This is a genomic window from Bradyrhizobium sp. SZCCHNS30572 (genome assembly GCF_032484415.1).
Classification (GTDB): domain Bacteria; phylum Pseudomonadota; class Alphaproteobacteria; order Rhizobiales; family Xanthobacteraceae; genus Bradyrhizobium.
The window spans coordinates 1-114,835 of sequence record NZ_JAUESY010000013.1; the positions used below are offsets into that span (position 1 = coordinate 1).

The window sequence follows — 114,835 nt, forward strand, 5'->3', positions numbered from 1 at the left end:
GCGAAGCTCGCCGCGGTGTTGCTGTGGCAGTTCGAGCACTGCAGCGTCCCGGTCGGGATGTGCGGCGGCGTCGTCATGCCCTGTGCGGTCTTGCCGTTGTGGCAGGTGGCGCAATTGGTGTCGGTCGCCGCGTGCTTGAACGCCGCGCCGCCGAAGCTCGCCGTGCTGGTGTGACAGGACTCGCACGGCAGATTGGTCTGGAGATGGTTGCTGGACTTGCCGCGCGCCGTCGTCCCGTTGTGGCAGTTGGCGCAACCGGCGACAATGCCGGCGTGGTCCATCTTCATTCTGATGCGAAAGCTCGCCGTCGACCTGTGGCACACATCGCATGGCGCCGTCGTCGTGATGTGATTCTTCGACTTGCCTCGTGCCATCACGCCGTTATGGCAGGTCGTACATGACGCCTTCGCCTGGGTATGATCGATCGCCCGAACGTCCTTCCATGTCGAGGTCTGGTGGCAGCTCTCACATCGCCTCGTGGACATCGGGTGGTTGACCGACATGCCCGCCGTCTGCGCGCCGTTGTGGCAACTGGCGCACTGCGTCTGCGTGCCCTTGAACCGCCCGCCGACGTGACAGGACGAGCACTCCACCCCGACATGGCTTCCGGTCAGCGGAAAACCTGTCGAGGCATGGTCGAATGAGCTCTGCGCGGCAGCATGCCCTGCCAACACGAGAGCGAGCAGCATACAGGCGAGCAGCCACTGCACCATACGGTGCGAGGCTCGCGCCACCAGCCCCAGCTTGCTGTAGCAGCTGCTCAACTCCAACTCCGCTCTTCACTCTCGACTCGATCGCCAGCCGGACATCCGACGGAGACCGGCCGACCCCAATCCAGCCGAGACCGTTGAGCGTCCGCTGCTCGGCGGTCGCCCCGACAAATCCAAGACACCCTTGCGGATTTCCCTACGGCCCGGCGGCACGTCTTCCCCAGCCACCGAATACTCGGAACGCTCCGTGCTCCCTTGATCGAGCGCTGCATCGATCGGGCGACGACGGAGTCATCGGCCAGATCACGCAGCCTTCGCTACGCCTACGACAGGGCTTCCAGAGACGCGCAAAGCTGGCCCAAAACTGGGCCAAGCTGAACTCAAGCTGAATGGAGGTTAAGGTTTCTGACGTCGCGCGCGCGCAATGGTCCCGCAAGCTCATCACGCAAGCCATTGATCTGCATGCGAACTGATAGCCGCTGCGAGCCGATGTCAGCTCGACACGATCTCAGACGCCGTGTGCGGCCAACGCAGCCGTTCGAATCAGTTCCTGATCTGAACGTTGCGCCATCCCGTTGCGACATGGCAGCGCTCGCACGTCTGACCGAAGGTGCCATTATGCACGTCCGAGCTGCGATGACAGCTGAAGCAATCCATCGGCAACTTCAGATCCGGCGGCGACTTGGCCTTGTGACAGGCCTCGCACGTGATCTTCTGGTGGACACCGACCAGCGGGAATCGTGTCTGCCGCGCGTGATCGAAACGCCAAAGCCGCCACCCATTCGGATTGTGACAGCTGGCGCACCGCCCTCCAAGCTTCCCCTGGTGGAAATCCTTGTGGCAGCTTTCGCAGGCCATCGGCGTATTCTTGTAGGTCGGCGTCCGGTGGCACTCCTCGCAAGGCACCGACTTGTGCAGACCTATCAACGGAAAACGCGTAATCTCGTGATCGAAGGTGAGCTTCTTCCGCCAGCCCGTATCGCTGTGGCACGTCTCGCAGCGTTCGCCGAGCTTGCCCTGATGCGGATCCTGCTTGCGGTGACAGGACACGCATGACGTCGCGAGTTTGTCCCGATAGAGATCACCCGTATGGCAGCTCTCACACTTCACCTTGGCATGAGCATTTCGCAGCGGGAAGCGGGTCTTGTCGTGATTGAAGCGGACCGTCTTCCATTTCTCCTGATCGTGACACGTCTCGCACTTGTCGCCGAAGCGGCCGCCGTGGACGTCCTGAAGACGGTGGCATGAGCCGCACGACGTCTGCAGATCCTTGTATTGCTCGCCGGAGTGGCACGTCGCACAAGCGACCGACTTGTGGGCGCCCACGAGGGGAAACCGGGTCTTCGTGTGGTCGAACTCCTTGGTCGCGCGCCATTTCACCGCCGTGTGGCAGTTCTCGCAGCGTTCACCAAGCCGGCCGCGATGCGGATCGAGCGCCTTGTGACACTCGAAGCAGGTCGAGGGCGTGTTGCGGAACTTCACCTTCGCGAAGTGACATCCCGCACAAGGCACGGTCTTGTGCGCATCGACCAGCCGGTAGTTCGTCATGTCGTGGTCGAAGGTTTCCTTGTCGAGTTGGACGATGTCGGTTCCACGCCCCTTGTGGTCGGTGTGACACTGCCTGCACTCCTGGCTCAGCGCCGCCTGGTCGCGTCCGTGCAGGCGCTCACGCTGCCTGCGATCGACGGCAATCTCCTTGTGGCAATCGAGGCAGAGGCCCGACTGTGCCTTCCGGGTATAGGCTTCGTGGCACTTTCCGCACTCGCTCTCGAGCTTGGCATGCTTCTCGGCCAGCGGGCCGGGCATGACCAGCTTTTCCAGCAACGTCTGTGCCCGAACTCCGGCCGATAGCATGGCAACGCCGGCCAGGACGGCGACAACGACCGCAACACGCCACCGCATCACGCAACTCCGTCAATAGTGATGGACGGCCCAGACATGAACGACGCCCGCCAGCAGCATGAGAAAAAACAGCGGCAGATGAAGCACATGCCACAGCGAAAACAATCGTTCGAAGAACGTCAGCTCAGCGGCCTTGCGCACTGCGGCGGCGTAACGCCGCACCACCTCCTCGATTCGCTTCTCGCGACGCCGTCGCTCGGACCACGACCATCGCGCGCGCTTGGCTTCGGCGCGAATGAGCCGGCGCGCTTCCGCAACCACATTGGCGCGCAGCCGTCTCGTCCGCGCTGCGATGACCGCGCCGGTCCGCAGGCTGCCCAGCGCAGTTCGCGGCACCTTGTTGTCGAGCCCCTTGCTGAAGGCAGCCAGCTCCCGCGACACGAACGAGACGGCCTGCATCTCCTCACCGAGCTCCGTTCGCATTGCCTCGGCCTCGGCGAGCAGCTCCTTGACACGCGCTCTCCCGCCATGGAGGCCCATATGGATCTTGCCATAGATGTAACGGCCGATCACGCCGCTGATCGCCACGATCAGCATGGTGAAGAATGCCACGTTGCTGTTGAGCGCCCCCAGTTGGAAATTCGCGTGGAATAGGATGAGCACGGGACCAACGACGCCGAGCAGCATGTGGGTCCTGAACCAGAACGGCACCGAGCCGATGCCGCGCAGCGACTTGAAGCGCTTACGCATCGAATAGGCCAGCAGCGACAGCATGGCGACGCTGCCGTAGATCCCGAGCCAGTATCCGGTGCCGGAGCCCGGCGTAATATACTCCTCCTCCTTCTGCAGCCACCCGACGGCAATCGCTCCGAGGACGATGACCGTGATGACGACCGGAATGGTTCCTCGAAGAGGATTGCCGCTCGCGCGAGCGACCGCTGCTCTGCTCATGACCTCGACGTTTCCTGTGAATCCCGAATGCCGGATCGGCGGAAGCCAGACCCGTTCGCGGAGCCCCGGATCTCAGTCGAGAGAGAACTTAGTGATAACCACTTGCAACAACCCTCTCCGTCTTCCGACACCGACGTCATTAGTCCGAAATCAGTGCGAGCCATATTTCCGCCGACGGCATCTGTTCAACGAATGATCCAATCCTGGTCTCCAAGACGTCAGATCATTCTGGAATTTCTATGTCGGCATCTCTTGAGAGGAATTTGCATCTAGCACCGCATCCAACCTTCTCACGCGGAGTTCGCGGGCGGCGACTCTCTATCTTCCGCTGTTAGTTCGTAAGAAAGAGAGAGAGACGACATGGCGATCGATCTCCTGATTGTCTACGCCGCGCCAATGCTCGGCGTCTGGGCCACTTACATGGCCGTGCGCAAGCGGAAGGAAATAAAGAGCGTCGCGAAGCTCTCGGCCGCCAAGGACGCCGGTCTTCTCGAGCCGGCATCGCTCCATCCCATCATCGATCCTGCCTTGTGCATCGGCTGTGGCTCATGCGTCAGGGCGTGTCCGGAGGGTGACATTCTCGGCCTGATCGGCGGCAAGGCGTCGCTGGTCGAGCCTTCGCATTGCATCGGACACGGCGCCTGCAAGGCGGTGTGCCCCGTGAACGCCATCACGCTGGTGTTCGGCACCGAAACGCGCGGCATCGACATTCCGAACGTGGACGAGGCGTTCCAGACCAACGTGCCCGGCATCTTCATCGCCGGAGAGCTCGGCGGGATGGGGCTGGTCCGCAACGCCATCGAGCAGGGACGCCAGGCGATCGACTCCGTCCGCAAGGTCAAGAACATCGGCAAGTCCGATATGCTCGACGTGGTGGTCGTCGGCTGCGGTCCGGCCGGTCTCTCCGCCAGTCTCGCCTGCCTGCAGCATCGGCTGCGCTTCGTCACGCTCGAGCAGGACTCGCTCGGCGGCACCGTCGCGCACTTTCCCCGCGGCAAGCTGGTGATGACGGCACCTTTCACGCTGCCGCTCGCGGGCAAGTTCAACTTCAGAGAGCTCAGCAAGGAGCAGTTGATCGCCTTCTTCATGAGCATCGTGCGCAAGTCCCGCCTCAAGGTGAACGTCGGCGAGCGCGTCGAGGCCGTCACCCGAGTCGGAGAAGGCTTCGACGTCAGGACGAACCGCGGCAGCTACAGAACGCATGCCGTGCTCCTGGCGATCGGGCGCCGCGGAACGCCGCGCAAGCTGGAGGCTCCAGGCGAAGAGCAGACCAAGGTCGTCTATCGACTGGTCGACCCCGAGCAGTATCGCGGCCAGCACGTGCTCGTCGTCGGCGGCGGCGACGCTGCATTGGAAGCCGCATGCTCCATCGCCGATGAGCCTGGAACGACGGTGACCCTGTCGCATCGCAGCGAGTCGTTCGGTCGCGCCAAGCTGAAGAACCGTCAACGGACGGAAGCAGCCGCCCAATCGGGCCGGCTCCGCGTCATCTACAATTCGTCAGTCAAGCGGATCGGCGGTGACGACGTCGAGATCGATGCCAATGGCAGCACGAGCACGATCCGAAACGATGCCGTCATCGTGTGCGTCGGCGGCATTCTGCCCACCGCATTCCTGAAGAGCATGGGTATCGAGGTCGAGACGAAATATGGCACGGCTTAAGTCCTCTCACGTCATCATCCCCCTGATCTGTCTCGTCGGCTCGACCGTGCCGTCGGTCGCCCCGGCCGGCGAAACGCCGGCCGGCGTGAGCTCCGAAGCATCCGCGAGCCAGGCGGCCGATGCCGCGATCCGCGCCGGACATCCCGAGGACGCACTGAAGCTGCTCGAGCGCGCCGCCAGCGCCGGCAATCCGGAGGCGCAGTACCGACTTGCATCACTTTACCGCGCCGGTCTCGGCACCAGAGCAGACGACACGCTGGCGTTCAAATGGATGGAGGCAAGCGCAAGGAAGGGACACGTCAAGGCGCAGTATAATGTCGCAGCGATGTGGCTTGCGGGCCGTGGAACGCCGGCCGATCCCGACCGGGCGCGGGACTGGCTACGCAAGTCGGCGGCGGCCGGCTATCAGCCCGCCGAGCAGTTGCTGGCCGACATGGTCAACCGAAATGCGCGCCCGCGCGCCGGGGAGCCGGCGCGCGAAGCTGCGCGCAGGCCGCCCCCGACGCTCGATGCGCAGGCCGCCATGCGAAACGGCCATCCGGCCATCATCGACGCCGCCCTGCGCGGCCAGTTCGATCCGATGCGCCAGCTCATCGCTGCGAAGGCTGACGTCAACGCGGTCAACGAGGACGGCGATACGCCTCTGGCGATCGCCGCGGCCGCCGGGCATCTTCGGCTGGTGGAGCTCCTGCTCGCCTCGGGAGCCAATCCGAACACCAGCAACCGGCGCGGCGACACGCCATTGATGCTGGCAGCGGACAAGGATCATGGAGACATCATCAGACTGCTGCTGACCAAGGCGGCCGACCCGTCTGCAGCGCGTGCAGATGGCGCGACCGCACTACTGATGGCGCTCAGCCGCTGCAACGGCGCCGCTATCGCCGCGCTCCTCGACGGCGCCTCCGGCAGTCTGCCCGCGTTGGCAGACGGCCGGACCCCACTCATGATCGCGGTCGCGTCGTGCCCAAATGGCCCGCTCGATCGGCAACTCGTTCAGAGATCCGACCTCAACGCCGCCGATGGGCAGGGCCGCACCGCACTCTGGCACGCGGCCGGCAATGGCAATACGCACGCGATCGGACAACTGATCCGCGCAGGTGCGGACGTCAACCGCGCGGACACCGACGACAAGACGCCGTTGCTGAATGCCATCGAGGGCCGCAGCGCCGCGGCCTCGCTGCTTCTGTTGGACCATGGGGCCGACCCGAAACGCGCGACAAGAGGCGGAAATACCGCTCTCATCCTCGCCGCGCGCGCCGGGCTTGCGGATGTCGTCAGTGAGCTTCTCAGGCGCAAGGCCGACCCGAACATGCGCAACGGCCAGGGCATGAGCGCGCTGATGATGGCGGCCCATGAGGGGAATATCGGCATTGCGCACAGCCTTCTCGCCGCCGGTGCCGAAAAGCAGTTGAGGAACAAGCGCCGCGAACGTGCCACCGACATCGCCGCTGCCAGCGGTCACGGCGATATCGCCAAGCTTCTGGAATAGCGGACGATTTCGTTTCGCCACCCTGCCTATCATGCGGTCGACGTCGCGTTCGCTGCTCGATGGCGCGGCAGATGATTCGCGCGCTATATCTCATTGAATATCACGCTAAGTACCAAGACGCCCCGATGATACCGTTCTCCGGCCGCGGGTGCGAATGAGTTGCAGTTACACTACGATGCACGTCGATGGATCATCATCATTCCGTACGAATGATGCCTCATTCGGCGCATTGATTGTCGGCGCATCACAGACACTTGATAGTTAGCTGCAGGAATATCCGCTGCAGTCGGAGATACCACATGACAGCGGAGGTCGGATCGTTTGCGCTCATTCTCGCGCTCCTCGTATCGCTGGTGCAGTCGATCGTTCCGTTCGCAGCGCTGCGCCGCCAATCCGCGATGATCGCCGGCTTCGTTCGTCACGCTGCCTTGACCCAGTTTCTGTTTGTCGCGATCGCATTCGCATGCCTGACGTCGCTGTTCGTCCACTCCGACTTTTCAGTCCAGGTCGTCGCAGCGAATTCGCACACGCTGAAGCCGCTGCTCTACAAGGTCTCCGGAGTCTGGGGAAACCATGAGGGATCCATGCTGCTGTGGGTCCTGATCCTCTCCTTGTTCGGCGCGGCAGTTGCATTGTTCGGAACGAACCTTCCGGAGCGGCTGCAGAGCAACGTTCTCGGCGTGCACGGCATGATTGGCCTCGGCTTTCTGGCGTTCATCGTCTCGACGTCGAATCCGTTCGCGCGGCTGGTCGATGCTCCCCTCGAAGGCAACGGACTGAATCCGATTTTGCAGGATCCTGGCCTCGCCTTTCATCCACCGTTTCTGTATCTGGGTTACGTCGGCTTCTCGATGGCGTTCTCGTTCTCGGTCGCCGCGCTGATCGAGGGAAAGGTCGATGCCAGCTGGGCCCGCTGGGTCCGACCGTGGGTGCTCGCGGCCTGGTGCTTTCTCACGATTGGAATCACGCTGGGCAGCGCATGGGCGTACTACACGCTCGGCTGGGGCGGCTGGTGGTTCTGGGACCCCGTCGAGAACGCCTCCTTCATGCCGTGGCTTGCGGGGACTGCGCTCCTGCATTCCGCCCTGGTGGTCGAACGTCGGAGCGCCCTCCAGAGCTGGACGATCCTGCTGGGGATCGTGACCTTCTCATTGAGCCTGATCGGGACTTTCCTGGTGAGGTCCGGCGTGCTCACCAGCGTTCATGCCTTCGCACAGGACCCGTCGCGTGGCGCATTCATCCTGGCGCTCATCCTGGTGGCGACCGGCGGGGCGTTGACGCTGTATGCGATCAGAGCCCCAAGCCTGAAGCACGGTGCGCTGTTCGCGGCCGTCAGCCGCGAGAGCGGCCTCGTCCTCAACAATGTGCTGCTCACGGCAGCCGTGGCCACCGTGTTTCTCGGCACGTTCTACCCGCTCCTCGTCGACATGCTCGGAAACGACAAGATCTCCGTCGGTCCTCCCTACTACAACTTGACGTTCGTTCCGATCATGGTTCCGCTGCTGCTTGCCATGGTGATCGGCCCGGTTCTGAAATGGAAGCGCGATCTCCTCGTTGCGGCCCTGCAACGACTCCGCCTGGCCGGGGGACTTGCGGCATTCATTGCCGTCGCGATCCTCGTCGCGACGTTCGGACAGCGTTTCCTGGTTGCGTTCTTCTTCGGCATCGCCGTCTGGCTCGTGATCGGCTCGCTGATGGTGCTGGCTCATCGCGTCCGCCTCGGCATGACGACCCCCTTGGCGACCTCGCTCAACCTCGCGCGCACCACCCCGCTCGCGGTCTACGGCCTGGTGCTGGCCCATGCGGGAATGGGCGTCACCGTCGCAGGCATTACCGGGATGACCGCGTGGGCCAGCGAGAAGGTGCAGATGCTGCGGCCGGGCCAGAGCCTGCAGCTCGCGGGCTACGACATTAAGCTGCGCTCGATCGGAAAATTTCCAGGCCCCAACTACGAAGCCGAGCGTGGCACGTTCGACATCACGCGGAACGGCAAGCCGTTCACGCAGCTCTCCAGCGAGCGCCGCTTCTATCCCGTCAGACAGCAGCAGACGACCGCCGCCGGTATTCGAACCAACCTGATCTGGAACGTCTACGTGACGCTCGGTGATCCCGACGACAAGGGAGCGTGGGCGGTGCGCTGCTACTATCACCCTCTGGTGCCGCTGGTGTGGATCGGCGCACTGATGATGGCTTGCGGCGGCTTCATCTCGCTGGCCGACCGGAGATTTCGTGTCGGTGCTCCGCGACGGGCGATGCGGGCCGTACCGACTGCCGTTCCTGCTGAATAGGACGAGATATGCCGCGCCTCCCCTATCTCATACCTCTCGTGGCTTTCGCCGCACTGGCCGCTGGACTGGCTTTCAGCCTGACCAACGATCCGCAGCGAATGCCCTCGACCCTGATCGACAAGCCGACGCCGCGTTTCCAGCTCGCGTCGCTCGACGGCAAGAGCGGCGGTCTTGCCAATACCGACCTGCAGGGCGACGTGGTCCTGCTCAACGTTTTCGCATCTTGGTGCCCCGGATGCCGCGTCGAGCATCCCATGCTGCTCAAGCTCGCAGAGAGCTCCGCGATCCCGATCTATGGGCTGAACTGGAAGGACGATCGGAACGACGGCAAACGTTGGCTTGCCAAGCATGGCAGTCCCTATGCCCGTGTCGGCTCCGATGAGTCCGGCCGGGCCGGCATCGATCTTGGCGTGACCGGCGTTCCCGAAACCTTCGTGATCGATCGGGCCGGCCGCATCCGCTTCCGCTATCCCGGCCCGCTGACCGAAGATGTATGGCGTGACGATTTCGAACCTCTGCTGAAGGCACTCAGGAGCGAGTCATGAACTGCCGGCGGATCAAGCGCGCGGCCGAAGCGCTGCTCGTCAGCTCGCTCGTGCTGACGGCGACATGGTCGCCATCTCGTGCGGTGCTTCCCGACGAAATGTTGCGCGACGAGGGACTGGAGGCGCGCGCGCGCGCGCTGGGCCAGGAGCTGCGCTGCGTCGTTTGTCAAAATCAGAGCATTGACGACTCGAACGCTCCATTGGCGCATGATCTGAGGGTGCTGCTGCGCGATCGCCTGCAGGCCGGCGACAGCGACCGGCAGGCGGTGGACTTCCTGGTCGCACGCTACGGCAACTTCGTCCTGCTCAAGCCTCCCTTGCAGTGGAATACCATCGCGCTGTGGATCGGTCCCCTGCTCGCCCTGCTCACGGCCATCGTCGGCTTCGGCCGCTACGTGCGCCGGGCGGCAGCCAATGCGAGTGCGCCCGAGGCGGAGCACGTCGCTCCGCTCAGCGCCGACGAACTCGAAGCCATCGAGGCGATCCTCGATCGACGGAGCCTTTCATGATGCTGTGGCTGATCCTGACGGCGATGATTTCCGTGGCCGCCGTGCTCATATCGACGCCATTCATCCGCAGCTACGAGCGGAGACGGTTGGCTTCGGCTCAGGGACTTGCCGTCCACCACGACCAGCTCCGCGAGATCGAGAACGAAACCGCACGCGGCCTGATCGACAAGTCGGATGGCGAGAACGCGGCCAGCGAGATCAAGCGGCGCATTCTCGCCGCAGCGGCCGCCGAACAGCCGCCGGCGCCCTCCCTCACCAGCTCCGAACGAAAATTTGCGCTCAGTGTCGTCACGCTGACGGTGGTGTTCGGCTCCGTCGGTCTGTATGCGGTTGTCGGAAATCCGGATGTCCCCGCGGCCGGACCGGGCCAGACCGCCAGCAGCACCACGGCGAGGTCGGTTGGCGAGGCGCGATCCGACGCCGGCACCCAGGCCATTGCCTCGCTGGAGCAGATGACCAGCCAGGACGGTCGCGCCCGACCGCAGCAGAGCAGCGGACTGCCGCCGGTCGAAGAGATGATCCAGCGTGTGCAGACCAGACTGGAGCGGAATCCCAAGGATGCCGACGGATGGCGGCTGCTGGGCTGGTCGCTGTTCAACATCGAGCGCTTTGCAGAGGCGGCACAGGCCTATGCGCGCGCAATGGAGCTGCGGCCAGGCTCGGCAGAATACCGCAGCGCACGCGGCGAAGCGCTGGTGCGGGCCGCGGACGGCACCGTCACGTCCGAAGCCCGCGCGGACTTCGACGAAGCACTCAAACTGGATCCCAAGGACGCGCGCGCCCGCTTCTTCATCGGCGTCGTGAAAGAACAGGAGGGAGACAAACGGGGTGCAATGGCCGACTGGACGGCGATCGTATCGGAGGCCGATCCGAACGAGCCGTGGCTGCCCGATCTCAAGCAGCGGCTCGGCGCGCTTCGTCGCGAGCTCGGAGAGGATGACGGCTCGCCATCGCCTGCCCGGCCGAACCTGTCCGCCGAGCGCATGCAGGAACTCCTGCGCTCCGGCAAGACCTCCGCGACCGAGCCGACGGAGCCGCGCGGCCCCCGCGCCGAGGACATCCGCAAGGCGGAAAGCATGTCCACACAGGACCGCAACCTCATGATCCGGGGCATGGTGGATGGCCTTGCGAGCCGACTCGAGCAATCACCGCGCGATGCAGAAGGCTGGATCAAGTTGATCCGCTCGCGGGTGGTACTGGGCGATGTCGAGGCGGCGAAACAGTCGCTGCAACGCGCACTGTCGGTCTTTGCGGAGGACGTCCCGGAGCGCACGCGCATCGCTGACGCAGCCAGAGAGCTCGGGATCAATCCATAGCGTTCGAGGCCCGATCAGCGTGTCCGCATCGTCGGAACCCGTTCGGCAACCGGAGGAATGGCAATGCGCATTCTGCTCATAGAGGACGAGCCCATCTACGCGGAGCGCATCAGGGAAAGCCTGGCCGATGCCGGTTTCGAGGCGGATCTCGCCACCGATGGCAAGCAGGGCTGGATGCTGGGCAACAGCCAGCCCTATGATGCCGCGGTCCTCGACCTCGGACTGCCGTGCATTTCGGGCCTCGACGTGCTGCAACGCTGGCGTCATACCGGGCACACGCTGCCGGTGCTGATCCTGTCCGCCCGCAGCGGCTGGGTCGAGCGTGTCAATGGCCTGAACGCAGGCGCGGACGACTATCTCGAAAAGCCCTTCAAGGCGCAGGAGCTCGTTGCGCGGGTCAAATCGCTGCTCCGTCGGGTCTCCAGCAGACCGGACGCCGTGCTCCGCCTCCGGCAGATCGAGTTCAACGCGGCGGCCGGCCTGGTCAAGAAGGACGGGGAGATCGTCGACCTGACTGCACTCGAGTTGCGCGTCCTCGAACTCCTCATGCGCCGCGCCGATCATATCGTGTCGCAGACCGAACTGCTGGAGCACATCTATCCGAGCAGCGACCATCGCGACTCCAATACGGTCGAAGTCTACATTGCCCGGCTCAGGAGAAAGCTGGGGCGTGACTGCATTCGCACCGTCAGAGGCATGGGATATCGCTTCGGGTAGAGCAATGTTCAGCCGCAACTTCCGAGCCCGGATGCTCGCGGTCGCCGCGATCTGGATTTCCATCGTCTTGTTCGCCAGCGGGCTCGGGCTCTCGATCGTCATTCGCCGTGTCGTCGAGGCCCACTTCGATCATGACCTGCTGGATCACGCCCGCGAGCTCGCCGATCTCGTGGAACTCGACGCCACGCAGCGGCTGTTCATCGCCCGCGATCTGAGCGATCCGCGTTTCTCCCCTGCCCGGTCCGGAATGTATTGGCAGGTCATCCTGCAGAACGGCGAAAGCGCGCGCTCGCCGTCGTTGCAGGATGACCTTTTCCTTTCATTCACGCCCGACCAGAGTCGCGAGGGTTCCCTGCCCTCCTCCACGGCGCTTAGTGTGGAGGGACCGACTGGGCCGATGCGCATGGTCCGAAACATCAGCGAGCCGTCTCGCCTCGGGCAACCCGTCGAAATCCGTGTCGGTGCAGACGAGCGACTGATTAGTGACGAGATGCAGCACCTCAATCTGACGCTGATAGCGACGCTTGGTATCATGGCCCTCGCCATGGTTGGCACCGCCTACGCTCAGGTCGTTTACGGCCTGCGGCCGCTCCAGCGCATGAGTCGCGCCATCGTGGACGTGCGTAGCGGCAAGACCTCAAGGCTGCCTGAGGACCTGCCGGAGGAAATCATGCCGCTCGTCACCGAGCTGAACGGAATGATTGCGGCAAATCTCAACATGGTCGATCGCGCTCGCGTACTCGCAGGAAGTTTTGCACACGCGCTGAAGACACCTCTGGCAATTCTCGACGAGGAGGCAGCACGGCTGAAAGCGTCCGGTCAGGAGATCCACGCTCAGATTTTGTCGGAGCAGTGCTCGCGAATGGCGCTGCTCATCGACTACCAGACGGCGCGCGCAAAGGCCTCCACGATCGCCAATGCAGGTGCGTTTGCGGTCGTCGCAGACGTCTTGAGGAGCGTCATCAATACCTATTCGCGATTCAGCCCGGGGCACGACCGGCGGTTCGAAGTCGAAGGAGCAACCGACGTCGTCGTTGCCTGCGATACCAACGATCTGACCGAACTCTTCGGCAACCTGCTCGACAATGCGGCAAAATGGGCACGTGACCGCGTCGTGATTTCGATCGAGGATCTCGACAGCACCGTCTTGATCACGGTTGAGGACGACGGGCCCGGCATTCCAGTCGAGCATCGAATGCGCGTGTTCGACGTGGGCACGAGACTTGACGACGCGAAGCCCGGCACTGGGCTCGGTCTGGCGATCGCCCGCGACCTGACCAGCCTCTATGATGGCCGACTATGGATCGAGGATTCGCGAATTGGAGGCGCCGCCCTGAAGCTTTCGCTTCGAAAGAAGGGTGATCCAAGCTCATCGTGACATGCCTGGTACCCGCAGCCTCGAAACCGCTTGCAGAAACGCCGGCCCGACACCCAACCCGCTCATAGCGATGATGCCCTGGGCCAGCGCGCCAACGATGCCAGTCGTAATCGGTGAGCGGCTCTTTTCCAACGGCGCGGCCTGCAGCGTCGGCAAAGTCGCCAGCTTCCCCGGCTACGCTATTTCAGAGTCGACAGATAGGCGACGACGTCGGCCCGCTCCTTCGCGTCCGCCAATCCTTTGAAATACATCTTGACGCCGTGAACGTCCCCGCGAGGATCGGCGATATAGGCATCCAGTGCCGTCGCGGTCCAAGGCGCATTGTTCTTTTTCATGCTCTCCGAATAGGCGTAGTCCGGCACAGCCGCTGGCTGCCGTCCAACGATGTTCCAGAGGCTCGGGCCGACCTTGTTGACGCCGATCTCGGCAGAGTGGCAGTTCTGGCAGATGCGCTGGAAGATGCTTTTCCCGGCGGCCGGATTTCCGTCGAGCGCGCGGGCGCTCGGTGCCAGGCAGGCGAGAACGGCGACAAGAGCGATGCGGCGGAGCATGCGAAATCTTTCCCTTTTCGATCCGGAGCGGGCGCGGGCCAGCCCCCCGGGCCAGGCGCGGTGAGCAGATCCGCGCGGATGATCGGACGACAGCCCGGCCCAAGTCCTTGTCCTGGATCAAGCCGCGCGGTTGCCGTTGCTGCTCAATTGGCTTAATCTTCTAAAAAAACGAACGATCGCCAACAAACCAAAGTGTCGTTCTGGGAGGTGCCCGATGGGAGACGCCGATCCTCGGCCCCCGCGTCCGTCTGGCGTGACTGCTGCAAAGTCCAAGGCTGCGACGGAGGCCGCTGCGGCGGCCGACATCTGCGGCCAGTTGCCGGCCGAGGGGTTGGCGATGGTGCTGATCTTCCTGTCGCCCCACTACGATCCAAACGAGTTCATGGTGGAGGTGACGACCCGTCTTGCGGACGTCCCCGTATACGGCTGTACGACGGCCGGAGAGCTGTCGCCCGATGGCTGGGACGACAACAGCGTCGTCGCTCTCGGATTTGCCGCCGAGGATTTCACGGTATTCGCACAGCCCATCTTCGGGTTGTCGGGCTTTCGCGTCGATGAAGGACGTCGCCTCGGCAACCAGATGAGGCAGGACCTGTCGCGGCACGGTGGTCGCGACGACGACGGCGTATTCGGGCTCGTCCTGATCGACGGCATGTGCCAGCGCGAAGAGGCGATCATGTCGGCGATCTACGCCTCGCTCGACAATATTCCCCTGGTTGGCGGGTCGGCCGGCGACGGTCTGCGGTTCGAGCGCACCTGGGTCTTTCACGACGGCAAGGCCCACACGGACATGGCCGTGCTGATCCTGATCAGGACGTCATTGCCGTTCCGGCTGTTCAAATGCGACAATTTCGAGCCGACCTCGACCAAGATGGTGGTGACGGAGGCCGATCTCGAGCAGCGTATCGTCAAGCAGCTCAATGCCGAGCCGGCGGCGGAGGAATATTGTCGCGCGATCGGAATAGCCGATTCCGAGCTCGACCCGTTCCTGTTTGCGGCCCATCCGGTCCTGGTGCGCGTGGGAGGCTCCTATTTCGCGCGCTCGATTCAGCGCGTCAGCCCTGACGGCTCGCTCCGGTTCTTCTGCGCGATCGACGAAGGAATGGTGCTGACGGCGGCGAGGTCACGCAACTCCGTGGCGGCCGCCCGCGAGATGCTGGCCGAGGTCCGCGACGAGATCGGCGAGGTCTCGATCTTCATCGGTTTCGAGTGCATCCTCAGGCGTCTTGACGCAGAGCAGCATCAGTTTGCGCGGGAAATGTCCGATCTCTATCGCGACAACCGGATCGTCGGATTCCATACCTATGGCGAGCAGTACGGTTCAATGCACGTCAATCAGACGCTGACCGGGGTCGCGATCGGCAAACGTGGAGCGGCGCAGCCATGACCGCCGCGGGGTCTCCGGAAGACCTGCAGCGCGAGGCGGCCAAGCTCAGGAAGATCAACGCCGCGCTGATGTCCCGGGTCGAACGCTCGATGGACCAGCAGTTCAATGCGTTCTCGCTGTTCGAAACGGCGATCGCGCTCGATCAGCAGGTGCGCGAGCGGACGCGCCAGCTGCGTGATGCGCTGCGTTCGATCGAAACCGCCAACAAGGACCTCTTTCGGGCCAAGCAGCAGGCTGAAGCGGCCAGCTCCCTGAAATCCTCGGTTCTCATCTCCGTTACGCATGATCTGCTTCAGCCGCTCAACGCCGCGCGGCTCACGCTCTCGACCTTGGCGGACGAAGTCTCGTCCGATCGCGGAACGGCCATGGTCGGCCAGGTCGACCATTCGCTGGCCATGCTCGAGGATCTGCTGCGATCCCTGCTGGAGATTGCCAAGCTCGATGCCGGAGCCCTGCGCCCCGATGTCAGGCCCGTTCTGCTTTCGACCCTGTTCGAGCCGCTCGAACGCGAATTCGCCCCGATCGCGGCCAAACGCGGGTTGTCCCTGCGCATTTGTCCGTGCTCGATCGCCGTGGTCTCGGATGCCATGATGTTGCGGCGCATCTTGCAGAACCTCCTCGCCAACTCTCTGCGCTACACGCGGCGAGGCGGCGTCGTCATGGGATGCCGGCCGGGGCCGGGAGCAGGCCGGGTTCGCATCGAGGTCCACGACACCGGCCCGGGCATTCCCAAACCGCAACAAGAAGCGATCTTTCTCGAATTCCAGCGCGGTCAGCCGAGCGCCGAGGATCAAGCCGGCTTCGGGCTGGGCCTGTCGATCGTCCGTCGCTTCGCCAAGGCATTGGACCATGAGGTCGGGCTGGCTTCGCGGGTTGGACATGGGTCCACATTCAAGCTCGAGCTCGACCGCGCCGACCCGGCAGCCGTACTGCCGGATCCGCATCCTGCGGATCACGTCGACCACGACTATGGCGGGCTCGAAGGCGCCAAGATCCTGCTGATCGAAAACGACCTGGCCACCGCCGAGGCCATGGTCAGTCTGTTGGAAAAATGGGGCTGCGACGTCGTGGCGACGGCGTCGCTGAATGACGCTTTGCAGCGTTTGAGTGCGCTCGGGGCGGTCCCCGAGACGATCATCGCGGATCTCCACCTGGATGGCGACGAGAGCGGGCTTGCCGCCATCCGGGACATCAGGCAATTCCTCGGCCGAGATGTTGCGGCCATGATCGTGACGGCCGACTATTCCGAAGACGCAGCCAGGGAAGCAAGCCAATACGGGCTCGAGATCTTGACCAAGCCGGTCAGGCCTGCGGAGCTTCGCGCGCTGTTGTCGTTCTTGCTGTCTTGAGCGCCTCAGCGCCGTTTGCCCGAGCCGGCGTGCGCGGCTCGCCGATGAGGTTCACGAAGTCGATCTTTTCCATCTCGATGATGGCCTTGGTCCTGCTCATGACGCGAAGCTTGCGCAGGATCTCCGAGACGTGGACCTTCACCGTCGTCTCGCAGATCCCGAGCTCATAGGCGATCTGCTTGTTCTGCAGTCCGCGGCGGATCAGGTCGAGCACGCGCAGTTGCTGCGGCGTCAGCTCGTGAAGACGCTTCAGGAGGTCCTGAGCAGGAAGTCGGCCACGGCGCGCACTGGCGCAGAGGGAGCCGCCTTCAACATGGACCTCGCCCCGCAGCACGGCCTTGATCGCGTCGGCAAGTTGCTGCTTCGAAGTCGATTTCGAGATGTAGCCGGAGACACCCAGCGCGAGAACATGGGCGACGAGGTCCGGGTCCCGATGCGCGGAAACCACCAGGATCGGTGTGCGCGGCGCGGTCTTGCGGATGCGGATGACGCCGGAGAGTCCGGTCGTTCCGGGTGTCGAGAGGTCGAGCAGGATCAGGTCGAATCTCGGCGGAGATGAAAGAAGCCCGACGGCCATGTCGACGGACGTCGCCTCGCGCATCTCGGCATCAGCCAGAGCGGCGCGGATCGCGCTCTCCAGCGCCTCCCGAAACAGCGGATGGTCCTCGACGATGAGCAATCGAGCCACGTGCCTGCCTCCCCCGGCCGGATCGAAGATCCGGATCATTCAGTGTCGCGGATCCGACATTCAACCAGCGTGCGGGCTGCGTCTTCGAAGGAACGTCAGAACCGGAGCATCAGCGATACCGCGTTGGTTGGCATCAATCAACGATCAAGACGCCATCGACGTCGCCACGCCTGCGGTGGCCGTGGAGTCGTGCGGCGCAACAATTCGCTACGGGTGCTTTCGACTCGAAGCGGTGCGCGATCCCTGCCGGTCGGCCGGCACGTTCAGCGCGATCTTGCCGATCTCGATGACGGCCTTGTTGCGGCTGAACAGACGGAGTTTTCTCAGGATCTCGGTGATGTGCGCCTTGACGGTCGACTCCGCAAGCTGAAGCTCGCTGGCGATTTCCCGGTTCTGATAGCCACGCCTGATCAGGTCGAGGACGCGAAGCTGTTGTGGCGTCAGCTCCTCGAGACGCGCCTGCAGCGCGCGAGATGACCCCTTCCCGTGGCGCTCGACGACGGGCACGAAGTCTTTCGGGACCGAGATCGAGCCGCTGAGCACGCGCTCGATCGCGGACGTCAGCTCACGCTTCGAGGTCGACTTCGGCAGATAGCCGGCCGCGCCGAGCGAAAGCGCCTCGCGCACGACGTTCTGGTCCTCTTCACTCGAGACGATCGCGACCGGAAGCCGCGGATACGCGGCGCGAAGCCGCTGGAATCCCGAGAAGCCCATGGCATCGGGCAGCGTCAGGTCGAGCAGCGCCAGGTCGATGTCGGGTTTCATTGCGAGGGTGGTGAGCGCATCGGCAATCGACAGCGCCTCGAAGATCTCGGCGTCGGGATGCGCCAGACGCACCGCATTGCCGAGAGCTTCGCGAAATAGCGGATGATCGTCGATGATCAGAAAGCGCGTCATGTCCGACCTTCACTCGCCGCCAGCACGTGCCGGGTGGATCCGGCAGATCGTGTCGGCCGGTGCCCCTCCTTCAATTTGCCGTTTCTGACGACTGCACGGTCAGCAGGAACGTATAGATGCTCTCGAACTGGTCGTCGGTAAAGACCTCCTTCCAGGCGGGCATGCCCTTGGAGGGACGGCCTTCATGCACGGTGGTCCAAAATTTGTCGCGCATGTCCTCGCCGTAGCGGGTCCGCAGCCGTCGCAGGTCGATGCGCCGTTCCGCCTGCACGGCGTCGGGTCCGTGACAATGCGCGCAGGTGCCGTTGAAGATCTCTTTGCCCAGCGTCACCGCCTCGGACTTCGACTCGCTCGCAGTCGAGTCCGAAACCCTCATCACGGCGGCCTCGGCGACCGGCTGGCGGAGAAGCTGAGCAGGGTCAGTCGTCGACGCCAGCCTGATCGGGCGCGGCACGGCGCCGAGCCTGATCGACGGCTCGCCCGGCAGCCCGTATTTGGCCGCCAGCTCGGCGATCCGCGGTGCGAGCTGCGGCAGGGCGGCGTCGATCTGATCGCGCAATTGCGTGGAGCTCTTGGCAAGGCCGATCGCGGCATCCCAGGACAGACCGTCGCCCTCGACCGGCTGGATCCGGAAGCTGCTCTGGTAGATCGTCTTGTTCAGCCAGCCTGCAACCGGACCCCAGATGAAGGCGATGTCGGCCTTGCCGTGGGCCAGCGCCGCCAAGCCTTCGTCCGGTGTCAGCACCGTCACCTTCTCGATGTCGTCGCGCTGGGCCAGCAGATTTTGCGGCGTGGTCTGGTATTGCACCGCGACGCGCTTGCCTCGGAGGTCGTCGATGCCATGGACGACCAACGTTCCGCGGCTGACGAGCGCGTAGGTCTCGGTCGCGATCTTCTTCGAGAAGATCACGGCCGGTCCCATGAAGTCCGCTGACAGCGGCAGACCGATCATCGCGTCGCACTGCTTGCCCAGCAGCGTCACGCGCACGGTTCGCTTGCCGAAATAGGATTTGTACCAATCATACGTCACGGGGCGGCCGAGCTCACGCGACAGCTCCTGGCCGACCTCGAGATAGAATCCCGGCTGCGTTGGATTGTCGCTCGAAAACGGAAGATTGGTCGGATCCGCACAAAGCCGCAGCGGCTCCGCCTCGTTGGCCAGGCCCGCCGCCGACGCGGCCAGCACGGTGGAGGCCACCAAGGCGACGAGAGCCGTCGCGCTTGCTGCCAGTTCGGCGGCGGCCCGCCAATTCGAGCCAGTCTGACGGCGATTCAGGCGCATCCTCGATCCCTCAGGTCTTGTTTATCTGTTTGTACGGCTCGGTCTCGCGGCCGGCCGTCTTCGTCCGCTTGATGCGGATCGGCTGAACGCCGCGCGTGTCCCCGCGGCCGGGGCCACGCGCAGCCGTCGCGAGCGTTGCGGTTATTGGACCGCGAACACGAACAGGGCGCCGCCCTCGGGAGCAGCGTTTGTCATCTTCTTGCCGATCTCGCCCAGGAACGCCGGGATCGAGGCGGTGCGGCCGACGACGACGGCGACGTACTGCTTGCCGTCGACCGAATAGGTCACCGGACCGGCGCCGATGCCGGAGCCGAGATTCCTCTTCCACAGGATCTTGCCGGTCTTGGCGTCGATGGCGCGGAAGTCGCCGTGAAGATTGCCGGAGAATACCAAGCCGCCGGCGGTGCTCAGCGTGCCGCCGTTGAACGGAAGGTCTTCCTGGATCGACCAGACCTTCTTGTTGTTCACGGGATCCCAGGCGATGAGCTCACCGAGGAACCCGCCGGGGCCTTCCTTGGTCGGGAATTCCGCACCGAGATAGAACACGCCGCGCTTGTACGAGACGTCGCTGACCGACCAGTCCATGCAGACATTGTTCGCCGGGATGTAGACCAGGCCGGTGTCCGGATTGTACGACATCGGCTGCCAGTTCTTGCCGCCGATCAGGTTCGGGCAGACGTCCTTGACGGGATGTCCGGGGCCCGGCCGTTTGTCCGGATCCTCGACCGCGCGCAACGTCGAGGTGTCCCATTTCTGCGCCCAGTTGGCGAAGACGTATTTCTCGGCCGAGATCACCTTGCCGGTCTCGCGGTTGGCCACGAAGAAGAAGCCATTGCGGTCGGCCTTCATCAGCGTCGGGACAGCCGCACCGCCAACCTTGAGATCGGCGAGAATAGCCTCGTTGACGCCGTCATAGTCCCAGGCATCGGCAGGCGTGGTCTGGATGTGCCACTTGATCTTGCCGGTGTTCGGATCGAGCGCCAGCGTGGATGCCGTATACAGATTGGTCAGCTTGCCGAAATCGCCATTGCCGGTCGAGCGCACGGCGGTGTTCCAGGGACCTGGATTGCTGGTGCCCCAATAGACCGTGTCGCTCTTCGGATCGTAGGAGCCGACCAGCCAGGCCGCGCCGCCACCATGCAGGCCGGTGTCACCCTTCCAGGTCTCGCTGCCGGGCTCGCCGGGCGCAGGCACCGTGTAGGTCTGCCAGACCATCTTGCCGGAGTTGATGTCGTAGGCCTGCAGCGAGCCGCGCACGCCGTACTCGCCGCCGCCGAAGCCGGTGATGACCTTGTCGCGCACGACCAGCGGCGGCGAGGTGATCACCGAGCCCTGCTTGTAGTCCACCACCTTGGACGTCCACAGCTCCTTGCCGGTGGCGGCATCGAGCGCGGTCAGCTTGCCGTCGAGCCGGCCGACGAACAGCTTGCCGTCGGCATACGAGATGCCGCGGCTGTTCACGTCGCAGCAGGCATATTGCAGCGTATCGTCCGGAATGTCCGGCTCATAGGTCCATTTGCGCGCGCCGGTCGCGGCATCCAGCGCATAGACGTATTTCGGCCCCCACGACGTCGAGACGTAGAGCGTGTTGCCGATCACGATCGGCGAGGCCTCGTTCGAGCGTAGCGAGGCCAGCGAGAACGAATAGACCAGCGACAGCTTGCCGGCGTTCTCGGTGTTGATCTCCTTGAGCGGGCTGAACCGGGTGTTGCCGTAGTCATGCCCGGCCATCGCCCAGGCGCCGGGCTCGCTGGCGGCCTTCAGCGCCGAGTCGTTGGCGCGGACGCCCAGCGTGCCGGCGACAAGGAAGGCAACCGTCGAGATGCCAGCCAAGAATCTCCTGCTCGTGAAGTTCATCAGTTCCCTCCGCTTATGTCTTTGTTGTGGTCGTATGGCGCGTGCGCCAGCCCCAAGATGAGCAGTCGCGCTGCAAGCAACGGGGCGATTACAGCATCAGCTCCGCCCGGCTCTCATAGGCGGAAGGTAGTAGGCGCAGGGGATCGGGGTTGAACGCCGATTATCGCGCCTTTTCAGCGACTTACCTGAATTCCGTGACCTGCGGGCGGAAGGATCGTTGTCGCCATGATGAACGAGGCGCGCTTCTACTGTGCGGTCTCGTGGCAGCCCGGCGTCCTCGCGGTCGCCACAGCGAGGGAAGCCGTCGCTCTCGAGATGACGCCTTGAACAACCCGGACCGAACGGCGGCATCGTTTAGTTCGGCGAACGCATCGCGGCACGCCCCCGCTCATCTGGCGATCATGGTTGAGCGATGACGCCACGCAGGCGCCGCAGGGCGGGCAAAGGCGCGCCAACAACGATGGTGTCGTGCACGATCTCGCACGAGCCGTGCCCACCGCCCGCCCGACTGGCGCCAATGGTGGCACGCGTCGCCTTCGGCGTCGCTTTGCCGTCCCATGGCAGCGTCACGTGCGGCGGAGTCGGGGTGCACGGCGCGACGGACTCCGTCAGCGTCATCAAGCTGATTTGGCCCCGTCCAGACCTTCTGAAGAAAATAATCTTGTTGCTATTTTTCCGAATACGTGTTTGTGTATCGCTATCCTGGACCCGCCGAGAGGGGCGCTTCGCGATCGTCACGAGACGTGGGGTCTGGGGATGCGGTGGCCGCAGGCGTGCTGCAGCGGGCTCACGGGCTCGCCGACGAACGGCAGGTTTGCGGACGTGAAGACGCGTGGTCCTGGCGCCCCGATGCTGGCGCCAAGTCGTCGGGCGATGATCCCGAGGGCGACGGTGGCTAAAGAGCCGGACACCGGGGAGATCGCGACATAAGCGTGAAAACCATCGCGCGGGGAATGCCGGGATGTCTCGGCTGAACCTGTGGTTCCTGCCGCCTGCATTTTTTTCGCAGGCGGGCCATGGGTGCGGCCAGCGCCCGGCATTCCCCGCGCCCTCTCATTCTCGAGGGCGGAACGATCGGCACAACTCGGACGCCATCGCGCCGCGGGACCGCAGCCCATCGCCCGAACGAAAGGCGCGAGGCCGGAACAAACCGCAAACAGATTTGAAGTCTGGGGAGAGAGGGATGGTGCGCTCGGAGAGAACCGAATCGACGACCTCCCCATTGATATATCGAGGTAATTTGTCTTTTTCCGGCCTAAAATAGCCCAAATTGATCCCATTTTGTATCACAGATGCACCACGAAATCTGAGGTCGCCAACGTCGCTGCATGCGGAGAACTCGCATTGCGCGCTGTTCGGTTGTCGCCCGGTGAACCTCGTTCATTCGCTATTCATTTACCTTGTTGTTCTATTTTTGTTCTCGCGTCAAGCTGTTGCTACCAAGAGAATCGCCCCGACGGGATAACGCGAAACACAGGGACAATTCGACCATGGCGCTGCACCTGCGTTGAATCGACACGCAAAGAAAATAGACTGTCAATCGGAATATCGGCAAAGCCGATTCGGAGAGAACGAGTGCTAACATACGTACGAACAAGCCTATTCGATTCACCTGCTCAAACGCTTGTGAATACGGTCAACCTCGTCGGCGTAATGGGAAAAGGCATCGCTCTTGAGTTCAAGCAGCGATATCCAGCGATGTTCAAGGCATATAAGAGCCTTTGCGATCGTAATGAGTTTGAAATCGGCAAGCTGCATCTGTGGCGATCGCAGGCACATTGGGTTCTAAATTTCCCAACTAAAACTACTTGGAAGAAACCCTCCAAGATTTCGTACATCGAGGATGGACTTAAAGTGTTCGCCGCGTCTTACCGCGATATGGGAATCACGTCTATCTCGTTCCCTCCCCTCGGTTGCGGAAACGGCAACCTAGATTGGGCCGAAGTTCGTCCAATCATGGAGCAATATCTTAGCAAGTTGGAAATCCCTGTCTATGTGCACGATCGACAAGTGACGAAGGGTTTCATCCCTGAACATAAGGAAGTGTCTTTCGAACGCATTCCAGTCTCGTTCGAGGATTTTCTGCAGGACATTCGCGAGCAGATGCATGCTCACTCTGGTACGTTTGCGACTCTGAAGGGGAGAACACTCTTCGGCGCCAAATGGCACGACGATGGCGGCATTTTGATCGAGAGTCCGGGTCGAGCCAGCCAGATACATCCGGAATATATCGAATGGGCTTGGAGCGCTCTGCAATCAGGGATCGTATCCGCCGATCAGTTCCCAGGCGATGATTCCCGGAAAGCGAAATCGTATTTGTTCGCCATTCTGGCAGAGTTACCTTACGTGCGCGTTACGGAAATAAGAAAGCCTGAATGGAGTGAGAATACCCCCGCTCATGGCCTTTACATCAAGCGCGAAGATCGCAACGCGGACATGAACTCGGTTGATGTTCCGCATGATCCGGGTAATCAGCTTTGTCTCTCACTATAGGCCGAGCAACGCTACATATAAAAGAGCAGGTTGAGCGGCTTGCGGCCACCAAGCAGCGTGAATTTTGGCCGCACTTTTTATTTCACACAACCCACGTCACGAACGCGGTCGGTATAGTTGAGCGTGGCGCTCTCGGCGCTCGCAACTTGATTAGCAATTTCCATGATGTTGCTAATCAAGGAGCGCTAGGTGCTTTTCAGGGGTCGCATGACTACGCGCGATTTTATTTCCGACCCAAGAACGGTTTTCATTTGAGAACTGAGGGCATCAAGTGCCTATGCGATCCTTTTCGACTCGCAAATCAGATGTCGGTCCCAGTGTGCTTCGTCTTCCCAATTCAGCGGATTCTTTGTCGCCCGGACGCGTGTTTCACGACGGGTAATGTCCAGCGCTCGCAAGAGTTTTTGACCGGCGATGCAGCGTTTGACACGTTGGATTTCAACGCAATTTATCACGATCACTGGCTCGACGCTTCGAACAAGGAATATATACTCGACCGTCGAATGGCCGAAGTCGCAGTTAAAGGCGAGCTCCCTCTAGCGAACAACTTGCACTCGATTGTTTTCCGCACGATCTGGGACGCATATACATTTCGTCACATGCTCGGTGAGAGAGGTATCTCTTGTCCCTATCCACTGGCTACCGAACAACCAAACGGTTCGCTTTTCATGAGTCAGGGAATGTACATCACCGACCTGAAATTTAGCGATGATCGAATTAACTTGTCGTTTCAGTTCCCTCTGCGAAATGGACCTAGCGATAACATCTACGATGTTTGTGTTGTTCAGGAATATGCTGGAGGGAGGATGATACTTGACCAAAAGTTGTTATTAGACAAGCCAACCCTATCGATCGGTCCTTACAAAGCCGACCCGAACTCGATTTGGACAATTCATCTGGAAAAAGTACTGGCATTCAAAGGACGACTACAACACGCAAAATCGCAGTTGTTTGGTTAGAGCGAGAGACGCTTTCGCGAGCAGCGTCTGTTCATTTAGAGCGGTCCAAGTCCAGCAACCAAGAGCGAATGCGCGACCACTCGACGGAACGGGCACACCCAAGTGGAGAGCCTCAAAGCCCAAATAGCGCCTTGAGCAAAAGGCCAATGACTATCGGGACAAATATCATCAGCGTGCAGCCGGTATTGTTGTGGGAATTGTCGCGGCCTCCCCAAGCATTGTCGTTCCCCAGCCCGACAAAGAACCAGATCATGCACCACAGGATAACCAACATCCCGATTAATGTTAGGAAGGCCATCCGCCCTCGCGCTGATCGTTATGGCACGATGCTGACCGGCAAATCGGAGCGCTCGATTATACCGCGCAATTGCTCGCGTCCGTCTGGCGCAATCACCAATTCGTAGACGGCGTATGATTCCCCAAGCGCTTCGGCGTGCTCTACCGCTTCCGATGCAGACACATACCGGTTGCGACTGTCAATTCGCGGCGCATTGCTGCGCTTGAATACGCCGAAACCCGAATGATGGAAGAGAGCCCTTCCGACTAAGAATGATTGCTTCAACGTCTTCGACATCGAGCGCCCCGCCGCTGCGAAGGCGTCATTCTGCCCCGACGATGCTATGTCGTCCAGACGGCAAGAGACCCACTCGGCGCACGTCCCGCGGGTCTCAAGCTGGTTGCCTCTTCTTCCATCCCACCGGCGGCGGAAGGGCATCGTTTGCCTGCGCCAAGGCCTCCAGCGACGCGTACTTTGCCGTCACAATCCCACGATGGCGTCATGCACGATCTTTCACGGGCCGTGCCCACCGCCCCCACTGGCGCCAATGGCGGGCACGCGTCGCCTTCGGCGTCGCTTTGCCGCCCCATGGCAGCGTCACGTGCGGCGGAGTCGGGGTGCACGGCGCGACGGACTCCGTCAGCGTCATCAAGCTGATTTGGCCCCGTCCAGACCTTCTGAAGAAAATAATCTTGTTGCTATTTTTCCGAATACGTGTTTGTGTATCGCTATCCTGGACCCGCCGAGAGGGGCGCTTCGCGATCGTCACGAGACGTGGGGTCTGGGGATGCGGTGGCCGCAGGCGTGCTGCAGCGGGCTCACGGGCTCGCCGACGAACGGCAGGTTTGCGGACGTGAAGACGCGTGGTCCTGGCGCCCCGATGCTGGCGCCAAGTCGTCGGGCGATGATCCCGAGGGCGACGGTGGCTAAAGAGCCGGACACCGGGGAGATCGCGACATAAGCGTGAAAACCATCGCGCGGGGAATGCCGGGATGTCTCGGCTGAACCTGTGGTTCCTGCCGCCTGCATTTTTTTCGCAGGCGGGCCATGGGTGCGGCCAGCGCCCGGCATTCCCTGCGCCCTCTCATTCTCGAGGGCGGAACGACCGGCACAACTCGGACGCCATCGCGCCGCGGGATCGCAGCCCATCGCCCGAACAAAGGGCGCGAGGACGGAACAAACCGCAAACAGATTTGAAGTTTTGGGGAGAGAGGGATGGTGCGCTCGGAGGGACTCGAACCCCCACGGTGTTACCCACTGCCACCTCAAGGCAGCGCGTCTACCAATTCCGCCACGAGCGCGAAGAAGAAGCCGGAGCCAGAGGAAGGGCGGCACCGGATCAGTGGCGCCCGTGTATCAAATCGATGTCGGGGGGACAAGGCCCGCCCTGCCCTAAAATACCGGATTGTGGACGGTTTTGGCTTGGCCGGGGCGCGCTATCGCGACGTCGGCGTCGGCGAGCGCGGCAGCATCTGCTTGACCTCGACCGCGATGCGGTTGCGGTCGACCAGCACCACCCCATTTGCGATCGGCAGATTGTTGGCGAGCACCTTGACGTCGTCGGCCTCGGTGGCGTCCAGCTCGATGATGGCGCCGCGGGACAGGCGCAGAACCTGGTGGATGGGCATGGAGCAGGTGCCGAGAACGACCATCAGGTCGACTGTCACTTTATCGAGGGTTGACACTGCAGGACCACCGAAGTCACGACTGGATTTTCGTTGCCCAGACATCACCATGTTGTGGTTAGCCAATGGTTAACAGCCGCGAAACACTCGACCTGACCACCTTTGCTGGCCCCCCCGGCAACGCCGTGGCGTGGCGCATCTCCGATTCGCTGATCGACTACGCCCAGGCCACCGAGTTCATGGAGGCGCGGGCGGCCGCGATCGCCGCTCACGAGGCCGCGGAGATGGTCTGGCTGCTCGAGCACCCGCCGGTCTACACCTCCGGTACGTCGGGCAAGGCCGAAGACCTGCGCGATCCGCGCTTTCCGCTGGTGCCGACCGGGCGCGGCGGCCAGGTCACCTATCATGGGCCCGGCCAGCGGGTGGCCTATGTCATGCTCGACCTCAAGCGGCGCCGGCCGGATGTGCGAGCCTATGTCGCGGCGCTCGAGGAGACCATCATCCGCACCCTCGATGCCTTCAACGTGCGCGGCGAGCGGCGCGAGGATCGCGTCGGCGTCTGGGTCAAACGGCCCGACAAGGGCGAGGGCCATGAGGACAAGATCGCCGCGATCGGCGTGCGGCTGAAGCGCTGGGTCACCTTTCACGGCATCGCCATCAATGTCGAGCCGGACCTGTCGCACTTTCAGGCCATCGTGCCCTGCGGCGTGACCGATCCGCGCTACGGCGTCACCAGCCTGGTTGATCTCGGCCTGCCGGTGACGCTCGCCGATGTCGACATCGCGTTCCGGCAGGCGTTCGAGAGCGTCTTCGGCGCCGTCAGCGTCGCGCAGCCGGAGACGGCATGAGCTCACGCGCCGCCCTGCTGCGGCGGCACGTCGAGCTTCGCCGCGACATAGCGGCGCTCCTGGCTCAAGCCACCGAAGCCGTAGGCATCCGCCTTGACCTCGTCGACATGAAGGTAGGTCTCGTGATGCAGCGGGCCGATCAGCTCGGCCATGCGCGCGAACACCGCGGCCAGATAGGCGGCCTTCTCGTCCTTGGTGTTGGTGCCCTCGCTGACGTGAACGTCGATCCAGTAGCTGGCAAGCCCCTGCTCCGCCAGCGAGGCGCCGCCGGCGAACCAGTCCGCGGCATCCGCTTCCGAGACGATGACGGCGGTGACCTTGGGATCCTTGCGCAGGATCCGCGCCGTCAATTCGGTGACGGCGTCCGCGATGGCCTTTTTCAGCGACGGCGAGCGGCGCTGGCTGGCATAGACGATGTTGATCAACGGCATGGTTGGCTCCCGGTATCCAGCGCGTGACTGCGCCTCGACAGCAAAGCTAGCCGCGCGCCTGTCATTTTGGTATCTTATCGGGATGGATATCAATGATAACGATCGCATATGACAGCCACGCTCGACATCGCGACCGTCCGCGCCTTTCTGCTGGTGAGCGAGCTGCACAGCTTCACCCGGGCGGCCGAGACGCTCGGCACCACGCAGGCCGCGGTCAGCCTGAAGCTGCAGCGCCTGGAAGCGCTGCTCGGAAAGCGGCTGGTCGAGCGTTCGCCGCGCGCGGTCCGGCTCACCGCCGACGGCGCGGCCTTCGCCGAGAACGCCCGCGCGCTGGTTGCCGCACATGACCTCGCGCTGACCGGCGCTCCTCGTGCCCGGCCGCTGTTGTCGCTGGGGATCAGCGATCACGTCGCCGGCCCCGAGCTGGTGCCGATGCTCGAGCAGTTGCATGCTGCCATGGCGGACCTCGTCCTGTCGGTCAGCATCGGCTTCTCGCGCGACCTGCTCGACCGCTACGATGCCGGCAAGCTCGACGCCGTGATCGTCCGCCAGGAGGCGAGCCGCCGCGGTGGCGAGGCGTTGATCACGGACGAGTTCGGCTGGTTCGCAGCTCCCAGATTTCGTCTGCCGGCGGCCGGCACGCTGCCGCTCGCCACGCTCGCGCCGCCCTGTGGCGTGCGCAGCATCGCGGTCCGCGCGCTCGAGCGCGCCCGAATCAGCTTCAGCGAGACGTTCGTCGGCGGCGGGGTGACGGCCGTTGCGGCCGCCGCGCGGGCCGGACTTGCGATTGCGCCGCTGGCCCGCCGGATCGCACCCAGCGGACTGATCGATGTCGGAACGGATCTCGGCCTGCCCAAGCTCGGCCGCTCCAAGGTGATGCTGCATGCGAAGGCGGGCGATGCGGCCAAGCGCGCGGCCTTGCGCACGCTGGCCGCAGCATTCCGAAGCGCCGCGATCTCGAAGTAATTGACGCCCGCGGAGCCTGATGTAGCATGGATTAATAATCGGAGTTCAGGAGCAGCGGCTTGAACCGTCTCTTGACCGCAGCTGACCTCGTCAGCGCCCCAGCAAAGCCGAGCCCGGCCTCGACCGGCGCGACCGGCCTCGAACCATTGCATCGCCACGCGCTGATCCGAACCTCGAACGCCGACGTGCTGCGCGACCTCGCGGGGCGCCGGCTCGGCGCCGAGCGCGTCGACTTCAGGAACGCCGAGCGCTTCGAGGCGATCGTCAACCTGATCGAGCTCGAGACCATCGGCCTCGCGTTCGGCACCACGACCTGCGACATGGTCTGCGACCATCGCGCCGCCGATTTCATGAGAGTGCAGATCGCCCTGAAGGGACGCGCGGTCAGTTGCGCCCGCGGCGAGGCGACCGACGTCAATGAGCATCAGTTCGCAGTCGCGCCGGCCGGCGTGCCATGGCAGATGGCGTGCCAGGGTGGCCATCGGCGACTGACTCTGCGGCTCGATCCGCAGGCGCTGCGACGGCGCCTGACGGCGCTGGTCGGCGTGCAGCCGCGCGCCGACTTTACGATCGACCCTGCCATTCCGGCCGCCGATCCGCAGGCCCGCAACCTGATGCGGCTGCTGGATTTCCTGACGACCCAGCTCAACGAGCAGGATGCGGCGTTCCCCGCCGCGGTCTATCGCGAGCTGGAGGATGCGGTGCATGTCGCCTTCCTCTGCGCCAGCCGTCATCGTTTCCGCGACACGCTCCTGGATCCCTCCCCGATGCCGGATTTCGGCCTGGTCAAGCGGCTCGAGGACTATATCGAGGCGAACTGGCGCGAGCCGATCACGATCGAGCGCCTGGCGCGCGAAGCCGGCGTCAGCGCCCGCTCGATCTTCCGTCTGTTTGAGCGCGTGCGCGGCTATTCGCCGATGGCCTTTGCCAAATCGGTGCGCCTGCGGCGCGCCCACGAGATGCTGCGCTCCGGCGATCCCGACATCACGGTGGCAGCGGCCGCTGCCGCCTGCAACTTTGCCAATGCCGGACACTTCGCCCGCTACTACCGCGCCACGTTCGGCGAGCTGCCATCGGCGACGATGGCACGCGCCGAGCAATCGTGACGCTTTTTTCGACCGCTCACAGGATGGCTTCGAGCGCGCTACGCAGGCTCTGATGCCGGAACACGAAGCCGCTCGACAGCGCCTTGTTCGGCACCACGCGCTGGCCGCCGAGCAAAAGCTCCTCGGCGAAGTCGCCGCCGATCCGGCGCAGCAGGCCGGCGGGGACGCGCAGCAGCGCCGGACGCCGCAGGCAGCGCGCGAGTTCGGCGGTGAAGGCGAGATTGCGCACCGGCAGCGGCGCCGTCGCATTGACCGGCCCGGTGATGGCCTCCGTCGCGATCACATGCGCGATCAGCCGAACGAGATCGTCGCGCTCGATCCAGGACATCCATTGCAGACCGGAGCCGAATGGCCCGCCGAGGCCGAATTCGAACGGCGTCAGCATCCGCGCCAGGAAGCCGCCGTCGCGGCCGACCACGAGCCCGATCCTCAGCAGTGCGACGCGGACGCCGTGCGCTTCGGCACCGCGAGCCGCTTGCTCCCAGGCGTCGCAGAGGTCATGGCTGAAGCAGCCATGCGACTTGGCCGATTCGGTCAGCGGCTGGTCCTGCCACAGGCCGTACCAGCCGATCGCCGAACCGTTGACCAAGACCTTCGGCTTACGGTCGAGCCGCGCAATCAGGGATAAGACGGCTTCCGTCGTAGCCAGCCGGGACTGCAGGATCGTCGCGCGCCTGGCCGCGGTCCACGGCGCATTGCCGATCGGTTCACCGGCAAGATTGACGATCGCGTCGACACGGGTGTCGGACGCGAGCTGATCGAGATTGGTGATCAAGGTCAGCGGCGCCGGCAACATTGCGGCCTTGGCCGGGTCGCGGACCAGGGCGACGACGTGATGACCGGCCGCGGCGAGACCGGCCGTCAGCCGCGCGCCGATGAAGCCGGTCGCGCCGGTGATGAGGATGGTCTGCGCCGGCGGCAGCGCCGCGACCAGCCCGGCCGCATCCGGCTGCGACATCCGCGCAAGGCGCCGTGCCGCGGTGAAGTCGCGCAGGCCGCACAGGGCAGCGCCAACCGCGGCGGCAGCCGCAATCCAGCTCAGCAAGCCGGCAAAGGCCAGCACGATCGCCGAGGGCTGCATCGCCCAGCCGATCAGCAGCGGCACCAGCAGCATGAGGATCGCGCCGTAGTTGATGGCGAGCAGCGTGTGATTCACGCGTTCGCTCGGCGGCAGCTTGCGCGTCAGATCCTCCTCGACGAAATCGGTCAGGGTGATGCCGATCTCGGCCACGAGCACCGCGAGCACGAGGATTGCGAACAATCCATGCACCTCGCACCAGCCGATGACGGCGAACAGCAGCGCATAGAGCATATTGCGGACGCCGTGCAGCTTGAGCTCGCCCAGCTGCGACGGGCGCCAGGCCAGGCGCTCGGTGAACTCATGGTGATAGACGGTGTCGAACACGCCCATCACGATCTGAAGCGCAATCAGGGACCAGAGCAGCGGCGTCATGGTGCGGACTCCCGGAACATTGCGCTCTGGCGGATGATGCGCCCGAAGCGCGGATGGATGATCTCGAGCGAGAAGCGAAAGACGCCGCTGCCGAGATCTGAATGGGTGACGGTGAGGTCGCCGGGCGTGAGCCATGCCGGCAGCGCCCAGCGCCGGCCCGCGAAGTCGAACGTGTAGCCGGCGCTATGGAAATGAAGCGCGCCATCGGCGACGCCGACGCGCAGGCTCATGCTAAGGCCCCAGCCGAGATATTCCTCGAGCCCCGTCGGACCGGCGAAGCGCTTGGCGGAATGGATCACCTGCGGGAAGCCATGCGGGCGTCCGCAGATGCGCGTCCAGATCTGGCCGCCTCTCGCCGCGTCCTCCGTCACCGCGACGATCATCGGCACACCGATGTCTGCGTGCGTCGGCAGCGGCCCGCCGATCAGCCGCGCCAGATGCGCGAACCAGAAGCCGGCACGACTGATCTCGGCCTGATCGACCTCGCCGACATAGACGACGGTCGCGCCGTCGGCGAGTTTCTTGGAGAAGCGGCGCCAGATCGACACCGGCAGCCGCCCCCAATCCTCGGCGGACAACAGCGCACGAAACCTGTGATCGTCATGAAGCCGGGCGTTGGAGGGCGTTGAAAGTCCGAGATGTCCCATGGTCACCATGACGCCCTCCGCTCATCTACGACCTTGATCTTCCCGACGGCAGCAGATTTGCGATCTTCTCGCCGAGCTTGATCAGCGCGACGAGACGCGGCCGCGGCACCTTCAGCATCTGCACGTACCAGCGGTCGACCAGCTCGGTGAACGCCAGCATGTCTTTCAGCCGCCTGGCTGCGACCGTGCTGATCGCGGGATCGCCGGTCGCTTCCGCGACGCAGGCGCGCAGCGCAGCGATCGCGGGATCGATCTCGCGCTCCTTGCGGCCGGCCGCGATCCGCTGTGCGACCTCCCAGATGTCGGTCTCGGCCTCGAAATGATCGCGGCGGTCGCCGAGGATCGGCACGCGCCGGATCAAGCCCCAGGCGAGCAGCTCCTTCAGCGAGTTCGAGACATTGGAGCGGGCCATGCCGAGCGTGTCGGCGATGTCCTCCGCCGTCATCGGCTTCTCGGCGAGGTACAGCAGCCCGTGGATCTGGCTCACCGAGCGGTTCACGCCCCACCGGTCGCCCATGTCGCCCCAGTTGAGGATGAAACGCTCGACGGCGGGCGGAAGTTTTCGATGACCTGTAAATTCTGTCATGACAGAAATATCTGACGTACGAGGATGAATGTCAAGAGACCCGCTCTTGAACCGGGCTGGGGGCTGGCCCGACGGATGTTACGGCGCCCATTTTGCGCCTGCCGACCGCCCGGTTCCCCGCCTGCCCCCTCTGCAACAGGAGCAAGCCATGACGGCATCCGACAAGGCGTTCACTGGATCGATCCCACAGATCTACGATCAACTGATGGTCCCCTTGATCTTCGTGCCCTATGCGCTGGACCTCGCGCGGCGCATCGCGGCGTACCTGCCGCGCGACGTGCTGGAGACGGCGGCGGGCACCGGCGTGGTTACGCGGGCCCTGCATGCTCAACTGCCGCCGGAGGTCCGGATCACCGCCACCGACCTCAACGAGCCGATGCTCGCGCAGGCGAAGACCCATCTCGCCGCTGCGGACCGCATCGCATTTCATCAAGCCGATGCGCTGGCCCTGCCCTTTGCCGACGCGAGCTTCGATGCCGTCGCATGTCAGTTCGGCGCGATGTTCTTCCCCGATCGCGTCAAGGGCTATGCGGAGGCCCGCCGCGTGCTCAGGCCCGGCGGACGTTTCGTCTTCAACGTCTGGGATCGGATCGAGGAGAATGAAATCCCTCACGTCGTTCACGAGACGTTGCAGCAGGTCTTCCCCGAAAGCCCGCCGCAGTTCTTCATCCGGACTCCGCACGGCTATTTCGATGCCGGGCGGATCGAGGCCGATCTGACCGCAGCGGGCTTCACCGACATCGCGATCGAGACGGTGACGCATCGCAGCCGCGCGGCATCGCCTCGGGACCCGGCCACGGCATTTTGCCAGGGCACACCGATGCGCGGCGAGATCGAAGCACGCGGCACGCCCGGCCTCGCCGCCGTGACGCAGGCGGCCGCCGACGCGCTGGCGCGCCGGTTCGGCAACGGACCGATCGAGGGCCGCATCCAGGCGCTGGTGATCTCGGCGGGGTGAGCGGCGGGCTCGCGCGCCGTGTCGTTAGAGCGTCGGCAACACGGAGAACGCCTCGCCCGGCCGGCGCGGTTTGAGCTGATCGGCCGTCGCCGGGTTTTCCATCACGGCATCGACATGCGCTGCTGGCGGTCCCTCGCGGCAGGCTGCCAACACGGCGGCAACGTCGTCCGAGGGACCCGCGAACAACGCCTCGACACTGCCATCGGTGCGGTTGCGGACCCAGCCTTCGAGGCCGTTCAGGATGGCCTGGTCCTCGACCCAGGCACGATAACCCACTCCCTGGACGCGGCCGCGCACCAAGACGTGGACGATGGCGCGATCGATCATGATCCGAGCCCCAGAAAATCGCGCAGGCGCTTCTTCACATCCGCCTCGCGCATCACGCGTGCCGTCAGCTCCGCCGACGGCAGCCCCTTGAGCTGCTTCGGCGAGGCGCCGTCGCGGAGCGCCTTCAGCGTCTCATAGACCGCCTGCGTCGCCGCGGCGATCGGCGCATGGCCCTGTAGCGCGACGCGGACACGGCGCGAGGCGAGATAGCCGAGATCGGACATCTCCTCCGGCGCGCCGCCGAGCACGATCGGCAGCGTCGTCGCCGCCGCGACCGCATCGAGTTGGTCGCGCGCGGTAATGCCGGTGAAGAACAGGCCGTCGACGCCGCAGGCCTCATACGCCCTGGCTCGCGCGATCGCGTCGTCGAGCGAGGTGATGGAAACGGCGCCCGTCCGTCCCAGGATGGCCAGCGCGGGATCGTCGCGGCGATCGAGCGCGGCCTTCACCTTGCCGACCCCTTCGGCAAGCGAGATCAGTTGCGGCTTCGCTTCGCCGAAAGCCTGCGGCAGCAGGGTATCCTCGATGGTGAGACCCGCGGCACCGGCCGCTTCCAGTTCCTGCACCGTGCGGCGCACGTTCATCGCGTTGCCGTAGCCATGATCGGCATCGACCAGCACCGGCAGCGCGGCAGCGCGCGACATTCGCCGCATCTGCTCGGCCAACTCCGTCAGCGTGATCAGCGCGATGTCGGGGTCGCCGAGCACGGCGAGCGAAGCAGCCGAGCCGCCGAACATGCCGAGCTCGAAGCCGAGGTCCTCGGCGATCCGGATCGAAATCGCGTCGTATACCGATCCCGGATGGATGCAGCGATCGCCGGCGAGGATCGCACGGAGCGCCTCTCGACGTGCACGGAAAGTCATCCTCGCCTCCTCTCTCCCGTCATTGCGAGGAGCCAACGGGTCCGCACAAAGCGCGGCCCGATGACAGGCTCCGCGACCAGGCAATCCGGAGTCGTCTCCCGAGCCCCGGATTGCTTCCGCCTTCGCCTACAGGCTTCGGCGGACAAAGTCGCTTCGTTCGCAACGACGTCGACTTCTGAGCTTACGCAAACTCCAGGATCAGCGCGTCCACCGCGAGCGTAGCGCCGGCTGTCGCGTGGATCTTCTTCACCGTACCGTCCTGCTCGGCGCGCAGCACGTTTTGCATCTTCATGGCTTCGACCACGGCGAGCGTCTCGCCGGCCTTGACCTCCTGCCCTTCGGTCACGGCGATCGAGACCACGAGGCCGGGCATCGGGCACAGGAGCTTCTTGCCGCTATCACCTGCGGTGACGACCGGCATCAGCCGCGCCGCGGTCGCCTCGGCTTCCGTGTAGACGTAGACCGGCGCTTCGACGCCCTGATGCGCGAGCCGCACACCGTTCGCAATGAGGCGCGTCTGCACGGCGATGGCCGCGCCATCGATGGTGCCGTGCCAGACCGCATCGCCCGGTTTCCAGTCCGACACCAACTGATGCGCCGGACCGACCTTGCCGTCGGCCCCGACGAAGCGGACCGTGATCGCGCCGTTCTCCCTGGTGATGTCGAGCAGGATCTCGTCACGCCCGAGCCACACCGCGCGGCGGCCCTGTCGCTTCACAGGCCGGCCGATCATCTGCTGCGAGATCTGCCGCTTGCGCTCGCCGAGCACGTGGTCGATCGCAGCACCCACCGCCGCCAGCCGGCGCGCGATCTCGCCTTCCGGCGCACGCGCGGCAAAGCCCTTGGGAAACTCCTCGGCGATGAAGCCGGTCGACAGCCGGCCCTCGCGCCAGCGCGGATGGTTCATCAGCGCCGACAGGAACGGGATGTTGTGGCGGATGCCATCGACATAGAACGCATCGAGCGCGGTCGACTGCGCCTCGATCGCGGCAGCCCGCGACTCCGCATGGGTGACGAGCTTGGCGATCATCGGATCGTAATAGATCGAGATCTCGCCGCCCTCCTGCACGCCGGTGTCGTTGCGCACGGTGATGCCGTCAGCCTTGCTCTCGGCCGGCGGGCGATACTTCACGAGGCGGCCGATCGACGGCAGGAAGCTGCGGAACGGATCTTCCGCATAGACGCGCGATTCCACCGCCCAGCCGGTCAGCGTCACGTCCTTCTGCGCAAGCGAAAGCTTCTCGCCGGCGGCGACGCGGATCATCTGCTCGACGAGATCGATACCGGTGACGAGCTCGGTCACGGGATGCTCGACCTGCAGGCGGGTGTTCATCTCGAGGAAGTAGAAGCTCTTGTCCTGGCCGGCGACGAACTCGACGGTGCCGGCGGAGTCGTAGTTCACGGCCTTGGCGAGCGCGACCGCCTGCTCGCCCATCTTGCGCCGCGTCTCCTCATCGAGCAGCGGCGACGGCGCCTCCTCGATGACCTTCTGGTTGCGGCGCTGGATCGAGCATTCGCGCTCGCCGAGATAGATCACGTTGCCATGCTTGTCGCCGAGCACCTGGATCTCGATGTGGCGGGGATCGACGATGAACTTCTCGATGAAGACGCGATCGTCGCCGAACGAAGCCTTGGCCTCGGCCTTGGCGAGATTGAAACCCTCGGCGACCTCGGCGGTCGAACGCGCGATGCGCATGCCCTTGCCGCCGCCGCCGGCGGAGGCCTTGATCATCACGGGGTAGCCGATCTCGTCGGCGATGCGCACGGCGTGCTTGTCGTCCTCGATGACGCCGAGGAAGCCGGGCACGGTCGAGACCTTGGCCTTGGCGGCCGCCTTCTTGGATTCGATCTTGTCGCCCATGGCGGCGATGGCGCCGGGATTGGGGCCGATGAAGACAGTGCCGGCCTCGGCCAATGCCCGCGGGAAAGCCTCGCGCTCGGACAGGAAGCCGTAGCCCGGATGCACCGCCTCGGCGCCGGTCTTGCGGCAGGCCTCGACGATGCGGTCGATCAGGAGATAGCTCTCGGCGGCGGCGGGCGGGCCGATCAGCACGGCGTCATCGGCCATCTCGACATGAAGCGCATCGCGGTCGGCTTCCGAATAGACCGCAACGGTTCGGATTCCCATGCGGCGGGCGGTCTTGATGACCCGGCAGGCGATCTCGCCGCGGTTCGCGATCAGAATGGTTTTGAACATTTCTTGCTTGATACCTTTGGGCGGGCTCCCCGCTCGTGGCACAGGCGTAACACCGCGAGCTTGACCGGTTCGTCTATACCAAAATCGCCCGCGCGCAACCCGCCTCTCGTTCCGCCCCTGCCGTCCGGCGAGGCATGCCAGCCGTGTCCCCTGCCGTCAGCCGGAATAGCTGTGGAAACGTCCGCGGGCATAGGCGTGCGACACCGCCTTCATCAGCTCGCCGACCTCGGTCTCGAGGAAATCGTTCGCAACGATCAGGGCACGAATGGCCGCCCGCGGATCGCCTTCGCAGGCAGCGATGGCCTCGTCCACGGCGGCCTCCAGCGCGAGGTCTTCGCTGTCCGCGGCTTGAGCATTGGTCTTGGATTGCGATCTGGGCTGCATGCGCGATGACGGTCCTCGCTCCGGTCACGCCTTCATGTTCACTTTATGTTCTCAAGAGTCAAGGCGGATCACGCCGCCCCGATCTCTTCCTGCTGCGGCTCGGCCTGTGGCTTTTCGGGAGCCAGAGCGACAGACTCTTGCTGTGCACCCTGCCGCACCAGGCGGTGGATGAAGCCCAGCTTGCCGATGACCGGCGGCGTCAGGATGAAAGGATAGAGATCCCGCGCGCCCATCGCTCGCGCGACGCTGTTCATCGCAAAGGTGAACGGCAGCCAGGCGTTGACGATGGTGTCGAAGTCCTCCGCGACGTACGGATCGAAGGTGACGCGCGCCGTCAGCCCGCCGATCTGGTCGGCGGGCGGATCGATCTCGATACCGAACTCGGAGGCCATCTCCAGCGTATCGACGATGTGGAGGTAGTGCGCCCAGGTCTCGGCAAAATCCTCCCACGGATGTGTGGTGGCGTAGGCCGAAACGAAATTGTCCTGCCAGTCCACCGGCGGCCCCTGATCGTAATGCCGCCTCAGCGCCGCGCCGTAGTCCTGGGTATCGTCGCCGAACATGGCCCGGCATTCCTCGAGCCTGCCGGCATCGCGCACCAGCACGTCCCAGAAGTAGTGCCCGACCTCGTGGCGAAAATGACCGAGCAAGGTCCGGTACGGCTCGCCCATTTCGAGCCGGCGCCGCTCGCGCTCGAAATCGTCGGCCTCGGCCAGAGCGATGGTGATGAGGCCGTTGTCGTGGCCGGTCAGGACCTTCTGCTGACCGGCGGGGTCATCGGCAAGGAAGTTGAAGATCAACCCGTGCCCGGGATCCTCGATCCGTGTCTTCACAGGGAGTTTCCAGCGGATCAGCGAATAGAACAGCCGGTGCTTGGCCACCTCCAGCTCTCGCCATCCGGCGAGTTGCGCGGGATCAGACAGATTGGGAATCGTACCGTTGTGCCGGCAGGCGCGGCAGAAGCCCGAAGTCTCGCCGATCTCGAGCAGCCAGTTGCAGGCGTCGTGCTCGGCATTGGCGCAGAAGAAGCGCCCCGTCCCGTGGTCGGCGAGCGTCCGAAAGCCCTCCTCCGCCGGCTCGATCGCCGACAGGATCTGGCGCTCCGGCATGAAGGCGAGCTGATGGCCGCAGCGCCCGCAGCTGCGATTCTCGAAATACAGGATGTTCTTGCAGGCCTGACAGACGAAGAGCTTCACAGCGTGGACCTTCGTGTTGCGGTGTTCAGGGCCTGACGACGCACGACAGTAACAGTCAGTTCCGGGAGCACGGAACTTTTTATCTGCCCTCACGTTCACGTCATGCCGGCGTTTGCCCGCCATAATCTCTGGTCAGTTTGCTTTCCTTGGTCCCAATGTCGCCACGCTTCCGAACACCCGCGATGGAATGCTCGGGCGACTGCTCGCCACATCAGTGCAGGTCAGCATGAACAGCGCGGATGCGCCCAGAGACGAAGTGAGGCCGGAGGCTGCCGCCGATGCGCTGCGCCAGCATATCGAGGAGATAGCGCGCGATCGCGATGAGGCCTATCGCGCGCTGCAGGAACGCGAGGCGGAGCTCGCGCGCATCCAGCGGATCGCCCGGGTCGGCGGCGTCGAGGTCGACCTGCGCGAAGGCTACCGCAACCGCCGCTCCCCCGAATACCTGATCATTCACGGCCTGCCGCCGGAGGCTGTCCACGAGACTCACGAAGACTGGGTCAGACGCGTGCATCCCGACGACCGCGTCAAGGCCGAGCAGGACTTCATTGCTGCAGTCAAGAGTAAGCAGGAGGACTACACCACCGAATACCGCATCATCCGTCCCAGCGACGGCGAGATCCGCTGGGTCCGCGTCATCGCCCGCATCGAGCGTGACTGGAACGGCCGCGCGATCCGTCTGGTCGGCGCGCATATCGATGTCACCGACCAGATGCTGGCGCAAGCCAAGCTGCGCGAGAGCGAGGAACGCTTCCGGCTGATCGCCGACAGCGCGCCGGTGCCGATCTGGGTGACGAAGCTCGACCGCACCCGCTCCTTCGTGAATCGCGCCTATATCGATTTCCTCGGCATGTCCCCTGACGAGGCGCTGGCCTTCGACTGGCGCAAGGTGCTGCATCCCGAGGACCTTCCGCGCATCCTCGAGCAGCAGCAGTCGGGAGAGCGCTCGCTGAAGCCGTTCTTCCTCGAGGCACGCTACCGGCGCGCCGACGGGGAATGGCGCTGGCTGCGATCGGAATCGCAGCCGCGCTGGGATGCGAACGGCAAACATGTCGGTTTCATCGGCGTAGCTCACGACGTCACGGCCGCCAAGCAGGCCGAGATCGAGCTGCGCCGCATCAACGAGACCCTCGAAGAGCGGATCAGGGAGCGCACCGCCCAGCTCGAGGCCAATGAAGCGCGCATGCGCGCGATCTTCGACACCAGCAATCAGTATCAGGCCATCCTCGACGTCGAGGGCCGCGTGATGCATGCCAACCGCATCGCGGTCGCCGGCATGCGCGCCGGTGAAGTGAACGTCATCGGCCAGCCGCTCTGGGATGCGCCCTGGTTCACCCATACGCCGGGCGTGACCGAGATGCTGCGCAAGGCGTTCGCCCGCGTTCTCGCCGGCGAGAGCTTTCGGACCGAGATGCGGCTCGACTTCGCCAGCGGCCAGCGGCATTTCGAGCTTTCGATGCGGCCGCTGTTCGACCAGCATGATGTCGTGACCGGCGCGGTCGCCGAGGCGATCGACGTGACCGAGCGCATCCAGGGTGAGGAGCTGTTGCGGCAGTCGCAGAAGATGGAGGCGATCGGCCAGCTCACCGGCGGCGTCGCACACGACTTCAACAACCTGCTCACCATCATCCGCTCGGCCACCGACTTCCTGCGCCGCCGCGATCTTCCCGAGGAGCGGCGCCGGCGCTATGTCGATGCGATCTCGGAGACGGTGGAGCGCGCCTCGAAGCTGACCGCGCAGCTCCTGGCCTTCGCGCGGCGACAACCCTTGACGCCGCAGGTGTTCAATGTTGGCGAGCAGGTCGAGAGCGTCGTGCAACTGATCCGTCCTCTCGTCGGCAGCCGCATCCAGATCGAGCTCGCGGTCACGGACAGCGGGCTGTTCACCCTCGCCGACGTCGCGCAATTCCAGACCGCGCTCATCAATCTCGCCGTCAATGCGCGCGACGCCATGAACGGTGAAGGACATCTGAAGATCGGCGTGCAGCGGACCGAGAGCATCCCGGCCTTGCGTGGCCAGAGCACCCGGCCCGGTGCCTTCATCGCGATTTCGGTCGCCGACACCGGGGGCGGCATCGCGCCTCAACATCTCAACGCAATCTTCGAACCCTTCTTCACCACCAAGGAGGTCGGCAAGGGCACGGGTCTCGGCCTCAGCCAGGCGTTCGGCTTCGCCAAGCAGTCCGAAGGCGACATCGCGGTCGACAGCCGCATCGGCGACGGCGCGACCTTCACGATCTATCTGCCGCAGGCCACGGCTCCGCAATCCGGCACGGAAGCCGGCTCCGCGCGCATCGAGCCGGCGACCATCGGGCGCGGCTACCGCGTGCTCGTGGTCGAGGACAATGACGAGGTGGGGCAGTTCTCGACCGAGCTGCTCGAGGATCTCGGCTATGTGACGCGCCGCGTCGCCAATGCCGCCGATGCGCTGGCAATCCTGGCGAACGACGAATTCGCGGTCGACCTCGTGTTCTCCGACGTCATCATGCCCGGCATCAACGGCCTGGAGCTCGCCGGCATCATCCGCGACCGCTATCCCGGCCTGCCGGTGGTGCTGACATCCGGCTACAGCCACGTGCTCGCGGAGAACGCCCATCACGGCTTCGAGCTGATCAAGAAGCCCTATTCGGTGGAGTCGCTGTCGCGCATCCTGCGCAAGGCGATGGCCGAGAAGGCGCCGCTGCCGCGCTGAGTAGGTAGTGCGCGCTTCGCGCGCCCCGGAATGCCACGTGGACGGAGTGGGTCACACCGAGGGCCCTGCGGAACCAAATGGCGTACACCGCTGTTGCGATGGATCACGCGCAACGAGGCGGCATGGCGGACTTCGATAGCGGCAAGGACCTGGCCCGCGCCGGCCATGCACTCGACACCATCAATTTCTTCCTGGCCGATGTGCGTGACGGGCTCGGCCCTTATCTCGCGATCTATCTCCTGACCGAGCAGAAATGGGACGAGGCCTCGATCGGCGTCGTGATGTCGCTCGCGACGATCGCGGGCATCGTCGCGCAGACGCCCGCCGGCGCGCTGGTCGACGCCACCAGGGCAAAACGGCTGGTCATGATATCAGCCGCGATCGTCGTCACGGCCGCTTCGCTGCTGTTACCTCTCATGACCAGCTTCTGGCCGGTCGCGATCTCGCAGAGCATCGCCAATGCCGCCGGCGTGATCTTCGCGCCGGCGATCGCGGCGGTGCCGCTCGGGATCGTCGGCGCCAAAGCCTTCACCGCGCGGGTCGGCCGCAACGAGACCTTCAACCATGCCGGCAACACGGTCGGCGCCGTCATCGCCGGCGCTGCCGCCTACGCGCTCGGACCGTCGGCGGTGTTCTATCTGATGGCGGTGACGTCGGCCGGCAGCCTCATCAGCGTGCTCGCCATCCCCGAGCGCGCCATCGACCATGACGTCGCGCGCGGACTGGCGCATCAGGCGGAGGGCAATCGCCCGAAGCGGGGCGAGCAGCCCTCGGGCCTCAGCATTCTCCTGACCTGCCGTCCGCTGCTGATCTTCGCGGTCTGCGTCGCGCTGTTTCACCTCGCCAACGCCGCCATGCTGCCGCTGGTCGGCCAGAAGCTGGCGCTGCAGGACAAGAATCTCGACACCAGCCTGATGTCGGCCTGCATCGCCGCGGCCCAGCTCGTGATGGTACCGATGGCGCTGCTGGTCGGCGCCCGCGCCGACCGCTGGGGCCACAAGCGGTTCTTCCTGGCGGCGCTGCTGATCCTGCCGCTGCGCGCGGTGCTCTATACGCTATCGGACGACAAGGCGTGGCTGGTCGGCGTGCAGCTGCTGGACGGCGTCGGCGCCGGCATCTTCGGCGCGATCATGCCGGTGATCGTCGCGGACCTGATGCGCGGTACCGGACGCTTCAACATCGCCCAGGGCGCTGTGATCACAGCGCAGAGCATTGGCGCGGCGCTGTCGACCGCGCTGGCGGGCCTGGTCGTCGTCCATAGCGGCTACAACGCCGCATTCCTGGTGCTCGGCGCGGCGGCCGCGCTCGCCGTGATCGTATGCTGGCTGCTGCTTCCCGAGACCGGTGGAGCAGAGGCCGCGCACCCGAATGCGGCGCCCTCGCCCGCTATCCCCGCCGAATGATTTGCTCTATCGATCCCTGATCATGTCCCTGCACGATACCTGGCTCGCCTACGCCATCATCATTCCCGCCACCGCTGGCGTCATCATCCGCCCCTTCCGGCTGCCCGAGGCCGTGTGGGCCGTCGCCGGCGCGATCCTGCTGGTCGCGCTCGGCCTGCTGCCTGTCGCTGAAGCGCTCACCGGCATCCGCAAGGGCGTCGACGTCTATCTGTTCCTGATCGGCATGATGCTGATTGCCGAGCTGGCGCGCCGCGAGGGCCTGTTCGACTATCTGGCCGCCTATGCGGTGGAGCATGCGCGCGGCTCGCCGCAACTCCTGTTCCTGCTGGTCTATGCGGTCGGCACCCTGGTCACCGTGCTGCTCTCCAACGATGCCACCGCGATCGTGCTGACGCCGGCCGTCTATGCCGCCACCCGCGCCGCCGGCGCCTCGCCGCTGCCCTATCTGTACGTCTGCGCCTTCATCGCCAATGCCGCGAGCTTCGTGCTGCCGATCTCCAATCCGGCCAATCTGGTCGTGTTCGGCGAACGCATGCCGCATCTCACCGAATGGCTGCGCCAGTTCACCCTGCCCTCGATGGCCGCGATCGCCCTGACCTATGTCGCGCTATGGCTGACCCAGCGCCGCGCGCTCCGTGAGGAGACGCTGCGCACCGATGTCGAGAAACCGCACCTGAGCCGCGAGGGCCGGCTCGCCGCGTTCGGGATCGGCGCCATCGCAGCGGTGCTTCTGACTGCCTCGGCGCTCGACGTGCAACTCGGCCTGCCGACCTTCGTCTGTGGCGTCGTCACGGCGACCGCGATCCTGCTGGTCAGCCGGCAATCGCCTTGGCCGACCATCAAAGGTGTGTCCTGGGGCGTGCTGCCCCTGGTCGCCGGCCTGTTCGTGATGGTCGAGGGTCTGAATCGCGCCGGAGCGATCGGCCAGCTCAGCGCCTGGCTGCATCAGGGCGTGGCCGGCTCGCCCGTCGGTACGGCCTGGGCGGCCGGCCTGATCACTGCGGTGGCCGACAACATTGCCAACAATCTTCCGGTGGGACTGGTCGCCGGCTCGGTCGCCGCCAGCGACCACCTGCCGCATGAGGTCATCCGGGCCATCCTGATCGGGGTCGATCTCGGCCCGAACATCTCGGTCACAGGCTCGCTTGCCACCATCCTTTGGCTGACCGCGTTGCGGCGCGAGAAGATCGAGGTGACCGCCTGGCAGTTCCTGAAGGTCGGACTCGTCGCAACGCCGCCGGCGCTGATCGCGGCGCTGGCGGCAGCGATCTGACATCGATTGATTCGCGATGGGCACGTTGATGAGTGTGGGAGCCCCTACCGCTCCAGGGCTCCGTTGAAGAAGTCGACGAGCCCGAATGGCGCGCTGTCGCCGAGGCAGAGTTTGAGGATCATGTGCGCGCCCGCGGCCGCCGATTCGCTGCGCGGGAATAACGCCTCTTCGTAGACGGTGAGTGCCGCTTCGATGTCGCCGGCGTGGGCGGCAATCGCCTTGCCGAGCTCGGCGCCGTCGAACATCGCCAGGTTCGCGCCCTCGCCCGCCGGCGGCGCCAGGTGCGCGGCATCGCCGAGAAGCGTCACTCCAGGCACACGATCCCATCGATGGTCGTTCGGAAGCGTGTGGATCATGCGCGGGACCGGCGGGGTTTCGCCGTCGGTGATCAGCGCGGTGAGCGCGGGCGCCCATCCGTCGAACTCGGCCGCGATCCGGGCGGTCGCAGCGGCAGCGTCCGTGAAGTCGATGCCGGCGATCCACGCGGCGGAGCGGTTCAGCGCGACGTAGGCGTGAAGAACGCTTCCCGTCTCACGGTGGGCGAAGATCCCCTGTCCCGGAGCGAGCGCGAACAATGCGCCGCCGCCGACCGCCTCGGCCGCCGCGGTGTGCCGCTGGTCGGCGTCATGCAGGTAGGTCTCAATGAACGTCGTGCCGACATATTCCGGCTTGGCGGCCGACAACAGCGGCCGAACCTTCGACCAGGCGCCGTCGGCGCCGACCAGGAGGCTCGTGACCACGCTCGACCCGTCCGCGAATCTCAGTTCATGCCTGTGGTCGCCGAGGGGCACGGCGCCGGTCAGCTTCTTGCCCCACCGGATCGTCTCATCTGGAAGGGAATCGAGCAGAAGCCGCCGCAGATCGCCGCGCAACACCTCGGGGCGTCGACCGTCATCGGCCTGTGCTAGCAGCACCGTGCCATGCGGGTCGAGCACGCGCGAAGCCGCGCCGCCGTCATGGATGATCGCACGGAACGCGTCGATGAGGCCGGCGTCTGCGAGGGCACGTTGCCCGTCGTGCTCGTGAATATCGAGCTGGCCGCCTTGCGTCCGAGCTTCCGCGGACGGCTCCGCCTCATAGATCGTCGCCGGGACGCCGTGGACATGGAGGACGCGTGCGAGCGTGAGGCCACCGAGGCCCGCACCGACGATCGTGACGGGTGTCGTCATCATCTGCCTTTCAATCGGCCTGGAACACCGTTCCACAAAACCGGATTGGAACAACGTTCCAATCATGTCAAGATGATGGTCATGGCGACCAGATCAATACGGACGGAACGGCGCGCGGACGCGCTCTCGAAGGAGAAGATCGTCGAGACGGCGATCGAGATCCTGGACGCCGGCGGCGAAAGCGCTCTGACCTTCCGCGCGCTCGCGGCTCGGCTGGCAACCGGGAGCGGGGCGATCTACTGGCACGTCGCCAACAAGAGCGACTTGCTCGCAGCGGCCACCGATGACGTCATTGCCCGCGTCATGACCGGTGTCGGCGGCGATGCCGAGCCGCGACAGGCAATCCGTGCCGTTGCGCTCGGGGTGTTCGATGCGATCGACGCCCACCCGTGGGTCGGCGCCCAGCTTTTCCGTGAACCGTGGCGGTCCGCGATGCTGCAGATCGTGGAAAGCGTCGGCGGACGGCTCCAGACGCTCGGTGTCCCCGAAAGAGCCCTGTTCGATGCCGCGTCTGCGCTGGTGAACTACATCCTCGGCGTGGCCGGGCAGAACGCCGCGAACGCCCGCCTGCTGCCGCGCGAGACGGACCGCGCGGCGTTCCTCGGATCGGTCGCCGCGCAATGGGCGCAGCTCGATTCCGCCAAGTACCCGTTCGCCCATCGCGTGGCGACGGACCTGCGCGAGCACGACGACCGCGAGCAGTTTCTTGCCGGCATCGACCTCATCCTGGCCGGGATCGGAACCATCCGATAGGCAGCGACCGACTTGCAGCCCCTGCTTCGTCAGAACGCAGGGAAAGACGCAACCGGCGGGAGAAGATCGAGGTCGGCACCTTGGCAGGCTCCAACCAGCCTCCAAAGGTGCGACTCGTGACGACGCCGCCGGCGCTGGTGGCACGCCGGCGGCGGCGTTGTGGTCACGACGATCGACCTGACGATCAGGCCGCAGCTTCGTAGTTGACCGCGGTCTCAGCGATCTTGGTCAGCGTCTCGTCGGTCTTCCGCTCTTCATTCAGCGTCTGGTCGAGCAGCTTGGCGGCTTTCGGCAGGTTGAGCTTGAGGGCCCAGGCCTTCAGGGTGCCATAGCGCGACATCTCGTAGTGCTCGACCGCCTGCGCTGCAGCAAGAAGGCCGGCGTCGAGCGCCTGTGTCCCCTTGTACTCGTCCATGATCTCCTTGCCCTCGTCGATGATGCCCTCGATCGCATCGCACTTCTTGCCGCGGGCGGGCTTGCCGATCAGCTCGAAAATCTGCTCGAGCCGCTCGATCTGGCCTTCGGTCTCGTCGTGGTGCTTCTCGAACGCCGCCGCCAGCTTCTCCGACTGCGCCGCCTTGGCCATTTTCGGCAGCGTCTTCAGGATCTGCTTCTCGGCGTAGTAGATGTCCTTGAGGGTATCGAGGAAGAGCTCGTTGAGGTCTTTGTCGGCAGGCATGGTGTGCTCCTGTTGATTGTGAGCCGACAACCAGAAAGCCATACCCTAGTTCCTGCCACCGACGAGCCCGCCGCAAGAAAATCCTGTCCTGAGCGCTGCCGGCGGCCTCCGAGCCTCTTGTAACAAAACTGTCACCCGGCAAAACTAAAGCTCTTCCCTGCGGCGAGACGCCGCGATTCCGCCGAATGCCTTCAGGAGTTTTCAATGCGCCGCCCGCTCGTGCTGCTGTGCGCCGGACTGACCTTGCTGTCGTCCGGAGCCGCATTTGCGCAGAACGCCACCCCCCATAATCTCATCCTGTTCATTCCCGACGGCCTGCGTGCGCTCAAGGTGACGCCGGAGACCGCCCCGGCCATGGCCGCCGTCCGCGACAAGGGCGTCAACTTCAAGAATTCGCACTCGCTGTTTCCGACCTTCACGATGGCCAACGGCTCGGCCATGGCGACCGGCCATTATCTCGGCGACACCGGCACATTCTCGAACACGATCTTCACGGGCTACACCTCGGCGCCGGCCGGCGATACCGTCGTGCCCTTCATCGAGAACGACGCCGTGCTCGGCGACGTCGACGAGCATTTCAACGGCGACTACCTCAACGAGGACACGATCCTGAAGCTTGCCCGCAAGGCCGGTTATTCGACCGCCGCGATCGGCAAGCTCGGCCCGACCTATCTGTTCGACCACACCGGCTGCCCTTGCAAGCCCGGCGCGACCTCCTCGATCGTGATCGACGACTCCACCGGCAACAAGAATGGCGTGCCGGTGACCGACGAGGTCAAGGACGCCATGACCAAGGCCGGCCTGCCGCTGGCGACGCCGTCGCGCGGCGACAACGGAAAGGCGGGCGACGCCAAGACGCCAGGCACGACCTCGGCCAACGTCGCGCAGCAGGCCTACATGGTCGACGTCGCCACCAAGGCGGTGCTGCCGATGTTCAAGGCCCGCAACAAGCCGTTCGTTCTGGTGTTCTGGTCGCGCGACCCGGACGGCAGCCAGCACAATCACGGCGACAGCCTCAACACCATCACGCCGGGCATCAACGGCCCGACCTCGATGGCCGGCATCAGGAATGCCGACGACAATCTGGCGGCGCTGCGCAAGGCGCTCGACGATCTCGGGCTTGCCGCCTCGACCAACATCATGGTCCAGGCCGACCACGGCTTCTCGACCATCTCCAAGGAGAGCAAGACGAGCCCGTCGGCCAAGGTCGGCTACGACGACACGCCGAAGGATTTCCTGCCGATGGGCTTCCTGGCGATCGACCTCGCCAAGGCGCTCGATCTGCCGCTGTTCGATCCCAACGACAAGAACGCGGCCGTATCTGAGGGCAAGCACCCGAAGGCCGGCAACGGCGTGCTCGGCAAGGATCCTGCCAAGCCCGACCTCGTCGTCGCCACGAATGGCGGCTCCGACCTGATCTATCTGCCCAACAACGACAGGAAGCTCGCCCGCCGTACCGTCAAGGCGCTGCTGGCGCAGGACTACGTCTCCGGCATCTTCGTCGACGACAAGCTCGGCGAGATTCCCGGCACGCTGCCGCTGTCGCGGATCAACCTGCAGGGCAAGGCGGTGACGCCGCACCCGGCGATCGTGGTCAATTTCCGCTCCTACGTCGCGCCGGACTGCGACCAGCCGTCCAACTGCCAGGTCGAGGTCGCCGACACCGTGCTGCGCCAGGGCCAGGGCATGCATGGCTCGTTCGGCCGCGGCGACACCTACAACTTCATGGCGGCCATCGGACCCGACTTCAAGGCTGGCTTCGTCGATCCCCTGCCCGTCAGCAATGCCGATGTCGGCATCACCGCGGCGAAGCTGCTCGACCTCAAGGTCGCGCCGAAGGGCAAGCTGATCGGCCGCATCATGACCGAGGCGATGCCGAACGGCACAACGCCCAAGGCGACGTCGGACGTCATCAAGTCGGACCCGGCCGCCGGCGGCCTGCGGACCGTGCTGAAGCTGCAGCGCGTCGGCACCCAGCGCTATTTCGACGTCGCCGGCTTCCCCGGCCGCACCGTAGGCCTGGACGAGGAAGCGCCGAAGCAGAAGGCGGCGGCGAAGTAGTCAGGCGTTGCGACGCCCGTCCAAGACCAAAAGACTTAGTGCCCCGTGAAAGCGGGGCATTCTTGTTTGCTAGGTCAAAGGCTCCTTCCGCCTTGCAAATTCGCATTGGCACTAGACGACCGTTTCCAAAGTCCTGGCCATATTGATATGGACGTGCAGACCCCCGCTGTCATCGTCCGCGAAGGCGGACGATCCAGTACGCCGTGACGTCTCGGTTCAATATCTTCTGCCGCGGACTACTGGATGCTCCACCTTCGCGGAGCATGACAGCCGTGGAGACGGCGAGAGCTCAACCCAGCAACCACCGTCGGTTCTAAGGAAACACTCGTCTAGCCAGACGCACGGACAGCTATCGTGGTCCGCATGCGCTGCAGTCTGAGCGCAACGAACGAGAAGCCGATCATCAGTCCCGCTGCGAGCGCGCCGGCCGCAGCAAATAGGAAGTACTCCGGAATCATGAGCATCTCGATTGCATAATCATAGTGCTGGCGACTCGCAGTTGCCGTGATGATGTCCCATTCGCGATGCACGGCCGCGACAAAGCTGCCGAGATAGCCGCCCGCGGCCCCGGTCCAGACAAACGCGATCGTGTTGAGCCGATAGAGCCACGCCAGACAAATGGCGACAGACATGATCGCAATCACGATCGCGATGTAGGGCTGCCATTCGAACCCGGATGTCCACTCGAGCATGAGGTATGTCGCCAGGGCAGCAGCAGCGAGCGACAGCAACATTAGCACCACCGAGTGCAAACTCCGCAAACGATCGATGAGACCTCGATCGTTCGAGGTCTGTAAGCCCCAGCGCGCCAGAATAAGCCTCACCTGTGCGGCGCAAATCCCTCCTAAGATTTCCAGCACAAGATCGCCAGAGAACGCGAAGTCCCGCGCGACCGCGAACCAGGCTCCCTTGAGATTCCACAACAGCCATAGTTGGAACAGGATCGGCGCGAACGCGCTCAGGAGCACCCGCGGAACGTAACGCCTGTTCCAGATGTAGGGCAGCGCACATACGAAGCCAAAAAGCCAAGCTTCGAGGCTTCGGATCACGATCTCCACGATATCCCCCGATCTGCGCAATCACGGCAGGTGCACCGGCGCCAGCGGAGTATTTCAATGCCACCGGTCCGCCTCGTCAAGCAGCGGGTCTGCGCCTACAGGAGCCGACGCACGCCACGCATACGCCGAAAAGAAAAGAGCGCGATGATGTCATCGCGCTCCTCGAACTCGGTCTCGTGGATGAGGCGTGCTGCGCTTACATCCCGATGTCGATCATCGACGGCAGTTGCGCCAGCGGCAGCACGGTGACGCCGACGAGCGTCGCGACCATGGCTCTCAGGACGCGGTTGCCCTGGCGCTTGCCGCGCATCTGCTTGGCGACCCATTCCAGCACGTCGGTGCGGACGCCGCGCGCATTGGCCGGCGCCCAGCTCGCGATGTCGGTCTCGGCGGCCAGCGCGACGCTGCGCGGCGGCACCGGCAGGCCGGATGCGGAGGCGGTGTGATGCGCAATCGCCTTGGCGAGCAGGTCCTCGAACCGGCCGTTATCGTTGCGTTCGGTCGCGGCCTGGTCGATCGCGAACAGGGCCTCGGCTTCGGCACGGCTCACCGGGGCATCGTTCACCGCAGCGGCGGTGAGGATGCGCACGCACCAGGCGACGTCGTCGGCATCGAGCACCCGGGAGAAATGCACGCGTCCCGCGGTGGTCGGACCCTCACCGGTGATCACGCCGTCGCGCACGATGCCGAGCGCGAAAGCAGCGGTCTCACAGGAGGACGGTTCGAGACCATCGATGCCGATGGTTTTTGGTGCAGAGGTAGCCATGTTCTCTTCTCAGTTGCTGTGTTGACCCACCTTGTCGGCGCGCGTCTGAACGAGTGGTTAACGGTTCGAAACGCTGCTGTGGGTTTTTGTATCGGTTGCCGATTTGCCGCAGTGACCTCGATCACGGTTCAATGCCGAGGGCCGTCAGGGGGCGGCGTGTTGCGACCGCCAGATGGCGAAATCTGGGCAACCGGTCGTCTCACGGATGTTTCGTCGCAGCCCGGGAACTCAAAAGAAGTTGTTGGCTCCGTGAGTTCCAGAGAAATCTTTTTCTCTTTCTCGTGAGACAGTTCCCTTGAGGAGCAGTATTTCCTATAGTGTTTAGAAGAATTTATTTCCGCCACTGCAATGAATTGAGGACTGCCATGGCTCTCCAGATCGGCTCCACTGCCCCGGACTTCGAGGCGCAAACCACCGAAGGCAAGATCAAATTCCACGACTGGATCGGCGACAGCTGGGCCCTCTTGTTCTCGCATCCGAAGGATTTCACCCCGGTCTGCACCACCGAGCTCGGCGCGCTGGCGCGGCTGAAACCGGAGTTCGACAAGCGCGGCGTCAAGCTGATGGGCCTGTCGGTCGACCCGGTGGAGAACCACGCCAAGTGGTCCGAGGACATTCGCGAGACGCAGGGTGCCGCGCCGAACTACCCGATGATCGGCGACACCGACTACAACGTCTCCAAGCTCTACGACATGCTGCCGGCGGCGATCTCCGGGGATCCGTCCAAGCGCAGCGCGGCCGACAACCAGACCGTCCGCAACGTCTTCATCATCGGGCCCGACAAGAAGATCAAGCTGATCCTGGTCTACCCGATGACCACCGGGCGCAACTTCCAGGAAATTCTCCGCGTCATCGACTCGCTGCAGCTCACCTCCAAGCATCGCGTCGCCACCCCCGCCGACTGGAAGCAGGGTGAGGACGTCATCATCGCCGGCTCGGTGTCCGACGACGAGGCCAAGACGATCTATCCGAACGGCTGGAAGGCGCCGAAGCCGTATCTGCGCGTGGTGCCGCAGCCGAAGTGACGGCGGCAAACGACGTTTAACGACGTCATCCCGGGACGCCTCGCAGAGGCGGACCCGGGATCTCGATAGACTGGGCTCGAACTCTGAGCGCTTCGGGCCAACGCCACTTCAGCCCCGTGGCGTCGCCCAGTCCGCGATCAGCAGCCCGAGTGTCGCCGACACCGCAGTGACGAACACGCCCCAGCTGATGTCGACCGCCACCACCGCCCAGGTCCATTGCTTGAGCATCGCCAGCGACGTCAGCTCGAAGGTCGCGTAGCAGAACAGCCCGAACAGCGCGCCGTAGAGCAAGGTCGAGCGCCATGTCGCGTCGGCCGTCCCGCTGACGAAGATCAGCACGCCCACGACATAGAGCAGATAGAACAGCACCGCCGGCACGGGGCGGATCTCGCCCAGCATCTCGCCGACCTGCGACTGGAAGAAGCCCCTGGCGACGACGCTCAGGAACGGGATGTCGAAGCCGAGCAGCACGGCCAGTGTCGCGAAATACAGAACGGCGTACCGGCTCATGCGCGGCTCCTCCCTGGTAGCTCACCTGCCGATAACGCGGAGCGACGGCAGCCCCCGCCCGGGCCGGGCCGATCAGCCGCGGCGCTTGGCCTTGGCCTTCTTTCCACCCGGCGCCTTGGTCCGCGAGGGTCTGTCTGAATACGTCTGTCCGCCGTGGCTGGACTTGTCGCGATGCTGCTTTTTGTTCGCGAACGCCGGCTGTTGGCCGGGTTTCGCCGGCCCCTCGCGATGCGGCTTGCCGCGCGGCTTGGCGTCCCTGCCCCCGCGCGGCTCATCGCGCTGCAGCGGATGGTAGGCCGTCTCGTCCGCCTCGCGCCGCGGCGGCCGCTTGTCGGCGCGCGGCTTGTCCGGTGACGCCTGCCCCGAGGGCGCGCCCGCCAGCGGCTCGATCCGGATATTGTCCTCCTTGTCGGGACGGCGGATGTTCGCAGTGAAAGCGTCGGCGACCCGCGCGGCGATCTCGAACTCGGTCGTCGTGTCCTGGATCTTGATGGCGCCGATGTCGTGCTTGTCGATGCCGCCGCGGCGGCAGATCATCGGCAGCAGCCAGCGCGCTTCCGCATTCTTCCTGCGCCCGATCGCCGCCCGGAACCAGACGCTCGGCTCGCCCATGCCGTGGCGCGCCGACGGCTTTCCTGTCTTCGTTCGGGGCGCCGGCGGCCGCTCCTCGCCGCGCGCCGGCCTGGCGGTGTCGCGACCGCGATCCTCCCGCGCACGGCCGCGATCCTGGCCCGGATCCAGAATGTCCTCGGGTGACGGCAGCCGCGCGCGATAGAGCCGCGCCAATGCGGCGGCGATGTCCTCGGCCGACCGCTCCGCCAGCAGCGCCTGCGCGAGCGCCAGATCCTCCGCCGTCGTCTCCTCGGTGAACACCTGGTCGTGGAGCATGCGCTCCTGATCGAGCTTGCGGATCTCATCAGCTTGCGGCGCCGCGCCCCACGCGGCCTCGATGCCGGCGAGGTTCAGCAGCGTTTCCGCCCGCCGCCGCCGCGCCGGCGGCACCAGCAGCACGCTCACGCCCTTGCGGCCGGCGCGGCCGGTGCGGCCCGAGCGATGCTGCATCACCTCGGGATCGTTCGGCAGCTCGGCGTGGACCACGAGGTCGAGCTTGGCGAGATCGATGCCGCGTGCTGCGACGTCGGTTGCCACGCACACCCGCGCGCGCCCGTCGCGCAGCGACTGCAGCGCCGTGGTTCGCTCGTTCTGGGTCAGCTCACCCGACAGCGCGACGACGGAAAAGCCGCGTTCCAGCAACGCCGCCTGCAGATGGCGCACCTTCTCGCGGGTGTTGCAGAATACGATCGCGCTCGGCGACTCGTAGAAGCGCAGCACGTTGACGACCGCGTGCTCGACATCGTCGGCGGCGATGCGGATGGCGCGGTACTCGATGTCGGCATGCCCGCCTTCGTCGCCCTCGACCTCGATCCGGAACGCGTCGTCCTGATACTGCTTCGCCAGCGCCACGATGCCGCGCGGGAAGGTCGCCGAGAACAGCAGGGTCCGGCGCGTTTCCGGCGTGGTCTCGAGGATGAACTCGAGGTCCTCGCGAAAGCCGAGATTGAGCATCTCGTCGGCCTCGTCGAGCACCACGGCCTTCAATTCCGAGATGTCGAGACGCCCGCGCCGCAGATGGTCGCACAGCCGCCCGGGCGTGCCGACCACGATATGGGCGCCCGCCTCGAGCTCGCGCTGCTCGCGGCGCGGATCCATGCCGCCGACGCAGGAGACGACGCGCGCGCCGGCGTGCTGATAGAGCCATGCGAGCTCGCGCTGCACCTGCAAGGCAAGCTCGCGCGTCGGCGCCACGATCAGCGCCAGCGGCGCGGTCGCCCGCGCAAACCGCTCGGCCTCGCCGAGCAGGTTCTTCGCAAGCGCCAGCCCATAGGCCACGGTCTTGCCCGAGCCGGTCTGCGCCGAAACCAGCAGGTCACGGTCGACGGCGTCATGTGCAAGCACGGCGAGCTGTACGGGCGTCGGAGTCTCATAACTGCGCTCGGCCAGGGCGCGGGCGAGCGGCGGATTCGTCGTGGGAAAGGACAAGTGACGGGAAACCTCGTTTCGATCCGGCTGCTTTACGCCATGCCGCGCCGGAACACGAGGGCCGTGAACGGTCAAATGCCGTCCTGCTCAGTGCGCCCAGCCCGCCCGGACGACACCGATGGTCGACGGCCGCGCGGCCGGGAAGGCGAGACGCGCGGCCACTGCCCCGCCAGGTCTCGGCTACTCGTCGCTCCACGGCCAATGCCAGTGATGCCAGCCCCAGTTGCGCGGACCGCTGGCGTCCATGGCCGCCTTCTGCTTGTCATCGAGCGAGTCGTAAAGCGCCTGAAACGCCGGGCGGACGATCTTGATCGCCTGCTGCATCGTGTCGAGGCGCTGTTCCGCCAGTGCGAGGCGGTCGGTCGCCTTGACCGGCGGCGTCGCCGGGCAGTCCTTCGTGATCAGCTCCGCGGCCTTTGCCGATGCCGCCTTGAGATCATCGAGCCGCGCCCGCTGCGTGTCGTTCGGCTTGATGGCGGCCTCGATCTGCGACATCCGCCATTCGGCAAATCCGGCCATGCGGGGATTGCACAGGAAGCCGAAGCCCCGACCGCCCATCATCCCCGGCCCCATCATCATGCCGGGGCCCCACCCTGGTCCGCCCGCGCCCGGCTGGGCAAAGGCCGGCGCGGCGGTGACGGTCACGATTGCGGCCGCGAAGACCAGCGCGCGTGGATCTAATCGCATGGCAGAACTCCTTGACGTGGCACCGATGAGTTTGCGCAAACTAAGCGCGCGGCGAGCTTTGGTGCTTGAGCGAGATCAACGGATCACTGCAGAGCCATGGCGAATTGAGGAGATGACAACGATACGCAGCTATCGCTGGATATGGACATCGGCGGTCGCATCGGGCTGCGGGACGCTGGCGCATATCGGCCTGATGGAGCTCAAGAGCGGGCTTCACCTGTTGCCGCAATTCGATCCCGCCACGGCGCTTCTCGACACGCTCTCGCCCCTGTTCGCCCGAGCGATGCATGATGGGGCGCCGCTGTGGTTGCTCTCGCAGCTCAACGGAGCCTTCCTGATCGGCCTGCTGTTCGGGCGCTTCTTCCACCGCCTGCCCGGCGGCAGCGGTGTCGCCAAAGGCTTCCTGCTCGGGCTCGCCGGCTGGTTGCTGCTCGGAATCGGGTTGTTTCCCGCCATCGGCCTTGGACCGTTCGCAACGTCGCTCGGCCTGGGCGCCGGCCCGGCGCTGTTTTCGCTGGCGATGGTCGAGGCGTATAGCGTCGTGCTGGGCGCCGTGTATGCGGCCCTGCAGAGACCGGATCAGAAGATCGAGCCTGGCCGCGGAGACAGCAATCACGCCTGACCGCCGCCGGGAGGTCGGCCGCCCCATTTCGAAAAGGCCGAATTTTTTTCTTTCGTTTTCTCGTAAATCGTGTATGATCCGCGTCGTCCTGCCCCATGCAGAGGGACGTACGCGTCGTCACGAACGTCGGTGCGGGATGCGGTGGCCGCGAACCATGCCGGACGCGCGTTTCGCGCAGACGACCGGCATGATCGCGGACGTGAAGTCGCAGCGTCCTGACACCCCGAAGCTGGTGTCACGTTCGCGACGGCGCTAACGCGCCGCGCGGATCATGGTGGCCAACACGCCCGGCGCACCAGGGAGACTGCGTATAAGCGTGAAGACATCGCGCAGGGAATGCCGGTTGATCGGCTTTGCCTGTGGTACCTGCCGCCTGCATTTTTTTCGCAGGCGGGCCATGGGTGAGGCCTTCACCCGGCATTCCGTGCGCCCTCTCGTTTTGCAGAGGGTGAGCATGCAGCAGAACTCGGGCTGATCATGCCGCGGGAATGCGAGGTCATGTCTTGAGACGCTTGCGCAGATCTCTGTTGTCGTCCCGGGCACCGTCCGTGATCCAGGGCCTGACGGAGGACGGTCTCGGCTACATCGCGCGCGTGACCGCCCCCTACCTCGTCATCATGATCGGCTTCGTGCTTCTGCTCACGCTGTTTCCGGGCATCGTGACCATCCTGCCACGATTGCGCTACGGGTGAGCAGCCGTGTCAGGCCGCGCGCATGCCGTCGAGGAACTTCTGCACCTCGGCCTTCAGCCGAAGGCTCTCGCCGGACAGCGCCCGGGCCGAGGCGAACATCCGGTTGGAGCTTTCGCCGGTCTCGCCTGCCCCGCGCGCCGCGCTGCGGATGTTCTCGACGACCTCTGCGGTGCCGGTTGCGGCCGAGCGGACGCTCTGGGTGATGTTCTGCGTAGCGGCGCGCTGCTGTTCGACGGCGGCGGAGATCGAGGCGGCGATCCCGTTGATGCGCTCGATGGTCGAGCCGATTGCCTTGATGGCGTCGACCGATTCCTGGGTCACGGTCTGCATGTTGGCGATCTGGCTGGAGATCTCCTCCGTCGCCTTGGCGGTCTGGCCGGCCAGGGTCTTGACCTCCTGAGCGACCACCGCGAAGCCGCGGCCGGCATCACCAGCACGGGCGGCCTCGATGGTGGCGTTGAGCGCCAGCAGGTTGGTCTGCTCGGCGATCGAGGTGATCAGCTTGACGACGTCGCCGATGCGGTTGCCGGCGTCGGACAGCTCCTTGATGCGCTGGTCGGTCGCGGTCGCCTGGTTGACCGCCTCGGCGGCGATGGCGTTGGACTCCTGCACGCGGCGGATGATCTCGGCGATCGAGCCGGACAGCTCGTCCGATGCAGCAGCCGCAGTGCGGACGTGCTCGGATGCGGTCTCCGACGCGCCGGCCGAGTGGCCGGACAGGTCGGCGGTGGTGCGCGCCGTCTGGGTGAGCTGGCGCGCCTCGCGCTCGAACTCGCCCGACGAGGTCAAGACGTTCTCGATGATGCCGCCGATGCTGGCCTGGAACGAATCGACGAAACGCTGCAGCTCGGCCTTGCGCTGCTCGACAGCCGCTGCGGCCGCAGCGGTCTGCTCCTCGCGCATCCGGCGCCGCTCGCTCGCGGCACTGCGGAACACGACCAGGCTGCGGGCGATTTCACCGATCTCGTCGCTGCGGTCATCGGACTTGATCGCAACGTCCTCGCGGCCCTCGGCGATGGCGGTGAGCGCGTCGGTCACCGCGGCGAGAGGCTTGGTGACGCGGCGAACCGCCAGCATGGTCAAGCCGAGCACCAGCAGCGCGGCGATCGCAGCGGCGACGACCATGGTCCGCATCGCCTGCGACAGCATGGCGTCGAGCTCGGCCATGGGCACGCCGACATAGAGAATGCCGATCACCTTTCCAGCCGGATTGGTGACAGGAAAATAAGCGGTCATGAACGACTTGCCGAACAGCGTCGCGGGGCCCTTGTAGGCCTCGCCGCGGCGCAGCAGCGCCTGCGCCGGATGATCCGCGGCAAGCTGGGTGCCCACGGCGCGGTCGCCATTCTCCTTCTTCACATTGGTCGAGCGGCGGACGAACTGGCCGCTGTCATCAACCACGAACAGCGTGGCGCTGCCGCCGACATAGGACACCGCGCGATCGACGATCGCGTGATCCTTGATCTCGGGAATCGCCGGAATCTCGATGCGCGTAACGACGCCGTTCTGCACGCTGACTTTCGCGTCGCCGAACGTTTCGGTGAACGTCAGCGCGAAGGTGCGCAGATTGCCTTCGATGTCGCGTTTGGCGCGATCCGTGAAATCGGAGGACAGCGACCAGTACGCCGCGCCGACCACGAGAGCTGTGTTCAGGGCGATCACGACAACGGCGCCAATCAGCGCCTTGGTGCCGAGCTTCAATTTGACGGACACGAGATAAACCTTCCAGGGGAACTGCAACTGAATCTCAAACTGCCCGTAGTTGGTTTCAAAGCGGTTATTTTCCGGAGCGTAGAATACCGGAACTCTCGATAAAAACGGCAATAAGATACCCTGATCATGTCCTCCTCCCCCATCATCGTATGGTTTCGCGAGAGCCTGCGGCTGTCTGACCACCCCGCGTTGCATGAAGCAGCGAAGTCGGGCACTCGGATCGTTTGTAGTTACGTCCACGATCAGGAAAGCCCTGGGTTGCGTCCGCTCGGCGGCGCGGCGCGCTGGTGGCTCGCGCAATCGTTGCGTGCACTCCAGGCCGAACTACATGCGCTCGGCGCCGAGCTCGTGATCCGGCGCGGCTCAGCGGCCAAGGTGCTCGGCGAGCTGGCGCGCCAAACCAGGGCCAGCGCGGTGTATTGGAACGACGTCGCGCAGGCCGGCCCCCGCGCCGTGGCTGCCGGCGTCGAAGCAGCACTCGCCGAGATCGGCGTCTCTTCACGCGTGTTTCCCGATGACCTTCTGGTCGATCCGGCCGAGTTGCGCGGCAAGGATGGGCGCGGCCCGCGCGTGTTCACACCGTTCTGGAAGCGTGTGCTCGCTCTGGGTGATCCGCCGAAGCCGCTGCCGCGGCCGGCCCGGCTGTCGCACGCCCCCGGCGGCGCAAGCTTGCCGATCGGTGAGCTCGCGCTCGAGCCGCGCAAGCCCGACTGGGCCGGCGGCCTGCGGGCGTCATGGCAAGCCGGCGAGCGCGCGGCACAGGCGCGCCTCGCCAGCTTTCTCGAAACGGCCGTGCAGTCCTATGCCGCCGATCGCGACCGGCCCGACATTGAGGCGACCTCCCGGCTGTCGCCGCATCTGCGCTTCGGCGAGATCAGCCCGCGCCAAGTCTGGCATGCGGCGCGATTTGCCGCCGCCGCGCGTCCAGCTTCCGCCGCCGGCATCGACAAGTTCCTGAGTGAGCTCGGCTGGCGCGAGTTCAGCCGCCACCTGCTCTACAACAATCCCGACCTCGCAACCCGCAATCTGCAGCCGGCCTTCGATGCCTTTCCCTGGGCGCAGGATCATTCAGCGCTGCAGGCCTGGCAGCGCGGGCGAACCGGTTATCCGATCGTCGATGCCGGGATGCGCGAGCTCTGGCATACCGGGAGCATGCACAACCGCGTCCGCATGGTGGTCGCCTCGCTGCTCGTGAAGCACCTTCTGATCGACTGGCGGCTCGGCGAACAGTGGTTCTGGGACACGCTGGTCGACGCCGACCCGGGCAGCAATCCGGCAAGTTGGCAATGGGTTGCGGGATCGGGCGCCGACGCCGCGCCCTACTTCCGCGTCTTCAATCCCGTGCTGCAGGGCGAAAAATTCGATTCTCGCGGGACCTATGTCCGCCGCTGGGTGCCGGAGCTGGCGCGCCTGCCGGCCACGCTGATCCACCAGCCCTGGGCGGCGAAGCCGCTCGAGCTCGCCGAGGCCGGGGTTGAACTCGGCCGCACCTACCCGGCGCCGATCGTGGATCACAAGCCCGGGCGGGAGCGCGCGCTGGCAGCCTACGCGAGCTTGCGCACAAGTGATTAGTTGGGGTGCGCTTTGACAGCACAGAGAATCCAGCTATCGTCGCAGGGTTTCCAACAAATCGGGGGACCCGATATGGACGACACTCCACTCTCTGATCCGACCGTGACCGAGACCAGCATGCCCGCCGAGGCGCCGAAGGATCCGGTGATCACGACGGCGCCTAAGGCCCGACGAGCGGCCAAGAAGACCGCGAAGAAGACCTCCAAGAGGGCTGCACCCAAGCGTGCCGCCGCCAAGGCCAAGAAGGTCGCGACCAAGAAGTCCGCCAAGAAGACCGTGAAGAAGGCGGCCAAGAAAGCTGCGAAGAAGACGGCCAAGAAGGCCACCAAGAAAGCGGCCAAGAAGACGAAGAAGGCCAAGCGCTGATTCTGCCTGGCTCGGGACCGAAGGCGACTCGTCACCTTCGCTGATGGTCTTGGCGAAACAATCCAGTGCCCGGTAGTGGGGACGATCTGGCGCTGGATTGTTTCGTTTGTCGCCGTGCGGTTGGGAGCCGGGACCTGGCATCCGCGGCGCGACGCAGCGACCGGTGATGCCTCGCGGACGCCGGGCCGGCTTGCGATCGGATTGCCGGCAGAGGTCTGCTGGGACAGAGATTCAGTGCGGGCGGTGCCCTCACCAGACGTCGGGACAGGGGTCGACGATCTTCCAGAGCTCGATGCCGTTCTTGATCCGCTTCATCTCGGTGGTGAGCCCGCCGTTGCGCCGGATCCAGTCCTTCACCGAATCGGGGTAATAGGACATCAGCTCGGACGTCCCCTCCATGCTGGTGACCTTGATGCCGAACGTGAACGCCTTGTCGTAATAGGCCTGGTGGAAGCCGAGGCTGGCCCTCGGCGTGACGCAGATCCTGTTGAGCGGCACGAAGCCGAAGACGAGCGTGCAGGCGGAATTGCAGATGCCGTCGATGATGACGCGCTGACGCGTTTCCCTGACGTGCCTGTACTTGGCCTTGTACTCTTCGATGTAGCCACCATGGTCGCGCGTAATGTGCAAATCCGCACACGCCGGGCTAGCGGCGACCAGCAGGAGCACGACGCTTGGGATCAGGCGATTCATGGATCGGACGGCAAACCCGGTCTTTTCTGGCGCTGTCGCGACAACGGCTCGGGCCCAATGCACGACGGCACTTGCCGGACCTTGTCATGATCTTCTTAAGCACGCGGAAAAGGCCAAAATTTTGACGGGTTATCGCCTTTTGCGCACCCTTTCCGCCACTTCCGCGTTAGGCTATCAGCCAGACGGCCGGCCTTGACGTCGTTTTCCGGAGAAGAAAAGTCATGAGCAAGCTCGCATCCCTCGCCGCCGCCTTGATCGTGTCAATTGCCGCCCTGGTGCCGGCCACGTCCGAGGCGCGCAGCCATCATCGGCATCATCGCCACCACCACGGGCTGCCCTACGCCATCAGCTTTCTGCACAATTATGGCCCCGGCCCGCTGCCCGGCACCTTTGCGTTCTATGACGGTCCTTCCACCAACCACTGCTACCAGAGCTCGGCGGCCTATATCGGCCAGGACCGACGCCGGCATCCCTGCTTCTGACGCCATCCATGGACGCCCCGCCAGCTTCGGCGCACGACCGTTCATGTCCTGCGGAGGCTGGCCTTGGCCATCCAAGTCTGGTATCCCGGTGACGCGGGAGATTTGGCCCGCATCGCGCGCTCGTAGCTCAGCTGGATAGAGCATCGGATTTCGATTCCGAGGGTCGGGAGTTCGAATCTCTCCGAGCGCGCCAGTCATCACCCGACCCAGCACTCGACCCTTGAGCCCGTACCACCCGACGCTGCGGGCGGCATGTCGAGATCATCTCCGGCGACCGCCGCAGTCTCGATGCCGGGACCGACGGCCTCAAGCGGTCGTGACCTCGTGAGTGAGCCGGCCGACCTGGATCAACGGCTGCGTCGCATCGCCGACCCCACCGAAGACCTTCAGCTCGATCTCGACGCGGGCACGGCCCGACGTCGTTGGCTTCGTCGTCGCCCGCCACGTATCGATCATCTGCGCGAACGGGGCCACGAAGGGCGGCTTCACGCCCGGATCGACCGCTGACGGGGTCGGCGTCAGCAGGTTGATCGGCAGCCGTACGCGCGGGATCGACGGCTGGCCGGCCACGATCTCATAGCTGTACATGCCCTGCATCGCGACCTCGTCGCTGGTGCCGCCATTGCCGCCGGCATAGAGCCCCGCGAAGAACGTCGTCAGGCGCGCATCGAGGTCACCGGTCGCCCCCGACATCGCGTCGAGCGAGAACGCCGTGTAGTTCAGCTGCGGAACCACCGTGGACGCAAACCGCACCTCCGGCGTCTGGAACAGGAACGCCGGGTTGGTGCTGGTGGTCTTGAGATCTGCCAGCGGGAACAGCGCGAGATTGCGCTGCACGAACACCGACGCCCAGCCGCTCTGGTATAGCAGCACGTCGAGCGGAGCGATCGAAACGGTTCGGGCCGGCAACCCACGTGCCTCCTCTTCGCCAAGATAAACCGTCTTGCCGTCGACCTGACGCGCATAGACGTAGGCGATCTGCACGCCGACGGGCAGCTCTGCCGGAGGCACGGCCTGGGGCGTATAGAGCTCGGGTGCAATCGCGATCGCAGGCGCCGGAAGCGTGGTGGTGCCGTTCGAGATCGTGTTGGCCGCCGCATTCCAGCTCGCCGCCGTTCCATCGATGGTGATGTTGACGAGATTGGTGCGCGCGTGCCCGTCGCTGGTGCTGTCGAGCGTCGACAGAAACTTCACGATCACATGCGCGGGCGCCGTCGCGAGCTTGGCGGCTCCAACCGTCTCCCGCACATAGGCATCCGCGATCTGCCTGGTCTCCAGCGCAAAGGCGGCGGTCGCCTTGCGCGCGGCGGCCAGTGTCGCCGGATCCGGCTCAGCGCCATCGATGCCGACCAGATACTGGTTGAGGTCGCGCAGGATCGCCGGATAGTTGGTGACGAATTGAGCGAGCGCGGTGAACAGGTCGGGCTCGCCGCTCAACCTGGCCGAGCCGCGCAGCGTCGGCTCGGTCGGCCGGTTGAACTCCATCGTGCAGGACACTGCGTCGGCTGCCGCCTGCTGATAGAGGTAGTCGAACGAATAACCCCAGGCATTCAGCTTCGATGGATCGGTCGTGCCCTCGCCGGTGAGCTGCCGCGCCTGCTGCGCGGAGACCGTCGGCGGCGTCGGCAGATCGCGGTTGACCACGGGAATGTTGGTGACCTGCGTCCCCAGCGGATAGCTGAACGGCCCGTTGACGAAGGCGAGCCATCGCGAATCGACATAGCCGTCGATTCCGGGGACGGTACGCCGCTCGAATTCGAGATGAGTGAGCGAGAGCGTGAGCTCGAGCGGCACATAGGCCTGGTCGACGACGTTCTTGGTGGCGAACACGAAGGCCAGCCGCGAATCGTACCAGGTCTTGCTGGCGGGATCGTAGACTTCGCCGAGCGGGACGCGCGTCGGCGTCAGCGTGAAATTCTGATTGTCCGCGGCGCCCTTGATGCTGCCGCCCGGCTGACCGTAGAGGTTCGGCGGACCGGCCGGGTTGCTATCGCCTCCGCCGGTCACCTCGGTCAATCCGAACACGACGGCCGCACCGGCCCGATAGGCTGCGCCAAGCTGATTGAGCAGCTGCTGGCGCAGCTTCTCGCTGGCGGCGAATCCGGTTGAAGGATCGCCCGCGCTGGTCGACAGCACCGGCAGCGTCTTCAGGCTGATCGTATCGGCCAGCGATTCCTTGGTCGACAGCACGCTTCCCAGCGAACCGTCCTTGAGCGGATCGGTCACCCCGTCGATCCGGTCGAGGATGAACGCGTGCGGCGCGTAGTCGGCCGACAGGAACTGATCGATGGCATCCAGCGCGCTCTGGAACCATTGGTTCAGATCGACACCGTCGAGATGCAGCGTGTCGGTGTCGCCGCTGTCATAGCGCGTGATCGTCGCATCGCCGCTGGCAAGCGCCTTGGCGATCGGCTTCGGCGCGAAATAGCTCGGTGACGTGCCCAGCTTGAAATGGATGCCCTGCCCGGCCGCCTTGCCGAAGCGGACGGCCCAGAGCTGCTGAGCGCCGTCGGCCGCATCCTCACCGTCGCGGGACAGGCCCTGCCCGACCTTGAGATACCAGTCGGCGGTGACGAAGACCGTTTCGACGATCTTGCTGAACTCCGTGTAGGATACATTGCCGTCGCCGTCGGCACGCGGCAGGATCGCCGCGGCCACGCCGGTGCCGCCCTGCAACGCCGCCACCGCCGGGTCGACCAGCAGCGGATTGCGGCTGAACGTGAGCGTGACATCGAGCTCGAGGATGTTGCCGGCGGCGATCGCATTGACGTCGACCGGAAGCGACAAGGTCACAGCCGGGGCTGCGGGCGCCTGGCCGCGCGTCACGAGCTTCAGATACAGCACGCACGCGCGCACATAGCCGCGAATGATGTCCGCCTGCGCATCGCCAAGATCCACATCGGGCTTTGCCATCAGCGAATTCGACAGCCGCATCGCCACCGCGTTACCGGAGACACCCGGCACGGGAACGGCGACATCGGCGGAATAATCCTGATGCAGCTGATAGTAGATCCGGGTGTAGAGCGAGAGATCGTCGGCGGCCCGCGCCGCACCGTCCGGCCCGGCATAGGCGGCGGCGTTGAGGGACAATGCAAGCTTGAACGCGGCACCGCCCGCCGCGTCATAGCTGTAGCTGGCATTGGTATTGATCCAGGACCCCAGCCCGATCAGCTCATCGCGGTACAGCATCGACACCGCAGCCCCGTTGAGCGCGCCGCGGTACCCTTGCGGCGGCGCCTCGAACGGTGTCACCGTGGTGTTGCCGAAGATATCGCGCCATTGCAGCGCGACCTGCGCCATGGTGCCGACGCCGAGATAGGGATTGGCCGCCTTCGGCGGCAGATCCGGATCAGACGGGTCCGGCGCGGCGTTGACCAGCGCGAATTGCGCACCAATGCCGATGGACTGGCGATAGTCGAGATCGGCGATCGCGACCTGCGCCAGGCGGCCGCCGCGCGTCCGCGCCGAGCGCGCATGGCTCTCGAACGCGCTGGACTCATCGTCGTCATGGTCCTGGGGACCGAACGGCATGCCCAGCGGACTAGCCTTGTAGAAGACGTTGCCCGCGAGTCCCGCGGCCAGCGAGGTGTAGAGCTGATACATCGTCTTCTTGGCAAAGTCCGGCGCCGCTGGATCGTCCGGCGGCAGGCCGAGATTGTCGCGCGTCAACGAGAACCCGATGTTCTGCGGTGGCAACTGGTCGCGCAGGGAGAACAGCTGCGGATCGAGATCGAGCACGGCATTGACCGGGAACAGCCCGGGCGCTGCGCTGGCGCCACGGGCGATCAGGTCGACATCCAACCCGTAATAGGAGGCCATGCTGGCAAAGCTCATCCCGGGCGCGGCCGAGGAACTGACCTGATAGGCCAGCGGCGGGATGTAGAACACGGCGGCCAGCGCAACAGCGACTTGTGGATTGAAGGCGGCGATGTCCTGGCCGGTGATCGGATGGACTGCACCGGCTGAGAACAGTTTGGCGAGCTTGTCGAGCGTGGCCTGCGCGTCGATGGCCCCCCCGGTGCCGCGAACCAGATCCGCGTCGGTCAGTTGGCGCATCGCGCCCACGATCGGCACCAGCGCGCCCGCGGCGAGCGGCTTGGTCGCGTTGACCTCGGCGATCCGCCCGGGCCCGGGGCCGTAGATCGCCGCGAGCGCATCGAGCGATGCTCCCGCCGCAACCGGTGCCGTCTGGGCGGTCGAGGCGAGCGACACCGTCTGTACCAGATCGCTCTGCGGATCGACAGCGTCGGTCGTCACGAAGGCGTTGACGAAGTCGGGAAGCGTGGTGCCGAAGGACTCGCTGCCCTGCGCCGCGAACGTCACGACCATTGTCACAATGCCAGAGCCGGAGGAATCGAAGACGGCCGCCGGCAGGCCTTCCTCGCTTTCGACGTTCTCGTAGTAGAGATAGTAGCCGCCGCTGCGGACCGTGCTGAGCTCCCACATCAGGCGGATGAACTGCGCCGGCGAATTGGCAATGCCGCGCGGCGGAGCGTCCTCGGCGCTCAGCATCAGGCGCAGCGCCGCCGCAGGATTGGTCTCGGTCGACAGGTTGGTCTGGGTGATAAAGGCGAGGAAGTCGGCGTCCGCAGGCGTCACCAGCATCGGCGCGCCGGGTCCGGACTGGTTGTAGAGCAGGAAGACGGCGGAGGCGATGCCTTCGCCCAGCGCATCCATGGCGGTCAGGATGCGCTGCAGCCGCACCGCGTCCTCCGAGCTGGGTCCGACGAGCTCATAGACGAACGGCAGCGACGGCGCCGATGCCGGACCGCTCGGCAGATCGCCTGCGCCGGTGCCCTGAGCAGCCAGCGCCGCCGCGTCCGGCAGACGCTTGATCTCAATATCGAGCCGCGTGCACCAGGCCCAGCGCCCCAGGTCCGCATAGTCTGTGCGTCCGGTCGCGGGATTGCTGCGCCCGGTCTGCGGCTGGAACTTCGGCAGCAGCGCAAAGGTCGAGCGGAGATCCGGCATGACAGCGCGGATCGACTGCTCCCGCGTGGCGACCAGATTGGTCTGCGCCGGCGGCAGGCTCCATAGCGTCGGCTGCACCTGCGCGCCGGCATCGGCCGCCGCGGCCACGCCGCTGCGGTTCGTCAGAGCCAACAGGCTCGCGACGGATCCGCTCGACCAGCGCGCGTAGCCGCTGGCGGTAAACGGCCGCGGCTGACGCTCGGCGAGCGGCAGCGCCGCAAACGTCGGGCTCGGGACGAAATTGCCCGGCGCCCTGGCCCAGCTGACGACGACGTTCAGCGCGGCATAGGCCTGACTCAGATCGACGTCCATGCTGAGGTCGGTGGTGTCGTTCAGCAAGATGAAATCGAGCGGGACGCCGTGGCTCTGAGTCTCGCGTGCGAAGCCGACCTTGTAGCTCGTGGCAGAACTGGGCGTCGGGAATTGCTGGCCCGTGAGCTGATAGACGCCGTAGCCCGATTGCGTCCTCGGATAGAGGAACGCAGGCGACAGTGTCAGTCCGTCCCGGACCGGCAGCCGCAATCCATAGACCAGGAAGCGCGAGACCATGCCGGCGGTCTGCCCGACCTGGCCCGTGGCCGCGATGGCCGACCACAACGCGCCGACCGACAGGGCCTGAAGACTGCCGACCGTGAGCAGGCCGCGCTCCGCCTGCACCGAGAACAGGCCGGCGACGCCGCGATTGGCGTCCGCCACCGCAACCGCAGTGGTCTGGAACAGGTTCGCGACCGTCGACAAGGTATCGGATGACGGGCCGGAGGTCCCTGCGGTCCTGTAGGCGATCGGCCAGATCGCGAGCGGCAAGGTCGGCTGCAGCAGGCCGGCGACGCCGTAGAGCACGCTCTGTGCAGCGAGCGCGTCGATCGAGATCGCGCCGAGCTGCAGCGCGATGTCGTCGAAGCTGTCGCCCTGCCGCGTCACACAGATCTGCTCCTGGCCGTGGCTGTTGGTGAGCAGCAGGACGACGCCGCCCTGCAGCATGTGACGGGCCCGGTTGGCCACGATCAGGCGGTCCGGCGTCGTGATCCAGCGCGGCGGCAACGCCGCATCGGAATAGCGGCCGGCGATGCCTTGCAGGGTGTCCCCGCTCTGCACCACATATTCGAGGCCGTCGATATGCAGGGACAGCCCGGCCCCCAAGGCATGGTCGACATTGGGCTGTACGATATCCGCAATCGTCAAGGCGTTGCCGGCGATCCCGTTGAGCTCATCGAGAATAGCACCGATGCTGCTCGTCGGGGTCAGCGGATAGGCATAGCTCTGCAGCGCGTCGGCCGCGGCCTGGAGCAGTTGGCGCGCGATCAGCGTGAAGGTGTCGACGAACACCAGGGCCGCCATCGACTCCGCCGAGCTCGTATCGGTCTCCGCGGCAAGCCGGCGCGTTTCCTTGTTCTGGGCCTCGATGTTCGCGGCGACCTGCGCGAATATTTTGCTGACCGCGGTCGCGTAGCCGGGCGTGGCCGTGGTGTAGGTCTCGAACGCGATCGGCGAGGTCTGGCCACCGGACATGCCGGGGACCTGCAGCTTCAATCCGTCGAACACCGGAAACAGCACCGAACCGGCATCGAGCTTGGTCTTCAGCCCCGACGATTGCGCCGTCGCCGGATTGAAGATGTCGAGCGTGAAGCCGTCGGCCAGGAACTGCAGCAGGCCCTTGATCGACAGGAACGGATCGGCCGTGTCAGCGAGACGCGCGACATAGGCCTCGAGCTGGGTGAGCGTCACCGACATGGCCAGCGTCTCGGCGAGCTCGGCCGCATCCCCGCTCTCGTTCCCCAGTGCGTCGATGATCCAGGGGAAGTAGACCTCGGCCAGCACGTCGAAGGACGTCTTGGTGGCGGACGGCGCGCTCGCCGCGGCATCCGGCGCGTCCATTGCGAGCAGGAGCACGAATGCCCCCTGGTTCGAGGCTGCGTCTGTGGCTGCCTCCGGAGCAAGCACGGTGTACTGCGCGCCCGCCATCAGCGACAGCTTCGGCTTGTTGCCATCTGCGGCGGCAAGGCCCATCCGGCGAGCGGTAGCGGGCCCGAGCCGCTTCGGTCGCGGCTTCAAGCTGCGCGCCAGCCGCATGGCCGCGTCCGGTCCGCGCGCGTGAGCCCGCTGCATCAGCAGCGCGTCGGCGCGTGCCCCCTGAATCTCCCATGGCGCCGTGCTGGTCTGTCCGATCACGAAGGTCGCAGACACCTGGGCCGAGAACGACAGGCTGATGGAGATCGAGAACAGACCGAGATTGATCTTGACCTTGAGGCTGATCGTCACGCTCGCGTTGGCGACCACCGGAATCTCGCGATAGCTCTCATAGGTGAGCTGGATCGACAGCACGATCTTGACATTGACCGAGGCTGAAATGATCGCGAAATCGACGCTGCCGTACAGCAGGCCAATGATGCCGACCGTTCCCGACAGCTTGAAATAATAGTCGCTCTGCAGCGCGCTGCTGCTGGCGCGCGATGCCAGCGTGCGCGCGGGGTCATAGGGATGCCACGGCGCCACGACGCCTTCGACGATGCCGAAGACGGTGAGCGCAAAGCCCGCCTTCAGCGGCCCCTTCTCGAAATTGTAGCCCAGGCCGAGCTGCAGCCCGATGCCGAACTCGATGACCGGATCGAAAGTGCCGAGGTTGGTCTTCGGGATCTTGGTCGAGGTCGCGTTAGACAGTTTTCCGATGTAGAAGCCGCCCGCGCCCAGCACCGGCACGCCGTACACGATCACCGAGATCGAGAAGGAGCGGCGGAAATCGAGATTGTACGGGAAGCCGATGTCGATGAAGAAATCGCCGTTGGTGTAGACCTTGATCCCGAGCTGCGGCAGCGTGATCGACACCGCACCGAAATTGAGGTTGCGGATGATGTCCGGGAAGGTGAAGTCGATCTGGTAGACGCCGATGTCGTCGGTGATCTTCTTGTAGAGGATGTCGACGACGAGGTTGGCGAGCCCGCCCATCTTCTCGCCGGCGAGTGCCAGCCGCAGGCCGTAGAGATTCGGGTCGTTGAACACCAGCATGGCATCGATCGACCAGGCGCCGGCCACCTTCATCAGGCCGAGATGCCCGGCAATGAGCCAGTTGTTGGACTGGTCGTAATAGGGCAGTCCGGGCGTCCCGCCGTCGTCCGCATTGGGATCGACCGGATTCATCTTGCCCGTCGTGCTGGGGACAGACTGCAGTGCGCAGATCACCTCCTTGGTACTGTTGAAGCTGGAATGGCCGGTGATGCCGATGCGCTGCCCAAGCACCAGCAGGAACAGCTTGAACCATTCCTCGCCCCGGCCGGGCACCGACGGCAGGTTCTGCACGTCCTGCCCCTTGGCGGGATCGAGCAGATTCTTGAACGCCGGATCGTCGGCGACCAGTGGGCTCGAGCCCTCGATGGCGAGCGTCACCTTTCCGTCGGTGCCGCGACGGAAGGTCAGCGCGGTGATGCTGATGAAGCCGAGATTGATCGGGCTCGACAGCTCGTAGCTGGCCGACAGGCGCTGCGAGAAGCTCTCGCCGCTCTTGAGCGAGACGTTGACACGCAGCGCATCGAGCGAGATCTGGTTGAGCAGGTCCCATGGCGAATCCAGCGTGAAGTAAGGATTGCCGAGCGTACGCACCAGCGCCTGCACCAGCGAGCCGATGCTCCAGCCCTTGAGGCTGAACGTGACCAGCTCCTTGCCGCTCTCCCAATCCGCTCGAAAGCCCTCCCACTCGACGAACAGAATGTTGTTGGAGCCCGCCTCCGTCGTCTTGAACTCATAGCCCATCGTGAGCTTGAGGTTGATCGCCGAGTAGATCCAGGTGCCTTGCGCGAAGCCGGAGAACTGCTGCTGGGCCGGCTTCTGGCCGTCATAGCTGACGCCGAGCCGCGCCGGATCGATGCCGACGGTCTGATCGCCGAAGGCGAACGTCCAGCTGAAGCCGACGGTGATGTCGTAGCTCGTCTTCAGCTCGCCCTGCTCGGCCGGAATGGTCGCGGTGATCGCGAATTCGGAGATGATGAGGTCGCCGGGCAGGAAGCTCGGGAAACCGTAGGCGCTGCCGGGCGAAAAGAACTGGTTGATCAGGTCCGAGACCTCGAGCGGTTCCTCCAGCGAGGCGGCGAGGTCCCACCGCTTCGGCGTTTCGAACCCGTCATAGGTCACGCTGACCTTGGTGTGCAACGGGCCGACATCGAGGAAGCCTCCGACGCTCGACTTCCATTGCGTCTGCGAGGCGGTTTGCAGCGCGCCCCCTCGCGAGGTCCGGAGCATCGGCAGCGGCGCCGCCCGCAGCAGCGTCGTCGCATTGCCCCCGTCTGGCGTCTGCGTCGGAGTCTGCGCCGCGATCGAGACCGTCCCCTCTCGCACGGCAAGGATCGGCTGGTTGTTGATCTTGAGCAGATTGAGCGTGAGGCTGAAGCCGGCGTCGAACTGAAAGCTCTGCGCGCCGTAGTCGACCGCGACCGCGATGTCGCCAAGTTCGAAATCGCCGACATTCTCGACGTCGAGCACGACGGCACCGCCGGACAGTGCCGTCAGGAAGTCGCTCAGCTTCGCGGTCCCGGCGAAGGATGCGAAGAACTGCTTCGCGGAGGTGAACTGGACGGTGAACACGCCGTCGCCCTCGCCGTCGGGCCCCTTGAAGACGCTCGGCGCCAGTACGAATTCGGTCGTGAAGTCGTAGGTCTGTTGCCGCTTGGTGCCGTCGAACGGATAGGCCATCGACCATTGCAGCGCGAAGCTCGTGATCTTGAAGTCGAGCACCCCGGTCGGCGGCAGGATCTGCCAGCTCGTATCCTTCGAGCTGCCGATCTCGATCGAGACCGCCGTGATCGTCGGCGAGCGGCCGAGCGTGCCGGCAATCGAGAAGCCGTTGAGACCGACAAAGGCGAGGAACTGCTGCAGCACATCGGGAGTCGCGGCGAGATAGCCGCCATTGCCGCCCATCACCTCGATCACCGTGGCCGGCGTCAGCGGCGCGCCGCCTTCGACGACGGCAAGTGCCACCGAATAGTTGGCATCGGCGCCGGGTGTGATCTCGACGTCGAGCTGATAGGAGCCGGTGCTGCCGACGTCGAACTGCGAGGAGATCGCGAGCGTCGGCGCCTGATCTCCGGCATCCGGATCGGCGGGATCGGCCAGCACCAGCACGCCGTCGACCTCATCGGCGCCATCGGGCGCGGGAATGGTCAGAGCGAGGCTCGGATCCCTGACCGTGAACTGCGACGCGAGCTTGAACGTGCCGTCCTGGATCGCGGCCCGCAGCTGCCCCGGCGGGAACAGCACGGTCTCGCCGTTGAAGATGCCCATGTTGAGCGCGCCGCTCAGCAGCAGATCGCCGGTCGGCGCGGTGAGGCCTGGAAACAGCAGCAGGAACGGCTTGGCGACATCCGGCAGAGCGACCTTGGCAACGAAATTCTGCACCGCGCCGCCGCTCACGGCACGCCCTGCGGAGTCACCATACGGGTAGGTGCCGGTCGCCGTCGAGAACACGAAGCTGACGTTCTTCAGGGTGCCGAACTGATTGAACGGGAAGCCGCCCATGAAGGCGAAGCTGCTGGTCCAGGTCCAGTTCGATGGCGTCGCCTCGACCTGCACGATCAGTTGGTCGCCGTCCACGGTGAAGACAAGCGTGGCCTTCGCGGCCAGCGGAGCCGAGGCGCCGATGAACGGGATCGTCGCCGACTGCACCGTGAACGCCGTCCCTTCGACGGGCCCGACATCGGATTTTGCCACCGTCACCTTGAAGTCGGCCGCGGCCTTGAGGAAGAAGGCCTGGCTCAGCCAGGCGTCGTAGTCTGCGGGGACCTTCACGGCGGGATCGGCGAGGCCCGCCGTCAGGAAGGCGGCATCGAGCGCGAAGGCGGTGTCGCCGGCGGCGGCTTCGACAGCGGCACGGAGATTGTCGATAGCGCTCATCAGCCGGCGCTCCCTCAGATGTCGGCAGAGATGCCGAAGTGATCGCTGGTGTTGCGAACGCGCCCGTAATTGCTCCAGCCGGTCAGATTTCCGGCACCGCCGATCCCCGGATAGTTCGCCGCCGTCGGTGCGCCCGGCCACCCCATCGGCGGCGCGGTGAACTGGTTGGCCAAAGCGATCGCACCGGGGGGAGGATTGTCCGGCGGCGCCATGACCCCGTTCATCGGCGTGCCGGTCACCGTGTTCATGATCGTGGTCTGATAGTTGTGCATGCCGTTGTGCGGCCAGACCAGGACGTTGTCGATCGAGTAGAACGGCGCGGCGACGAAGTTCGAGCCGACATAGCCGTAGCCGGGATAAAAGCTCTGCCCCGGCCCGCCGCCGTTGGACCAGAGGAACTTGGACGCCGCCGTCTTGTCCTTGCCGCGGATATGGGTGGAGAAATAACCCTTGTACTGGTCGAGATTGACAGGAACGCCCACCGCCGTCGGACTGACGAGCAGCGTGTAGGCACCGGGACCGCCGGTGAGCGGATTATAGAGGCCCGAGGCGGTACCATTGACGGCGAACAGGTTGACGTTGAAATCGCCGCCGATCACCCGCGTCTCGTTCACGCCCAGAGCGCCGACGACGTCGTTGATCGTCGACAGCGTGGTGATGTAGTTCGCCGCCGCCGGATTGTTCGGCGGGGAATGGATGCCGAAGATGGTGAGGTCTCGCTGCACGACGCCGAGATTATCGGCCTCGGTGAACGTCGCCATGAACGGCTCGCGCAGCCCGGCAAAGGCAACAGGAGCGCCGAGCGTGGTCGTGAAGGCGATCCGCGCCGCGACGACGTCCTCGTTGAGGCCGCCATTGTGCTGGGCACCCGCAGGGATCTGGCGCACTCCGCCCAGGCCCGGAGGCACCAGCATTCCATTGACGTTGACGACACCGAGGGGCACCACCATGCCATTGTACGGCGTGGCGACGCCGCCGCCCGGCGGCACCGACACGCCGCCATGCCCGCCGGTCCAGATGTTGGGCCCGGTGAAGTAGCGGTTGAGGGTGCCAGCGGTGTTGGTGCGGCGATAGAGAATGCCAACCGTCTCTGAGCGCCCGCCGACCCCGGTGTAGAGCGGCGGCACGGCGTTCCATCCGCCCGCCACCATCGTGGCGGGGTTGTTGAGCCCGAACTGCACCATGGCGAGCGCATTGATGCCGCCGGTCTGGCTCGCCAGCGCGTTGGGCGCATTGTCGCCCGAGCTCACCTCGATGATGACGATGATGTCCGGCTGCACGGCCGCCAGCACGGCATTGATCACCGCGCGGCGCTGGATCGCGCTCTGCATGTCGTTGAGACCGCCATGCCCGCGTTGGCGCTTGATCGAGGCCGAAAAGATCTTGTTGACCGAGAAGTTTTCGATATTCCAGAACAGGATCCGCGTCATGATGACGGCTCCTGTAGCTCGGGCTTGCGTGCGGCGAATGCGAGCGACTGCTCGCAGCCCGGATTGTCGTCGGCGACATAGGCGGCGTACCAGCCGAGGCTGCCGGTGTTGTCGGGATCGCCGAACAGGAAGAACTGGATGTTGGCGGACGGCGGCAGCTTGGCGATGCCGAATATCTTGATGGCGATATCGTCGATCCGCAGGCAGTAGAACCACTTCGGACCGTCCTCGGCCAGCATGCGCCCTTTTGCGGTCGGGACCGGCTGGCGCAGGATCGAGATCGCACCGACCGCAACCTTGATGACGCCCTGGATGCTGAACAGGCTGGCGCCGGGCGCCGCGCCCGGCAGGCTCATGCCGATGAAGACCGCGTGCTGCGCATCCGACCCGGTGGTGACCGGTGACCATGCCGCGAGCAGCTGCGACTGGAAGCCGACGCCAGAGGCGAGCGCCCCCGGACCGCCCAGCGTGATGTCGTAGACGACGCCGAACCAGGGCCCCTCGAGTTCGGTGAGGTTGAGCTGCGACGTCACCGGCAGGAAGCCGAGATCGGACGGCTTCTGATCACCGGTCGCGTTGACGAAGCTCTTCAGTTGCAGCGCGAAGCCGCGGAACAGGCTGGTGTCGCGCATCGTCGAGCCGTTGAGATTCCAGGCCAGGTTGCCGGTCGCGACCCCAAACCTCTTGGCTCCGGGCGTCGCCTGCGGATAGGTCATGCCGATGACGAGGCCGGAGAAGGCGAGCCCGACCCCGAGCGCTTCCTCGGGCGTATCCGGCGGACTGCCGAACGACAGCAGGTCGAGCGTCTCTCCGATGGTGCTCTGAAGCGCCGTGAAATCGAGCTGCCCCCAGACAAGGAAGTTGCTCGCCACCGTGGCGCCCTGGTCCTGGATGCCAATCGTGTTGAACTGCACCCGGTCGAAGGCCACGGCCGGCAGCACGTTCGACGGGCTGGTCAGCACGTTGGTCGTGTTCTGCTCGAAGACATAGGCGCCGCGGCCGCCCTGATCGACATAGCTGCCCTTGAGCACGATTCCCGTGAAAGGCTGCGGCTTGCCGCGCGAGTACAGCCGCGCCACCGGCGCGCCGAACAGCGCCGCGACCGAGAGCTGGACGTGGCTGTCGAACCGCGTCAGCCTGGCGTTCTCGAACAACGACTGCAGCTGCAGCACGGTAAAATCGAACTCGCCGCTCATCTGCACCGCCACCGGCACGTCAGGCGCAACGCCGTTGGAGATGTTCATCGCATAGCGCGGATCTTCGTAGTCGATCAGCCCGAACAGGCTCGAATTGCCCTGGGGCATCGTGATCCGACCGCTCCGGCCGTCGACCGTGACGCGGCTGACGGTGAAGCCGAAATGATGGGCGTTGAAGCGGGTGAAGTCGATGCCGGCGGCAAGCCCCGCAATCTCCGGCGGCATGTCGCGCTGGCCGAGGTCGGCCGCGAGCACGATGACGCCGGTCCAGTTCGGGTCCTGGGCGATGCGCGCGAAATTCTCGTAGAATGGGCCGGACGGTCCCTTCGAGCGTGCGATGGCGTCCGCGATGTAGTCCTGTAGCCATTGCGACAGGCCGGTGTAGGACAGCGCAGCGGTCACCGGCGGTGTGCCGGGCAACAAAGAGAACTGCTCCGCGGACGTCCAGCGATTGGCATTCGTGACCCGCTCCAGCAACGAGCCAGAGCAGAACTTCATGATCATCACGTTGCGGTAGGCGGTGGCCGAGGCGCCGGCGCCGACCGCCGCGGTCATGGTCCAGCCCGCAATATTGACGGTGTTGGCGAACTGGGCGCCTGTGCCGAACGGCTCCGGATTGACGGCGACCAGAAAGAGCTGGTTGGTCTGCAAGGCGTCCTGCATCGCCCGGGAGGGAGCGGATAGCGCGAATGGCAGGGTGTTGCCGTCGCGGTCGATCGACTGCGCCATGCTGACCTTCAGATAGGCCCCCGTCGTCGGATCTCGCTCGATGATGAAGCCCTGCGGCGTCGTCCCATCGGTGCTCGGGCCGTCCGGCAGCGTGCCGCGCAACGCGTGAGCCCGCGCCGCCTGCACACGCGCCGACCACGTCTTGCTGCCATAGCTCGAGATCAGCGACTTGCGGGTTGCAGCCACGATCTGGCTTTCGAACTGGACGAGCGTCGCGCCATCGAGGCCGCTACTCGCAGCAGCTCCATAAGGCGCCAGCGGGAACGTCTTGTCGCTGCCCTGGGCGAGCGGCATGAATGGCGGTGCCGATTGCAGGATCTCCGCATTCGGAGCGCCGGCCGCGGCCGTACTATAGATCGCGCTGCCCTCGGGCTCGGCCAGATAGTCGACGGCCCCGCCCCCGGCGACGATGGTCACCCAGGAGGTCTGGTGGTCGTCGGTCAGGCGCGGCGCAACGGCACCGCTCGCGGGACGGTTGAGATCCGCCGTCTCGAATGGGAACACCGGCGCGTAGCCGGGCTTCGAGGGAATGGCGTTGAGACGATCGTTCTGCGCTGCGGGCTGGCTGGCGTCGTACGCCTTGAAGCTGAGCGCCTCCGATCCGAATAGTCCACCCATCAGCTTCGCAAGCTGCCCCGTCGAACTGCCATCGGCGCCGAGCGCATAGTGGCCGGCCAGGCTGAGATAGGTCGTGCCAGTGTCGACCGCGGCCGTCTTCGCGGCGCTGGTCGCAAAGGCGAAGCCCCCTGCTCCGAGCGCCGGCGCCGTATCCGTGCTGCTAGCCCCGAGCGGCGTCAGTTGCACGACACGCCCGCCGGTCGTGCGGAATTCGCTCGTCAGCGCAGGCGCCCCCTTGATGGCGAACCCCGAACGCAGATACCCCTGCTCGAGCTGCTCTCGGCCGATCACGCGGTTGGCCGGATCGCCGAGGTCGAAGGCACCTGCGATCGAAAGCTGCGACGGCAACGCCGCCACCGTCATGGCTGCATATTGCGCAGCTTGCAGCGACGTCGTCGCGCTGTTGTTGATGACGTAGCGGATGCCCTGCTCCAAGCCCTGGCTGACGAACGCCTGCTTCGAATCGAGCAGCCCATCGAAGGTTACGCAACCGGTGTTGGCGCCGCCGAACGGCACATAGGCGTAGATGCGATTGTTGGAGGTCGGCGCAAGGCGAATGCCCAGCGGGTTGTCGCCCTTGCCCGAAAAGCCGATGAACGGAGGTGAGCTCAGCGCCGAGCCCGACAGGCGCAGCGCCCCACCCTCGATATCGATCCGGCTCTGATCGAGGATGTAGAACTTGGCGTTGCTGGCAAACCACAGGTTCAGGTTGCCCGAGACCTGGTAGACCGGCGGCAGATTGATGAAGGAGACGCCATAGCGCTCGAAGTCGCCGAACGCGACCGGGTTGGCCGACGCGAGCCAGACGACAGCACGATTGCGCGTCGCCTTGCTGATATAGGCCCGGACACGCTCGGCGAACCCGCCGGGATCCCGATCGAGATCGGCGGGCCGCTGTGTCGCAAACAAATAACTGCCACCGTACTTCTTCAGCGAGTCGTCGTAATTGATGAACGGTGGCAGAGACGAGCCCGTGCCGAGAAGGTAGCCGGCCCAGCCAACCGAGCCGGCAACCCTGGTCTCGTAAATCGCAGAGGAGTCGACCTGCTCGAACTGCGCTGACGCGGACGCGTCCATGCTCGTATCACCCGATCGGGAAGATGCCGAGCAAGGTGCCCGCCAGTGAATAGAGGGCACGATCGTCGATGATGTCGCCCTTGATGATGGTCACCGTATATTGGGCCGAGCCCAGCGCAGCATATTGCACCGTGATGCCCGCCTTCCACGTCGTCGCGCCGATCGTGATATCAGCGGCGAGGACCGCAGTGATCTGGGACTGCGAGACGATCGGCGTCCAGACCGGAATTCGTCCCTGGTACTGGAATGAGACGTAGGTCGTGTTGTTGGTGTCGCCGCTCGGCGTCGTCACCACGTTGCTGTTCGGGCTGGTCGGGGTGTTCACCGTCGGCAGCGCCGTGAAGGCCGCGCGCGGATATTCCTCGGTCCGTGCGGTCGCGGATGGCGCTGCCTTGACATCCAAACCGATCGGGAAGATGCCGAGCGTCACGCCCTGGAGCAAGTAGAGCCCACGATCGTCCACGATCTCGCCCGAGATGATGGTCACGGTGTACTGGGTCGATCCCAGCGCCGCATACTGGATCGTAATGCCCTTGCGCCAAGTCGTTGCGCCGATCGTGATGTCAGCCGCCAAAACGACTTGAGGTTGTGCCTGCGAGACCACCGGCGTCCAGACCGGAATGCGCCCCTGATACTCGAACACGAGCTGCGTCGTGTTGTTTTGATCGCCCGTCGGCGTCGCGACGACCTCGGTGTTGGGGCTTGTGGGAGTGGTAACGACGGCAGGAGCCGAAAAACGCACGCCTTCATGATGAGCCATGGCTATCTCCTTTTATAAAACACAGATCAAAACCCGCAGTACGCAACTGCCGGCGCGGCTGAAACGAATGGAAAATCGACTAAGCTACCAATGATTGAAATCTATCAGAGGTTGTGGCGTGTAACAGGGTTCGCGACGGTGGTCAATCGGGCCAGATCACAGTCTTCCCCCAACGCCCGGTCACATTCTGGTGTTTACATTTCGGGCGAAGCCGGGCGTCGCTCAGCGGCTGACTTGTTTCCGAAGCATCTGCATCGCTCGCTTCATCGCTGCGGACCGGATGAACGAGCCGAGCACGAATCCGGTAAAGCTGCTCTCCTTTCCGGAATCGACAATCTCCCCGCTCATCGTGACCGTGTAGTAGCGACCCATCGGGTGCATGGTCACCGTCAGCCCCTTGCGCAGGACAATGCCTGCAATTGCAATGTCCTCGGTCAGTTCGACCTCTACTTCGCCAATCGACACCAGCGCTCTCCAGCACGGGATCGTACCGTTGAAAAAGAAGGTCACCCAGGTGCTGTCATTCGTGTCGAACGTTGCAGCCACCTGCGCATTGCAATTCGTCGTCAGCTGGGTGTTGACGGTTTGATCGGTGAGCTGAGATGGCGCAGCGGGCAAGGCGGCTTCCGTCCTCGTTCAAGCGCTCAGCGTCATGCAAAATGACCAGCCGGAGGGTGACAAATAACTAGCCGCCGCCGGTTTGCGAGTCCATTTGCAATCCGGTCCCGGCCCCCGCCCGGACGGGGGCTCCGCACCCCACGCAGGTGCGACCATGGCCCTGGCCGTCACCTCCCGCGGATCGAGGAGTCCCGGCGGCTTTTCGCAACAGGCACGATCCGCTGCAGGAGCTGCTCTACCCGGATTTCTTCAAACTCTGTCGGCCTGTTGCCCGACCTTCCCGCCGATCGTCTGCCGCGCCGGGAAATCGCTCGACCGTTGGCCGCCGATGCCAAGGCTAATTTTTCTATATTTTTCAGTTCGTTGACAGCAACGTGCAACGCCGCCACGGCGGACGTCGGAGCGATCACGGTGCAGAGTCATCTCTGGCCTGAACGCCAGATCGTCGCTCGAGCGGGCGGCAATCCCCGTCTCCGGCCGGCGTCGGGTTGCCTCCAGGCCCTGCTGTTTCTACAACAGCCGGAGCGCCTCCCAAGCATCAGGACCATCCCTCAAAGTGAACGAGCAACGCTTCATCGGCTCGCTGACCGGCTTACGCTTCGTCGCGGCCGCAACGGTCGCCGTCGGCCATGGCGCCCCGTCGTTGGCGCAAGGCCTGCTGCCCGAGCTCATCGCACAAGTCAGCAGCATCGGAATGACAATGTTCTTCGTGCTGAGCGGATTCGTCCTGTGGCTCAACTATGCCGCACGCTTCCAGTCGCAACCGCTCGGAAGCGCTCTTCGCGAATTTGCCATCGCGCGCTTCGCCCGGCTCTACCCCATGTACGCCGTGATTACGCTCGCAGTCGTCGCATACGTCGTGATCGCGCGAGGTCTCTCGGCCCCGTCGCTCGGCTTCATCCTCACGATGACGCAAGCCTGGTTTCCCGTGCAGAACGGCACCATGCTGGTCGCAGTCGTGCCGTCGCTGCAGCACCTCTGGTCCATCAGCGTGGAGCTGTTCTTCTACCTGCTGTTTCCATTCGTCTGCCTGCTGTTTGCAGCCGTCGTCCGGCTGCCCACGATCATCTGGATCGCGCTGGCGAACATCGTGACGTTCGCGCTGACGATCGCGGCCGCCTTCACCTTCGGCGATGCGTTGCTACGGGCCGCCGCGCCGAGCCTTACGCAAAACGGGATGCAGTGGCTGACCTACTACTCTCCCTATCTTCACATCGCTCAGTTCCTGGCCGGCTGCCTTGCCGCCATGATCTACAGGAACCGCGCGGATGCCGGCGTCGGTGATCGGGAGCGACGCTGCGTGAGGCTCCTGTTCTGGCTTTCGCTGGCGAGCCTCATCTGTGCGCCTGTGCTGCTGTTTCTGCAGCCTCGTCTGCCCGGCTGGTCGTTCGCGATCGAACTTGCCGTACGTCTCATCGAGATCTCGGGATTTTCGATCGTCTTCGTCGCAGCCAGTCGGTACGGTCATGCCGCTTGGCTGTCGTCCAGAGCCCTGATCATTGGTGGCGAATGCAGCTATTCGATCTATCTGCTGCATCCCTTTCTCATTCGGCTTGCGATGATCGGAAAGTCAGATGCTCCTGGCGCTCTTGAGCTCGCACTGCGGCTCGGTCTGTTCGTTGCGATTGCGACGGCGATGGCCTGGGTCACCTACATGCTCATCGAGGCGCCCTCGCGAACATGGTTACGGAAAGCCTTCGGCACGAGCGCACCGCGCGACGTGATCCATGCGAGCCCGGTCTGAGCGCGCCGGGTCATCGGTCGGCCCGTTGCTTCGCGGTGCCCTTCTACCAGCGGTTTATTCGGACCATTTTGCACGAATTTAACATGATTGCCGCCAATCTCAGGCCTCCGGAACGGCAAGGGATGCAACGATGATTGTTGAGATCAAGGCGATGTGCGAAGCCAACGGGACCGTCCTTGCGACAACGAGCTACGACGATACCAACGAACGGGCGCGGGCGGTCGCGGTCATCGCCTTGCTCGAACAGGTGCTGGCGCATTCGGAGACCGCTGGGGATCAGCGCCTGTTCACTTTGGACGTCTCGCCCGTGTCGCCAACGGCAGCAGCTTCGTCTGCCTCCTGATACAAGGCCCGGCAAGGCTCGCGGCAGCCGGCAGTCCGATCCACGCTCCCGCGCCGATGATCAGCCATCGTATGTTCACCTGCTGACACAGGCCTTCGCCTGTTTGCTCCATTTGAACGCGGTTCCGCACGGCGGCCTTGGCCGAGCGCCCGCAGGGCATTCGTTCCACACCGGCGCTCCTACCTCCCAGCCATTCACGACGCAGCCGCCATTCGGCGCGACGTGGCACCCAGGGCCGCAGGACTCATTGGCGACCAACCGGCCCGCCCCTGCCGCAAGGCCGGTCAGCAGCACGACCCAAAACATCAGCCTCATCGCTTCGCTCCATTGGCTCTGAGGCGACGAGCCCCTGCGACCGCGCCCCAGCGGAAACCATGAAGGTGCCAAACCGTTCCTCCGTCTGTCCCCGCCTGCTCGGGCTGAGATTTCGTCGGAGATCGTCGCCGCCAGCCTGTGACGAAACACCGCGTCGCCACCACACTCCAGCCCTACTACGCGCACGACTGCGCCATATCCGTGCACGGGAATGGGAAACCATGTAGCGAGAAGGTTTTCACCATGTTGGGCGATGATTGCGCAGCCTGGGCGAGCCGGAAGCGAAAAAGTCACCTCTCCACGCCAGTTGATCAAGGCGTTGGGGCGCGCGCGCTTAGAAACGTGACGAGCCAAACAACATCAGGAGCCGGCGGCACGAACTGCCGGCCAGCCTTGGATCGTCCGGATGCGTGCCGGACGGGCCGTGGCGAATGCAGGGAGCGATAGATCGACATCATGACACGAAAGCTTTCAGTCCGCGAAGTCATCGCCAGATCCTATCCCAGTTGGGACTATGCCATGGCGGACCGGTTGATCGCATGGCTCGATCATTGCGGTTACGAGATCGTGGAGAAGAAGCCGGAGCGCACCGCGGCTCTCGTGACCGATGACGCGCGGCCACACCTGATCGGCGCTCGATGAATGGAGCCCCTTCCGCCGGGGCGCTGTGAACGATCGGCGCTCCTCAAGTGGCAGCGCTCGGGCGGCGCAGGAACTGCGCATCCCGTTCTGGGGTTCAAGATGACAAGACCAACGCTCGACGTTTCATCGAGCAGCATGAGATCAGGGAAGGATCACCAATGTCTCGCAAGCTCACACCACGCCAGGTCATCGCACGCTCCTACCCGACCTGGGATTACGCCATGGCCGATCGCCTGATCGCTTGGCTGGATGATTGCGGCTACGAGATCGTCGAAAAAGGAGCTGCGCACCTGGGCGCAAGCTTGGTGCCTGCTGCGCCGGAATCGACACCGTCGCATGAAAGCACACATTGATCCCGTCGCGGTCACCGGGACCGCGAACAGGGTCTCCGGACAGTCATTGGCATGAGAAAGCCCGACTCAGGCGAGCAGTTGTTTTTCGATTTCGTAGACCGGAAGCTTGACCAGATCCTTGTGGACCTCGCCATGCAGCGCCTTTCGTACCGCGTCGGAATAGTCGGCGCGGATGATCCCGAGCGCGCGCGGCGACGCCACCATCGTGACGGCTTTGGTTTCGCCTGAAATGACAGCATGATGCAGGCGATCAGCAAGCTGCTTGAGAAAGGCGCGCTCAGCCTGATCATGCCAATCCGTCTGATCCACTGAACTCCGAGCATTGCCGAATGACTGCTGCACCGAGCCGGGAGCGTCGGTGCCCTGAGCGCTCGTGCGGTCGTTCTCCTGCTCACGGACCTCTTTGGTGTGCAGGTTCGGAAACATGCTGTCACCGACGTTCTCGAGGATCAGCGCCTTGCGCCCGTCGCACACGACGATCCAATCACCGGTTCCGACCTTCATCTTGTCCATGAGATTACTCCATCATCCGAATTGCAGCGAAGAATGTGCTGGCGAGCCCATCGGGAGAAACTGCCCCCAGCTATATGCCTTCTTCGAAATCTTCCAAGGAAAGGCCGAACTCCGAGAGAGCCTCCTCCAGATAGTCGCCGAGCATCGGAGTTTCGATCAGGTACGTCGCGGTGCGATTGTTGTGTGCCTGAGCGGCCTGCGCACGAAGCTCATCCCAATTGTCCAGCGAGCCGTCGCCCCGGCCCAGCCACATCAGCGTGACCAGATCGATCTGTTCGTCGACATTGAGGCCCCTGATGAAGCTGACGAGCTCCGACCTGTCAGTGTTCAGGCCTCGCCCAGCGGTACCGGGCGCCGCGTCGTCATCTGCCAAATCTGCCAGCAATTCGGGTTCGGTCGCTTCCATTTCGTGCTTGTGGATTTTGGTCACGACGAAGGCGACCTTCTCCGGCGAGATTGAGAGGGTGGGCGTGGTAGTCGTCATTCAGCGTCTCCTGGGTCCCCGGGCAAACGCTCCCAGGTCCCATGCAGAGACGCTAGGCGTTCCGGAAGGAGCGCACTTTGCGCAAGATCAAGGCAGCGTGGCGGCGTGAAAAACGGCGCAACAGCCCGCGCGAGTTCAACCGCCCCGCGGCGCGATTGCAGCGGGACTGCTTGGATCGACCAGGGACTGCGGACGATCGATACTACCAGGTCCAATCGAAAGAGCCGACACGCGGCTGCTGCGCGACCAGGATCATCGGTCTGCCCGGATGAGCTCTTGCGATCCTTCGCTTCTTCACCTCTGCAGCCGGCTTGCCTGTGTCGGCAATCCGGGTCGCGCGAGGCTTCTCGGCGGCCTTCACTGCCGCAACCTGCGGGTTGGCCTCGACGGCGCTCATCTGCGCGAAGGCGTCGCGGGGACTGCTCTTGGCGACTTCTGCTGCAGGCTGCTCCGCCTTCGCGAGCTTCACCGGAGCTGGCGTGGCGATCGAGGTGTCCATCACGATCCGCTCCGGCCACTTTCTCGTGGACTGAATGCGCACCGGGGGAAGATCCGACGCAGACGACAGGCTTGCAGGCAATGGCACGCTGGGAAGCACGGCATCCGCCAGGACGAGCAGCGCCAGCAGAGTTCCACCGACGAACATAAAGTAACGCAGAATGGGCATAATTTACCGCTCCGTCGGCACCTGCGCCGACATCCACCTAACGGAGGATCATGACAGTATGTTCCCGCGTCGAACGCTCGGGTTCAAAGACCGCGGGAGACTAGCGCGACATAATTAGATTTTCGTCGCTGCAACCAGCGCGCATTTGGCCGCGCTGACGTTAACGTTGACGAATCCGACATGGACCGCCACGAAGGTCTTCCGGCTGCGCGACCCGACTTGGCCGGGCACGATCCGTCGGCGGTCGGTGACGCGACCACCGTCCCGCCGGCTGAAGGCGCAGGTGATTTCGATGTCCTTGATTGCGAAACTGTTGGCATTCCGTAGCGTGAAGGTCACCAGCGCCTTCGATCCAAGACCGCCGCGCCGCCAGGACTGGGAACTGATCCGCAGGCCGGACAGAGCCGCCGGGTCGAGCGCAGGGGATGACGCAGGCGGCATCGTCGGCGACAGGCTGGCATTCGCGTCCATGACGTTCCGGCCGGAGCCGACCACGGGGGACGAATCGGGGTACGGATTGGATGCATCCGCCAGACCGGGCACCACGGGCGAGAGCCGACGCGAGGTCTCAGTCCCGTCTTCGTCTCCTTCGTAGCCGCTGCTCGGGGGGGCCGATCCGACCCGCGTGAGGCTGGGGTCGGCCACCTCCTCCTCTTCGACCGACATGATCAGCCACCCGACCGTGCTGAACATGACCAGCGCGAAGATCGCCAACCCCGACACGGCGGCTCCCAAAGGGATGGACGCTCCGTCGCTTCGGCGCATGGCCAGCGACGCCGCGGCATCGGGCTTGCGTCCCAGCAAACGAAAGAGACCCGCGCTCATGTCTGCACCATCGGCTGCCCGGCGGGGGCATCTGGAAGCTTCAATCGGCAAACATCGATAGGGTTGCATGCAAAGCCGACAATTGGAGGGCAGGCCCGGATACCGGTCGGTCGGCCGGGCTGGCGCGGCCGCTGACAGAGCGGTAGACATCCGCACACTTTGCGACACCTCAAGAAACGCCGCCGCGCCGCGGGCGGTTCACTCTTTCGAAAGATCTCGACGATGTTGAATGTCACGTGGGACCACATCCATCTCCGCAGTCCGGACCCGGAAGCCACCGCGAGCTGGCTTCACGACATTCTCGGCGGCGAGATCATCCGCAATCCCGGCCGCATCGACGTCCGGCTCGGCGGTGCCAGCGTGTTCATCGCCAAGGTCGAGCCGGCCGACGGCGTCAACGCGCCGCCGGTGACGCCGCACCAGGGCCTCGATCATTTCGGCCTCACCGTGAAGGACATCGACGCCGCGGCCGCCGAGCTCAAGGCCAAGGGCGTCACCTTCACGACCGAGCCGACCACGATCCGCCCCGGTGTTCGCATCTGCTTCATCCGCGGGCCGCAGGGCATTTCCATCGAGCTCCTGGAGCGCGACAAGAAATACGTCTGACCGCCGCCCCGCACGGCTACGTCATGCTGCCCGGCATGAAGCAGCGAATCTGGAGGCCCTGATAGCCGCGCATCGGCCATACCATGGTGCGGCCGACACGGTTGGGCTCGGTGATGACCGCGTCGTCGGGAACATCGAGCCATTCCCCCTCGATACGGACGCGGTAGTGACCGCCCCTGCTCTCCCAGTCGACATCGCTGACGGCGCTGCCGTCGGCGTCAGAGCAGCATGGGCCCTTGCCGCTGCGCAGACCGTCGAACCATGCCTTGATCTCCGGCGACGAGTTCGCATACTGGCCGCGATCACGCGCCAGTGACGGTGGCGCGGCGAGTGCGATCAACAGCGCCGCACTGCTGACTTGGACAGGCGGCTTCCATCGCGCCACCGCCTGCCGCCTCGAACCCGTGTTGCTGATGTCGGCACGATCAGCGCGATGCGGCCCATGGCCGCGGGACACGATCCATTTGCTCATTTCCATCTGGTCCATCTGGCTCCTGCACCACCCCAGGGTGCGCGGGATGGAAATGCATCAACCGGGCCAGATTTCGATTCGATCTCGGCTTCGTGAGAGTCAATCCGGGGGGTTACGCAGATCTCCCTACTCGGCCGCCTGCTCGAGAGGTGCGACCCGCGGCAGAATGATCTGGATGCGCGTGCCCGCGCCAGGCTCGGAGTCCAGATCGAGCCGGCCGCCGAGCCGGCTGGTCACTATGCTGTAGACGATGTGAAGGCCCAGGCCGGTGCCGCCCTGGTCGCGGCGCGTCGTGAAGAAAGGATCGAAGGCGCGGCGGCGGACGTCGAGCGACATGCCGCAGCCATTGTCGGAAAAGACGATCTCGACATTGTCGCGGCCGGACTCCCGCGCCCTGATTTCGATCACACCGCTCCTGCCGTCCGGAAACGCGTGCGCGACCGCATTGAGGAACAGATTGGTCAGGACCTGCCCGTAAGGCCCGGGGTAGCTGTTCATCACCAGATCGGGCTGGCAATCCACGTTCACCGTCAGGTTCTGTCTGCGCACACCCGGGCGCAGGCTCATCACCACCTGCTCGGTGAGATCGGCGAGATCGAAGGTGCGCTGATCGGAGTAGTTGCGGTCCGCTGCAACCTGCTTGAACGACTGGATCAGTTCGGCCGCGCGATTGAGGTTGGCGACGAGCTGCCCCGCGGCGCTGCGGCTCATCTCGATGAACTCGTTGAGGCTCGACCGCCGCAGCTCACCCCGGGTGACCGCCTCGCCGAAGCGCTCGGTCTTGCGCTCGAGCGCGGAGGCGACCGTCAGGCTGATGCCGACGGGGTTGTTGACCTCGTGGGCAACGCCGGCGACCATACGCCCGAGCGCCGCGAGCTTCTCGGCTTCGATCAGCGAGGCCTGGGTGTCGCGCAGGTTCCGGAGCGCCGTCTCGGCGGCCTCCTTGGCCTTGCGCATCTCCAGTTCGCTCTTCTTGCGCTCGCCGATGTCGAGCGCCACCGTGACGATCTTGTCGACCTCGCCGTCGGCGTCGAGAAGCGGCAGCTTGTTGACCAGCCATTGCCGCATGACGTTGCATGAATCGAGGTATTCCTCCTCGTAGAACCCGAGGCCGGCCTTCGTCGCCAGCACGCGCTTGTCGTTCGAGTCCGTCTTGTTCGCGCCGTAGCGCGACATCAGCTCGCCCGTGGTGCGGCCGAGCGCATCCTCGGGCTCGACGTTGAAGATGCCGGCCATGTAGCGGTTCATCAGGACATAGCGCAGCTCGCGATCCTTGACGTTGATCACCGCCGGCACCGTGTCGATGACCTGCTGCAGCAATCGCCGGCCTTCGGCGATCGCGTCCTCGGCGCGCTTCTGATCCGTGATGTCGCGGACCACGCCTTCGTAGCGAACCACCTCGCCGTTCTCATCCCGCACCACCGTGCCGCTGTCGGAAAGCCAGCGGATCTCGCCGGTGCGCCGCCGCACCTGGTATTCGAACTCGCGCACCATGCCGTCGCGCCGCATCAGCCGCTGATAGCGTTCGCGCGCCAGGGGATGGACATAGATCGTATCCGCGATGTCGTTGACGCTCTGGATCAGCTCGCTCGCGGATTCGTAGCCCATGATGCGCGCGAGCGCCGGATTGGCATTGAGCACGAGACCACTCGGTGTGGTCACATAGATGCCGTCGATCGAAGCTTCGAACAGCTTGCGATAGCTCTCCTCGGCCAGCCGCTGCTCGGCCAGCGCGCGGACCGCCGCCTCACGCGCCGCGTCGGCATCCTGCAAAGTCTGCCGGAAGACTTCCGCCGCCCGCGCGATGTCGCCGATCTCGTTCTGAACGTCGGTCTGCGGGATCGACGCCGCCTTTTCGCCCGCCGCCAGCGCCCTGATCGAGCGCGCGATCGAGGCCAGCGGCCGCACGGTGCGCCGGACCACGAAGGACGCAGCGAAGATGCCGATCAGAACGCCCGCCGTGCCGAAGATGATGCTTTGCCATTTCGTCTCCGCCAAGGTGCGGGCGAAGTCGCGCGACAGCACCTTGCCCTGGCTTGCGCTCAGGGCGCGCAGCAACTCGGTGACCCGGCCGATCAGCCGCCCCTCGATGCCCAGCACCTCCTTGTCGAGGCGCGCGATCTCGTCCTCGGTGCCGGCAATGGCGATGATCGCCTCGGCATAGCGGTCGGCGGCCGCACGAAGCGCGCTGTCCTCGATCGGCATTGCGCGCATGCTGCGGGCGGCCTGCTCGGCGCCAGCCGGGTCGCGCGCCAGCAGCGCCGCGCCGACCTGATTCTGCACCTGGAACAAGGCCCGCGCCGTGGCGCGATCAGTCAGGCCGGCGATGGCGTCCTCGAAGCTCTCGCGCGCCGCCGGCAAACCCGATAGCAGCTCGGCACGCCGCGCGATCAGCGCGCTGATGCGGTCGATGCCTTCGCGGTAATTGGCGAGCCGCTGGGCAACGCCGTCGATGGTCGCCTGCTGCTCCGGTGCGAGCTGCAGGCGCGTCTTCTTCAGGAGCGCGCTGAGCTCGGTCGCCGCCTCCATGGCACGGTCGGAGCGCGAGCCGGGATCGGTGACGAAATCGCGCGCCGCGAGCCGCAGCTCGTTCATGCGCTGGTCGATCTCCTCGGCGAGATCGCCGACGCCCTGCAGCCGCTGCAACTCGGCAAAGGTCGAATCGATATGCCGAATGGCGATCACGCTCGCCATGCTGGTCGCGGTGATGACGGCAAGCAGCAGCAAAAAGCTGCCAAAGATCATCCGCCCGATCGTCATCGATCGGAGGCTGCTGCAGGCCGTGTCGAGGTCCGGTAATCTACTCATGGGATCCGATGGTCGGAACCGCACTATATACGAGCCGCCGGGCGGCCAAATGAACATATAGAGAACAATTTTCGTCCGCGCATCATCCGCCGGACGAAAAATAGCCTGTGCGGTTAACCGGCCGCACCGAACTCGAACACCTCCCCATCATAGCCCGCCTCGCGCGGAATGCGCAGCTGGCGACCGCCCTCGGCGGTCTTGGTCATGACCGGCATCACGGTGACGATGTCCATGTCCCGCGCCGCCGCCAGGGCGTCGGCCACCGCGGGCTGCTTGCCGAGCCGGATCAGGTTGCGCGTGGTCGGGAACGGCAGCTTGAACCGGCCGTCCTCGCCGCCGGCCAGCGCCTCGCGCGGCGAGACCCAGACGGAGTCGGTCGATTCTCGGCCGTCATGGGCGCCGAGTTGGTCCGGCGGCGCCGCCGCCAGAAAGAACCAGGTGTCGAAGCGCTTCGGCATGCCCTCGGGCGTGATCCAATGGGCGTAGGGAACGAGCGCATCGAGCGCCAGCACCAGACCGTGAGCTTCCAGAACCTGGAGAAAGCTGATCTTGCCCTTGCACAGCGCCAGACGATGCGCCGCCTCGATGTCGCGAGCGGCAGCGGCCTCGATCAGCGCGTCCGATCGGCGCAGCCGCGCCAGCAGGATGCCGCTCTCCTCGAAGGTCTCGCGCACCCCGGCGATGCGGAAGCCGAGCGCCTCGGCTTCAAGACCCTCGTCGCCGGCATAGAGCTCCGGCCTGCCGGCGATCTCCTGATCGCCTCTGTCGACGCTACCGCCGGGAAACACCAGGGCGCCCGAGTTGAACTCGATCTGATGGTGACGCACCATCATAAACACCTCGATCTCGCGTGCGACTGCGCTGTCGCGCAGCAGCAGCACGGTCGAGGCGGGTCGGACGGCGGCAGCGTCAGCCATGGTCACTCCGCGGCGGTGGCACGAGGTTGCAGATTGGCACGCGCGTCGTAACGCGCCACGCGCGACAAGAGATAGTCGACCTCGGCCCTGGCCGCGGCCGTGATCGCGGAGGCCGGCCTGCGCTGCGCGCTGGAGGCGATCGCGCCGCGCTTCTGCAGCACGTATTTGCGCACGGCCAGCCCTGCCCCCGGCTGCTGCTCGTAGCGCACCAGCGGCAGATGCGCGTCGAACAGGTCATGCGCGGCGTCGCGCTTGCCCGCCTGCGACAGCTTGACCACGTCGACCAGCATTTCAGGGAAGGCGTAGCCGGTCATGGCACCGTCGGCGCCGCGCTCCATCTCGAAGTCGAGGAACAGGCCGCCATTGCCGCACAGGATCGACAGCGGCCGCAGCGAGCCGTCCTTCTGGAACGCGCGCAGCGTCGAGATCTTCTCCAGGCCCGGCCAGTCCTCATGCTTGAGCATCACGCAGGAGGGGCTGTCCATGACTATCTTGCGGATGACGGCCGGCGTGAACTGGACGCTCAGCGTCAGCGGATAGTCCTGCAGCACCCACGGAACGTCCTCGCCGATGGCCTCCTGGGCCTGCTTGAAATAGCTCGTGATCTGATCATCGGTGCGCAGGCTCGGCGGCGGCGCGATCATCACGCCGGCAGCGCCCGCATCCATCGAGGCGCGCGCCAGTGCGCGCATGGTGGCAAAACCCGGCGCGGAGACACCGACGATGATCTGCAGGTTCTTGGCCCGCTTGGCAAAGCGCACTGCAACCTGCTCGGATTCAGCGGCGTCCAGTTTCGGCGCCTCGCCCATGATGCCCAGCACGGTGATGCCGTCGCAGCCGGCCTCGGCATAGAAATCGACCAGCCGGTCGATCGAGGCCTCGTCGATGCGACCGTCATCATGGAACGGCGTCGGCGCGATCGCGAAGGTGCCTTTGGCGGCGGCGGTGAGCTTCATCTCGTCTGGTCTCCAATCTCTCTGGCGTCATTCCGGACGCGCCAGGCGCAGGCCCGGAATGACGACCTGAATACATCAAAACCGCCGTGCGGACTTGGCTATATCGGCCTCCGAAAAGAATATCTCCTCTGCATGGGCGGCGATGTCCTCCGCTTTCCACGCCGACGACGGCGGTTTCCAGCCGTCCATTTCCATCATACGCAACTCGCGCACGCCGCGCGGACCGGACACGCCGAGCACTTTGCCGGTCTGATCCCCCGAGAGTCTGCTGACCATGTAGAGCACGGCTGGCGCGATGCCCTCGGGCGTCAGCGCCGCGCCCGGGTTTTCCTTGTAGCGCGGCAGGTCCGCGGTCATGCGGGTCAGTGCGCCCGGCGCCAAGGTCCACACCCGGATGTTGTACTTGCGGCCCTCGATCGCCAGCACGTTCGACAGGCCCCAGATACCGCCCTTCGCGGCGCCGTAATTGGACTGGCCGAAATTGCCGATGAGGCCCGATGTCGAGGAGGTGTTGACGATGACGCCGCCGCCATTGTCGCGCATCCAGCGAAACACGGGAAGCGTGCAGCAGAAGGTGCCCTTGAGGTGCACCTGGACCACCTTGTCCCAGTCGGCCTCGCTCGACTTGGCGAAGGTCTGGTCGCGCAGGATGCCGGCATTGTTGACCAGGATGTCGGCGCGACCGAAATGGCGGATGGCATCGTCGAACACCGACTGGCCGCCGGCCATGGTCGAGATGTCGGCGCCGTTGGCGACGGCGCGGCCGCCTTCAGCGGTGATGGCCGCCACCACCTGCTCGGCCATCGACAGGTCCGAGCCGGAGCCGTCGCGCGGGCCACCGAGGTCGTTGACCACCACAGCCGCGCCTTCGCGTGCGAATAGTTTTGCATAGGCCTCACCGAGACCGCCACCTGCCCCGGTGATCAGCGCCACCTTGCCGTCGAGCAGTCCCATGGGTGTCTCCTCCTGCGCCGTGTCTTTTGTTGCCCGTCATGGCCGGGCTTGACGGCAACTAACAGACGTGCCTCACATGGCAATAATCAACCCAGCACGGTCTTGCCGTTCTTGATCACGGTGACGTTCCGCTCCTTCACCCGCGCCTCGAACGAGATCACGTCGCCGTCCTTCCACAGATCGACCGTCACGGTCTCGCCGGGAAACACCGGCGAGGAGAATCGCGCGGCGTGCTGGCGGAAGGCTGACGCATCGTAGTCGGCGTAGGTCTGCAGCACGGCGCGGCAGGTCAGGCCGTAGGTGCACATGCCGTGCAGAATCGGCCGCGGGAAGCCCGCGCGGCGCGCGAATTCGGGATCCGAGTGTAGCGGGTTGCGGTCGCCGCAGAGGCGGTAGATCAGCGCCTGGTCGGGCCGCGTCGAAATCTCGACGCTGCGGTCGGGTGCACGCGACGGCACCGGATGCGGGTCGGGTATGCCACCCGAGGGACCGCCGAAGCCGCCATCGCCGCGGGCGAAGCGCGAGGCCACCAGGGTCGCCAGCGGAGCGCCGCCCTCGTCGCGCAAGATTGTCTGATGGCGGATGACCGCGCCCTTGTCCTTGCCCTTGTCGGACACCGCGAGCACGGAGGAATCGGCCGTGATCTTCGCCGCGGTCGCCAGCGGCTTGTGAAAGGTGATGTCGCGCTCGCCGTCGACGACCAGCACGCGGTTCAGCTTCATGTCGCCGGGGCCTGCGCCCCAGGCGGCGACGGAGGCAAAGGTCGGCACCACCTTCAGTGGACGCGGCCCGGCCGTGGCCTCGTTGACGAAGGCAAGCTCCTTCTCATCCATCGGATCGGCCCCCATGCCGATGCCGTAGGCGTAGAGCATCACCTCGCGATCAGTGTAGGCGTAGTTCTGCCCGATCGCCTTCATCGCCATCAGCTCATCGTAGTTGATCGGCATGTTGCCTCCCCAAACCTCGTTCTTTGTAGGGTGGGAAAAGCGAAGCGTGCCCACCGCCTTTCTTGGTAGAACGGTGGGCACGGCGCTCTGCACCTTTGCCCACCCTACGCACTCGTCGTGGAGCACACCGCTCGTTCCGCATCCGTCATTGCGAGCGGAGCGAAGCAATCCAGGGCTGCGCAAGGACTCTGGATTGCTTCGTCGCTTCGCTCCTCGCAATGACGCGTGGATGCATCTTTGCTCCCTCTCCTAAACCGGCGTGAAGAACGGCAGCGGGGCGCCGTCGGTCGGCTTGAACACCACCTTCACCTTCTGGCCGATCTTCAACGCGTCGAAATCGCAATCGACGAAATTGGTCTGCAGCGACGGGCCCTCCTTCAAGGTGACGTAGCCGATCGCGTAAGGGCCGGTCGGCGACTTCCGCATGATCGAGAACGTGTAGATTTCCCCCTCGCCCGCGCTCTGCTCCCACACCGTCTGGTCCGAGAAGCAGAACGGGCAGATCGAGCGCGGAAAATAATGCGCCTCGCCACAGGCCGTGCAGCGCTTGATCATGAACTTGCCCTCGGCGGCGGCATCCCAGAACGCCTTGGTCTCGGGATTGGTGATGGGGGCCGGCAGTTTCTTCGCTTCGGACATCAGACGCGCTCCAGAATGCAGGTCGAGGCGGCGTGGCGCACGCCGAGCAGGCCACCGGTGCCATGGGCGATGGCGAGATCGCAGTTTTGCACCTGCACCTTGGGATGGGCTTCGCCGCGCAGCTGGCGCACGGCCTCGATCACCTTGGTCATGCCGCCGCGGTTGACGGGATGGTTGCTGCAGAGGCCGCCGCCATCGGTGTTGAACGGCAGCTTGCCGACACCGGAGATGAGATTGCCGTCGGCGACGAACTTGCCGCCCTCACCCTTCTTGCAGAAGCCGAGATCCTCGAGCTGCATCAGCACGGTGATGGTGAAGCTGTCATAGATCGAGGCGTATTTGATGTCCTTGGGGGTCACGCCCGCTTCCTCGAAGGCGCGCGGGCCGGACCACACACCGGCGGAATAAGTGAGATCGAGGTCCTTGCCGCCGCGCGGCCCCTTCATCGCCTCGCCATGGCCGATGAGACGCACCAGCGGCTTCTTCAGACTCCTGGCGATCTCCGGCGTGGTCACGATCAGCGCGCCGCCGCCGTCGGTGACGACGCAGCAGTCCATGCGGTGCAGCGGATCGGAGATCATCGGCGAGTTGATCACGTCCTCGACCGTGACGACCTCCTTCAGCATCGCATGCGGATTGTACTGCGCGTGATGCGAGGCCGCGACCTTGATCCAGGCGAGTTGCTCCGACGTGGTGCCGTAATCGTGCATGTGGCGCATCGCGCACATGCCATAGGCGTTGTGGGTGGTGGCGCCATAGGCCATCTCGAAATCGGCCTCGGCGCCAGCGGCACGCGGCGGCATCGGCCCGGTGCGCGGCTTGCCGGCCAAGGTGATCAGCGCGATCGAGCATTTGCCGGCGGCGATGGCCTCGGCGGCATGGCCAACATGGATGAGATAGGAGCAGCCGCCGGTCTCGGTGGAGTCGATGTGCCGGACCTTCAGCCCGAGATAGTCGACCATCGGCCACGCGCCGCCCGGCGCGTCGCCGGCGCAGAAATAGCCGTCGATATCCTTCGCGCTGAGACCCGCATCCTCGAGCGCGCCCTTGGCGACCTCGGCATGCAGCTGCGCGGTGGATTTGTCGGGTGCATGCCGGGTCGGATGCTCATAGATCCCGGCAATGTAGGCCTTGCCCTTGATGGTCAACTCCGTCTCCGCTTCCTGTCGTTTCGTCCCAGGTGGTTGGAGATTTTTTGGACCGTTGGATAGAGCTTGGCAAGCGTGGAAAATATTCCGCAGGGTGGAGATGGTCGCACCCCAGCGACATATTTCGATGTTGCACGCGACAGCGCCCATGCTGTCATCGTCCGGCTTGACCGGACGTCCAGTCGTCCAGGGATCGCAACGATTGAATCGAGACGCCGCGGCGTACTCGATCGCCCGTTCAAGCCGGGCGATGACATCTGAGTGCGTGGTCGGCCTCTTGCAAAAGCCGCGCTTTCTCGTTCCCGCGACAGATCCTGCCCGAGTCATGCTCATCTCGTTTGCCCTCATCAAGTCGGAGGGCGCAGGGAAGGCCAGGCGTCGGCTGACGCCTGCGGCCCGCCTGCGAAAAAAATGCAGGCGGCAGGTACCACAGGTGCAGCCGAGAACGCCCGGCCTTCCCTGCGCGATGGTCTTAACGCTTATACGCAGTCTGCCTGGTGCGCCGGGCTTGTTGGCCACCATTGCCCGCGCGGCGCGCAAGCGCCGTCGCGAACGTAGCACCAGCGTCGGGGTGCCAGCACGCTGCGACTTCGCGTCCGCGGCCTCGCCGTTCGTCCGCGCATCCAGGGACACGCTGCGGCAAAACCACGGCCATCGCTCCCCGCCCCGCGTGTCGTGACGATCGCGCGCTACGCCCCTCCGTACCGAGGCGGGATACGCACAATAGAGCATGATTTCTGATATTCGTAAAGAGAAATCTTTGGGCTGGAATGGTGCTTGCAGAACCGCTCCAACGAAGCAGCCGAGATATTCCAAACCGCTCTGCGGTCGCTACCGCACGACAACAAGGGCGGCGCCGGAGAATAGCGTTTCAGAGATCAGCGGCAACACGGCTCGAGCTGCACGCCTGCTGCCTACAGGTTGTTCGCCCCCGACGGCCCATGCTATCAACACCGTCAAGCGCCGATTTGACCATCAGCTTGCGGGCGCGTCTCAAAATGCAGCTAAAGCGAACGGGTCCCGCATGGAAAATCCCTGCCGGCCGTTCTCTGAACGGAGGCTCCCATGCGGTTTGCGGCCATTGCCGACATTCACGGAAATTCCGACGCGCTGGCCGCGGTCCTGAAGGACATTGCGGCGCTCGGCATCGATGAGGTCGTCAATCTCGGTGATCATCTCAGCGGCCCGCTCGAACCGGTTCGAACGGCGGAGATGCTGATGGCGCGGGACTTTCCGTCGATCCGGGGCGATCAGGACCGGCACATGATCGATCTCTATCGTGCGGGAGACACGGGGCGCAGCGACGTCCGCGCCCTCGATCAGGTGCATGTCGGCTGGTTGGCGGCGCAGCCGGCGACGCTGATCTATCACGACGACGTCTTCCTGTGCCATGCCGCGCCGGACGACGACGCCGTGTTCTGGCTCGATGAGGTCACCGCCTATGGCACGCTGCGTCAGAGCCCCCTTGCGCGTATCGAAGCACGGGCCGCCGGCATCGATGCCTCGCTGATCCTGTGCGGACACAGCCACATTCCGCGCATTGTCCGGCTCAGCGATGGCCGGCTCGTCGTCAATCCCGGCAGCGTCGGGCTACCCGGCTATCGCGGCCGCCCTCCGCACGGCTACCACGTCGAGACCGGGACGCCCGATGCCTGCTATGCGATCGCGGAGCAACGGCTTGGACGGTGGTCGCTGACAATCCGCTATGTGCCGTACGATCCCGCGCCGATGGCGGCACTCGCACGACGCAAGGGCATGCACGACTGGGCGAATGCCATCGCGACCGGCTGGGTCGGGTGACGGCCGTCGCCGGCCCTCATCGCAGGGCGTGTCGGCGCCGGCGCGATTGAGCCGGCCGGGGGTCAGACAACAAGCAGCACACCGGACAGCAGCAGAATGCTCAGGATGAGCCTCCTGAACAAGGTGTCGTTGACCCTGCGGAAGGCGAAGATGCCGAGCGCCGTGCCGGCGAGCAGAGCCGGAATGCTCAGCGCGAGATCGACGATCACCCTCGACGACAGGTCCTGCCGGGCCAGCATCATCCCCAGCGAGGCGATCTGCATCACGGCAATGAAGGGCTGCACTAGGCCGCGCTGGTCGGTTTTCGGCAGGCCGTGCATCTCGCACCAGATGGTCGGCAGTGCTCCGGGCATCGCGGTCAGGCCACCGATCAGACCGCCGCCGAATCCGACGATCGCCGTGCGATGTCTGCTCATGCGTCGAACGCTGCCGAGGCCGGGCTTGAACAGCATGGTGGCGGCGTAGATCGCAATCGTCGCTCCGAACACCTGCTGAAACAGCCGGGCGTCCGCGTTGTGCAGCAGCCAGAGCGCCAAGGGCACGCCGAGCAGCCCGCCCAGGATCAGGACCAGGCTGTCCTTCCACCGGATGCTGTTGCGCAACGCCCACAGATTCGTCGCCTGCACGCCGACGCTGCACGCCATCATCAGCGGCACCGCCTCCAGCGGTTGCAGACCATGCAGCAGGATCGCGCCGGCCACGGCCGAGAAGGCAAATCCGGCCAATCCGGAAACGAAGGCGCCAGAGAACACGGCGGCGCTGAGCAACAAGAAAGAGGCAAGCCCGGGCATGAATATCTCCGGCTGATGAGGGTTGAAATGAGCGAGCTTCAATCGTGGGATGGGAGCGTCGAAACCGGCTTCGCCTGCGTGCCGTCCCGCATGGCAGCACCTCGCAGGATCGCACCGGCGACAACGTGCAGGAGCAGAAAGATGGCGAGGACGCTCGCCGCCAGCGCCGCCTGCGGCGTGATCGACAGCTTGCGCCGCGGCGGGGTCTCGTTGGCCTGCATCTCCGTCACCTCCAGCTACTGCTGTCAGGCTGGTAGCACCGCGACGTCCCCTGGCCGTCCCTTGTGCCGTGATCCCGGAGCTCGTCACGAAGGCGTGTTCGGCGGCGGAGTCTTGTTTGCTCGCCGTGCGGCTGCTGTCGCGCACGACGCGATCGGTCGCTCCCACCGAGGCCGGCGAGCGTCTGCTGCACCGGATCGGGCCGCGGTCCGAGAAGATCGAAAGCGAGCTCGTCGGGCAGACCACACCCGCCTTCGCGGTTCTGTGCGAGGCGCTACGCCATCGCGCCTGACCGGCGAAGGATTCCGCTTGACTAATCCATAACCAACCGGTTATGCGTCAATCCATAACCAATGAGTTATGGATCGAATGCCGCGCTCTCCCGACATGCTGTTCCGAACGCTTGCCGACCCGACGCGGCGCGCCATCTTCGAAGGCCTGTGCCGGCATGGCGAGCAGACCGTCGGGGCGCTGACGGCCAAGGCCGGCGTATCGCAGCCGGCGGTGTCGAAGCATCTCGGCCTGCTCAAGCAGGCGGGCCTGGTGCGGGAGCGTCACGAAGGCCGCCAGACGCATTACCGCGCGCAACCCAAGGCGCTGGCGCCGCTGCTCGACTGGACGAGCCGGATGGCTGCGTTCTGGGAGAGCCGGTTCGACCAGCTCGACACTCTGCTCAACAGGATGGATCAATGAGCTCACCCGCGCCAGAAACCCGCACCGTCGTCGTCGAGCGCGAATTCGCGCATCCGCCCGAAAAACTCTGGCGCGCGCTGACGCAGCCGCATCTGATCGCGGAGTGGCTGATGACCAACGACTTTGCGCCGTCGGTCGATCATCGCTTCAAGCTGAAGGCCGACTGGGGCGTCGTCGACTGCCAGGTCGTGACCATCGAGCCGCACAAGACGTTGTCCTACACCTGGGCGGCGGCCGGCCTCGACAGCGTCGTGACCTGGACGCTGACGCCGACCGCCTTGGGCACGCACCTGCGCATGGAGCAGACCGGCTTCGCAGCCGACCAGACCCGCGCCTATCAGGGCGCACGCTACGGCTGGCCGAAATTCTTCGATGCGCTCGAACAGAGCGTCGCGCGCCTCGGCTGAGGCGTGCGCATCACGACGTCATCAGGGGAGAAGCACTTGAACTGGAACAACACCGTCCGGCAGGTCCATCGCTGGGTATCAATCGCCTTCACGGTCGCCGTCATCGTCAACATCGCCGCGATGACGCAGACGCAAGCCCCGCTGTGGGTCGGCCTGCTGGCGCTGATTCCGCTCATCGTGCTGCTCGGCACGGGGCTGTATCTGTTCGCGCTGCCCTACGTCGCGACGAAGTTGACCGCCTCGCGGGTGGAGCGCTGAACGGGCAATCGCGCCCGGCGTTTTCCGGAGGGAGTCAAGCCTCTTGGCGATCCGGCAGGTCGAGCGTGCGTCAGCGAAGACGATCGCTGGCCGCCTCCAAGGAACGTCTTGCGTTCGCGGCCGAACCGCGCCCTATTGCCGCGTCTTCCGCCAACGAGGCTATTCTGACGTGAACGCTCTTACGCTCTTCAGCTTCGCCATCGTCGCCTTCATCGGGATCGCGACCCCCGGTCCGACGGTGCTGCTGGCCCTCACCAACGGCTCGCGTGTCGGTGTACGCCGCGCCTGGGCCGGCATCGCCGGCGCGGTGGCTTCGGACTTCATCCTCATCGGCGCCGTCGCGGTCGGCCTGGGCGCGCTGCTGGCCGCTTCCGAATTCTGGTTCTCGGTCGTGAAGTGGACCGGCGTGGCCTACCTCGCCTATCTCGGGCTGATGCTGCTGCGGTCCAGCGGGTCGATCGACCTTGCGGCGTCCGCAGACGGCAAGGACGGGTCACGACAGCCGCACGCGCTGTTTCTGAAAAGCTTCCTCGTCGCGATCACCAATCCAAAGGGTTATCTGTTCTTCTCGGCATTCCTGCCCCAGTTCGTGGTGCCGTCCGCGCCGCAGCTGCCGCAATATCTCACGCTGGCCCTCACCTTCGCGATGCTCGATGTCCTGATCATGCTCGCCTACGCGAGCGCGGGCTCGCAAGCGATGCGTTTCCTCAAGCGCTCCGGTGCCCTCTGGCTCGATCGCATCTGCGGCGGCGCGCTGCTGAGCCTTGCCGGCGCCCTTGCGCTTTACCGGCGAGCTGGTCCCTGACCCGGCCGCGCGTCGCGGTCGTCCACCTACTCCGCCGCCTGCCGCACGTGGCGCTCGGTCACCGTGCGCATCGTCACCAGCTCCTCCGCGGCCGAGGGATGCCTGGCGCCAACCTCAATCGCACGAGCTTATACGTCCGTCGCGGGAAGAGAAAAGCACGGCATCACGAAGGCCGGTCTCGTGAAGCCCTGCCGCCGGTTCAAGGCCGCAGCAACCAGCAGAATGCCTCGCGCAGGATCTCGGTGCCGTTCGTCCGGTGCCAGGCGCCATGGGCGATCACGATCCGCTCGGGGTGCCACGCCAGCATGGTCTCGACCGCGGCCCGCAAGTCGGGTCGGTGCCGCCAGGTAAATGTCAGCCGGAGATCGCGCGGCAGGCCGCCATGCGGCGGACCGACGCCCCCGATCCAACTCAGGTAGCGCGCCAAGCCGGCGCCGATCTTGGCCGGCTCGAAATTCTCCATCAGATCGGTCAGGATCAGCGTGCGCGAAGGGCGATGGAAGAACACGACCTCCGTCATATAGCTGCCGAGGACAGGCAAGGTCGCGATCTCATCATCCCAGGGATAGCCACCGCTGCGATCCAGCGGCCTGCCCTCGAATTCGATGCGGCCCTTCGCCTGCGCGCGAATGCCCGGCGCCAGATAGATTGCCGCGTCGGGAAAGGCCGCCTGCCAGTCGGGGATCCACCAATAGTGGATGCGATTCGGACCGATGATGTCGCGGACGCGGCCTTCCCGGTCGATCTCGGCCCGCAGCGCCGGCGTCAACGGCGTGGGCGAGTGGATGAACAGATCGCCGGAGGCGCATCGCACCACGGTCATGCGGGTGGGAAACGGAAATTTCAGCCCGGGAATGCCGAAGCGGATCACGGGCCCGTCGACGATCCAGATGTTCCCGGCAACGGGCTTCAGGGTGTTGAGCGGCGGATAGGTCGCAAGGCAATCATCTTGGGACATGCTGGTCGCTCTCCAACCGCTGAACGGTTCCAACGGCAGCATGCCCGATCGGCCACGGTGTGGACCGTCGTCAGACCATGAGCACCGGCCCACGCAGTCGCTACGGACGCCGGCCGCGCACGAGCCCCAAAAGCAGTTGGTGCCCTACTCCGCCGCCTGCCGCACGTGGCGCTCGGTCACCGTGCGCATCGTCACCAGCTCCTCGGCGGCGGAGGGATGCAGCGCGATGGTGGCGTCGAAATCGGCCTTGGTCGCCTTCATCTTGATGGCGATCGCCACGGCCTGGGTGATTTCGGCGGCCATGTCGCCAACGATGTGGCAGCCGAGCACGCGATCGCTGGCGCCATCGACGACGAGCTTCATCAGCACCCGGGTGTCGCGGCCGGACATCGTCGCCTTGATCGGGCGGAAATTCGTCTTGTAGATGTCGACGCGGTCGTAGAGCTCGCGCGCCTGCGTCTCGGTGAGACCGACGGTGCCCACTTCAGGCTGGCAGAACACGGCCGTCGGAATGTCCGCGTGGTCGACGCGCACGGTCTTGCCGCCGAACACGGTGTCGGCAAAAGCGTGGCCCTCGCGGATCGCGACCGGCGTCAGGTTGAAGCGATGGGTGACGTCGCCGATCGCGTAGATGCTCGGCACCGAGCTCTGCGAGAACGCGTCCACCGCGATGCCGCCGTTCCTTGGATTGATTGCGACCCCGGCCTTCTCGAGGCCGAGATTGGCCACCGCCGGATGGCGGCCGATCGCGAACATCACCTTGTCGGAGGCGATGCTGGAGCCGTTCGACAGATGCGTGGTGTAGTCCTGGCCGTGCCTGTCGACGCTGGTGACCGTGCAGCCGGTCAGGATGGTGATGCCTTCCTTCTCCATCTCGGAGCGGACGTGGCGGCGGACGTCCTCGTCGAAGCCGCGCAGGATGTTGTCGCCGCGATAGACGACGGTCACGTCGGAGCCGAAATTGGCGAAGATGCAGGCGAATTCGAGCGCGATGTAGCCGCCGCCCTGGATCACGATGCGGCGCGGCAACTCGTCGAGATGAAACGCCTCGTTGGAGGAGATGACGTGCTCGATGCCGGGAATCGGCGTGCCGTGGTTGGGCGCGCCGCCGGTCGCGATGAGAATGTATTTGGCGCGGACGGTCTCGCCGGTCATCAGCCGCACGGTGTGGGCGTCCTCGAGCACCGCGCGGGTCTTGACGATCCTGGCGCCAGACTTCTCGACGTTGCTGGTGTAGGCCGCCTCGAGCCGGGCGATCTCCTTGTCCTTGTTCCTGATCAGCGTCGGCCAGTCGAAGGTCGCGGTCGGGATGGTCCAGCCGAAGCCGGCGGCATCGGCGATCTCCTGGCGGACATGCGAGCCGATCACGAACAGCTTCTTAGGGACACAGCCGCGGATCACGCAGGTGCCGCCCATGCGGTATTCCTCGGCGACCATCACGCGGGCGCCATAGCCGCTGGCGATGCGGGCGGCGCGCACGCCGCCCGAGCCGCCACCGATCACGAACAGGTCGACGTCGAATTCAGCCATCTCTCCCCCGACCTGGCCTTTCGGCCGCAAGCCTCAGATCGGCTTGTTGCGTTTGCGCATCTCGGCGCGGAACTGCGCGGTGACGGTGTCGGAAAACTCCGCCGCCCACAGGTTCATTGCCTGCATGCTCATCTGGATCGCCTTCGGCTCCGCCGCAAGCAGCTTCTGGCCGATGGCAGACTTGTAGAAGGCGACGAGGTTGGCGATCTCCTGGTCGGAGAACTCGTTGCAGTAGATCTGCGCCATCTTCTCGCCGATCTCCTTCTCCTTGCCGGCGTAGGTCTGCGCGACCACCACGGCGACCTCGTCGAGGTCCTTCTGGTAGTTGAGATTGGACTGCAGCAGCGCCTGCTTGGTCTGCTGCACGATGCCGGGGACGGCATTGGCGTACATCGCAGCCGCGTTCTTCATCCCCAGAATCTCGCGCGCGCCGGCCATGCAGGCGGGCGAGGCCGGCTTCAGCGCAGGTGCCTGGCCCTGCGCCGCAACCGGGCTTGCCGAGGCCAAGGCCAGCACGATTCCGGCGGCCGGCAAGATTCTGAACACGCTCTTCATTCCAAGTCTCCTGTGAGTTGCCGCCATGAGCGCAGCCTCGTGCCGCGCTCAGGGCCGCTGGATAACGCGAATTCCCTGTGCGCCTGCCAGGATCGCCGTGCTGCCGAGGCCGATGAACAGCCCATGCTCGACCACGCCCGGAATTGCGCTCAAAAGACCCGCCAGGCGCGGGGGATCCATGATCTCCCCAAGGCGGACGTCGATAATCCAGTGGCCGCCATCGGTGACGAAAACGTGGCCGTCTGCGGACTTGCGCAGGCTCATCGGCCCGGACACGCCGGCCGTGGCGAAGGCGTCACTCATCTCGCGCTGGGTCGCGGCGAGGCCGAACGGAACCACCTCGACCGGCAGCGGATAGCGGCCGAGCTGCGCCACCCATTTGCTGTCGTCGGCGATCACGATCATGCGATCCGAGGCGCTGGCGACGATCTTCTCGCGCAGCAGCGCGCCGCCGCCGCCCTTGATCAGGTCGAGCGCCGGATTGATCTCGTCGGCGCCGTCGATGGTGATGTCGAGCCGGTCGATCTCATCGAGCGTGGTCAGCGGCACGCCGCACGCTTGCGCCTGCGCCCTTGTCGCCTCCGAGGTCGGCACGCCCACGATCTTGAGCCCGGCGCGCACCTTTTCTCCGAGCAGATCGACGAAATGCTTGGCAGTCGATCCGGTGCCGAGACCGAGCTTCATGCCGCTCTCGACCTCCTCCAGCGCACGCGCCGCTGCCTGCCGCTTCAATGCATCCATGTCGACCAAGGAACCCGCCCTTCGCACCCAGGGCCCCCACGGGCGGGGGCCGAAAGCCGGCGCATATCTAGCGATGTTTTGACGCGGGGCCTAGCTCTCGCCGGCCACGAAATCGGACAAAATGCCATTGCGGGCCTCTTGCAAGGACATGAGCCGGCCGCTAGCGGATACCGATGCCCATCTCCAGCACCATCGTCTTCGATCTCGACGGCACCCTGGTCGACACGGCGCCGGATCTCATCAGCGCGCTCAATCACGTCCTGCAGCGCGAGGGTCTGCGGCCGGTGCCGCTGGCCTCGGCCCGCAAGATGATCGGCCACGGCGCCCGCAAGCTGATCGAGCGCGGTCTGGAGGCGGAGGGTCGCTTCGCCAGCACCGATGACATCGGCCGCCTCACCACCGATTTCATCGATTTCTACGCTGAGAACATCGCCATCGAATCGCGCCCCTTCGAGGGGCTGGAGGCGGCGCTCGACGAGCTTGCCGGCCGCGGCTGCCAGTTCGCGGTGTGCACCAACAAGCTGGAATGGCTGTCGAAGCGGCTGCTCGACCAGCTCGGCCTGTCCTCCCGCTTCGCCGCGATCTGCGGTGCCGACACGTTCGGGGTCGCCAAGCCGGATCCGGCGATCCTGCGCCAGACCATCGCGCAGGCCGGCGGCGAGGTCGGGGCCGCGATCATGGTCGGCGATGCCGGCACCGACGTCGGCGCCGCCCGCCGCGCCGGCGTGCCGGTGATCGGCTGCACCTTTGGCTATACCGACGTACCGATCGCGGAGCTCAATCCGGACCACCTGATCGACCACATGCGCGAGCTGCCGGCTGCCGTCGCGGCCCTCAGCCCATCGTTCAGGATCGCCTGAACGGACTTGCGATTCCACTGCCGCATCGCACCCTAACCCACTGCCCTGTCGACCTGAATCCGCACCTTGCGGTGCGTTAACGTTCTGTTGAGAATAGGGTTGACCGCAGTTGCGCCGCTGTTCTGACGCTCCTATGGTCGCCCTGGGATTGCGGCCGATGGCCGCAGGGTTGTGGGGCGGACATCATGATGCGGCGTGTCATCGCAATTGCGGTTGCGGGAGCCGGCTTGGCCGGTTGCTCGTCCTTCTCCATGGACAGCTTCAAGATGGCAGCGCCCGAGGTTCCGGTGCAGCTCGACTCCGTGCCGCCGGGCGCCGACGCCAAGACCTCGCTCGGACCGGGCTGCAAGACGCCGTGCACCGTCTCGGTGCCGGCGCCCGATGCGGGCTTCAGCGTCACCTTCACGATGGACAAGTACCAGCCCGCGACCATCCCGGTGCAGGTGATCCGCAACTCCGGCGATTTCAACACCTCGCCGCCGGTGGTGATGGACCCGAGCCCGGTCGTCGCCGAGCTGCAGCCGATGCCCGGCGCGCCGCCGAAGGCCGTCAAGCGCATGCGGCCGAAGAAGCCGAAGCCGCAGAAGTCCGCCGCTGCGCCGGACGCACCGGCGGCCACCGGGTCCGCCTTCCCCGCCCCCGCGCCGGGACGCCAATAGCGGACCGTCGTCCCGCGCGTCCCCTTGCCAAGGCGAAGCTGCATTGCAGCAACGACGGATCCACGTCGATGATTGTGGGGCGCGGCGATCATGATTAGATTGTCGTGAGACCGACATCCGGCCGCGCTTGCGCGGCCGCCGCGTGGCATCGCCGCCACCTGGGCCGCCACCAGCCAAGGCTTTCATCAAGGCTTTCCATGACCGCAGAGACGTTGAGTGACACCGCCCTGACGCGCCCGATGACCGACCCGTTCGGTCGCCGCATCAGCTATCTGCGCGTCTCGGTGACCGACCGCTGCGACTTGCGCTGCTTCTATTGCATGTCCGAGGACATGACCTTCCTGCCGAAGGCCGACCTGCTGACGCTCGAAGAGCTCGACCGGCTGTGCTCGGCGTTCATCCACAAGGGCGTCAAAAAGCTCAGGCTCACCGGCGGGGAGCCGCTGGTCCGGCGCAACGTGATGGGCCTGGTCCGCTCGCTGTCGCGACATCTGAAGAGCGGCGCGCTCAACGAGCTGACGATGACGACCAACGCGACGCAGCTCGCCAAATATGCCGCCGAGCTCGCCGATTGCGGCGTCCGTCGCATCAACGTCTCGCTCGACACGCTCGACCCGGACAAGTTCCGCGCCATCACCCGCTGGGGCGATCTCGAGCGCGTGCTGGCCGGCATCGAGGCGGCGCGCGCCGCAGGTCTCGCCGTGAAGATCAACGCCGTCGCGCTGAAGAACATGAACGAGGACGAGATCCCCTCGCTGATCGACTGGGCGCACGGCAAGGGCATGGCGTTGACCTTGATCGAGGTGATGCCGATGGGCGAGATCGGCGAGGGCCGCATCGACCAGTATCTGCCGTTGTCGCTGCTGCGCGCGCGTCTGGCGCAGACCTACACCATGACCGACCTCGACGAGACCACCGGCGGCCCGGCCCGCTACGTCCGCGTCGCCGAGACCGGCGGCACGATCGGCTTCATCACGCCGATGACGCATAATTTCTGCGAGAGCTGCAATCGCGTCCGCGTCACCTGCACCGGCACCCTGCACACCTGCCTCGGCCACGAGGACGCCTCCGACCTGCGCAAGCCGCTGCGTGCCTCGGCCAGCGACGAGGAGCTCAGCGCCGCGATCGACCGCGCCATCGGCCTCAAGCCGAAGGGCCACGACTTCATCATCGACCGCCGCCACAACCGTCCGAGCGTCAGCCGGCACATGAGCGTGACGGGCGGGTAGTCGGAGTCCATAACCATCGGGCCCTGCGATCAATCGCAATCGGAGCCGGCCTGTTGGCCGGCCATTCAGCCGACGATCACGCATACCGTATGAGCGGAGCGGCCCGAGGCGCAGTCACGACGCGGAGACTGATCATTTATCGGCTTGCGGCACGTCCCCACGCGGCGTAGCTTTCAGCTGCAGATCGCGCATTCGAAAGCAATTTGTCGGTTCGGCCTAGCGGGAGACAGCGATGGCAGACGCAGTCGCATGGCACCTGTCCGGTGACTATTTCGAGAATTGCAGCTGCAGCCTGCTGTGTCCGTGCCTCATGTCGGCCGCCCCTCCCCTGACCGCGCAACCGACCGAGGGGTTCTGCAACGTACCATTGCTGTTCCACATCGAAACCGGCCGCTATGGCGATGTCGCGCTCGATGGCCTCAACGCGGCGGTGATGCTGCATGCGCCCGGCGTGATGGGGGATGGAGACTGGTCGATCGCCGCCTATGTCGATCAGCGCGCCGACGATCCGCAGACGGAGGCGATGGCCGCGATCTTCACCGGAGCTGCCGGCGGCCCGATGGCTGCGTTCACGCCGCTGATCAGCACCAATCTCGGCGTGCGCAAAGTCGCCATCACCTTCCGGATCGACGGCAAGACGCGGTCCGCCGACATCGCCGACATTCTGCACATGTCCGTCGATCCGCTGCCGACCATGCACCCGAGCGGAGAGATGTGGGTGAACATCGGCCATCCCGTCAGCCCGGACAGGATGGCGCTCGCCGTCGGCGCGGCGGGCAACACCTACAACGATCACGGCATGCGTTGGGACAATTCCGGCAAGAACGGCCTGTACGCGTCGATCAGTTGGTCCAACCAGGCCTAATTCGACGTGGCGCAAGGCCGGCAACCCGCCTTGCAGATGACCGGCAGCGCCCTGGAAGCCGTGCTGCGGCGCGATCGCTGGATCGTCGGCGGCGCGATCACGATCATGGTCGCCCTGTCGTGGGCCTATGTTCTCTGGCTTGCCAACGACATGGACATGGGCGGCATGGACATGACCGGCTTCCGCATGATCCCGGCCGGCATCGGAATCATGTTGCCGGCCAGCGAGCCGTGGCGCGCGATCGAGTTCGCCTATGTGTTCCTGATGTGGGCTGTGATGATGGTCGGGATGATGGCGCCTTCGGCCGCGCCCATGGTCCTGATGTACGCCCGTGTGGGTCGGCACGGCCGCGCGCAGGGCCAGCCGTTCGCGGCGACCGGCTGGTTTGCGGCCGGCTATCTGCTCGCCTGGAGCGGCTTTTCGCTCGTGGCGACCGGCCTGCAATGGGGTGTGGAGCGGACTGCGCAGCTGGATTCGCGGATGGCGATCGACAACCATCTGCTCGGCGCCATCGTGCTGATCGCGGCAGGCGTCTATCAGTGGACGCCGCTGAAGAGCGCCTGCCTTGCCCAATGCCAGTCGCCGCTTCTGTTCCTGATGCGTCACGGCGGCTTTCGCGGCGACCTGCAGGGCTGCGTGCTGCTGGGGCTGCGACACGGCGGCTATTGCGTGGGCTGCTGCTGGGCTCTGATGGCGCTGCTGTTCGTCGGCGGGGTGATGAGCGTGACGTGGATTGCCATTCTGACCCTGCTCGTGCTGTTTGAGAAACTGACTCCGGTCGGACGATGGATCGCGCGCGCGGCCGGCATTGCTTGCAGTGCCGCGGGCGCCTGGATGCTGGTGTCCCCACCGCAATGACGCGCAACGACGCGATGCAGGTCGTCGCGAGAGTGGCGACTGCCCCTTGGCATGGGATGCGGGCAACATGGTAAGCAGGCTCCGGCGTGGCGACTCTGTCGCATGAAATGCCGCAATCCAACTGACGCGAGACGCCCGTGATTCCCTGGAAGTTGATCGACACCGCAGACGTGCCCGGCGGCGGCGAGCCGCTGCGGCTGATGCAGCGCGGCAAGGAGTTCTCGATCAAGCTCGGTTCGAACGAGCTGATGAACAGCCGGCTGCACGGATCCGAAGAGGCGCTGGCGACCCTGAGCTGCGCCCGCATCAAGGCCGAGCCGGCTCCGCGGCTGCTGATCGGCGGCCTCGGCATGGGCTTCACCTTGCGGGCGGCGCTGAAGGTGCTGGGTTCGCAGGCCCGCATCACCGTCGCCGAGCTGGTGCCGGCGGTGATCGCCTGGGCGCGCGGGCCGATGGCCGAATTGTCCGGCGCCAGCCTTGCCGATCCGCGCGTCGACGTCCGCGAGGGCGACGTGGTGAAGCTGATCGCCGCGGCGCGCGGCACCTATGATGCGATCCTGCTCGACGTCGACAACGGCCCGCAGGGACTGACGCGGCAATCCAACGACGCGCTGTATGACCCCTCGGGTTTGCGCACCGCCTTCACCGCCCTGCGCCCCGGCGGCGTGCTGGCGGTGTGGTCGTCCCACCCCGACGATCGCTTTGCCCCGCGCCTGCGCAAGGCAGGCTTCGCCGCCGAGGAGATCAACATCCGCGCCACCGGCCGCGGCGGCGGCGCCCGTCACGTGATCTGGATCGCGACGCGGCCGGCGTGATTGCGCCTCGTCGCGCGCGGAGTTCTCTGTCCTGAGAACTTTCTCCACCGGCTGTACTACCAGCGCTGATATTCTCCACGCCCGTTTGGATCAGCGTAGTGACGCGTCGGACATCGTCCTATGATGCGTCGGCGGCGACGAGGGATGCTCCATTCTCCGGCTTGTAGACCGCAGCGGCCAGGGGCACGCTATGCAATGAGGGCGCGCCCCTGAATGGGAGATTGCCATGGATGACAGAGCGAAGCGCGCTGCCTTGCAGCACCATTGGGATGCATCGGACGTGAATGATTTCGAAGCCGAGCACGACATCTATCGCGACGATGCCGTGCTGGATTATCCGCAATCGGGCGAACGCATCCACGGCCGGCGCAACATTCAGGAGAGCCGCTTCGTGCAGCCCAGCAGGAAGCGCTTCGCAGTGCGCCGAATCATCGGGAGCGGCGATCTGTGGGTGACCGAACTGGTCCTGACCTATGATGGCGTGCCGTCTTACGTGGTGAGCGTCATGGAATTCCGGGACGGCGGAGTAGCGCACGAGACCCAATATTTCGGCGATCGCTTCGACCCGGCGCCCTCGCGCGCGCATCTCGTCGAGCGCATCAACTCGGCCTGAAGGGCGACGAACGGCCACGGCAACCGCATTTCGGTGACGGCGGCATTTCGGTAGCAGGGCAGTGCATTTCTCGTCCTCGGGTCGCCGCGTCGCTGCAGCGGCGCCCTCCGCATCCTCCGGCCACGCCGCCGAAAGCCTCACACCATCTCAGGTTGATTTCTCTCTCCTTCAGTTTACCCTTCCGCTCCTCGGCTCTCAATGTCGAGCGGGGTCCTTTGCATGGCGAGTCCCAAGATCATCATCCTGTCCGACGGGACCGGCAACGCCGCCTCGAGCGTGTGGCGAACCAACGTCTGGCGCATGTTCCAGGCGCTCGACCTGCAGGGCAACGCCCAGGCGGCCAAGTATGACGACGGCGTCGGCACATCGTCGTTCGTTCCGCTCGCCCTGCTCGGCGGCGCGTTCGGCTTCGGCCTCAAGCGCAACATCCTGGATGCCTACAAGTTCGTCTGCCGCAACTACGACCACGCGAACGGCTCGAAGATCTATCTGTTCGGCTTCAGCCGCGGCGCGTTCACCGTGCGGGTGCTCGCCGCGCTGATGCTCGATCAGGGGCTGATCGTTGCCGACACCGAGGCTGAGCTGCACGACGGCGCCGTGAAGGCCTATCGCGCCTATCGCGCCAAGGGGTACCATTCGATCTGGCGGATCGAAGTGCCGCTCCGCTGGATTCGCGATCATGTGCTGGTGCCGGTGATCGACCGCATCATGGGCCGTAAATCTCTCGACCTCATCGAGCGAAAAAGCCTCCCGGCGATCGAGTTCATCGGGCTGTGGGACACCGTCGCAGCCTATGGGCTACCGATCGACGAGATGACGCGGGGCATCTCCAACTGGGTGTGGCCGCTCGAGCTTCCCAATCGCGTGCTCAGTCCGCGGGTGACATGCGCGCGCCACGCGCTCGCGCTCGACGACGAGAGGACGACCTTCCACCCGGTGCTCTGGACCGAGGCGGGCGAGACCAAGCCGCAGGATGCCAGGACGATCGATGACGAGAGGCTGGTGCAGGTCTGGTTCGTCGGCATGCACGCCAATGTCGGCGGCGGCTATCCGGACGATTCCGTCTCCTACGTCCCCCTGACCTGGCTCGTCGGCGAGGCCGTCAAACGGGGCTTGATCTTCAAGACCGCGCCGGAGGCCGATCCGGATGCGATCAAGTCGATCGTCACGTCGCAGGACAAGGACGGACGCCTCTACAACTCGCGCTCCGGGCTCGGGTCCTACTATCGATACGGCCCGCGCAAGGTGTCGGAGCTCTGCAACGACCCGGCGGCGGGCGTCCAGGTGTCGATGCCGAAGATTCACGAAAGCGTCTTCGACCGCATCGACAGCGGCTGCAATGCCTATGCGCCCATCGGGCTGCCCGACAACTACATGATCGTCCGCTACGACGGCACGCTGACGCCGCTCGGGCCGACGACGTTCGAAACGCCGGCCGGCGCGGCCGCCCGGTTCGCGGCCCAGGAGAAGCTGTGGAATCTGGTGTGGTTCAGGCGCCTCGCCTATTTCGCAACCCTGGCGGCCTCGCTGCACCTCGCGGCCTTCTGGCTGTTCCACGACCTCGATCGCACGCACGAATACGACTCGCGCATCAGGATGGTCTCCGAAGCAGTCAGGCTGATCGAATCGTTCCTGCCGACATCGCTGCACTGGTGGACGGACTGGTACGCCGCCAACCCCGAATGGTTCGCCGGCGGGATCATCATCCTTGTCATGCTGACCGCGCTCGGGACATTCCTCAGCGACCGCATCGGCGACCGGATGCGCGTGATCTGGCGCGAACGGGCATCGCCCCCGATGCCGTCCGGCCCGCTGCATCGGGCCATCTACGCGCTCCGGACCAATCGCGCCTATCAGTTTGCCATCAGGAACGGCAAGCGGCATGTCGGCCCGTTCTTGCTCGCTATCGGCACCGTCTGGCTCGCAGCCACGCTGATCAGCCATTTCCTGTTCAACGCCGCGGATTCGATGGGCGCCTTTTGCCATGGCACCCCTGCCCGCGAGCTCGTCGCAGTCGACAAAGGCATTCCGCAGGATGCCAGGGATTTCTCGACCGATGCGGTTTGCGCTCCCACCGGGTTGAGAGTCCGTCCCGGCTTCTCCTACGAGATCGTCGTCACCATGACCGACCCGTGGGAGGATGCCGGGCGTCCGGTCACGCCCGCGGGCTATCGCACCTCGACGGTCCGGGGCTACGCCCGCTGGACGTTCCGCGCAGGCATCCTGCTGCGCCGCGTTCTCTTCCGTCCCTGGTATCGGCTGATCGCCAGGGTCGGCGAGACCGGCGTCGACGAATATTTCCTCGACCCCGTTCCCGCCCCCAACACGACACCTCAAGCCTACAAAGCGCGCTTCAAGGCCGAGCGCGGCGGTGAGCTGTTCCTCTATGTCAATGACGCGGTGATCGGGCTGCCCGGGGTGTACGATGCATTCTATCCGAACAACGCCGGCAAGGCGAAGGTGACCGTCAGGCTGCTCTGAACCGCCGACGCCACCAGGCGGAGACGAGGTCATGATCGGCGGTTCGCCTGCCAACCGCGGCGCGACCGCTTGGGGCCGTGGCAAGCGCGCCACCGCGCGCGTGTCGCTGCGCCCTGACGAGATCTCGCGTCCATCGCTGCCGACACTGCACCGCGTCAATACAGGCTCCGCTTGAACCGCCGGAACTGCGACCAGCCGGCCGAGTTGCAAACACGGAGCATCGAACGACGAGGCAAAAAACTCCTCATCAATCCCGCTCCCCTTTTGGCTGTTCTTGAAAAGAGAGGCGACGATGAAAGCACCCCTTCTTCTTGCCGGCGCAGTGATCATCGGATCGGTCGCGCCAGTGCTCGCTGACGAATACTACATCGTGCAGGGACCGAGCCATCGCTGCACCATCACCACCACGCGCCCCGCCGACCGCGAGGTCGTCACGCAAATCGGACCGATGGCGTTCACCAGCCGCGTGGAAGCCGAGGACCGCATCCGCCAGACCAAGGTCTGTGAGGACGAAGGCACGGTCGGCAGCTCGACCAGCACCACCACGGTCATCAAAGAGAAGTAGTCGGCGGCGTCATTGCGATCGGCGCTTGCCGCGACACGGTCGCGCCCATGTCCGTGGGCGCGACTTTCTGTTGTCCACAGATCAGTTTTCGATCGGGGCCACGCCGCCGATAGACGCAGTCGCGGCGGCCACAGAAAACCGGGGTTATCAGTCCCTTCCCGACACCGAACCGCGTCCACCCTGGTTGCGTTCCGCCGCAGCGTTGGGTACCCCAGCGCGGGATCGGATCAGGACATCATGGCCTCGCAATCGCTCAAGCTCGCCATCGGCAGCCTCGTGGTCGGAACGATCGTGCTCGGCCTGAAGTATCTCGCCTATTGGATCACCGGCTCGGTCGCGCTCTACTCCGATGCCGTCGAGAGCATCGTCAACGTCGTCACCGCCGTGGTCGCGCTCGTCGCGGTGCGCATCGCCGCCAAGCCCGCGGATGCCAACCATCCGTTCGGTCACCACAAGGTCGAGTATTTCAGCGCGGTGATCGAGGGCGTCATGATCGTCGTGGCGGCGCTGCTCATCATCCATGAGGCCTACGGGAATTTCTTCGATCCGCGGGCGTTTTCCGCACCCGTCGAGGGGCTCGCGGTGAATGCGCTGGCGAGCGCGATCAATGCGGTCTGGTGCTGGCTGTTGATCACGCGGGGCAAGCGGTTGCGGTCGCCGGCGCTGGTGGCAGACGGCCGGCACCTGCTGACGGACGTCGTGTCCTCGGGCGGCGTCGTGGTCGGCCTCGGCCTCGCGGTGATGTTGCAGCTGCCGATCCTCGATCCGGCACTGGCCGTGCTGGTCGCCGTGAACATCCTGTGGTCGGGATGGCAGGTGCTGAAGGAATCCACCAGCGGGCTGATGGATGAAGCGGTCCCGGACGCCACGCTGGCGCGCATTCGCCTGATCATCAGTCAGCATGCCGGCGGCGCGCTGGAGGCGCATGATGTCCGGACCCGCCATGCCGGCAAGCTGACCTTCATCGAGTTCCACCTCGTGGTGCCTGGCGAGATGTCGGTCAACCAGGCGCACGAAATCTGCGACCGGATCGAGGCAGCCTTGCGCGAGGACGACGAGCACAGCTGGATCACCATCCACGTCGAACCCGAAAACAAGGCCAAGCATTCCGGCGTGGTGGTGCTGTAAGACCGCTGCGCACCGGACGTGGTCCGTCGGCCGCACCCGAGAGTCCCCCGCCCTCACGCTCGGCCCGTTGACCTTCATTCGCCGGCCGGCGATCGCCAGGCCCCGGCGACCTGCGACAGCTGTGGCGCGGCGTCGCCACTGCTGCAACATGTTGCGGCAACGCTCATTTTTGCCCATTTTTCCGATTGACGGCAACACGAGGCGCTGAAATGGTGCCCCCGTTTTTGAGCCTGCCGGGCCGGATAGGCCGTTGCGCCATGTGCTGCGCAGCCAGAACGGGCCATGGGACGTCGCAAGACATTTGGGGGAGGATTGCGTTGCAAGCGTTGCTGAAATTGAGCCGTGGGATCGATGCGTTCACGACCTGGACCGGCAAGCGGCTGGCGTGGCTGATCCTGCTCGCCGTCATCATCTCGACGATCAACGCCATCGTCCGCAAGACGCTCGACACCTCGTCGAATTCCTGGCTTGAGCTGCAATGGGTGCTGTTCTCAGCCGTCTTCCTGCTGTGCTCCCCCTGGACCCTGCTCGACAACGAGCACATCCGCATCGACATCGTCAACGCCATGATGCCCAAATGGCTGCGTGACACCATCGACGTCGTCGGTCACGTGCTCTTCCTCATCCCGCTCTGCATCGTGATGATCATCACCAGCGTGCCCTTCTTCCTGCGCTCCATCGAGATCAACGAGCAATCGAGCAACGCCGGCGGCCTGCCGCAATGGCCGGCGAAGTCCCTCATCATGCTCGGCTTCGCCTTCCTGCTGGCGCAGGGCGTGTCCGAGCTGATCAAGCGCATCGCGGTCATGCGCGGGCTGATCCCGGATCCCCACGCTTCGAAGCCCCACGGCATCGAGGCCGAGGTCGAGCACCTCGTCGAAGCGATCGAGAAGAAGTAAGCGGCGGGCTGGGGGATCATCCAATGGAAGCGTTTCTGATCGCCAATATGGCGCCGATCATGTTCGGGTCGCTGGTCGTGATGCTGCTGCTCGGCTATCCGGCAGCGTTCTCGCTCGGCGCCGTCGGCCTGTTTTACGCCCTCGTCGGCATCGGGCTCGGCGAATTCCGGCCGGACTTCCTGCAGGCGCTACCGGAACGCGTCTACGGCGTGATGAACAACGACACGCTGCTGGCGATTCCGTTCTTCACCTTCATGGGCCTGGTGCTGGAACGATCCGGCATGGCCGAGGATCTGCTCGACACCATCGGACAGCTGTTCGGCACCATCCGCGGCGGCCTCGCTTATGCGGTCGTGTTCGTCGGCGCGCTGCTCGCGGCCACCACCGGCGTGGTCGCCGCCTCGGTGATCTCGATGGGCCTGATCTCTCTGCCGATCATGCTGCGCTACGGCTACGACCGCCGGCTTGCCTCGGGCATCATCGCCGCCTCCGGCACGCTTGCGCAGATCATCCCGCCGTCGCTGGTCCTGATCGTCATGGCCGACCAGCTCGGCAAGTCCGTCGGCGACATGTACGAAGGCGCCTTCATCCCTGGCCTCGTGCTGTCGGCGATCTATGCAGCCTATGCCTTCCTCACCAGCATGATCTTCCCGAAATCGGCCCCCGGCCTGCCGGCCGATGCGATCGGCTTTCGGGAGGACTCAGGCGACCGCGGCCTGAAATCGCTGGGCGTGCTGTTTCTGGCGAGCTGTGTGTTCGGCTGGTTCATGATGCGCGGCTCGGAATATCACGGCGCCGACTTCGTCGTGCTGAGCATGTTCTACGGCATCGTGTTCGCCTTCGCCGTCGCCGTCGTGAACTGGGTGCTGGAGCGCACCACCGGATACCGCTTCCTGTCCCGCATGGCGCAGCAGACCACCTTCGTGATGGTGCCGCCGCTGTTCCTGATCTTCCTGGTGCTCGGCACGATCTTCATCGGGCTCGCGACGCCGACGGAAGGCGGCGCGATGGGCGCCGCCGGCGCGATCATCCTTGGTGCGATCAAGCGGCGGCTCAGCTTCGACCTGGTCCGCCAGGCGGTGGAATCCACTGCCAAGCTGTCGGCCTTCGTGGTCTTCATCCTGGTCGGCGCGCGCGTGTTCTCGCTGACCTTCTACGGCGTCAACGGCCATGTCTGGGTCGAGCACCTGCTGACTTCGCTGCCCGGCGGTCAGGTCGGCTTCCTGATCTTCGTCAACGCCTTCGTGTTCGTGCTGGCGTTCTTCCTCGACTTCTTCGAGCTCGCCTTCATCATCATCCCGCTGCTCGGACCCGCGGCCGAAAAGCTCGGCATCGACCTGATCTGGTTCGGCGTCATCCTCGGCGTCAACATGCAGACCTCGTTCATGCATCCGCCGTTCGGCTTTGCCTTGTTCTATTTGCGATCAGTGGCACCGAAGGAGTCCTATCTCGACCGTGTCACCGGCAAGAGGATGGAGCCGGTGACCACGGGACAGATCTACTGGGG

General features: G+C 65.0%; 100 protein-coding genes, 2 tRNA genes and 2 pseudogenes (1 of these 104 cut by a window edge). 51 read left to right on the forward strand and 53 right to left on the reverse strand.

Annotated elements, in window-relative coordinates; translation table 11 throughout:
* The 3 genes from QX048_RS32105 to QX048_RS32115 all read right to left on the reverse strand — a co-directional run.
* Positions 1-764, reverse strand: a 764-nt coding sequence (locus QX048_RS32105) for a hypothetical protein (protein ID WP_409999271.1), incomplete at its 3' end; no start/stop codon positions are given.
* 489 nt (positions 765-1,253) lie between these two features.
* A complete protein-coding gene (locus tag QX048_RS32110; protein WP_315827887.1) occupies positions 1,254-2,612 on the reverse strand; it encodes a cytochrome c3 family protein in 1,359 nt (452 codons plus the stop codon).
* A gap of 12 nt (positions 2,613-2,624) precedes the next feature.
* Complete coding sequence (locus QX048_RS32115) at positions 2,625-3,503, reverse strand: pyridine nucleotide-disulfide oxidoreductase (protein WP_315717740.1); 879 nt, start codon at positions 3,501-3,503, stop codon at positions 2,625-2,627.
* A 360-nt stretch (positions 3,504-3,863) separates the two neighbouring features.
* On the opposite strand from QX048_RS32115, the gene QX048_RS32120 reads away from it, so the two are divergent.
* The 8 genes from QX048_RS32120 to QX048_RS32155 all read left to right on the forward strand — a co-directional run bounded on the left by QX048_RS32120 (position 3,864) and on the right by QX048_RS32155 (position 13,407).
* The gene (locus QX048_RS32120) at positions 3,864-5,165 is read left to right on the forward strand and encodes an NAD(P)-binding domain-containing protein (protein WP_315827886.1); all 1,302 of its coding nucleotides are present in this window, start codon (positions 3,864-3,866) and stop codon (positions 5,163-5,165) included.
* Positions 5,152-6,654: an ankyrin repeat domain-containing protein gene (locus QX048_RS32125; RefSeq protein ID WP_315827885.1), complete on the forward strand. Its 1,503-nt coding sequence runs from the start codon at positions 5,152-5,154 to the stop codon at positions 6,652-6,654. Before QX048_RS32120 ends, QX048_RS32125 begins: the two co-directional genes overlap by 14 nt.
* A gap of 299 nt (positions 6,655-6,953) precedes the next feature.
* Complete coding sequence (locus QX048_RS32130; RefSeq protein ID WP_316170946.1) at positions 6,954-8,942, forward strand: heme lyase CcmF/NrfE family subunit; 1,989 nt, start codon at positions 6,954-6,956, stop codon at positions 8,940-8,942.
* An 8-nt stretch (positions 8,943-8,950) separates the two neighbouring features.
* Entirely contained in the window at positions 8,951-9,487 is a 537-nt protein-coding gene (locus QX048_RS32135; RefSeq protein WP_315754748.1) for a DsbE family thiol:disulfide interchange protein, read from the forward strand.
* Complete coding sequence (locus QX048_RS32140) at positions 9,484-9,996, forward strand: cytochrome c-type biogenesis protein (RefSeq protein WP_315717734.1); 513 nt, start codon at positions 9,484-9,486, stop codon at positions 9,994-9,996. The genes QX048_RS32135 and QX048_RS32140 overlap by 4 nt, the downstream gene beginning before the upstream one ends.
* Entirely contained in the window at positions 9,993-11,312 is a 1,320-nt protein-coding gene (ccmI, locus tag QX048_RS32145; protein WP_315827884.1) for a c-type cytochrome biogenesis protein CcmI, read from the forward strand. Before QX048_RS32140 ends, ccmI begins: the two co-directional genes overlap by 4 nt.
* A gap of 63 nt (positions 11,313-11,375) precedes the next feature.
* Positions 11,376-12,029: a response regulator transcription factor gene (locus tag QX048_RS32150; protein ID WP_315717732.1), complete on the forward strand. Its 654-nt coding sequence runs from the start codon at positions 11,376-11,378 to the stop codon at positions 12,027-12,029.
* 4 nt (positions 12,030-12,033) lie between these two features.
* Complete coding sequence (locus QX048_RS32155) at positions 12,034-13,407, forward strand: HAMP domain-containing sensor histidine kinase (RefSeq protein WP_316200852.1); 1,374 nt, start codon at positions 12,034-12,036, stop codon at positions 13,405-13,407.
* 179 nt (positions 13,408-13,586) lie between these two features.
* On the opposite strand, the gene QX048_RS32160 is transcribed toward QX048_RS32155, so the two are convergent.
* Positions 13,587-13,958: a c-type cytochrome gene (locus tag QX048_RS32160; RefSeq protein WP_315717730.1), complete on the reverse strand. Its 372-nt coding sequence runs from the start codon at positions 13,956-13,958 to the stop codon at positions 13,587-13,589.
* 214 nt (positions 13,959-14,172) lie between these two features.
* Between QX048_RS32160 and QX048_RS32165 the strand changes: the two genes are divergently transcribed.
* Together QX048_RS32165 and QX048_RS32170 are read left to right on the forward strand one after the other, a co-directional pair.
* Complete coding sequence (locus QX048_RS32165; protein ID WP_315717729.1) at positions 14,173-15,345, forward strand: FIST N-terminal domain-containing protein; 1,173 nt, start codon at positions 14,173-14,175, stop codon at positions 15,343-15,345.
* Positions 15,342-16,694, forward strand: a complete 1,353-nt coding sequence (locus tag QX048_RS32170; protein WP_315717728.1) for a hybrid sensor histidine kinase/response regulator — start codon at positions 15,342-15,344, stop codon at positions 16,692-16,694. The genes QX048_RS32165 and QX048_RS32170 overlap by 4 nt, the downstream gene beginning before the upstream one ends.
* On the opposite strand, the gene QX048_RS32175 is transcribed toward QX048_RS32170, so the two are convergent.
* From QX048_RS32175 to QX048_RS32190, 4 genes are all read right to left on the reverse strand, one after another.
* Positions 16,648-17,382 carry a response regulator transcription factor gene (locus QX048_RS32175; protein ID WP_316175945.1) on the reverse strand — a complete coding sequence of 245 codons (735 nt, stop codon included), beginning with the start codon at positions 17,380-17,382 and terminating at the stop codon, positions 16,648-16,650. The two genes, QX048_RS32170 and QX048_RS32175, sit on opposite strands and share 47 nt — an antisense overlap.
* Positions 17,383-17,589: 207 nt before the next feature.
* A complete protein-coding gene (locus QX048_RS32180) occupies positions 17,590-18,279 on the reverse strand; it encodes a response regulator transcription factor (RefSeq protein WP_316165067.1) in 690 nt (229 codons plus the stop codon).
* A gap of 70 nt (positions 18,280-18,349) precedes the next feature.
* Positions 18,350-19,561 (reverse strand): c-type cytochrome, encoded by a 1,212-nt coding sequence (locus tag QX048_RS32185; RefSeq protein WP_316200851.1) that lies wholly within the window; start codon positions 19,559-19,561, stop codon positions 18,350-18,352.
* A 141-nt stretch (positions 19,562-19,702) separates the two neighbouring features.
* Positions 19,703-21,394, reverse strand: coding sequence for a PQQ-dependent methanol/ethanol family dehydrogenase (locus QX048_RS32190; protein ID WP_316200853.1), 1,692 nt, complete (start codon positions 21,392-21,394; stop codon positions 19,703-19,705).
* A 1,650-nt stretch (positions 21,395-23,044) separates the two neighbouring features.
* On the opposite strand from QX048_RS32190, the gene QX048_RS32195 reads away from it, so the two are divergent.
* Together QX048_RS32195 and QX048_RS32200 are read left to right on the forward strand one after the other, a co-directional pair.
* Positions 23,045-23,911 (forward strand): macro domain-containing protein, encoded by an 867-nt coding sequence (locus QX048_RS32195; RefSeq protein WP_316200850.1) that lies wholly within the window; start codon positions 23,045-23,047, stop codon positions 23,909-23,911.
* Complete coding sequence (locus QX048_RS32200) at positions 23,896-24,870, forward strand: DarT ssDNA thymidine ADP-ribosyltransferase family protein (protein WP_316200849.1); 975 nt, start codon at positions 23,896-23,898, stop codon at positions 24,868-24,870. The genes QX048_RS32195 and QX048_RS32200 overlap by 16 nt, the downstream gene beginning before the upstream one ends.
* 316 nt (positions 24,871-25,186) lie before the next feature.
* On the opposite strand, the gene QX048_RS32205 is transcribed toward QX048_RS32200, so the two are convergent.
* From QX048_RS32205 to QX048_RS32215, 3 genes are all read right to left on the reverse strand, one after another.
* A complete protein-coding gene (locus QX048_RS32205; RefSeq protein WP_316200848.1) occupies positions 25,187-25,444 on the reverse strand; it encodes a hypothetical protein in 258 nt (85 codons plus the stop codon).
* A 919-nt stretch (positions 25,445-26,363) separates the two neighbouring features.
* A tRNA-Leu gene (locus QX048_RS32210) sits at positions 26,364-26,448 on the reverse strand.
* 135 nt (positions 26,449-26,583) lie between these two features.
* Entirely contained in the window at positions 26,584-26,832 is a 249-nt protein-coding gene (locus QX048_RS32215) for a FliM/FliN family flagellar motor switch protein (protein ID WP_315717718.1), read from the reverse strand.
* A gap of 65 nt (positions 26,833-26,897) precedes the next feature.
* Here QX048_RS32215 and lipB point away from each other — a divergent pair, with 65 nt between their 5' ends.
* On the forward strand, positions 26,898-27,620 hold the full coding sequence (gene lipB, locus QX048_RS32220) for a lipoyl(octanoyl) transferase LipB (protein ID WP_315754767.1): 723 nt from the start codon (positions 26,898-26,900) through the stop codon (positions 27,618-27,620).
* A gap of 2 nt (positions 27,621-27,622) precedes the next feature.
* On the opposite strand, the gene QX048_RS32225 is transcribed toward lipB, so the two are convergent.
* The gene (locus QX048_RS32225; protein WP_316170833.1) at positions 27,623-28,051 is read right to left on the reverse strand and encodes a 4-oxalocrotonate tautomerase family protein; all 429 of its coding nucleotides are present in this window, start codon (positions 28,049-28,051) and stop codon (positions 27,623-27,625) included.
* 108 nt (positions 28,052-28,159) lie between these two features.
* On the opposite strand from QX048_RS32225, the gene QX048_RS32230 reads away from it, so the two are divergent.
* Positions 28,160-29,017, forward strand: coding sequence for a LysR family transcriptional regulator (locus QX048_RS32230; RefSeq protein ID WP_315717715.1), 858 nt, complete (start codon positions 28,160-28,162; stop codon positions 29,015-29,017).
* 59 nt (positions 29,018-29,076) lie between these two features.
* Complete coding sequence (locus QX048_RS32235) at positions 29,077-30,123, forward strand: AraC family transcriptional regulator (RefSeq protein ID WP_315827877.1); 1,047 nt, start codon at positions 29,077-29,079, stop codon at positions 30,121-30,123.
* A gap of 16 nt (positions 30,124-30,139) precedes the next feature.
* On the opposite strand, the gene QX048_RS32240 is transcribed toward QX048_RS32235, so the two are convergent.
* Genes QX048_RS32240 through QX048_RS32250 form a run of 3 tightly spaced genes read right to left on the reverse strand, consistent with a single transcriptional unit; the run spans position 30,140 to position 32,809 of the window.
* On the reverse strand, positions 30,140-31,576 hold the full coding sequence (locus QX048_RS32240; RefSeq protein WP_315827876.1) for a TIGR01777 family oxidoreductase: 1,437 nt from the start codon (positions 31,574-31,576) through the stop codon (positions 30,140-30,142).
* Positions 31,573-32,232, reverse strand: coding sequence for a DUF4166 domain-containing protein (locus tag QX048_RS32245; RefSeq protein WP_315827875.1), 660 nt, complete (start codon positions 32,230-32,232; stop codon positions 31,573-31,575). The genes QX048_RS32240 and QX048_RS32245 overlap by 4 nt, the downstream gene beginning before the upstream one ends.
* 16 nt (positions 32,233-32,248) lie before the next feature.
* A complete protein-coding gene (locus QX048_RS32250) occupies positions 32,249-32,809 on the reverse strand; it encodes a GbsR/MarR family transcriptional regulator (protein WP_315827874.1) in 561 nt (186 codons plus the stop codon).
* A 148-nt stretch (positions 32,810-32,957) separates the two neighbouring features.
* On the opposite strand from QX048_RS32250, the gene QX048_RS32255 reads away from it, so the two are divergent.
* Positions 32,958-33,767: a class I SAM-dependent methyltransferase gene (locus QX048_RS32255; protein WP_315827873.1), complete on the forward strand. Its 810-nt coding sequence runs from the start codon at positions 32,958-32,960 to the stop codon at positions 33,765-33,767.
* A gap of 24 nt (positions 33,768-33,791) precedes the next feature.
* Here QX048_RS32255 and QX048_RS32260 read toward each other — a convergent pair whose 3' ends face one another.
* The 5 genes from QX048_RS32260 to QX048_RS32280 all read right to left on the reverse strand — a co-directional run bounded on the left by QX048_RS32260 (position 33,792) and on the right by QX048_RS32280 (position 38,734).
* Positions 33,792-34,094: an acylphosphatase gene (locus QX048_RS32260; protein WP_315717709.1), complete on the reverse strand. Its 303-nt coding sequence runs from the start codon at positions 34,092-34,094 to the stop codon at positions 33,792-33,794.
* Positions 34,091-34,957, reverse strand: a complete 867-nt coding sequence (locus QX048_RS32265; protein ID WP_315754776.1) for an isocitrate lyase/PEP mutase family protein — start codon at positions 34,955-34,957, stop codon at positions 34,091-34,093. The genes QX048_RS32260 and QX048_RS32265 overlap by 4 nt, the downstream gene beginning before the upstream one ends.
* A 181-nt stretch (positions 34,958-35,138) precedes the next feature.
* The gene (locus tag QX048_RS32270) at positions 35,139-37,154 is read right to left on the reverse strand and encodes an acetyl/propionyl/methylcrotonyl-CoA carboxylase subunit alpha (RefSeq protein ID WP_315827872.1); all 2,016 of its coding nucleotides are present in this window, start codon (positions 37,152-37,154) and stop codon (positions 35,139-35,141) included.
* A 156-nt stretch (positions 37,155-37,310) separates the two neighbouring features.
* Complete coding sequence (locus QX048_RS32275) at positions 37,311-37,538, reverse strand: hypothetical protein (RefSeq protein WP_315754780.1); 228 nt, start codon at positions 37,536-37,538, stop codon at positions 37,311-37,313.
* Positions 37,539-37,606: 68 nt separating this feature from the next.
* Positions 37,607-38,734, reverse strand: a complete 1,128-nt coding sequence (locus QX048_RS32280; protein ID WP_315754782.1) for a putative zinc-binding peptidase — start codon at positions 38,732-38,734, stop codon at positions 37,607-37,609.
* 226 nt (positions 38,735-38,960) lie between these two features.
* On the opposite strand from QX048_RS32280, the gene QX048_RS32285 reads away from it, so the two are divergent.
* The 3 genes from QX048_RS32285 (at position 38,961) to QX048_RS32295 (ending at position 44,102) form a co-directional block, all read left to right on the forward strand.
* Positions 38,961-41,426: a PAS domain S-box protein gene (locus QX048_RS32285; protein ID WP_315827871.1), complete on the forward strand. Its 2,466-nt coding sequence runs from the start codon at positions 38,961-38,963 to the stop codon at positions 41,424-41,426.
* 122 nt (positions 41,427-41,548) lie between these two features.
* On the forward strand, positions 41,549-42,829 hold the full coding sequence (locus QX048_RS32290) for an MFS transporter (RefSeq protein ID WP_315827870.1): 1,281 nt from the start codon (positions 41,549-41,551) through the stop codon (positions 42,827-42,829).
* Between the two features lie 22 nt (positions 42,830-42,851).
* Positions 42,852-44,102 carry an arsenic transporter gene (locus tag QX048_RS32295; protein ID WP_315827869.1) on the forward strand — a complete coding sequence of 417 codons (1,251 nt, stop codon included), beginning with the start codon at positions 42,852-42,854 and terminating at the stop codon, positions 44,100-44,102.
* 44 nt (positions 44,103-44,146) lie between these two features.
* Here the strand turns inward: QX048_RS32295 and QX048_RS32300 are convergent, their stop codons facing one another.
* A complete protein-coding gene (locus QX048_RS32300) occupies positions 44,147-45,271 on the reverse strand; it encodes an NAD(P)/FAD-dependent oxidoreductase (protein ID WP_315827894.1) in 1,125 nt (374 codons plus the stop codon).
* A 75-nt stretch (positions 45,272-45,346) separates the two neighbouring features.
* Here QX048_RS32300 and QX048_RS32305 point away from each other — a divergent pair, with 75 nt between their 5' ends.
* On the forward strand, positions 45,347-46,024 hold the full coding sequence (locus QX048_RS32305; RefSeq protein ID WP_315827868.1) for a TetR/AcrR family transcriptional regulator: 678 nt from the start codon (positions 45,347-45,349) through the stop codon (positions 46,022-46,024).
* 184 nt (positions 46,025-46,208) lie between these two features.
* Here the strand turns inward: QX048_RS32305 and QX048_RS32310 are convergent, their stop codons facing one another.
* Entirely contained in the window at positions 46,209-46,703 is a 495-nt protein-coding gene (locus QX048_RS32310; protein ID WP_315737676.1) for a ferritin-like domain-containing protein, read from the reverse strand.
* A gap of 204 nt (positions 46,704-46,907) precedes the next feature.
* Between QX048_RS32310 and QX048_RS32315 the strand changes: the two genes are divergently transcribed.
* Positions 46,908-48,764, forward strand: a complete 1,857-nt coding sequence (locus tag QX048_RS32315) for an alkaline phosphatase family protein (protein WP_315827867.1) — start codon at positions 46,908-46,910, stop codon at positions 48,762-48,764.
* 329 nt (positions 48,765-49,093) lie between these two features.
* Here the strand turns inward: QX048_RS32315 and QX048_RS32320 are convergent, their stop codons facing one another.
* Positions 49,094-49,822: a hypothetical protein gene (locus QX048_RS32320; RefSeq protein WP_315827866.1), complete on the reverse strand. Its 729-nt coding sequence runs from the start codon at positions 49,820-49,822 to the stop codon at positions 49,094-49,096.
* A gap of 196 nt (positions 49,823-50,018) precedes the next feature.
* Positions 50,019-50,588: a hypothetical protein gene (locus tag QX048_RS32325; RefSeq protein WP_315717695.1), complete on the reverse strand. Its 570-nt coding sequence runs from the start codon at positions 50,586-50,588 to the stop codon at positions 50,019-50,021.
* A 365-nt stretch (positions 50,589-50,953) separates the two neighbouring features.
* Here QX048_RS32325 and QX048_RS32330 point away from each other — a divergent pair, with 365 nt between their 5' ends.
* Positions 50,954-51,613: a peroxiredoxin gene (locus tag QX048_RS32330; RefSeq protein ID WP_315717694.1), complete on the forward strand. Its 660-nt coding sequence runs from the start codon at positions 50,954-50,956 to the stop codon at positions 51,611-51,613.
* Positions 51,614-51,721: 108 nt separating this feature from the next.
* Here QX048_RS32330 and QX048_RS32335 read toward each other — a convergent pair whose 3' ends face one another.
* The 3 genes from QX048_RS32335 to QX048_RS32345 all read right to left on the reverse strand — a co-directional run bounded on the left by QX048_RS32335 (position 51,722) and on the right by QX048_RS32345 (position 54,850).
* The gene (locus QX048_RS32335; protein ID WP_315717693.1) at positions 51,722-52,123 is read right to left on the reverse strand and encodes a DUF2177 family protein; all 402 of its coding nucleotides are present in this window, start codon (positions 52,121-52,123) and stop codon (positions 51,722-51,724) included.
* Positions 52,124-52,195: 72 nt separating this feature from the next.
* Positions 52,196-54,163 carry a DEAD/DEAH box helicase gene (locus tag QX048_RS32340; protein ID WP_316200847.1) on the reverse strand — a complete coding sequence of 656 codons (1,968 nt, stop codon included), beginning with the start codon at positions 54,161-54,163 and terminating at the stop codon, positions 52,196-52,198.
* Between the two features lie 180 nt (positions 54,164-54,343).
* Positions 54,344-54,850: a Spy/CpxP family protein refolding chaperone gene (locus QX048_RS32345; RefSeq protein WP_315754798.1), complete on the reverse strand. Its 507-nt coding sequence runs from the start codon at positions 54,848-54,850 to the stop codon at positions 54,344-54,346.
* Between the two features lie 112 nt (positions 54,851-54,962).
* Between QX048_RS32345 and QX048_RS32350 the strand changes: the two genes are divergently transcribed.
* Together QX048_RS32350 and QX048_RS32355 are read left to right on the forward strand one after the other, a co-directional pair.
* On the forward strand, positions 54,963-55,472 hold the full coding sequence (locus tag QX048_RS32350) for a DUF6789 family protein (RefSeq protein ID WP_315827864.1): 510 nt from the start codon (positions 54,963-54,965) through the stop codon (positions 55,470-55,472).
* Positions 55,473-56,020: 548 nt separating this feature from the next.
* Positions 56,021-56,164 (forward strand): annotated as a pseudogene (locus tag QX048_RS32355) (C4-dicarboxylate ABC transporter permease); the annotation flags it as partial.
* Between the two features lie 9 nt (positions 56,165-56,173).
* Here QX048_RS32355 and QX048_RS32360 read toward each other — a convergent pair.
* Positions 56,174-57,877, reverse strand: coding sequence for a methyl-accepting chemotaxis protein (locus QX048_RS32360; RefSeq protein WP_315827863.1), 1,704 nt, complete (start codon positions 57,875-57,877; stop codon positions 56,174-56,176).
* A 126-nt stretch (positions 57,878-58,003) separates the two neighbouring features.
* On the opposite strand from QX048_RS32360, the gene QX048_RS32365 reads away from it, so the two are divergent.
* Positions 58,004-59,449 (forward strand): deoxyribodipyrimidine photo-lyase, encoded by a 1,446-nt coding sequence (locus tag QX048_RS32365; RefSeq protein WP_315827862.1) that lies wholly within the window; start codon positions 58,004-58,006, stop codon positions 59,447-59,449.
* A gap of 72 nt (positions 59,450-59,521) precedes the next feature.
* A complete protein-coding gene (locus QX048_RS32370; protein WP_315717686.1) occupies positions 59,522-59,815 on the forward strand; it encodes a histone in 294 nt (97 codons plus the stop codon).
* 249 nt (positions 59,816-60,064) lie between these two features.
* Here the strand turns inward: QX048_RS32370 and QX048_RS32375 are convergent, their stop codons facing one another.
* Positions 60,065-60,508 (reverse strand): hypothetical protein, encoded by a 444-nt coding sequence (locus QX048_RS32375; protein ID WP_315827861.1) that lies wholly within the window; start codon positions 60,506-60,508, stop codon positions 60,065-60,067.
* 221 nt (positions 60,509-60,729) lie between these two features.
* On the opposite strand from QX048_RS32375, the gene QX048_RS32380 reads away from it, so the two are divergent.
* Together QX048_RS32380 and QX048_RS32385 are read left to right on the forward strand one after the other, a co-directional pair.
* On the forward strand, positions 60,730-60,990 hold the full coding sequence (locus tag QX048_RS32380; RefSeq protein ID WP_315827860.1) for a hypothetical protein: 261 nt from the start codon (positions 60,730-60,732) through the stop codon (positions 60,988-60,990).
* Positions 60,991-61,106: 116 nt separating this feature from the next.
* A tRNA-Arg gene (locus QX048_RS32385) sits at positions 61,107-61,183 on the forward strand.
* Between the two features lie 113 nt (positions 61,184-61,296).
* On the opposite strand, the gene QX048_RS32390 is transcribed toward QX048_RS32385, so the two are convergent.
* The 5 genes from QX048_RS32390 to QX048_RS32410 form a co-directional block, all read right to left on the reverse strand.
* On the reverse strand, positions 61,297-71,838 hold the full coding sequence (locus QX048_RS32390; protein ID WP_316192101.1) for a LysM peptidoglycan-binding domain-containing protein: 10,542 nt from the start codon (positions 71,836-71,838) through the stop codon (positions 61,297-61,299).
* A 14-nt stretch (positions 71,839-71,852) separates the two neighbouring features.
* Positions 71,853-73,268: a hypothetical protein gene (locus QX048_RS32395; RefSeq protein ID WP_315827834.1), complete on the reverse strand. Its 1,416-nt coding sequence runs from the start codon at positions 73,266-73,268 to the stop codon at positions 71,853-71,855.
* On the reverse strand, positions 73,265-76,888 hold the full coding sequence (locus QX048_RS32400) for a hypothetical protein (protein ID WP_315827833.1): 3,624 nt from the start codon (positions 76,886-76,888) through the stop codon (positions 73,265-73,267). Before QX048_RS32400 ends, QX048_RS32395 begins: the two co-directional genes overlap by 4 nt.
* 7 nt (positions 76,889-76,895) lie before the next feature.
* Positions 76,896-77,648, reverse strand: a complete 753-nt coding sequence (locus QX048_RS32405) for a hypothetical protein (protein WP_315717680.1) — start codon at positions 77,646-77,648, stop codon at positions 76,896-76,898.
* Between the two features lie 222 nt (positions 77,649-77,870).
* Entirely contained in the window at positions 77,871-78,266 is a 396-nt protein-coding gene (locus QX048_RS32410; protein WP_315717679.1) for a hypothetical protein, read from the reverse strand.
* 556 nt (positions 78,267-78,822) lie between these two features.
* Here QX048_RS32410 and QX048_RS32415 point away from each other — a divergent pair.
* The gene (locus QX048_RS32415) at positions 78,823-80,010 is read left to right on the forward strand and encodes an acyltransferase (RefSeq protein WP_315827832.1); all 1,188 of its coding nucleotides are present in this window, start codon (positions 78,823-78,825) and stop codon (positions 80,008-80,010) included.
* A gap of 130 nt (positions 80,011-80,140) precedes the next feature.
* Positions 80,141-80,353: a hypothetical protein gene (locus QX048_RS32420; protein WP_315717677.1), complete on the forward strand. Its 213-nt coding sequence runs from the start codon at positions 80,141-80,143 to the stop codon at positions 80,351-80,353.
* A gap of 75 nt (positions 80,354-80,428) precedes the next feature.
* Here QX048_RS32420 and QX048_RS35310 read toward each other — a convergent pair whose 3' ends face one another.
* Entirely contained in the window at positions 80,429-80,668 is a 240-nt protein-coding gene (locus tag QX048_RS35310; RefSeq protein WP_409999270.1) for a hypothetical protein, read from the reverse strand.
* Between the two features lie 456 nt (positions 80,669-81,124).
* On the opposite strand from QX048_RS35310, the gene QX048_RS32425 reads away from it, so the two are divergent.
* Together QX048_RS32425 and QX048_RS32430 are read left to right on the forward strand one after the other, a co-directional pair.
* Positions 81,125-81,310, forward strand: coding sequence for a hypothetical protein (locus QX048_RS32425; protein WP_315752594.1), 186 nt, complete (start codon positions 81,125-81,127; stop codon positions 81,308-81,310).
* Between the two features lie 158 nt (positions 81,311-81,468).
* A complete protein-coding gene (locus QX048_RS32430; RefSeq protein ID WP_315827831.1) occupies positions 81,469-81,663 on the forward strand; it encodes a hypothetical protein in 195 nt (64 codons plus the stop codon).
* A gap of 66 nt (positions 81,664-81,729) precedes the next feature.
* On the opposite strand, the gene QX048_RS32435 is transcribed toward QX048_RS32430, so the two are convergent.
* From QX048_RS32435 to QX048_RS32450, 4 genes are all read right to left on the reverse strand, one after another.
* Positions 81,730-82,176 carry a host attachment protein gene (locus QX048_RS32435; RefSeq protein ID WP_315827830.1) on the reverse strand — a complete coding sequence of 149 codons (447 nt, stop codon included), beginning with the start codon at positions 82,174-82,176 and terminating at the stop codon, positions 81,730-81,732.
* A gap of 70 nt (positions 82,177-82,246) precedes the next feature.
* Positions 82,247-82,660 carry a DUF3775 domain-containing protein gene (locus QX048_RS32440; protein WP_315752592.1) on the reverse strand — a complete coding sequence of 138 codons (414 nt, stop codon included), beginning with the start codon at positions 82,658-82,660 and terminating at the stop codon, positions 82,247-82,249.
* A 202-nt stretch (positions 82,661-82,862) separates the two neighbouring features.
* Entirely contained in the window at positions 82,863-83,327 is a 465-nt protein-coding gene (locus QX048_RS32445; protein WP_315827829.1) for a hypothetical protein, read from the reverse strand.
* Positions 83,328-83,441: 114 nt separating this feature from the next.
* Complete coding sequence (locus QX048_RS32450; RefSeq protein ID WP_315827828.1) at positions 83,442-84,152, reverse strand: hypothetical protein; 711 nt, start codon at positions 84,150-84,152, stop codon at positions 83,442-83,444.
* Between the two features lie 222 nt (positions 84,153-84,374).
* Between QX048_RS32450 and QX048_RS32455 the strand changes: the two genes are divergently transcribed.
* Positions 84,375-84,758, forward strand: coding sequence for a VOC family protein (locus QX048_RS32455; protein WP_315827827.1), 384 nt, complete (start codon positions 84,375-84,377; stop codon positions 84,756-84,758).
* Between the two features lie 16 nt (positions 84,759-84,774).
* On the opposite strand, the gene QX048_RS32460 is transcribed toward QX048_RS32455, so the two are convergent.
* The 8 genes from QX048_RS32460 to QX048_RS32495 all read right to left on the reverse strand — a co-directional run bounded on the left by QX048_RS32460 (position 84,775) and on the right by QX048_RS32495 (position 93,599).
* On the reverse strand, positions 84,775-85,236 hold the full coding sequence (locus QX048_RS32460) for a hypothetical protein (protein ID WP_315752605.1): 462 nt from the start codon (positions 85,234-85,236) through the stop codon (positions 84,775-84,777).
* 120 nt (positions 85,237-85,356) lie between these two features.
* The gene (locus tag QX048_RS32465; protein WP_315827826.1) at positions 85,357-88,038 is read right to left on the reverse strand and encodes a PAS domain S-box protein; all 2,682 of its coding nucleotides are present in this window, start codon (positions 88,036-88,038) and stop codon (positions 85,357-85,359) included.
* 113 nt (positions 88,039-88,151) lie between these two features.
* A complete protein-coding gene (locus QX048_RS32470; RefSeq protein ID WP_315827825.1) occupies positions 88,152-88,955 on the reverse strand; it encodes an NUDIX hydrolase in 804 nt (267 codons plus the stop codon).
* Positions 88,956-88,957: 2 nt separating this feature from the next.
* Positions 88,958-89,911: a dihydrodipicolinate synthase family protein gene (locus QX048_RS32475; protein WP_315827824.1), complete on the reverse strand. Its 954-nt coding sequence runs from the start codon at positions 89,909-89,911 to the stop codon at positions 88,958-88,960.
* A gap of 75 nt (positions 89,912-89,986) precedes the next feature.
* Positions 89,987-90,865 (reverse strand): SDR family oxidoreductase, encoded by an 879-nt coding sequence (locus QX048_RS32480; RefSeq protein ID WP_315717665.1) that lies wholly within the window; start codon positions 90,863-90,865, stop codon positions 89,987-89,989.
* Between the two features lie 86 nt (positions 90,866-90,951).
* Positions 90,952-91,812 (reverse strand): MaoC family dehydratase, encoded by an 861-nt coding sequence (locus tag QX048_RS32485; RefSeq protein WP_315827823.1) that lies wholly within the window; start codon positions 91,810-91,812, stop codon positions 90,952-90,954.
* Between the two features lie 249 nt (positions 91,813-92,061).
* Positions 92,062-92,451 (reverse strand): Zn-ribbon domain-containing OB-fold protein, encoded by a 390-nt coding sequence (locus tag QX048_RS32490; RefSeq protein ID WP_315752583.1) that lies wholly within the window; start codon positions 92,449-92,451, stop codon positions 92,062-92,064.
* Positions 92,451-93,599 (reverse strand): thiolase domain-containing protein, encoded by a 1,149-nt coding sequence (locus QX048_RS32495; protein WP_315827822.1) that lies wholly within the window; start codon positions 93,597-93,599, stop codon positions 92,451-92,453. Before QX048_RS32495 ends, QX048_RS32490 begins: the two co-directional genes overlap by 1 nt.
* Before the next feature lie 1,065 nt (positions 93,600-94,664).
* On the opposite strand from QX048_RS32495, the gene QX048_RS32500 reads away from it, so the two are divergent.
* Positions 94,665-95,399, forward strand: coding sequence for a metallophosphoesterase family protein (locus QX048_RS32500; protein ID WP_315717661.1), 735 nt, complete (start codon positions 94,665-94,667; stop codon positions 95,397-95,399).
* A 62-nt stretch (positions 95,400-95,461) separates the two neighbouring features.
* Here QX048_RS32500 and QX048_RS32505 read toward each other — a convergent pair whose 3' ends face one another.
* Both QX048_RS32505 and QX048_RS32510 read right to left on the reverse strand, forming a co-directional pair.
* Positions 95,462-96,190, reverse strand: a complete 729-nt coding sequence (locus tag QX048_RS32505; protein ID WP_315752581.1) for a sulfite exporter TauE/SafE family protein — start codon at positions 96,188-96,190, stop codon at positions 95,462-95,464.
* A 38-nt stretch (positions 96,191-96,228) separates the two neighbouring features.
* Positions 96,229-96,411: a hypothetical protein gene (locus QX048_RS32510; RefSeq protein ID WP_315752580.1), complete on the reverse strand. Its 183-nt coding sequence runs from the start codon at positions 96,409-96,411 to the stop codon at positions 96,229-96,231.
* A 119-nt stretch (positions 96,412-96,530) separates the two neighbouring features.
* Here QX048_RS32510 and QX048_RS32515 point away from each other — a divergent pair.
* From QX048_RS32515 to QX048_RS32535, 5 genes and pseudogenes are all read left to right on the forward strand, one after another.
* A pseudogene (locus tag QX048_RS32515) lies at positions 96,531-96,644 on the forward strand (LysR family transcriptional regulator); the annotation flags it as partial.
* A 134-nt stretch (positions 96,645-96,778) separates the two neighbouring features.
* Positions 96,779-97,102 (forward strand): metalloregulator ArsR/SmtB family transcription factor, encoded by a 324-nt coding sequence (locus tag QX048_RS32520; RefSeq protein ID WP_315717658.1) that lies wholly within the window; start codon positions 96,779-96,781, stop codon positions 97,100-97,102.
* Positions 97,099-97,509 carry an SRPBCC domain-containing protein gene (locus QX048_RS32525; RefSeq protein WP_315717657.1) on the forward strand — a complete coding sequence of 137 codons (411 nt, stop codon included), beginning with the start codon at positions 97,099-97,101 and terminating at the stop codon, positions 97,507-97,509. Before QX048_RS32520 ends, QX048_RS32525 begins: the two co-directional genes overlap by 4 nt.
* A gap of 36 nt (positions 97,510-97,545) precedes the next feature.
* On the forward strand, positions 97,546-97,767 hold the full coding sequence (locus tag QX048_RS32530) for a hypothetical protein (protein ID WP_315739639.1): 222 nt from the start codon (positions 97,546-97,548) through the stop codon (positions 97,765-97,767).
* Between the two features lie 169 nt (positions 97,768-97,936).
* Positions 97,937-98,572, forward strand: coding sequence for a LysE family translocator (locus QX048_RS32535; RefSeq protein WP_315717655.1), 636 nt, complete (start codon positions 97,937-97,939; stop codon positions 98,570-98,572).
* A 199-nt stretch (positions 98,573-98,771) separates the two neighbouring features.
* On the opposite strand, the gene QX048_RS32540 is transcribed toward QX048_RS32535, so the two are convergent.
* From QX048_RS32540 to rpiA, 4 genes are all read right to left on the reverse strand, one after another.
* Positions 98,772-99,530 carry a DUF4336 domain-containing protein gene (locus tag QX048_RS32540; protein WP_315827821.1) on the reverse strand — a complete coding sequence of 253 codons (759 nt, stop codon included), beginning with the start codon at positions 99,528-99,530 and terminating at the stop codon, positions 98,772-98,774.
* A 144-nt stretch (positions 99,531-99,674) separates the two neighbouring features.
* Positions 99,675-101,060, reverse strand: coding sequence for a glutathione-disulfide reductase (gor, locus tag QX048_RS32545; protein ID WP_315827820.1), 1,386 nt, complete (start codon positions 101,058-101,060; stop codon positions 99,675-99,677).
* A gap of 33 nt (positions 101,061-101,093) precedes the next feature.
* Positions 101,094-101,615, reverse strand: a complete 522-nt coding sequence (locus QX048_RS32550; protein ID WP_315717652.1) for a DUF2059 domain-containing protein — start codon at positions 101,613-101,615, stop codon at positions 101,094-101,096.
* Positions 101,616-101,663: 48 nt separating this feature from the next.
* Positions 101,664-102,356, reverse strand: a complete 693-nt coding sequence (gene rpiA / locus QX048_RS32555; RefSeq protein ID WP_315752604.1) for a ribose-5-phosphate isomerase RpiA — start codon at positions 102,354-102,356, stop codon at positions 101,664-101,666.
* Between the two features lie 173 nt (positions 102,357-102,529).
* Here rpiA and QX048_RS32560 point away from each other — a divergent pair, with 173 nt between their 5' ends.
* From QX048_RS32560 to QX048_RS32615, 12 genes are all read left to right on the forward strand, one after another.
* Entirely contained in the window at positions 102,530-103,216 is a 687-nt protein-coding gene (locus tag QX048_RS32560; protein ID WP_315827819.1) for an HAD family hydrolase, read from the forward strand.
* A 266-nt stretch (positions 103,217-103,482) separates the two neighbouring features.
* Entirely contained in the window at positions 103,483-103,875 is a 393-nt protein-coding gene (locus tag QX048_RS32565) for a hypothetical protein (RefSeq protein ID WP_315717649.1), read from the forward strand.
* A 197-nt stretch (positions 103,876-104,072) separates the two neighbouring features.
* Positions 104,073-105,104, forward strand: coding sequence for a GTP 3',8-cyclase MoaA (moaA, locus tag QX048_RS32570; protein WP_315717648.1), 1,032 nt, complete (start codon positions 104,073-104,075; stop codon positions 105,102-105,104).
* Positions 105,105-105,336: 232 nt separating this feature from the next.
* On the forward strand, positions 105,337-105,969 hold the full coding sequence (locus QX048_RS32575) for a DUF1326 domain-containing protein (RefSeq protein ID WP_315827818.1): 633 nt from the start codon (positions 105,337-105,339) through the stop codon (positions 105,967-105,969).
* Between the two features lie 36 nt (positions 105,970-106,005).
* Positions 106,006-106,827 (forward strand): DUF2182 domain-containing protein, encoded by an 822-nt coding sequence (locus tag QX048_RS32580; RefSeq protein ID WP_315752575.1) that lies wholly within the window; start codon positions 106,006-106,008, stop codon positions 106,825-106,827.
* A 137-nt stretch (positions 106,828-106,964) separates the two neighbouring features.
* Positions 106,965-107,642, forward strand: a complete 678-nt coding sequence (locus QX048_RS32585; protein WP_315752574.1) for a spermidine synthase — start codon at positions 106,965-106,967, stop codon at positions 107,640-107,642.
* Positions 107,643-107,868: 226 nt separating this feature from the next.
* Entirely contained in the window at positions 107,869-108,255 is a 387-nt protein-coding gene (locus QX048_RS32590) for a nuclear transport factor 2 family protein (RefSeq protein ID WP_315752573.1), read from the forward strand.
* A gap of 219 nt (positions 108,256-108,474) precedes the next feature.
* Positions 108,475-110,736 carry a DUF2235 domain-containing protein gene (locus QX048_RS32595; RefSeq protein ID WP_315752572.1) on the forward strand — a complete coding sequence of 754 codons (2,262 nt, stop codon included), beginning with the start codon at positions 108,475-108,477 and terminating at the stop codon, positions 110,734-110,736.
* 292 nt (positions 110,737-111,028) lie between these two features.
* A complete protein-coding gene (locus QX048_RS32600; RefSeq protein WP_315717640.1) occupies positions 111,029-111,301 on the forward strand; it encodes a hypothetical protein in 273 nt (90 codons plus the stop codon).
* 237 nt (positions 111,302-111,538) lie between these two features.
* Entirely contained in the window at positions 111,539-112,429 is an 891-nt protein-coding gene (locus tag QX048_RS32605) for a cation diffusion facilitator family transporter (protein WP_315752571.1), read from the forward strand.
* Between the two features lie 317 nt (positions 112,430-112,746).
* The gene (locus QX048_RS32610) at positions 112,747-113,328 is read left to right on the forward strand and encodes a TRAP transporter small permease subunit (RefSeq protein WP_315752570.1); all 582 of its coding nucleotides are present in this window, start codon (positions 112,747-112,749) and stop codon (positions 113,326-113,328) included.
* Between the two features lie 23 nt (positions 113,329-113,351).
* Positions 113,352-114,835 carry the 5' portion of a TRAP transporter large permease subunit gene (locus tag QX048_RS32615; RefSeq protein WP_315752569.1) on the forward strand. Its footprint extends 193 nt past the window's final position, so only the first 1,484 of its 1,677 coding nucleotides appear in the window; it begins with the start codon at positions 113,352-113,354; its stop codon lies off the right edge, out of view.

What these genes read in the sequence shown, in the direction of transcription:
- QX048_RS32110 (WP_315827887.1), bottom strand. Translation starts at nt 2,612, where the DNA reads ATGCGGTGGCGTGTTGCGGTCGTTGTCGCCGTCCTGGCCGGCGTTGCC.
- QX048_RS32115 (WP_315717740.1), bottom strand. Translation starts at nt 3,503, where the DNA reads ATGAGCAGAGCAGCGGTCGCTCGCGCGAGCGGCAATCCTCTTCGAGGA.
- QX048_RS32120 (WP_315827886.1), top strand. Translation starts at nt 3,864, where the DNA reads ATGGCGATCGATCTCCTGATTGTCTACGCCGCGCCAATGCTCGGCGTC.
- QX048_RS32125 (WP_315827885.1), top strand. Translation starts at nt 5,152, where the DNA reads ATGGCACGGCTTAAGTCCTCTCACGTCATCATCCCCCTGATCTGTCTC.
- QX048_RS32130 (WP_316170946.1), top strand. Translation starts at nt 6,954, where the DNA reads ATGACAGCGGAGGTCGGATCGTTTGCGCTCATTCTCGCGCTCCTCGTA.
- QX048_RS32135 (WP_315754748.1), top strand. Translation starts at nt 8,951, where the DNA reads ATGCCGCGCCTCCCCTATCTCATACCTCTCGTGGCTTTCGCCGCACTG.
- QX048_RS32140 (WP_315717734.1), top strand. Translation starts at nt 9,484, where the DNA reads ATGAACTGCCGGCGGATCAAGCGCGCGGCCGAAGCGCTGCTCGTCAGC.
- ccmI (WP_315827884.1), top strand. Translation starts at nt 9,993, where the DNA reads ATGATGCTGTGGCTGATCCTGACGGCGATGATTTCCGTGGCCGCCGTG.
- QX048_RS32150 (WP_315717732.1), top strand. Translation starts at nt 11,376, where the DNA reads ATGCGCATTCTGCTCATAGAGGACGAGCCCATCTACGCGGAGCGCATC.
- QX048_RS32155 (WP_316200852.1), top strand. Translation starts at nt 12,034, where the DNA reads ATGTTCAGCCGCAACTTCCGAGCCCGGATGCTCGCGGTCGCCGCGATC.
- QX048_RS32160 (WP_315717730.1), bottom strand. Translation starts at nt 13,958, where the DNA reads ATGCTCCGCCGCATCGCTCTTGTCGCCGTTCTCGCCTGCCTGGCACCG.
- QX048_RS32165 (WP_315717729.1), top strand. Translation starts at nt 14,173, where the DNA reads ATGGGAGACGCCGATCCTCGGCCCCCGCGTCCGTCTGGCGTGACTGCT.
- QX048_RS32170 (WP_315717728.1), top strand. Translation starts at nt 15,342, where the DNA reads ATGACCGCCGCGGGGTCTCCGGAAGACCTGCAGCGCGAGGCGGCCAAG.
- QX048_RS32180 (WP_316165067.1), bottom strand. Translation starts at nt 18,279, where the DNA reads ATGACGCGCTTTCTGATCATCGACGATCATCCGCTATTTCGCGAAGCT.
- QX048_RS32185 (WP_316200851.1), bottom strand. Translation starts at nt 19,561, where the DNA reads ATGCGCCTGAATCGCCGTCAGACTGGCTCGAATTGGCGGGCCGCCGCC.
- QX048_RS32205 (WP_316200848.1), bottom strand. Translation starts at nt 25,444, where the DNA reads ATGTCGAAGACGTTGAAGCAATCATTCTTAGTCGGAAGGGCTCTCTTC.
- lipB (WP_315754767.1), top strand. Translation starts at nt 26,898, where the DNA reads ATGGTTAACAGCCGCGAAACACTCGACCTGACCACCTTTGCTGGCCCC.
- QX048_RS32225 (WP_316170833.1), bottom strand. Translation starts at nt 28,051, where the DNA reads ATGCCGTTGATCAACATCGTCTATGCCAGCCAGCGCCGCTCGCCGTCG.
- QX048_RS32230 (WP_315717715.1), top strand. Translation starts at nt 28,160, where the DNA reads ATGACAGCCACGCTCGACATCGCGACCGTCCGCGCCTTTCTGCTGGTG.
- QX048_RS32240 (WP_315827876.1), bottom strand. Translation starts at nt 31,576, where the DNA reads ATGACGCCGCTGCTCTGGTCCCTGATTGCGCTTCAGATCGTGATGGGC.
- QX048_RS32245 (WP_315827875.1), bottom strand. Translation starts at nt 32,232, where the DNA reads ATGGTGACCATGGGACATCTCGGACTTTCAACGCCCTCCAACGCCCGG.
- QX048_RS32250 (WP_315827874.1), bottom strand. Translation starts at nt 32,809, where the DNA reads ATGACAGAATTTACAGGTCATCGAAAACTTCCGCCCGCCGTCGAGCGT.
- QX048_RS32255 (WP_315827873.1), top strand. Translation starts at nt 32,958, where the DNA reads ATGACGGCATCCGACAAGGCGTTCACTGGATCGATCCCACAGATCTAC.
- QX048_RS32260 (WP_315717709.1), bottom strand. Translation starts at nt 34,094, where the DNA reads ATGATCGATCGCGCCATCGTCCACGTCTTGGTGCGCGGCCGCGTCCAG.
- QX048_RS32265 (WP_315754776.1), bottom strand. Translation starts at nt 34,957, where the DNA reads ATGACTTTCCGTGCACGTCGAGAGGCGCTCCGTGCGATCCTCGCCGGC.
- QX048_RS32270 (WP_315827872.1), bottom strand. Translation starts at nt 37,154, where the DNA reads ATGTTCAAAACCATTCTGATCGCGAACCGCGGCGAGATCGCCTGCCGG.
- QX048_RS32275 (WP_315754780.1), bottom strand. Translation starts at nt 37,538, where the DNA reads ATGCAGCCCAGATCGCAATCCAAGACCAATGCTCAAGCCGCGGACAGC.
- QX048_RS32285 (WP_315827871.1), top strand. Translation starts at nt 38,961, where the DNA reads ATGAACAGCGCGGATGCGCCCAGAGACGAAGTGAGGCCGGAGGCTGCC.
- QX048_RS32290 (WP_315827870.1), top strand. Translation starts at nt 41,549, where the DNA reads ATGGCGGACTTCGATAGCGGCAAGGACCTGGCCCGCGCCGGCCATGCA.
- QX048_RS32295 (WP_315827869.1), top strand. Translation starts at nt 42,852, where the DNA reads ATGTCCCTGCACGATACCTGGCTCGCCTACGCCATCATCATTCCCGCC.
- QX048_RS32300 (WP_315827894.1), bottom strand. Translation starts at nt 45,271, where the DNA reads ATGACGACACCCGTCACGATCGTCGGTGCGGGCCTCGGTGGCCTCACG.
- QX048_RS32305 (WP_315827868.1), top strand. Translation starts at nt 45,347, where the DNA reads ATGGTCATGGCGACCAGATCAATACGGACGGAACGGCGCGCGGACGCG.
- QX048_RS32310 (WP_315737676.1), bottom strand. Translation starts at nt 46,703, where the DNA reads ATGCCTGCCGACAAAGACCTCAACGAGCTCTTCCTCGATACCCTCAAG.
- QX048_RS32315 (WP_315827867.1), top strand. Translation starts at nt 46,908, where the DNA reads ATGCGCCGCCCGCTCGTGCTGCTGTGCGCCGGACTGACCTTGCTGTCG.
- QX048_RS32325 (WP_315717695.1), bottom strand. Translation starts at nt 50,588, where the DNA reads ATGGCTACCTCTGCACCAAAAACCATCGGCATCGATGGTCTCGAACCG.
- QX048_RS32330 (WP_315717694.1), top strand. Translation starts at nt 50,954, where the DNA reads ATGGCTCTCCAGATCGGCTCCACTGCCCCGGACTTCGAGGCGCAAACC.
- QX048_RS32335 (WP_315717693.1), bottom strand. Translation starts at nt 52,123, where the DNA reads ATGAGCCGGTACGCCGTTCTGTATTTCGCGACACTGGCCGTGCTGCTC.
- QX048_RS32345 (WP_315754798.1), bottom strand. Translation starts at nt 54,850, where the DNA reads ATGCGATTAGATCCACGCGCGCTGGTCTTCGCGGCCGCAATCGTGACC.
- QX048_RS32350 (WP_315827864.1), top strand. Translation starts at nt 54,963, where the DNA reads ATGACAACGATACGCAGCTATCGCTGGATATGGACATCGGCGGTCGCA.
- QX048_RS32365 (WP_315827862.1), top strand. Translation starts at nt 58,004, where the DNA reads ATGTCCTCCTCCCCCATCATCGTATGGTTTCGCGAGAGCCTGCGGCTG.
- QX048_RS32370 (WP_315717686.1), top strand. Translation starts at nt 59,522, where the DNA reads ATGGACGACACTCCACTCTCTGATCCGACCGTGACCGAGACCAGCATG.
- QX048_RS32375 (WP_315827861.1), bottom strand. Translation starts at nt 60,508, where the DNA reads ATGAATCGCCTGATCCCAAGCGTCGTGCTCCTGCTGGTCGCCGCTAGC.
- QX048_RS32380 (WP_315827860.1), top strand. Translation starts at nt 60,730, where the DNA reads ATGAGCAAGCTCGCATCCCTCGCCGCCGCCTTGATCGTGTCAATTGCC.
- QX048_RS32390 (WP_316192101.1), bottom strand. Translation starts at nt 71,838, where the DNA reads ATGAGCGCTATCGACAATCTCCGTGCCGCTGTCGAAGCCGCCGCCGGC.
- QX048_RS32395 (WP_315827834.1), bottom strand. Translation starts at nt 73,268, where the DNA reads ATGACGCGGATCCTGTTCTGGAATATCGAAAACTTCTCGGTCAACAAG.
- QX048_RS32400 (WP_315827833.1), bottom strand. Translation starts at nt 76,888, where the DNA reads ATGGACGCGTCCGCGTCAGCGCAGTTCGAGCAGGTCGACTCCTCTGCG.
- QX048_RS32405 (WP_315717680.1), bottom strand. Translation starts at nt 77,648, where the DNA reads ATGGCTCATCATGAAGGCGTGCGTTTTTCGGCTCCTGCCGTCGTTACC.
- QX048_RS32420 (WP_315717677.1), top strand. Translation starts at nt 80,141, where the DNA reads ATGATTGTTGAGATCAAGGCGATGTGCGAAGCCAACGGGACCGTCCTT.
- QX048_RS35310 (WP_409999270.1), bottom strand. Translation starts at nt 80,668, where the DNA reads ATGAGGCTGATGTTTTGGGTCGTGCTGCTGACCGGCCTTGCGGCAGGG.
- QX048_RS32425 (WP_315752594.1), top strand. Translation starts at nt 81,125, where the DNA reads ATGACACGAAAGCTTTCAGTCCGCGAAGTCATCGCCAGATCCTATCCC.
- QX048_RS32430 (WP_315827831.1), top strand. Translation starts at nt 81,469, where the DNA reads ATGTCTCGCAAGCTCACACCACGCCAGGTCATCGCACGCTCCTACCCG.
- QX048_RS32435 (WP_315827830.1), bottom strand. Translation starts at nt 82,176, where the DNA reads ATGGACAAGATGAAGGTCGGAACCGGTGATTGGATCGTCGTGTGCGAC.
- QX048_RS32440 (WP_315752592.1), bottom strand. Translation starts at nt 82,660, where the DNA reads ATGACGACTACCACGCCCACCCTCTCAATCTCGCCGGAGAAGGTCGCC.
- QX048_RS32445 (WP_315827829.1), bottom strand. Translation starts at nt 83,327, where the DNA reads ATGCCCATTCTGCGTTACTTTATGTTCGTCGGTGGAACTCTGCTGGCG.
- QX048_RS32450 (WP_315827828.1), bottom strand. Translation starts at nt 84,152, where the DNA reads ATGAGCGCGGGTCTCTTTCGTTTGCTGGGACGCAAGCCCGATGCCGCG.
- QX048_RS32455 (WP_315827827.1), top strand. Translation starts at nt 84,375, where the DNA reads ATGTTGAATGTCACGTGGGACCACATCCATCTCCGCAGTCCGGACCCG.
- QX048_RS32460 (WP_315752605.1), bottom strand. Translation starts at nt 85,236, where the DNA reads ATGGAAATGAGCAAATGGATCGTGTCCCGCGGCCATGGGCCGCATCGC.
- QX048_RS32465 (WP_315827826.1), bottom strand. Translation starts at nt 88,038, where the DNA reads ATGAGTAGATTACCGGACCTCGACACGGCCTGCAGCAGCCTCCGATCG.
- QX048_RS32470 (WP_315827825.1), bottom strand. Translation starts at nt 88,955, where the DNA reads ATGGCTGACGCTGCCGCCGTCCGACCCGCCTCGACCGTGCTGCTGCTG.
- QX048_RS32475 (WP_315827824.1), bottom strand. Translation starts at nt 89,911, where the DNA reads ATGAAGCTCACCGCCGCCGCCAAAGGCACCTTCGCGATCGCGCCGACG.
- QX048_RS32480 (WP_315717665.1), bottom strand. Translation starts at nt 90,865, where the DNA reads ATGGGACTGCTCGACGGCAAGGTGGCGCTGATCACCGGGGCAGGTGGC.
- QX048_RS32485 (WP_315827823.1), bottom strand. Translation starts at nt 91,812, where the DNA reads ATGCCGATCAACTACGATGAGCTGATGGCGATGAAGGCGATCGGGCAG.
- QX048_RS32490 (WP_315752583.1), bottom strand. Translation starts at nt 92,451, where the DNA reads ATGTCCGAAGCGAAGAAACTGCCGGCCCCCATCACCAATCCCGAGACC.
- QX048_RS32500 (WP_315717661.1), top strand. Translation starts at nt 94,665, where the DNA reads ATGCGGTTTGCGGCCATTGCCGACATTCACGGAAATTCCGACGCGCTG.
- QX048_RS32505 (WP_315752581.1), bottom strand. Translation starts at nt 96,190, where the DNA reads ATGCCCGGGCTTGCCTCTTTCTTGTTGCTCAGCGCCGCCGTGTTCTCT.
- QX048_RS32510 (WP_315752580.1), bottom strand. Translation starts at nt 96,411, where the DNA reads ATGCAGGCCAACGAGACCCCGCCGCGGCGCAAGCTGTCGATCACGCCG.
- QX048_RS32520 (WP_315717658.1), top strand. Translation starts at nt 96,779, where the DNA reads ATGCCGCGCTCTCCCGACATGCTGTTCCGAACGCTTGCCGACCCGACG.
- QX048_RS32525 (WP_315717657.1), top strand. Translation starts at nt 97,099, where the DNA reads ATGAGCTCACCCGCGCCAGAAACCCGCACCGTCGTCGTCGAGCGCGAA.
- QX048_RS32540 (WP_315827821.1), bottom strand. Translation starts at nt 99,530, where the DNA reads ATGTCCCAAGATGATTGCCTTGCGACCTATCCGCCGCTCAACACCCTG.
- gor (WP_315827820.1), bottom strand. Translation starts at nt 101,060, where the DNA reads ATGGCTGAATTCGACGTCGACCTGTTCGTGATCGGTGGCGGCTCGGGC.
- QX048_RS32550 (WP_315717652.1), bottom strand. Translation starts at nt 101,615, where the DNA reads ATGAAGAGCGTGTTCAGAATCTTGCCGGCCGCCGGAATCGTGCTGGCC.
- rpiA (WP_315752604.1), bottom strand. Translation starts at nt 102,356, where the DNA reads ATGGATGCATTGAAGCGGCAGGCAGCGGCGCGTGCGCTGGAGGAGGTC.
- QX048_RS32560 (WP_315827819.1), top strand. Translation starts at nt 102,530, where the DNA reads ATGCCCATCTCCAGCACCATCGTCTTCGATCTCGACGGCACCCTGGTC.
- QX048_RS32565 (WP_315717649.1), top strand. Translation starts at nt 103,483, where the DNA reads ATGGCAGCGCCCGAGGTTCCGGTGCAGCTCGACTCCGTGCCGCCGGGC.
- moaA (WP_315717648.1), top strand. Translation starts at nt 104,073, where the DNA reads ATGACCGCAGAGACGTTGAGTGACACCGCCCTGACGCGCCCGATGACC.
- QX048_RS32575 (WP_315827818.1), top strand. Translation starts at nt 105,337, where the DNA reads ATGGCAGACGCAGTCGCATGGCACCTGTCCGGTGACTATTTCGAGAAT.
- QX048_RS32580 (WP_315752575.1), top strand. Translation starts at nt 106,006, where the DNA reads ATGACCGGCAGCGCCCTGGAAGCCGTGCTGCGGCGCGATCGCTGGATC.
- QX048_RS32590 (WP_315752573.1), top strand. Translation starts at nt 107,869, where the DNA reads ATGGATGACAGAGCGAAGCGCGCTGCCTTGCAGCACCATTGGGATGCA.
- QX048_RS32595 (WP_315752572.1), top strand. Translation starts at nt 108,475, where the DNA reads ATGGCGAGTCCCAAGATCATCATCCTGTCCGACGGGACCGGCAACGCC.
- QX048_RS32600 (WP_315717640.1), top strand. Translation starts at nt 111,029, where the DNA reads ATGAAAGCACCCCTTCTTCTTGCCGGCGCAGTGATCATCGGATCGGTC.
- QX048_RS32605 (WP_315752571.1), top strand. Translation starts at nt 111,539, where the DNA reads ATGGCCTCGCAATCGCTCAAGCTCGCCATCGGCAGCCTCGTGGTCGGA.